Raw genomic sequence first — 115,343 nt, forward strand, 5'->3', positions numbered from 1 at the left:
GCTTCGTCGGCAGCGTCAGAGGTGTATAAGAGACAGGGCGAGGGGGAGCACGCTGGTTTTCATCACTAATTCTGGTAGACCCACCGAATGAACGCCCTTCGCCCGCGCCCGGGAGAGGGGTTGGGGTGAGGGCATGCTCCATCACTCAACATGGACGAAGGATGACATTAAAGCCCCTCGCCCGCGCCCGGGAGAGGGGTTGGGGGTGAGGGGATGCTCCATCACGCTGCATGCACGAACGATGACATTAAAGCCCCTCGCCCGCGCCACGGGAGAGGGGTTGGGGTGAGGGCATCTCAATTATTCCAAGTTGCCAAGCCGCGCATCGAGGTCGTCGAGGGTATGGGCCAGATTGGCGGTGCGCCAGCTTTTTTGGGGGTTGGTCAAACGCTTGCCATTGGGGTCGCGCGCCAGTAACGAGTGCACCGTGTCTGCATCGTCGCTGGCAAATAGGTGATGCAGCTCTTTGGCAACCCGTTGGCGGCTAATTTGTACCCCATGCTTGGCCAAAATCGCCTTGTAATCTTGATATTGGTCGGCCATGCGAATGGTGGCTGATTCGTAGCCATGGCGGGCCAGCATCATGCGCTCATCATAATGCAGCACATGTTCGCCAAACACCGTCGCATCATCAGCCCGTGGCTCAATCAAAATAATATCGACATCAGGGTGTTGTTGGCGCAGTTTTTTGATGTGATAGTGTAAACCAGCCTGAATAAATGTGCGAAATACTTGGTTGCCAATCGCCTGAATTCCTGCATCGGCGATGCGCGTGCCAAGCTGTTGCTTGCGATTATCAAAGGCAACCAGCGGATTGACACAGACAATCAATTTTGCCCCACGATCAATCGCTACATCGAGGCTAGCCGTGCCACGCACGCCACCATCAATATAATCAACGCCATTGATCCGCACTGGCTCATAGACAATTGGCATGGCGCTTGACGCAGCGACTGCTGCCGAAATTGGCACATTGCGCAGGCTACCCTCGCCAAATACCGCCCGATCGCCGCTATCAAGCTCGGTCGCTACGATATACAGTTCGCGTTGCACCTCGGCAAAGTGGTTGCTACCACGCTCGGCCAAAAAATTGCGCAGATAGCGCTCTAAACTATTGGTTGAATAAATGCCATTGGGCAAGCCTTCGAGCATCTTCCAAGCCCAATCCAAGGGCGCAAAATCGCGTGGATGGCGCAAAGTTTCGATGGCACGTTGGGCCAAGAGCCGCGGCAAGCGTCGCCCACGTTTGACGAGGCCGCGCAAATTGAGCGCCAAAATTTGGTCGCGTTGCAGGCGTTTGGCATCGGGCAAGGCTCCTTCGAGAATGCGCAGCAACTCGCGGGTGGTAATGCCATTGGCCAGACATGAGCTAATTAAGCTGCCTGCGCTGGTGCCAACATACATATCAAAATCATTAATCGTGAGGGTTGTGAGGAGATCATCGATGGCACGGAGTGCGCCAATTTCGTAAACAGCTCCAGAGATGCCACCACCGGCAAGGACGAGCGCGCGTTTAGATGGGGTTGAATTCTTCATTGATCGTGGCCTCATTGCCATTGGCGATACGTCAGCAAACGAATCGGAGAAACGGCGATTGATTATTTATCCTGTAATAACTGTTCAACTAAGTTGGCTAGTTGCTCAACTTGGCCTTTCAAGCGTTCGACATCAGAGCGATCGGGCAGATTTTCGGCATGGGCATGGCCCGAATCATTGAGCAATAATTGGCCCATTCGTTGACATAATTCTTCGCTGATTTTGCCTTCATCGAGCAAATGTTCCAGCCGCAAGCGAATTTCGGCCTCGACGATTTGGCTGCCACCCAACGAATGGAACAGGTTGCGGCGCATCTGTGAGAGCGTCTCGCCGCTAGTTTGAATCAGATCGGATAAGAGCGGAATTGGCAACGGGCCTGAACGGCGGCCTTTGTTATTGAGCAAAATTTGCGATAAGGTTTGGACAGTCAAATCTTCGCCGGTAACATTATCGACCACCCGAACATCGCTGCCAGCACGAATTAACTTAGCGATGCCATGCAAGGTAATATATTGTTTGGCATTGGTATGATAAAGCTTACGATTGCCGTATTTCTTAATTAATTCCACAACGCCTCCTACGATCTGAATTGTGCTGCGGGAAACTCATTATAGCATGGTCGTTGCTTGCTGCTGTGCAGTGCGTCATAAAGTATAAGCCTGCTTAAACCACTTGGATCGTTGGGCTTCTCATACTACAATAGGGCTTAGACCGAAGGCTTGAAACTTGTGTTGTGAGGGCGATACCCTATGCCTCAGAAACTGAAATGGCCGCTGACCAGCGCCTGGCAACGCCGTTTGATCAAAGCGACCCGCCGTAAAGATGTGACGCTTGAGCAATTTCCAGTTGGTTTGGTCTGGTTTCAAGGTTCTCAGGTTTTTTTTAATCAAGCAGTTACGGCGATGATTGGCTATAGCAACGCCGAAATTACCACGACTGAGCAATGGTTTCAGCTGTTGTATCCCACCGAGGCTGCCAGTATGCGCCAATTGTATGCAGCTGCCTCAGCATCAAGCTTAGGCCAAACAATTCACGGCTTTATTGTTAATCGCCAACGCCAAAGCTGCCTTTTAGAATGTACATTGGCGGCTCATGGCCAGCGTCAAGTGTGGTTGGTGCGCGATATTACCGAGAGCAATCGGCTTGAGCGGCTGATGCTGCAAACTGAGCAAACCGCCCATGTTGCTGGCTGGGAAATTGATCTGCGTACTAACCAAGTGTATTGGACGCGCGAAATGTATCGAATTTTAGATACATCGCCGCTTGAATATACGCCGACGATTGAGAATCAGAATTTTTTTCATACCAACGCAACGCTCGTTCAGCTTGAGGCAATTTTTCGCCAGATGATCGAGCAGCGTGGTTCGTTTGATATGAGCCTCGAAATGCGCACCTTTCGTGGGCGTTCGTTTTGGGGGCGTTTTACCGGGCGAGTCGAGCTAGAGTTTGGCCAGCCGATCAAAATTTATGGCTCGCTGCAAGACATAACCGAGCATCATCAATTAACCGATGCGTTGCGCATGGCCGAGCGCGATTACCGCACGATCTTTGAAACAACCAAAATCGGCATTTTTCGCATCACGCTTGATGGTCGGGTGTTGCGGGCCAATCCGGCTTTGGTGCGCTTAGCAGGCTTTGCCCACGAACATGAATTGGTCGATTATGTGGCCGATTTAAACACGATGTATGTTGATCCAGAGCGCTTTGAGTATTTGCGCGAGCTGCTACACACCCATGGCGCATATGATGAAATTGAATCGGAAGTTTATCGGCCTGCCAATGGCGAACGCATCTGGATTAGCGAAACCTCGCGTTTTGTGTATGCAGATGATGGTTCGGTGCTCTATGCAGAGGGCACGATTCAAGAAATTACTGCTCGTAAACAAGCAGAAGAAGCTTTGCGCCATGCCCGTGATGCTGCCGAAGCCGCTAATCGAGCCAAAAGCACATTTTTGGCCAATATGAGCCACGAGCTGCGCACGCCGCTGAATGCGATTATCGGCTATAGCGAATTGCTGATGGACGACACCGATTTTAGCGATCCCAGCATGCTTGAGGATTTTCGCCATGATATTGGCCAAATTAATGATGCAGGCCATCAATTGCTCAACTTAGTTAATGATGTGCTTGATCTGGCCAAAGTTGAGGCTGGCAAATATCAGATTGCTGCCGAAACCTTTGATCTGAATGGACTAGGCCATGAATTAATTGCCACAATTAGCCCAATGGCCCAAAAAAATGCCAACAGCCTCGCTTTTGAGCCAAACAAACAATTGCCACTCATTCACACTGATCGCGCCATGCTCCGCCAGATTTTGCTTAATCTGTTGAGCAACGCCGCGAAATTTACCAAACATGGCAGCATCAATCTAAGTGTGAGTTTTGACCCAGCCAGCCAGCATGTCCAATGTCGCGTGAGTGATACCGGCATTGGCATGACCAATGAACAAATATTGAGTTTATTTGAGCCATTTACCCAAGGCGATGCCTCGACGACGCGGCGTTATGGCGGCACGGGCTTGGGCTTGGCGTTATGTCGCCATTTTATTGAGCTATTGAACGGCACGATTCAAGTTGAAAGCGTGTTTGGCCAAGGCTCAATTTTTACCATCGTTTTTCCATGCTTGGTCGAGGCAACTGATTAGGCAAATTGCTACAATAACTGATGCGCCTATGACCCTTCATGCGGCCACTAACGGCAAGCAATCGCCGTAGCTTTTGTGCAACTTGTACAAATAGCGCAATTTAAACTTTGGGTAGATTACACAAGTTCTGGTGTGATGGGATTGCGTATAATGCGACCTAGTTGAATGGATCGCGCGTTCCTTGGCCATATCCCAAGATTTTCCAAACCCACTACTAAGCCCCTATGCTCGCGGGACACCGAGTATGGCTTTGTTAGTAAAAAGAAGGATGACACACCATGACACTTCGTGATTTTCTCGAAATTCCCTACGAAGAGTTGGAAGAACTGAACCTCGCTGCCAAAGCTCAACGGGTTGCCCGCACATCATTGGACAAGTTGCAAGAAGAGCGCATGCGCTATTTGAACGACGAACGCCGCATCAAAGCGGTGACCGTTTGTTTCACCGACCTTGAAGGCCGCTTGCACATGCTCGATTACGACAAAAAATTCTTGTTGAAATCAGCTGATAACTTGACCTTTGACGGCTCTTCAATCCGTGGTTTCTCGCAACAATCAGAATCCGACTTGCGCTTGGGCATCGACTGGGGTGCGTTCTACTGGTTGCCATCCGACATTTTTGGGCCTGGTAAAGTGTTGGTGTTTGGTCAAGTGCTCGAACGCGATGGCTCAGTCTATGCAGCCGATTTCCGCGCCCGCTTGCAAGCCTACACCGCTGAGTTGTTGGCCAAAGAAGGCATCGTTTGTAACGTTGCCAACGAAATTGAAGGCTTCTTGTTCAAGGGCCGCAACGCCGAGCAACACTACCGCGATACCGGCCACTTCGATTTAGTGAGCACTGGTGGCTATTACAACTCATTGCCTGGCGATCCGCTGCGCTTGTTCATTGATGCTGCTGCTGAAGCACAACGCGCAATGGGCTTTGAAAATGAAAAAGATCACCCAGAAGTTGCGCCTTCACAGTTCGAAATGAACTATTCGTACACCGAAGCCTCGGTAGCCGCCGACCAAGTGTTGCTGTATAAATTGATTTGTCGCCAATTGGCCTACAAACTCGATTTGACTGCTAGCTTCTTGCCCAAGCCTGTAACTGGGGTCAACGGCAGCGGTATGCACACCAACATGTCATTGGCCAAGGGCGATACCAACTTGTTCTACGATGCCAACGGTGAAGAAGGCTTGTCGGAATACGGCTGGAACTATGTCGACCGCATTTTGACCAGCGGCTTGGATCTGTGTTTGTTGTTGAATGCCAGCGTCAACTCCTATCGCCGCCTCGACCCACACTACGAAGCGCCAAACCAAATCAAGGCTTCGGCAATCGATCGTGGCTCGATGGTGCGGATTCCATTAGGCAACGCTCGTTCAGCACGGATCGAAGTGCGCTCGATTGCTCCCGATGCCAACCCATACATGGCGATTTACGCGCTCTTGAAGGTCGGCTTGGAAGGGCCAAAGGCCGATTTGTCAGTTCGCAAGGGTGCAAAAGTATTGCCCGACAACATTTACGATGCAATCGAATCGTTCCAATCGAGCGAAATCATCGCTTCAGTCTTGGGCGAAGAAATTCAAGCCAAGTATGCTGAACTGAAGATTGCCTCAGCTGATCGCTGTCCACATCGCTTGGGCACGTTGATCAAGCGCTCGGAAGTTCAATTCCATCACGAAGTAACCAACCAATACCTCTGGAGCAAGTTCTAATTCTTGGAATGAGCTACAGTCAAGGCCCAGCGCAATTGCGCTGGGCCTTGGTTTTTTTAGGTTCCCTCACTCCAACCCCGCGCCCACGGTGCGGGCACGGGGCTTTAATGCTGTGGTTCTTGCGCAATTCGTCGGTGCTCAATGATGGGTTATGAGATCCCCTCACCCCAACCCCTCTCCCGTGCGCGGGCGAAGGGCTTTAACCCCGTGGCTCTGGCGCAATTCTTGGTGAAAAACGGTCGACTCCCCCTCGCCCGCGTTCTAAACAGCGGTGTTTGATGTAATTCATGGTTAACCATCAATGATCAAATTCCCCCTCGCCCGCGTTCAGTGGGAGAGGGGGCAAGGGGGTGAGGGAACGTATTTCACAGCTTATTTCCGCGTATACGGCAGCCACACGTGTTCGGTGAGGCTTTCGGGCGGCACGGTTGGGCGGGGCGTTGGGCTTGGAGTTGGGGTTGCTGAGCCTGGTGGCGCAACATAGGGGAATTGCTGCAGTCCTGGTCTGGTTACATTATCGCCAAGCGCAATATTTTCATCAACAATCACATTGCCATAGACATCGGTGGTGCGAAAGCTGTAGGGGCCAGCACCCATGCCCGTTTCGGCAATAAAATAATTGAAAATAAAGCGCGGAGCAACTTTATAGGCCGCTTGGCCCATGCGATACTCAAATTTGGCAATTGCATTGCGATGATTGCGCAGGTGCACTGCTGTCCACCATTGATTGCTACCATCTTTGAAATGATAGCCAACCTTGCCAGTCGTGGCTGGATTACTGATCAATTGCCAGCTGATTGGCACAATTCCATCAACTCGCCGCGCAATCCGATCAAAGGCTTGCGGGCTAAGGTCGATATGGCCGGTTTGGCATTCAGGGCAGCGGTCGGTAATTTGCACTGTGACCGATCCCAAGGGGCCAGTGATTTTAACCATCGCCCCACAATAATCAGCCGTGGCATAATCGGGATTATTCATCGCGCCAAACAACAAATCGCTTGGCAATGGCAGGCTACAATTGCCCAAGCCTGTTGCGGTGTAATAAGTGGCTTGGCCTTGGCGAAGCGCCCATGGGTTGGTGATTGTGGCTGGGCTTTGGGCAAAGCTTTGCTGCTGCCACGCGTAACTCCCAAACACGCCAATTAATAAACTTGCGAACAATAGCCAACGAACCATGTTTCGAGTGTGCATACGAATTACCTTTAACTAATAATTAATAGTTGCCACTCTACGCAATGCTGTCGTTGCTGTCAAGTCGGGCTAAAATCAAAACAGCACCACTTTTTCAAAAGTGATGCTGTAATGCAGAACAGGCCAATTAGGCGTTCATGGTGGTGGCTGGCTTGAACCAATTCAATTTGAGTCCCAGCCCAACGACCAAGGTTGCCAAACCAATGCATGTTCCAGCAACAATAAAGACCAATTGTGGCCCTGAAACATCGAACATATAGCCGCCAGCTTGGGTTGCCAACAACGGTGATAAGCCGCCACCGATGGCGCTAATCAAGCCTTGGGCGGTCGCCAGCAAGTTGGTTGGAATGCGCTCGGTAATCAGGCGAATAATTGCGACTGAATACAAGCCAAAGCCACACGCCCGAAACATGCCAATTGGAATCAACATCCATGCTTCGCTGACCATGCCGCTGCCAATAAAGCCCAATCCAAGAATCAGGGTGGCAATGGCGAGCGTTTTGGCCGTACCAAAGCGCGCAATCACCCGATCAGCTTTCAACATCACTGGCACTTCGGTGCTAGCAATCACACAGGGCAAAATGCCAAGCATCATCGTGCTGCCACCGCTGAGTTTTTGAATCAAGTTGCCATCGAACATCGAAACCATGCTGAAGGCTGCGCCGACCAAGCCCGTGATAATCACAATTGCGATAAAAGCTGCATCGCGTGGCGCTTTGGCTGGTTTGACCGTTGTTTTGCGCAATTCTGGCGTGTGATCAAGGCTATTGGCAACAATCGCAACCAAACCTGTCATACACCCAGTCAAAATAAACATGGTTGGATAGCCGGTTTTGGCCCACCAAATGCCGCCTAATAATGAAGTTACTGCATAGCCAACCGAACCCCAGAGCCGCAATTTGCCATAAGCCAGCTGATGGCGCACCGCCATGCCTGCGATCATACTATCGGCTAAGGGTGCGATTGGCCCGCGTGCCACCGCCAACATAACCATCACTGGCAAGATCGTAAAGAAGCTAGTTGGAAATGCCAGCGCAATTTGGCTCAACGCTGTGAAAGCCAACATACTGAGCAATAATTGCACATGCCAGCCCCGCCGATCAGCCGTTGCTCCTACCAAGGGATTAAACAACAGCACCGCCAACGGGCTAATCGCCCCAAACATGGCAATTTGTTGGCCACTTAAGCCAAGGTTGGTGAAGTACACATTAATAAATGGTACATACATGCCAACGCTCGACCAAAAACACAAATAATATAAACTACCCCGAACCCCGGGCCGTGCATTCGACCGCCAGAGCGCCAAACGGCTGCCCATACGCTGACTCCTCATAGATTCCAACAGGATTTCGCCGTGATTCGTAAGGCCATGCTGGGAATTTTTGGGCATACAACAAAGCTGGCGAGCGCTACGCCTGCCTCGCCAGCTTCATTGCCGCGTTGTTTGCATCTGTAGATTGCAAAAAAACGAGCGCTTTCAAGAGCGACTCGTTTTTGCAAAGCATGTGTCTTACTTCACTTCTGTAACGATACAGCTAATTTCTAAAATTGCAAGTATGATCATATAACAGCTTTGTTGTAGGCCTATATCCCCCATACAGGTGAGGCTATCGCTCGGCAGGATTTTGAGTATGCTACGCATCTGATTTATGCCTAGACAGCTATGGTACAGTATGCAAGCTATTCATCATACTTTCATCGCGAAAGGACATTGCTGTCATGACTGGTCTGCGTCGGCTTTTTGGTCTGCTCATTTTAGGACTGTTGGCGCTAGGCTTGCGTCAACCTACCACCCAAGCTGCTCCCAACGATAGTTTGCACCTCACGCTGGGCAATCCTAGCAATGCGGTCAGTGATCCCTTGGTGCCAGATAATTATTTAATCGAACGCACTCAATATGCCATGGCCTATCAACGTGATGCTGGAATTCCAGCTTGGGTTAGTTGGCACTTGGAAGTGCAAGATCTTGGCAGCACCTCGCGCGGCGATTTTGTGGCCGATTCAAGCCTGCCAAGTGGTTGGTATCGGGTGCAGCCAGGCGATTATAGTGGCAGCGGCTATGACCGTGGCCATATGATCCCATCAGGCGATCGCACTGTCTCACGGGCTGCCAACGATCAAACCTTCATCATGTCGAATATGATTCCCCAAGCGCCTGATAATAACCAAGGCCCATGGGCCAATTTGGAAAATATGTGCCGCACATGGGCGCGGGCTGGCAACGAACTCTACATTATGACTGGCGGATATGGCACAAAAGGCACGATTGCCAGTGGTCGGGTGAACATTCCCGCCTTCACCTGGAAGGTTATTGTAGTGCTACCTGTGGGGAATGATGATGCGAATCGCGTCGCCGCCAATACTCGGGTGATTGGCATTTGGATGCCCAACAATCAAGGGATTCGCAGCAATCCTTGGGAGCAATATCGGGTCAGTGTCGATTATATTGAAAGCATGACTGGCTTTGATTTTCTCTCGAATGTGCCAACGGCAATTCAGAATATTGTTGAGGCCCAAGTTGATGGCTCGCCAGCGGTCACGGTTACGCCAGGCACGGTCAGCCCAACCGCAACCCGTACTGCCACGGCTACCCCAAGCGCAACCCGCACGGCCACGCCAAGCCTGACGGCAACCCAAACTGTCACGCCAGCAACCGTCTCGGCAACCGCCACGCGCACGGCTACGCCAGCAGTCAGCGTCACTGCTAGCCCAACTGATAGCGGCCCACCAAGCTTTACCTTTACACCAACGCCTTCGGTAACTCAAACAGCTTCGCAAACTCCAGTTGTAACTGCAAGTGCCACGCCCTCGGTGAGTGCAACCGTGGTCATTCCTCAAGTGCACATCTTCTTGCCCTACGTTACCCAATAGCTAAAAAAAACGGCATCCCGCTAGTGCATAGCGGGATGCCTCGATTGTGCATTCATTAGGCTGCCAATAGCTCCCTCAATGGTCGCTCCATATCAGCAACATTCAGCCAAAAGAGGCCAAGGTTGGCGTGTGGCTGAAGCAACGTAATCAAAATATGGCTATGCACTGGGCGAATAATACACAAGCCTTCAGCAGTGCGAATAATGCTTTCTTCGGTTTGGCCTAACGCGGCGCTATGCGCTACTTTATCGGCGATGCGTAACCATGGCCCGCTAATCGCTGCTAATTGTTCAGGGCTAATCTTCGCTGGCAAGGTTGAAACCAGCAGTTCGCCGTTGGTATCGATTAAGGCTGTGCCAATAATGTCGTGATTGGTATCTTGGACAAGTTGCTCAAACAGCAGCTGCACTTGGCGCGCTTGATCAAAGGTCGCAGGAATATATTCTTTTTGAACGGAGCTGTTGGTAGGCAATGTTCCACCCAAGGCGGTCATGATTCGTTGGATTGATTCTGGTTTATGCATGATGTAACTGTCTACTATGTAATGGTTTGAACGATTTAAGGCGGCACGAAGGTGGTCGGATACGGCTGCTTGCTGGGTTACCAGCAAAATAATTGGCCCAGCGATCCACGGCTCAAGCTGATCGGCGAGATCAAGCATTGCAGCATTATCAGTGCTTGGATCAATTAATACAATACAGCCGTTGACGGTTTGGGCAAGCTCATGGATGATTGGGCTAGCACTCGCAGGGATTCCATACCAAACCGAAGCTTGTTCGGCGTAGTCCAAATGGCCTATATCCATTACGATGCTTTGGCTGCTCTGGATGTTTGCTCCATCAAGCTCGTGACTGCTCCACGTGTCACAGATCGACTGAATAAACTTGGTTTTCGGCTCTGCTTCAGCGCCAACGACTAAGATGCGCTGGGTTGTCATTGCTGCGATGCTCCTTGATTGGCGTTGGTGTTGGCAATTGAGCGTCAAGCCGTTGCAAAAATAGCGTTTGAAGGCAGTCTAGATCAATTGCTTAACAAAATTGCTTACGCTTGGAAAACTACTCACTTACGTTGCAAAAAATCTCCCGAAAGCGGTAGATTTTACCAAACATTGGTTGCACCATTGAGGGGATGGTGCAAAGATTATGCATATGTTAAAGTTTTTATATTGATCGCTGCTTGTGCGATCAAACTGGATTGGATCAATCCAGAGAGCAAGAAGTCTGCCAACGAAAGCGTACTATGGTTGTCTCACAGCAAATTCAGCAAGAATTAAAGCAATCTACCAATCCTGCTCGTACTATCGATTTATTAAACGTTTGGGCTGCAAATTTACGCCATATCGATTTGGCGCAAGCATGGAAGATAAATTATCAGGCAGAGTATCATGCGCGCAATGGTTTATTTGCCTACACGCCCTATTATCAGGGCTTGGTTGAAGCATGGTATTGGCGTGGTAAATTTTATAGCGTGCATAAAAAATATGCTGAAGCATTAAATTGTTTTTATAAAGCACTGGAATATTGCGATTATGTGAATCCAAATATATTTGAATTGAAAAATCCTGCTGCTGCCTATTACCAAGATGCTCCCGACCAATTTATTGATAATTGGGTCGATAAAATGGCGTTGCATAACATTCTTGGTGTTACGTTGGCATTGCAATCGCAGCTTGATGCCGCTTTGGAGCATTATCTGATTGCTGAAGAAATTGCGATCAACACCAATAATGAATGGATGCAAACGATTTTGAATAGCAATATTGGCTATTTATACCGCGTTTTAGAGCAGCCAATGGAAGCAGAAAGCTATTTGCAACGCGCATTTCAACGCCTGCCAGCCCAGCTTGAGACCAAAGCCCAAAAACGGTTGTACGCCACCATGCTCGATAATAGCTGCTGGGTCGCCTTGGAATATGATCAATTGTACGATGCCTTGATGTATGCAAATGCCAGTTTGGAGCTGTATCAGGCACTTGGTTGGTCGCAGGGCATTGTCGAGGTGTTGAATATTTTGGGCGTGGTTTATCAGCGTTTTGGTCGCTCCGACCAAGCTATGGCCGAATTTGAGGCCAGTTTTGGCTTGGCCCAACGGCTTGGATTTCAAGAAGATATGATTTTTTCATTGATCCAGCGTGGTATCCTAGGAGCAAGTCAGCACGATTATGCGCAAGCCTTGGCATTTGGACAACGTGGTTTGGCGCTAGCGATCGAGACCAACGATCTCAGCCAACAATCAATGGCTCACAACGCATTAGCCGATATTTACGAGCAAATGGCCGATTATGCCAACGCCATCCAGCACTTCAAAGCCTATCATCACTTGCGCGAAACGCTGTTTAACGAACGCTCAGACCAGCGTTTGCGCTTATTGCAAGTCAAACATCAGGTGCTGCAAGCCCAACAGCAAGCCCGCTTGTATTATCAAAAAACACAGGAATTGGTGGCAGAGATGCAAGAACGTGATCGTCAACGGATTGAATTGGAACGCTTGGCAACGACTGATAGCCTGACTGGGCTGTATAATCGCCGCCATTTTTTGGTTTCGGCCCAAGTCTTGTTGGAGCAAGCAGCGCTGGCTGGCAATTCAGTCGCAATTATGCTGTTTGATATTGATCATTTCAAGCACATTAACGATCAGCATGGCCATCATGTTGGCGACCTCGTGCTGCAAGCGATTGCCACAACCGCCCAAGCTGCCTTGCGCCAATCCGATTTGCTTGGCCGCTATGGTGGCGAGGAGTTTATTGTGCTGTTGAGCCGCGTGAACAAAGCCGATGCGCTGTTGGTTGCCGAACGCTTGCGTAGCGCCATTGCACAACAACGGTTAACCGTTGATCAACAGCCAATTAGCAGCTCGGTGAGCATTGGTTTGGCGCTCTGTCACGAGCATGCCGACATTCCCTTAGAGCAGTTGATTCAGCAAGCCGATCAAGCGCTGTATCAAGCCAAGGCGGCTGGGCGCAATACTGTTCAAACGTTTGGGGCCTAAAATTGAAAAGCGCTCCTAGAATGTAGGAGCGCTTTGGTTTAAGCAGTTTGTTGGCTCCGGCGTTTGGCTGCATCCTCGCGCCAGAGCGTGATAAACAGGCTAACCGCGCCAAACGAAATCGCCATATCGGCAACATTAAACACTTGGAAAATTGGCAGCGGAATGATGTGGAAGGTATCAACCACAAAACCATAGGCAAAGCGGTCGATAATATTGCCCAAACCGCCAGCGATAATTGCCACAACCGCCGTTTGCCCAAGCAGGCCTGCATCGCGAAACCATGTGCGCGAGCGAAACAGCACAAAGCCAATTACGCCCAGCGCCAGAATTCCCAGCAACAGCGAGTTGTTTTCCAAAAAGCCAAAGGCTACGCCACGATTTTCAACATAGACGAAGCGCAAAATGCCAGGAATTGGCTCGGTGCCTGGGTTGCCCAGCGGCGTGAGCGTATCGAGCGTCCACCACTTAACCCAGCGATCAAGCGCGAGAATCGCCACAAACATGGCTGCGAAGGCACTATAGCGTTTGGTTAATTTCATAATTTGGTTAAAATTTCTGGATCACCAGTGGTAATCGCTAGTTGATGTTCAAATTGCGCCGAGCGCGAGCCATCGACGGTTTTGGCCGTCCAGCCATCACGCAGCACGCGCGTGCGCGCCGAGCCAATATTGACAATCGGTTCAATCGTCAGCGTCATGCCAGCCCGCAGTTTGAGGCCTTTGCCCCATTCGCCAAAATTAAAAACATCTGGTGGCGTTTCATGCATTTTGCGGCCAATGCCGTGGCCAGTATATTCGCGCACCACCGAGAAGCCTTGGCTTTCGGTATATTCTTGCATCGCTGCGCCAATATCGCCAATGGTTTTGCCAACCCGCGCTTGAGCAATCCCGCGCCACATGGCTTCCTCGGTTACTTTAAGCAACTTGGCGCTTTGTGAATCGAGCTTGCCAACAGCATAACTCACACAGGAATCGCCATGCCAGCCATTTAAAAATGCCCCAATATCAATTGAGACAATATCGCCATTACTCAGGCGCGTGCTATCGGGAATGCCATGGCAGACTACATCGTTGACTGAGATACAGGTTGAGGCTGGAAAGCCGCCATGGCCTTTGAATGATGGTGTTGCGCCGTGCTCACGAATAAATTGCTCAACCCGTTGATCAAGTTCAAGCAACACCGCACCCGCAACAACGTGTTCGCGCAGCATGGCGTGGGCTTGGGCCACCAACAAGCCAGCTTTGCGCATTTCGTTAATTTGTGATTGATTGTAGATCCTGATTGCCATTGTTTACAGCACCGTTAAAATATAGGGATCGCCATCGGTGACAGCGATTTGATGTTCAAATTGGGCCGAACGCGAGCCATCGACGGTCTTAACCGTCCAACCATCTTTGAGCAAACGCGTGGCGTAGCTACCAAGATTGACCATTGGCTCAATTGTGAAGGTCATGCCTGCGCGTAGGCGTAAGCCCTTGCCCCACTCACCATAATGCAACACGGTTGGCGCTTCGTGCATATTGCGGCCAATGCCGTGGCCAGTATATTCGCGCACCACCGAGAGGCCTTGGCTTTCGGTATATTCTTGAATCGCCGCGCCAATATCGCCAAGCGTGTTGCCTGGTCGGGCTTGGGCAATGCCGCGCCACATGGCTTCTTCGGTTGCTTTCATCAGCTTTTCGCTTTGAGCATCGATTTTGCCAACGGCGTAGGTTACGCATGAATCGCCATGCCAGCCATCGAGAAACGCGCCAATATCAATCGCCACCAAATCGCCATCTTTCAAGCGCGATTTATCGGGAATACCATGGCAAATTACATCGTTAATTGAAATACAGGTTGAGGCTGGAAAGCCCTTGTAGTTTTTAAACGATGGCGTTGCGCCATGCTCACGCAGATAATCCTCAACCAATCGATCGAGATCAAGCAAAACTGCGCCTGGAACGACATATTCGCGCAGCATGGCATGGGTTTGGGCGACCAAACGGCCAGCGGTGCGCATTTTTTCGATTTGTGTGCTGTTACGTAATACAAGTGCCATCTTATTCCCCAATCCATGTTCGCCAATCGTCGCCAATCAGGCCCCGATCGCGCGCCGATTGCATGGTCTGGCGGCAGTTGCAGCTTGCGCTTGAAGGCAAGTGCTGGGCGACTGCCGCGATTAATGTATTGCCAAGCGTGCTGGCTGCCGTGCCAACAATGCCGACGACAGCGTAGCATAATTCTAATTCTTTGGCGAGATAAGCCGCTGGGGCAGCGCTTTGGCTTAGGCCATGGGCTTGCCAGCTTTGGGCGGCCTCAAGCGTGGTCTCAGCCTCGCCAACCGCCAGTGTACCACGACTAAACACCCGTTGGCTGACGCTTTGGGCAGCGGTTAATAAACTGGAACGCAAATCGGGACACCAGACAGGATGTTGGCCAACAAAGCCATAGCCGCGATTGCGAAAGAAGGTCGATGCACGTTGTTCGGTCAAATCGACCAGCTGATCGGGAATCACAATATCGTCTGGCTGAAGCAGACCATCGCATGGCAACATACTGACGGCCTCGATAATCCAACGAACGCCTTGCGTTTTGGCTGCATACAGCGCCGCATGTGGGTTTAGTTCGTCGAGCAAAATTGCTACTGTCCCGTTGGGGCTGTTTTTCGTGGCAAACATCGCCAGCCCAAATGGCGTATTAAGTGAGGTTATGGTAAACGTCATGAGTTGCTCACATCGCTAGTTGCCAGCAAGTGTTCTGCGGTTGCTAGCACAATTTGGAGACATGTTTGGGCCACTTCAACCCCAAAGAAACGGGGTGCGCCTGCGCTTGGCTCAACCCCAGTTGCATAGTTGGTCACATACGCTAATGAGGCGAATTTAATCCCCAATTCGTAGGCCAGCAACACTTCTGGCACCAACGTCATGCCAACCACATCGGCCCCAAAATTGGCCCAAGCCCGAATTTCGGCGGCAGTTTCTAGGCGTGGGCCTTCCGAACATGCATAGGTGCCACAATCGAAGCTGCGGGCTTGCTGCTTGCGGGCTTGCTGGTAGAGCGCTTGAGCACTCGCCACATCAAAAACAGGCTGCGGAATTTGCCAAGCAGTGGGGCTTGGGCGATCGCCAGCAAAATTGATCGGGCGGGTTTTGGTGCCATTGAGCACGTAGTTGAGCACCACCAAATCGTGAACCTGCAATAATTGATTAATTGCGCCGACCCCATTCCAGCTTAAAATTTGTTGGTAGCCAAGCTCTTTGGCGGCCCAAATGTTGGCACGGCTATTGACGAATGGTGGCGAAACATCTAAACGACCCCAGCCATGACGCGAAGCAAGGCCAATTTTGCCGCCAAACTGAGCTGGCTGATAGATTGAGCCTGCGGTGCCATAGGGCGTTTCCAGCGTTTGGTAGCTGCCAGCGCCCAACGTGGCTTCGAGGTCGAGAAAATAGGTGCCGGTGCCACCGAGCAATAAAATCATGCTCCCCCCAAATACATCAAATCATCATCGTCATCATTGTCATTGCTCGGTGCTGGCTCTGCCAACAATTCATCGTCGGCATATTCAATCAGGTGGCCAGTAAATTGACCGTTGAGGCTGAAAATCAAGCCGATACAGCCAAAAATCAGCGCATGTGGCAGAATCGTTAAGAAATCAATGCCACTGCTTTGGCCCGTCCAGCGGGCATGCACCTGAATGACCACAAACAAAAATTGGGTTGCCAACAGGGCAGCAATTGCGCTTGGCGGCGCGCTGGGCAAGCCATCCCACGCATCGCGGCCAGCCTCGATAGCTCGCCATGCGATAAAGCCTGCCATAATCAGCAAAAACCAACCAGTCCAGCCATCTTCGGTAGAAAGAAAGCGCAACAGGCCGCACCAGACCACAAAAAAACCACCGAAAATCAAGCCAAGTATCAGCATTAAGCCGGTAACGATATAATGAGCGACCTTGCGCTGTTGCATTGCTGCTCTCCTATAGCCCCATTGTTGTGTTGCGTAAGGCTTGGGCCAAGCGCTGATCGCCCTCGATCGTCACATGTGCGGCGGTTTTGCGGCCAAATAAATACAGCAAAATTTCGCCTGGCTCGCCAATCACTTTCACCGCAGCCTCGGCTGGGTCTGCTTGACGCGGAAATGCACCGCCAACCTGAAATGCCAAGGCTCGGCCATCGGGGCGTACCAAGCTAATAATCCCAGGCGTTTTGAATGAACGCAGCATCATACGAGCATTGATATGCAGCATTTTCCAGATCAGGTTTTGCACTGCTGGCGATGAAATGCGTGGTTTATTTAAGCCTGCGCGGCGCAAATCTTCGTTGTGCACCCATTGCTCAATAAAATTGGCTAGCGCAATGCCTGGCAAACGAAAAGCCAGCGGCGGGCCATTGCGAAATTCCTGTAATAATTTGAAGCGGCCTTGTTTGCGCGCTTGGCTCATCAACTCGTCGGGGTGCACGCCAAGCTTACCTTTGGTCGATTCAGCCAGAATAAAGCGGATCGGTTGTGATTCGCGGGCGACCATATGCGCCAACAAATCGGTGACGTTCCAGCCTTCGCAGAGCGTACTCGCCTGCCATTGGTCTTCAGTTAACGATTCAAGTAATGCCACGGCATCAGCGCGTTCTTGTTTAAGCAATTGCGAAGCATTCATGGCAACTCCAAGCACTAAAATTCTCATGATATTGTATCATGCTTCACCTTTGGGCGATGGCTAGGCCAAGTAATCCTTGCAAGCTTTGGCTCTGCTCGCTTGGGCTTTCGGGGATGCCGCGCAACACAATCACGGCCACAATTAACAAAATGACTAAGGCAATTGCAATGCCGATCATCGAGATGAGGCTGGTATTGGTTGGCGGTTTATTGCTTGGTTGGCGCGGTTGTTGCGGTTGCTGATTGGCCTTCTGGCCTGTGCTTGAGGCAATTGCAGGCTTGGCGGGGGCGATTACAGGCTGATCGATGGCGGCTAGGCGTTTTTGGGCGGTTTGATTATGTGGTTCGAGTGCTAAAACCCGTTGCAAACATTCGCGCTGGCGCTCCGGTTGATGCACAACTTCGCTGAGCATCAGCCATGCCAACACATTAGCTGGCTCTTGTTGAATGACGAGCGCCAGATGGCCTCGCGCACGAGCCAGATCACCACTGAGTAAAGCTGCTTGGGCTTGATTCAATTCGTTCATACAATTCCTAATTGGCTAAAAGAGCAGCAGTATTTTAACCAAAAATTGTAACTTCGTTATTAATTGGTGGATTTGGTGGGGGGAGTAGGTTTGCTTACAAGGGTGTTAAGATCCCCTCACCCACGCGGCGGGCGAGGGGCTTTTTCATCCAGATCGCTGGGAAACCATCGTTGACTCCCCCTCGCCCGCGTTCAGTGGGCGAGGGGGCTGGGGGGTGAGGGATCGTCAACTATACCCCGACGCGCTCGATCCACAGTTGCGGGTTGCGAATTTCGTCGAGGGTTGGCAGCATTTCTGGGCCTTCCCAAACGCGGGCGGCGAGATCCTTGCCACCATGATCGGCAATTGCATTAACAAAGCGTTCGCCTTGCTCGTATTGCTGCATTTTGAGGCTCATGCCCGTGATGCGGTTGAACAATTCATCGAAGATTGAGCGTTTTTCTTTGCGATCGCTCATGCGCGCTTCAATCTGATCGAAGTTTGGCAGAATATCGCGGCCAACTTCATTCATAATGTGGTTGCTATAGCCTTCAACCAACGACATTAATGCTTGCAGTTCGCTAAATACTTGGCGCTGGGTTGGGGTCAGCAATTGCTCCATCCAATGGCCATCGGTTTGTTCTTTGCTATTGCTAAAAATGCGGTTGATGAAGCTGCCAAAGCCATTGCGCAAGGCATCGAGCTGGCCGCCAAGCTCATTGAAATAGCGCTGAATCAAATTGCTGAAGTGATCGCGCACCCAGCCATAGGCTTCAAACTCATAGGCGTGGGTGGTTTCGTGCAGTGTAATCCACAAGCGGAAGTCATGGTCATCAACGCCTAAGCCTTCTTGCACGCGGGCGATGTTTGGCTCGACAAAATAGAGCATGCCTGGCTCAGCTTGGGGCGAAAGCAAACTCAAATCATATTGGCCAAGCACTTTGCGGGCTAAAACCCCAACCATGGCCCCAACTTGTGCGCCGACGAAAGCCCGATTAATCGCGTTGACCGATGGATTGCGGCCTGCATTTTGGGCTGCTTGGCGATACAGCTTCTCGATTGGCTCAAACAAGCGCTCAAACGAACGCAAATTAGCATCAATCCATTCTTTGCGATCAACCACTTTGACCCGTGAAAGGGTTTCGGGCAACTTGACGTTCAGATACTCATCGATCAAGGGCTGGCTGCGCTCGACCATCTGATCGTACTCAGCTTGGCGTTCAGCCCGATTGACGACTGGATGCTCCTGCCATTGCGAGACGCGCAGGGCGATGGTGCGCGCAACTGACCAATCGATCAGTTTTTGGGGCGTTGTATAATCGTAGATTTTTTGGCCTTGTTGGCGGGTTTTATTGGCGAGATAGCGTGCGCCTGCGCCTGCGGCGGCACTAATCAAAAGCACACTACCAAGTTGTTTAATTGATAAACGTTTTGTACTCACGTTCGACATCCTTTCCGCTGGCACAAACACCATGGCTTCAGCATAACACGAGCATTTGGGCGGGGCTAGGGCTGCCAAGCTTTTCTAACACTTCGTTAAGCTCAATAGGCTACGCGTACATCGCCAACTCGCCGCGTGATGCGCTGTTGATCGCAGTGCTCAAGCATGGCTTGGGCATATTTACGGCTGGTTTGCCAAGCATCGCGCGCTTGAGCTAGGCTAATACTTTGGCCATTGGCGAGTTGCTCCAGCACCCAGTTGTGCATGCGCTGATATTGGGTTGGCAAGAAATAGACCTCTGGCGCAATGTGAATCAGTTGCTCGGTTTGTAACAGATACCGCCAGAGTTCTTGATCGATGGTTGGCCAATGCTCACGACTGGGCGGTAGCGCCGGATTGGCCTGCCACAAGCCCAGCAAGGCTTGCATTTGGCCTTGTTGGCTGGGGCTTGGCTGGGCCTGATGGTTAGCGAGTTTAATCTGGTTGGCTTCGATTTGAAGCCATGTGTGATCGGCTAAGGCTTGGGTAATTTGGCTGAAACTGCTTGCTTCGAGGCCCATGCGTTTGCGCAACTCCTCGCGAGGCATCGCTTGACGCAATGGCCATGTATGATGATAGTCGGCGAGGGTTTGGCGCAGCTTGGTTTGCAATTGCTGCCAATAGCCTGAACTGGTGATTAAACTGCTGGCCGTGAGCGTGGCCATTGTTGCTGAGACGATCACGATCATGCCGTTGTTGCAGCCCGTGGTTAGGCCTTCCAAGGCAGATTGTTGCTCCAAGCCGCTGCGTTGTTGCAGCTGTTGCCAGCTTAAACATTGCTGATCGAGTTGTTGCAGCAGAATTTCATGTGGCAAGCCATTAACCAGTTGTTGCAAATGCGCGATCACTGCTGGACGCATGCGGCGATGGCGCTGCGGATGGGCATCGAGCACCTGAATGCCTGCAACGGTGGCTGCTGGCGAGGCTCGGCGCAAAATCCCCCGATCGCCACGTTGGGCGATGCTGGCTTGGTTTAAACGCAATTGAGCAAATGCTTGGCTATTGGCTGGCAAGCTATCGCGATCAAGCAAAGCCAAGCTACAGCTGATTTCGGCGCTACCAAGATAGAGTTGCAAGGGCATATTATGGCTTAGGGTTGGCGCATCGGCGGTTGTTTCAACGATCACATCAATTAATGTGGTTGGCGCAAAGCTTTGAGGGATGGTTACAACATCGCCACGTTTGAGCTGTTGGCGTTCGATGCCGCTGAGATTGACCGCGACGCGCATGCCAGCTTGGGCCGCTTGCTTGCTGATTTGCTGCGATTGCAGGCCGCGAATCCGGCCACGCAGCTGCTGGGGTTGGATTTCTATTTCCATACCAACGCTCAAATTGCCATCGCGCAACGTGCCCGTGACGACCGTGCCAAAGCCATCGATGCTAAACACCCGATCGATTGGCAAGCGTGGGCTGTGCTGCTGAATTGGTCGGGCTGGCAATTGGCTAATCAAACCATCGATTGCAGCGACGAGCTGGGCCATGCCAGCGCCAGTGCGGGCCGAAACTGGCACAATTGGCGCATTCGCCAGACTGCTAGTGGCAACTTGGGCTTGAATCTCGCTGCTGATAAATTCGAGCCACTCTGCATCGACCAGATCGCTTTTGCTCAGCACGATCAGCCCTTGATCAATACCGAGGTGGCTGAGAATTTGCAGATGTTCGTGGCTTTGCGGCTGCATGCCTTCGTCGGCGGCAACTACGAAGAGTACGCCATCGAAGCCAGTTGCTCCCGCCAACATCTGTTTAATCAAGCGTTCATGGCCTGGCACATCAACCAAGTTGACCGAATGGCCAGCAGGCGTGTTGAACCAAGCAAAGCCCAAATCAAGCGTCATCTGGCGGCGCTGCTCTTCTGCCCAACGATCAGGATTGATGCCTGTCAGGGCTTGAACCAAACTTGATTTGCCATGATCAACATGGCCGGCAGTGCCGAGCGTATGCATCAGCGTAGGTGAAACACAAGAAAATCTTTGCCAACCGCACTGCTGATGCGGCGCAACTCGCCCTCAGGATGCTCGCGCTGCAATTGCTCAATATGCACTTGATCATCAGGATTGAGCACAATAATCACTGGGCGTTTTTCGGGCACAACCAATTCCATTTCGGGCTTAATCGTGTTGCTGGCATACCATTGCATATCGTTCAAATGCACGCTGATGTTGCGCGATTCCTTCCAGAAATAGCTGTTGAGCATGAGGTAGGCATTGGCGTAGGGCACGCCCTGAGCATCGCGATAGTAGCGAATTGCATCGGCAACCTCGCGATTATTGGGAATAAAGCCCGTGTATTGGCGCGCCATATCGACGAAGTAGCGATGGAAATTTTCGCGCCCAGCCCATGCCAAGAGCCAAATGCCCATGCCAACGCTGATCAAGCCTTGCAAGGCTCGTTTGCCGCGCCACCATTGATCAAACGGCTTGGCTTTGGTAAGCCATTCCATTGCCAGTGCTAAGGGCGCGGCGGCCATGGTAAAAATGACGGGCATCAGCACGCCAGTGCGGGCAGCGCTTGGGTTTTCAATCGGGTAGGCCAAACTGAGGGTTGTGGCCAAACCAAGCAACGGCAAACTCACCACCAGCATCCACCAACGCCATGAGCGCTCGATCAGCAAGCGCCAAACGATAATTGGCAAGCTGAGCAAGAGCAAGGCTGCGCTAACTTTATCGAGCAATGGGTCGAAGCGCACATTATTGACTTCGTTGCGATCGCCGCGCCAATTGAAGGCGACCGCCAAATTAACGTTGTTGGCCACGAATTTTTTAATATCGCAGGCTCGCTCGCTGCTGGTGTCTTGGCAAAACTCGCGGCTAATCTCATCGAGATGGTTGCTGGTGCGGGTGCTGACGCGAAACCAGAAAACATCGGGATAATCGAGCATAAAATGGCCCAGTGGCAGGAAAATCAGCGCTGTTGTGATCAGGGTCAAACTTCCATGGCCAAGCAAGGTGAGCCAACTCTTGCGGTTGCGGCGACGACGATCAAAGGCCATTAATCCAAAGACGGCGGCAATGACGAATGGCACCGCCCGAACGCCAATATAGCCATACAAACCCATGCCCATCCATAAACCGACCAGCAAGGCATCGCTGCGTTTGCCCAAGCGCACATAGCGCCAGAGCGACCACAGCACCAAGGCGGCGGGCAAGGTGGCATAGGGAAAGCGCAGGCCCATGCGAGTGGTTTCGAGCGGCCATTTGCCGAGCGCATACAGCATTGCGCTCAAAATGCCAAGTTTGCGCCCACCAAGCTCGCGCGCAAATAAATAGATAAACGGAATCGTTAGCGTGCCAATAATCACATTACCAAGTTTGAGTGCGATAAAGCCAAACGGCACGCCAAAAAAGCGAATTAACGTGGCGATGTAATAGAATTGGCCTGGTTCGCGGCCTGTGTTATTGGGTAAAAATAAAGGCCGGCCACCCTGCAAAATGGTGTAAACATCCTCCATCTTCCAGCCATGGTCAACCGTCATGTCGTAAGGCATTTGATCAAGCCGATAGAGCCGAATCCACAAGCCAACGGCGGTGACAATCAGTAAACAGCCAAAGGTCAGCCATGCGCGTTTGGTTTCGGCGCGATCGGCCCTGGGCAGGGGTGGGCGTTGCCATGGCAGCCATGCCAAGAGCCATAAACCAACCGCCAGCAGCCATGCCCACGTCGAAAGTGGATTAAATTCATTGCCAAAAAGATTGTGCCATGCTACGAGCGCACTGAACATTGCCACGGCGCTGATGCCGAGCCGCAAGGTTAAATGCTGCAATGGGCGTTGATCGAGGGTTGGCAAGCTATCGGGTTTTGGTGGTTGGCGTTTGATTAGCCACCACCAGATGCCCAAACTGACTGCTGCACCCAACAAGACTGCACCATCAAGTTGGCGAAACTGAAGCTTCGCTTGCACCTTGATCATGAGAGCTAGGGCAGTTCCAAGCAAGCCTAAGAGCCAAAGCCAGCCTAAGCGCTGGCTCGGAAAGACACCTCGTAGCATGGAAACGATCTCCTGAAAGACTTAACTCAAGGGCTTGCGCGCTTTGACAAAGACATTGACAAAACTGCGTTTTTGCAGCGTTTCTGGGCGCTCATTCAATTGGTCGACATAATTGATAATGCCACGAGCAAGGTTGAGCGGGTTTAATTTGCTGCCTTGGTTTTGGTCGCCACGCATGCGGTCGGCGCTCTTCATCCAGCGTTCGGGCAAAATCCCCGATTCGATTAAGGGCTTGCCAATGCCATAGACTACATACGGAGTCATTGGAATGGCATAGTGGGTGGCTTCTTCGCAGCACTCAACCTCGAAATCGGCCATGCGCACTTGGCGTACCAATTCTGCTGGTTCATACAAGCGCACGTGGTTTTCCCAAATGCTGCCAAATTTGGTGTGGGTAAAGGGCTTGCCGCCAAGCCGCGTCCAGATCCAGCTTGCTGGGTCCCACCACAATGGATAATTGGCGTGTGGCACTGAGATGGCCAAAATGCCGCCTGGCTTGAGGATACGGCGCAATTCGTGCAGGGCTGCTTGTTGATCGGGAATGTGTTCGAGCACTTCCGAGAGCAGAATTTTATCGAAGCTATTATCGGCAAAGGGCATGCCTTGACCATCGCCGCGCACAAATGTTGCCCGTTTGGCATGCTCTTGGCCAACCAACAAGCGATCAAACGCCTCATCGAAGCCAACGACGTGTAAATCACGCAGCTTATCGATCATCAAGGTATAGAAACCATAGCCACAACCACAATCGAGCACTGTATCGCCAGCTTGCAAGTCAAGATATTCCATCAAGCGACGGGCGCGGCGGCTATAGGCTGGGTCGGCCTCGTTGCGCAGCATGGTATCCATCAGCGCTGCATCGGCGGGTGCTAAAGCGGCGTAAGGTTGTTCAGTCATAATGATTGCTCTTTCTTATACAACCGATGCTGAAACGGGCTGGCCACACATTTCGGCCATCGTCCGTTCGTAGCTATCGAGGATGCCTTTGACGGAAAAAACTTGCTCAACTTTGGCGGGCTGAACTTTATAGGTTTGGGGATTTTTCAGTACTTCAATGATGCCATCGGCCAAAGCGCGAGGATTTTGGGTTGCTACCAAGCGCCCAAACCCAGTTTCTTGAACCACGACCCGTGCGCCTGGAATATCGCTGGTCACGAGTGGCGTGCCTGCCAACAACGCTTCGATCTGCACCATGGCCAAACAATCGGTGCGGCTTGGCAAGGTAAATAGGTCGCACATGGCATAAAAATTAGCCAGTTTTTGGGCATCGCGCAACAAGCCAAGGAATACGATGCGCTCGCGATTTTGCTCGATCATTGGCAAGCAGGTCGAATAAAAATCTTCATAGACCATTTTGTGCTCGCCAGCAAACACAAAGCGCACCTCAGGAAAGACCTCGGCGATCATCGGCATGGCTTTGAGCAAGAAATCAAAGCCTTTTTCTTCGACGAAGCGCCCAGCAAAGCCAACAATTGGCTTATCGCTAATCCCAAGCTCTGCTTTCCATTCCGCAACTTGGCTAGGAATTGGCGTTGGCAACTCGACTGGTGGATAAATATAGGTCAATTTTTTGCTGAATTTTTGTAAAAAGCTGGAATGTGCAGCGTAATCGCGGCTATAGGCGCTGACGCGGCGGGCTAATTTGCCTGCCATGACCATTTGGCCAATCATCACTTTTTCAATTGCGCGATTGACGAGGCCGGTTGGCATGACCAAATCGCCGTGATGGCTCATCAGCAGTGGCTTATTGAGCACGCGGCATAAACCCGAAAGTAACAATGCCTCAAGTTGTGGCGTGTGCACGTGCACCACATCATGGCTGCGAATTAATTTGGCAGCGACGAACGGAAAATTGAGTGCGAGCATGCCTCGGCTAATTTGAGCTGCTGGCTTGAGCCGCAACACATGCACTCCATTCAAGATTTCTTCGGTTGGCAGCGTTGGCTCATGCTGGATTGTTAAGACAGTGACGTGATGTCCACGAGCTGCGAGTCCTTCAGCCACCCGTTGGGCATGCATGGTCAAGCCCGTCCAGTGCGGCGCGTAGTAGGTCAAGGCAGATAATATTTTCATGGGAAAATTCCAGCCATACTAGTTAAACGTGGTTATTATACCCTATCCACTTCGAACAAAGAACATATGAACGTCAGAAGTCAAAAGGCAAAAATCAAAGGGCGAGGGGAGCCGATCGTTTTCACCAAGGAATTGGCGGAGCACCATGCGGTCTCATCCCCTCGCCCGCTCACGGATGAGGGGATGAGACCGTGGTTAACGTGATGTACCAATACACCATAGCCCATAGCCCCAGCTTCGTGCTCTTAGTGGTTAAAAAGCTCTGCCCCTTAACCTTTGCGCAACCGAGTAGCCCACTTTAACAAACGCATCACTTTGCCATTTTCCATGGCTTTGATATGCTGTTCTAGGTGGGCGATATGCTCGTTTTTCTCGGCCACAACCCGATCAAGCTCATCCATACGGTAGCGCATGCTGGTATGGCCCGCTTGTTTGCTTTGGGCCTTAACATTGCGCCGTTTGTCGGCTGCATATTGTGGTTGGCGACAAAACTCAATTAATGGCGCACAGGCTTGTTGCCAGGTATAGGCTTGTTGTACCTGAGCAAATTGCGCTTGGCGTTGCTCACGATTTGCACGTGTATCAGCTGCGTGGGCCAAGGCCGCGACCCAGCCTTGTACATCCTCAATCGCCACCACTTGGCCAAGTTGCTCTTGCTGCACCACATCGGCCAAGCTATCGCCTGCGGAGACAATCATCGGCAAACTGGCCCAAATATAATCGAGCAAGCGCGTGCGAAAGGCAAAGCGGGTTTCTGTATGGTTATGGTGGGCACTGACCCCAAGATCTGCTTCGAGCAAATAGTTGACCCGTTGATCGTATTCAACCCATGTTTGGTTGAAAAAGACGGTTTTGGCATATAAACCAAGCTCTTTGGCGAGATCAACGGCCTCGGTATAGCGCTGCATCACGCCAACATCGTGGCTATTTGGGTGCTGACCACCCATAAAAACCAATTTTAACTGCGGATGGCTCTGCTGCAATTTGGCCATGGCGCGAATAATCGTCAAGGGATCAAGCCATTCCCAAATGCCGCCACCCCACAAGGCAATCACATCATCGTGCTTAATCCCATCAATTACCCCGCGCATCACCGGTTTGGTTGCTTGCGGTGGCTCGTTTGGCAAGCCAAATGGCACAAGATCGATGAGTTTGCGCAAGGTTGGGTCATTGCGATAGTGCTCAGGGGTTATGCGTTTGCTCACGGTCAACGCGCCCAGCCACAAATCGCGCTGGCGCTCGCTGGCACAGATAAAGAAATCGCCCAAGGCCAATTGCTCGCTGATGGCTTCAACGCTGGCATCATTAACCGCAATTGCTCGCTCAAGGCTCATGCCACGACGTTCGGCCAACTCAAGCGCCTCAAAATGAAAGGGATCATAGAGATCGACCACCAAAATGCGTTCTGCATTCAGCAATTGGGGATATTTTTGTAAACTATAGCCTTGCACGATAATCACTTCTGCGTTCAGCGCCAACTCGCCCAAACTTGTGCCATCGTTGCTAGGGAAGGCGATAGTTTGCACATTGGCAATCGTCAAATCAGCCCGATCAGGCGCGGCGAGCACAACCTTGCAATGCTGGCTCAGCTGTTTGGCAATTTGGACACTGCGAATTGCTGGGCCAGCTAAAGCAGCTTGTAAGGGATCGATACTGATGATCAGCACATTGGTGGTTGGGTGCGGCATAAGTTCTCGCAATTTAAAACTTTCAACCATGGTTTGTTGTTGCATATGCAATTGAATATCAATATCGATCAAACCAAATGGTTGTTCAAACAACTTAAAAAGTTCTGCATCGCTGCGCTGACGCAATTGCTGAATGCGCTGGCGTTCAGCCCACAGTGCATCCCAGCCATCGATCACATCGCCCAAAGCTGCGATATAACTCAACATAATCTTGGGGACTTGCATCGTGCTGGTTTGATCGCCTTGGTTGCGCAGGCGCAAATCAAATTCCTTGCGATCAAAGCCGCCTGCGCCATCAAGCAAGCTGCGTTGAATAATCAGCAACAAGGCTGCTGGCAAAATGCGCCACAATTGCTCGTCTGCATAATGTTTGATGATCGTGCGCAGCGCATTGCGTTCAAGCAAACTACGAATTTGATGCCCGCCCATAGTGTTGGCGGTGGCATGTTGGCGATGATAAACCACCGCTGCTGGCGTAAACCGCACTTGATAGCCGAGCAACCAAGCCCGCCAGCCAAAATCGACATCCTCGAAATAGGCAAAATAGCTTTCATCGAAGCCGCCAATTGCCAAAAATGCCGCGCGATCGGCTAGCATCGCCCCGCCACAGGCAAAAAGCTGCGGGCCAGCTTGCACCAAAACGCTGGCGGCAGGCATGCGGGTAAATGGTTGGTTGCCATGGCCAAAAATATTTAATGCTGCTTGAATAAAATCAATCTGCTGGCCTTCCCAATCGAGCATTTTTGCGCCAACTGCAATCACCTTTTCGGCACGATGAGCTTCGATCTCGGCCACCAACTGCGCGATCCAATCGGGATCAGCTTTGGCATCGTTGTTGATCAAGGCCACATACTGGGCTTGGCTCAAGCGCACTGCTTGATTAACTGCTGGCGCAAAGCCCAAATTCTCGCGATTTTCGATCAGGCGGATGCTGGGGAATTGTTGGCGAATTAAATCGCAGGAGCCATCGAGCGAGGCATTATCGACCACAATGATGTCGAGCGCATTGCTTGGGTAGCGCTGGGCAAGCAAGGAAGTTAAACAAGCAACAAGGTGTTTTTTACCATTAAAATTGATGACGATAATTGAAACGCTTGGCCGATCCATGCACAACCCTTCGGAATTAAAGGCCACAATCAGCCAGCATCGTACCACAAAACGCCAATCTGCATACAATAGCTGCAAGACAATTTTATCTGACGGAGCATGTATGCCACGACCAGTTTTTATCGACCTCTACTTTACCTTGATCGAGCCAGACCCTGCCTACAACTGGGCCACCTTGGCGGCTCCGCTCTTGGGCATCGACGATCATGCCTTTCATACTGCTGCTGGCCGCTCGTATCAAGCGCGCATGGTCGGCACCTATCGGCAGGCCGAGGAGATTGTTGACCAAACGTTGAGCTATTTGGGCATTACGGTCACGCCTGAGGTGCATGCGACCCTGACCAAACAGCGCTTGGAGTTTTTCAGCACGCTGCGAGTTTATCCCGATACGATTCCGACGCTGCAAGCCTTGCGTGATCGCGGCCACCAAATTGCCTTGGTCACCAATTGCTCGGCTGAGACGATTCCGATGATGGAGCCGATGGGTTTGCTCAATTTGTTTGATGCAATCGCCTACTCCTGCGATGTGCGTTCGGCTAAGCCCGAGCCTGGCATTTACCAACATGCAATCGATGCGCTTGGGGTTGACCCGCGCGAGGTGGTGTATGTTGGCGATGGCGATACCCAAGAACATGCTGGCGCAGCAAAATTTGGCATGACCACGGTGCTGTTGCAGCGGCCTGGTGCCAAAGTGCGGGCTGTACAAACCGATTATGTGATTAGTTCGCTGACTGAATTATTGGATTTAGCGCCGCTGAGCCAAGGAGCCTAATGCTAGCAGTTATTCTAGCCGATGCGCCGCAAGCAGATATTCGCTCTGCATTGCCTTTGCTGAGCAGCACCGATTTGTTGATTGCTGCTGATGGCGGAGCACGCCATGCGCTCAATCATGGCGTAACGCCGCATGTGATTATTGGCGATTTGGATTCGATTCAGCCTGCCATGTTGGAGATTATGCAAGCCCGCAAGGTCGAAATTTTGCGCTTTCCCGCCGCCAAAAACGAGACTGACCTCGAATTGGCGTTATTGTTGGCAGTTGAACGGGGCGCAGATCAGATTCGCATTTTGGCGGCGCTTGGTGGCCGCCCCGATATGCACATGGCCAATCAATTGTTGCTGACCCATCCGGCCTTGATTGATCGTGATGTGGCCCTGCTTGATGGCGCTTGGGAAGTGCGCTTGATTCGCCAGCATTTGGCGTTTCAAGGCAAAGCTGGCCTGCGAGTTTCGTTATTGCCGTTGGGTGATGTTGTGGGCGTGTGCACTGAGGGCTTGCGCTATCCCTTGCGCGATGAAGACCTGCCGATTGGCCCGGCGCGAGGTGTGAGCAACGAATTTTCCGCGCCCAATGCTCAGGTGAGCATTCGCTCTGGGTTGTTGTTGGCGATGATCGAGCGCGAATTGCAAGCTGGCTATTTGGCTTAAACAAAAACAAGCGGAGCCATAACGGCCCCGCTTGTTGCGTTCAACGAGATTACTGAGCAGCAATCCAGTTTTTGCTGAGTTGGAAGCTTGGCGCAACCGTGGTGGTTTCTTCAAACACGATGACGTTCGTGGTTTCAGGCACCGTCATGGTTGCTGCATCGGCAACGACTGGCTCGCCAGCAACGCTTGGGTCGCCGCTCAAATATTGGCGGAACCACAAGATTTGCTCTTGGGCAGCGCGGAATTGGTTGGCTGGGTCGCTCAGGCCGTGGCCTTCGAGCTCATAGGTTACCAACTTGACGCGATGCTTTTGAATTTCGATTTGATCATGGAAATCGACTGCATACTTGACTGGCAAGAAGTCGTATTCGCCATGGAACAACAGGGTTGGGGTGCGCACGCGGTCAGCGCGACTCAATGGCGAGTCTGCGTTGTATTCTGCTGGCTTATCCATTGGTGTGCCACCTTCGAGGTAGGCAATTAATGGCCCCAAGCCAAAGTGGAATTCATTGGCAGTGTTCAACAAGGTACATTGTGGGTTGGCAGCAGCGTAGCGAGTTGGGTGGCGGGTAATACTTTGGGCGCTGAAATAGCCGCCGTATGAACAACCGGTAACCCCAATTTTGCTTTGTGAAGTCCAACCGCGTGAGATTGCTTGGCCAACAATTTCGGCACCTTCGTCGATGTCGATTTTGCCGAAGTTGTCGTTATCGGCCAAAGCGTTCAAGAATTCTGGCCCAAAGCCCAAGCGACCTGGAAGTGGCACATACAACACTGCAATGCCAAAGTTTGGCAACAAGTTGTAGGGGTTTTCCGTGTTGGCAGCAAAGAATTGAGTCATTGGTGCGCGTGGGCCACCTTCTTGCCAGAACACAATTGGCACATTTTTTGGTGGGAACTCAGCGCCAGCTGGTTGGATCAAGAAGCCGTTGCGTTGTGCGCCACTGCTGACGGTAAACGAAACGTTATCAACCCGAACTTGGTTGAGTTTTTCCAGCTCGCCGTTGCCCCAGGTCAAGCGACTCAAGGCTTGGCCATTCCAGTTCATGCGATAAATATCGGCTGGTTGGCTGAACGACATATAGCTGAAAATCAATTGTTGGGTCAGGTTGGTGCTGATAGCGCCGAAGTAGGTGCCATCCATGGTTGAGATCTTGCGGAACTCACCTGAACCTTGGTTGAAGTAGTACAACGCTTGGTTGGTGCCAGTGACGGTGTTGAACAAGACTTCATCTGGTGAGAGGAACTTGATCGACGAAGCGTCAGGCGTTTGCAACTCTGGCGTGTACAATTCACGCAGCAAGCTGCCATCAACGTTACGGAATTCGTAGCTTGCCATATCTGGGAAGATATAGGTTGGGTTTGGGCGACCAGCGATTCGGGCTGGGCGTTCCAAGCGTACGATATAACGTTGGCCGTCGGTGCTCCATTCGATGTCGCGTACAACCCGACCATCGCCATTGACTGCACGCCAAGCTTCAGGCTTGAAGTTGCCAGTCGTCAGATCGAAGGTATCGAGCACATTTTGGGTGAAGAGTGGGTTATCCTTGGGTGACAGACCGCCAAGTGCATCTTGGGTCATAATGTCAACCAAGCGTTTTTCGCCAAAGCCTTCGCCCAAAATCACGCTATCGCGAATCAAGGCCAGCTTGCTGCCATCTTTTGCCCAAGCATAATCGTAGAGCAAGGTGTGGTCGGGCACGCTGTACAATGGGGTCAATGCGCCAGTGTTCAGGTCGTAGATTGCCAAATCAATGGTTTCTTCGCTCATCCGGCCACGTGAGTCGGTGTGAGCGTAGTAAGCAACCTTATCCTTTGGCTTGACCCGTTCCATGGTGGTTTTTGGCGCTTCGACACTGAACGGCAATTTGACCGAATCAGGTGCTTGGCGCATGGCTTCGAGTTCACTTTGATCGAACGTCACAACCAAGAGCGTTGAGCCGTTGGGCGCAATCGATAGTGGAATGTAAGGCAAATTAACCGGATACAGGCTAATTGCGCCAGTGTTGCGGTCGATTGACAGCATCATGCTGCCCGTGAATGGGTCAAACAAGACTTGACCAATATGATCGTTGTCGAGCCAAACCATTTCAGTTGCAGAAAATGGGAAGAAGTCGCTATCTTCTGGCAGTTGCAATGGTTGAACTGGCACAATTGAGCCATCAACAACATTCAAGAAAGCTGAGCCAGTATCGCTGTAGCGATAGTTGCCAATCAGCACAGTGGTATCATCGGGGTTGATCGTGCTGCCAACGCTGGGGTAGGTGTTGTCTTGCAATTGAACAAGTTTCAACAACTCTTCGTCGTCAAGCAAAAATTCTGGTTCTTCGGCGTAGGGAACATTGACAATTTCTGCTGCTGCAGGCATTGTGGTAAACAAAACTGCCAGCAAGGCCAGTATTAAGCCGATGCGTTTTCGCATAACGCTAGGTTCCTCCTAGAGCAAAGCTCTTCCACACAAAACCCAACAATCGAACAAGTTCCAACTCAGGAGTCTACTGTAGCAGATTTGCTGCTAAAAAACGAGAGCAATTTTGCCAAATTGCTGTCGGATTAATTAACGCCGACAGCAATTTGATTGTTGCAGTCTATTCTGGTTGGCGTAAGGCTTGCCACATTGCACCAAATGAGGCTTTGCTGCCGCGCAACAAAGTGCTAGCGCGGAACATACGCGCTGTGACAAATTGCAAGCCAATTACGGTCAAGATCATCAATCCAACCGAAAGCCCAACTTGCCAGAGCGGCACGCTCGTGAGCACACTGCGAATCGTCAAGACGACTGGCGCGGTCAAGGGGAAGAGACTCAAGCCCGTGGTCAAGCCACCATTTGGTTGCTCGATGATCACGCTGATGAACATCAACGGGATAATAATTGGCAAGCCAACAATCACCGTCAGTTGCGAGCTTTCGCGCATCGTGTTGGCCACCGCCCCAATGCCCGCCATTAGTGAGGCATACATGGCATAGCCAAGCACAAAACTCATCAACGCCAGCAACCATGCGCCAAGCGAAATTTCGACATTGGCCATCATACTGCCCAAGGCCGCGCCTTGGCCAGTAATCAACGCGCCCATTGCAATCCAGATTGCAACTTGAACCAAGCCCAAGAGACCTAGCCCAAGAATTTTGCCTTGCAACAAACTACGGGGACTCAACGACGAAAGCATCACCTCAATTACGCGATTTTCTTTTTCTTCAATCAGCGATTGCAACAGCAAGTTGGCCGATGAGAAGATCGAAATATAGAGCAATAAGGCGAGGCCCATACCTAAGATAAAGGCCGATTGCATGCGTTCGCCTTCGTTCGTCGCCTTGTTGATAGGCCCATCAGGCCCCTCAACTTTGAGTTGCGTGGTTGGCTGCTGGAGCAAAAAGGCATAACTGCTACCGTTATCGGGATACAAACTCGTGCTTAGCAATAATTCGACCAACGATGATTGCAGCGAATCGCCAAAAGGATTAACCTGGTTGCTATAGCGCTGCACCTTGCCTGTGGCCAAATAATCGCTTGGAATCACATACAAGGCTGGAATATCAGTTTTTTCCATGGCTGCCAAGCCTTGCGCCACATCGGGATATTGCACATACAACGAGGCAGTTTGTGGATCGAAGCTGCTTGGAATGCCTTTAATCACGCCACTTTCGTCAACAAAGCCAATTTTAAGCTCGCCCGAAAGAATATCTTCGTTGATTTTGGCTGGGTCGCCCAATCCGGGCACCGCAAAACCACTGCGATTATTGTTGTTGGATTGGCTAAAAAAGCCAACCACCGCAATCAGCAGTGGCATACCGAAAACGGCGAGCCAAAATGTTGGTTTGCGAATGTGTTTAATAAATTCATTTTGGGCGACACTGAGCATTTTATTCGCCATGCTGACCTCCAAGGCTCAATGCGCGGCGGATTTCGGTCCATGTAAGCCGTTTGCCATAGCGCAACATCCCAACCCGCACAATTCGGGCTGAAAGCCAAATCATTACAAAAGCCATGCCAATCAATAACAGCACCGATAGCCCAATTTGCCATGCTGGCACGCTTACCAGTGCCACCCGCTGCATCATAACAATGGGGGCTGTGAAGGGGAAGAGGCTCAGGAACAGGGCTAATGGGCCATTCGGGTTTTCAATGATCATGCTGATAAACCAGACTGGCGAAATCATCAAGATCGAGATAATGCCTGAGAATTGCTGGCCTTCTTGGACTGCTGAAACACTTGCACCGATTGCACCGAGTGCTCCCGCAACCATCAGATAGGCTGGCACAAACATCACCGCCCCAATCAACAAGACGTTGGTTGGCAAGGTCAAATTGGCCATGCCTTCGATGTTGGCGCGGGCAATTGTGAAGGCAAGCAGCGCTGTACCCACCCAGATGCTAATTTGGGTTAAGCCAACTAAGCCAAGGCCGACAATTTTGCCAACCATCAGTTCAAATGGCCGCAGCGAGGTCGCCAAAATTTCCATCACCCGTGATTCTTTTTCTTCAACCAAGGCAGTCATCAAGTAGGCACTTGAGCTAAACACAGCGATAAAAAAGAAAATGCCAAACATATAGGGCGCGAAAAAGAGCAAAACCCCTTGGCCTTCGCTGGTTTCAACATCGCTATTTGGCTTGCGATTGTAGACCTGATCAATTGGCTCAAGCGCTCGTTGATCATTCAACGATGGTTGATTGGCAATCAAGGCTTTTTGCAGGTAATCGGTGAAGCGGCCACGTGCATCGCTGCTCAAATTGCCTTCGTCGGCAACGCCGCGCAAGGCTCCGGTTTGCAGATAATCGCTTGGAATAACGACATAGCCATCAATTTCTTGCTTGCTAAGCGCCGCTTTGGCTAAATTTTCATCATCAAAGCGAATAACCGCCACATCTTTGCGCAAGGTATCGGTGATCGTGACCGTGGCAGGCAGTTTTTGGGTGATGCCAGCTTGATCAACCACGCCAAGGCTATTGCTCTGATCGCCAAAGGCAATAAAGGCAAAGATTGCCGCGAAGATTGCCGCCAACAAGAGCGGCGTGCCAAAGGTGGCAATCAAAAAACCTTTACGTTTTGCATGGACTGCATATTCGTGAGCGGCGATAGTCCACCATTTTGCCTTGCTCATTGGCCACGCTCCCCATTGACGACTCGCACGAAAATATCGTCAAGCGACGGAATCGCCACTTCGAAGCGATCGATGCTGGTATCGCCACGGCTTGCCAAGGCTTGGAAGACGCTTTGTGGGCTGGTGCCAGCTTGGAGATTGAGCTGCACTTGGCCATTTTCGGTTTGAACGCTCTCGATGCCAGGCAAATTATCGAATGAGCCATTGCCCTCGACCCAAACCGCGTTGGGAGCGAAGCGGCGGCGCACATCGCGCAAGGTACCATTCAAGACAATTTCGCCACGGTTGAACATCACAATCCGGTCGCACATTTCTTCGATGAGGTGCATTTGGTGGGTACACATCAGCACGGCGCGGCCTTCACGGCGAATATCAAACAAGAGATCCTTGACCATGCGCGTGTTGACTGGATCGAGCGCTTCAAAGGGTTCGTCGATAATCACGATGTCTGGTTCGTGCAAAATCGTCGTGCCAAATTGCACTTTTTGCTGCATCCCTTTGCTCAATTCGCTAACTTTTTTCTGAGCAACATGGCCGAGTTCAACCCGTTCGAGATAGGCGCTGGCTCGTTTGCGTGCTTCGTTGCGCTCAATGCCCTTGAGAGTTGCCAAATAGACCATACAATCAATAACTTTGAGGTTGCGATAGAGGCCGCGTTCCTCTGGTAGATAGCCAATGCGATTTTTCTTGGATTCGTCCATTGGGCCGCCGAGGACTTCAATCGATCCACTATCGGGGCGCAAAATATCGAGAATCATGCGGATCGTGGTGGTTTTGCCAGCCCCGTTAGGGCCAAGCACACCAAACAATTCGCCAGGCTCAACATTAAAGCTGACGCCGCGAACTGCTTGCGTTCCCGCAAAAGACTTTTTAACATCAACAACATTTAACATTGCCATCCAGCATTTCCTCCTGTAGGCTAGGAGCCTACCCACAGCCTAAGAATACCACGGCTGTTCGATTGTTAAACAGGTATTCGAGGGCGAATCGTTCTCATTCTTAAGGACGAACAGGCCACTGGATAGTACTCCAGTAGCCTGTTATGGGTTTCAGCAAACTGTTCTAGGGCGCTATTGACAGCTCACGGTATGGCTTCCCAAACCGCTGAAGGTATCGCTGCTGTAGGCATCCCAAGCGCTGCTTGGACTAAAGCTATCGCTGCGATTGGTGTCGCCTGAGGCAATGTTGGCTTTGCGGCGCAAGCTGCGGTCGGTGGTTAAGCCACCCCAACCACTGCTGCCTGGGTCGTTGCCAACTTGGCCGAAGCTATCAACAACCGCGCCGTTGTAGGTCAATACCAAGGCATCGTTGCCATTGAAGTTGGCCACGCCATTGGTGATATTGGCCAGATTCAAGAGGCTGCTCGAAGCAGAGGCATTGGCAATCACGTAGGTTGCGCCATTGGCAAGCGAGCCGCTCAAATTAACGCTGCTGGTGGCGTTGGTCGCGCCATTGGCATACAGCTGGATGCTATAGCCGCTCAAGCTGACGCTGGCCCCTGTGTTGTTGTAGAGTTCCAAGGCTTTGTTGCTGCCGCTGCCTTCAACGTATTCCGAGAAGAACAAGCGCGTTGAGCTACAGCCAGTGCTTGGTGGTGGCGTTGCGGTGCGGACTGGGGTTGCAGTTGGATTGGGAGCAGAGGTTGGGTTTGGCACCGAGGTTGGCACAGGAGTTGTCGAGCCATCAATGCGTGCCTCAATCACACTTTGGATGCTGGTTGAGACATTCGAGAGAAAGTTATAGCCAGTCAAGCTTTCGAGCGCATCGACCGTGGTCAGATAATCGCGCCAATCGTTATCGCGAATGCCTTGCACATTCGGCATGTTGATCGCGATGACTCGGGTGTTGTTGCTGACGCGGCTCAGATCGTTGCTGCCGAGGCTCAGCACCACAATAATTTTCCAGGTTGAGTTGGGAATGCGCACTTTGCCATTGGCGATTGTGCCCCGTGAGCCAGCGCCGCCAGTGATGATGTACAGTTCGTTGCCTGCGCTGACTAACTCGCGGGCATAGGTTTCGAGGTCGACCCATGGGCCTTGGTTATTGTCGGGAGCTTGGGGAATGATGTTGGTCATGTAGAAGGTTGGTTGGTTGTCGCTGGCGCTGGAGGTGCGGTCGCCGGAGGGAGTCATGTGGCCGCGATCGTAGCCGCTGCCGCTGTAGTCGCCCGTTGCCACCCGATACCAACCACTGGGCAAGCTACTGTCTGGTTGGAAATCGCTGCGCGAGGCACTGCCAATATCGCCACTATCGAGGTGCCAACTGACCCAATTGGCGATGCCATTATCACGATGATACGAGAGCGCGTATTGGTTACGTTGAATCAAATAATTGGTAGGATAGCTGCTGCTGGCGACTGCTCCGCTAGGATTGCCCAAAACCAAGTTATCGCTACTAACGGTTTTGGCTGCTAGCGGGTGAACCATGCTGGCCCCAGCAAAAATAATGACGAACAACGCGAGCAGGGTAATCAGCCGATGGTCCTTCATTTAAGTTCCTTTCAGAATGGAATTGCTGATCTGGAGGGTCGTTATGCTTTGCTCTGAGCGTAGGTACTATAGAATACCATACTTAATAATTTATTAAAGCATGGTCAATAATGAGTTATGTTTGGCAATGCCACCAACGACTTTTGGGCTAGCTCGCAGAGGTGAGATGATTTAACTACCTTTGAATAAAGTGGGGGTTGGGGCTGAGAGAACGCGCCAATTGGGTTTGATTTGGGTCATGCACGCGGCTTAAAAATTCAAATTGCTGTGGTTGACAGCATCAATGCTGTCTGCTATAATTCGTCGCCGTATTGTAAAGAAAAAATATCATTAAAAGAGGGCGGGCAGATGCCCCTCTCTTTTTTATCGGCGGCGGACCAAACCGCCAGAAGGAGCGGCATCGTGTACGCCATTATTCGAGACCGTGGCCAACAGTATCGCGTTGAGCCAGGCCAAACATTACAAATTGCCTTGACCGACGCTGAAGATGGAAGCACTATCGAATTTAATGAAGTCTTGATGGTTGGTGGGGCCGACACCTTTGTTGGCGCACCCTTGATCAGTGGCGCAGTTGTGAAAGCAACCGTTGGCGAAGTTGTGAAGGGCGAAAAGATTGTCGTGTTCCGCTACAAAGCAAAAGCACGCTATCGCCGCCGTACCGGCCATCGCCAAAAATACACTGAAATCACCATCAACGATATTGTAGTTCCAAACAAGTAATCTGACCGCGCGGTTGGCCCGCGTCTGAAAGGAGCCTGCAAATGGCACATAAAAAAGGTGTAGGTAGCTCGCGAAACGGGCGCGACAGCAAGCCGCAAATGCGTGGTATCAAGCGCTTCGGTGGTGAGTTGGTTCAGCCTGGTTCAATCATCGTTCGCCAATGTGGCACCAAAGTGCGCCCTGGCGCAAATGTTGGCCTTGGCCGCGATTACACCATCTACTCGATGATTGATGGTCATGTCAAATTCGAAGATTACAGCCGCACCCAAAAAATGGTGAGCGTTGTACCTGCTGAAGCTGAAGCCTAAAGCATCACCATCGAGGAGTTATCATGAAGAAGAACATTCACCCAAAATATTATCCAAATGCCAAAATTGTGGTGAACGGCGAAGAAGTCTTGATTACTGGCTCAACCAAGCCTGAATTGCGCTTGGACGTTTGGTCAGGCAACCACCCGTTCTACACCGGCGAACAACGCATCTTGGATACCGCTGGTCAAGTTGATCGCTTTATGAAGCGCTTGCAATCAAGCCAAGAAAAGCAATCAGATGCCCAACGCCGCCGCGAAGCTCGCGCTCAACAAGCCCCCAAGAAGCGCAGCCTCTACGATGAAGTCTACGGCGAAGAACCAACTTCAACCGAAGAATAAGGTTTCATCGTTGTTCTGAACTGCAAAGAGCCACGCGATACCACTAGGCTTCGCGTGGCTCTTTTGTTGCCTTGCGGCCTGCACTTCCTCTTGATGCGATAAGGAGTTCTCATGCAACGTGGTGGGATTGAAGTTGTCTGCGGCAGTATGTTTAGCGGCAAAACCGAGGAACTGATTCGCCGCGTCAAGCGCGCGCAAATTGCCCGTCAAAAAATCCAAGTGTTTAAGCCAGCCATCGATACCCGCTATTCCGATGAAGAAGTTGCTTCACATAATGGCGTGCGCGTGTTGGCAACCCCGGTGCAAACTGCTGCCGATATTGCGGCGGCGATTGTGCTTGAAACAACCGTCGTGGCGATCGATGAGGTGCAGTTTTTTGATCCTGCGGTGATCGATTTGTGCGATATATTGGCTCAACGCGGCATTCGGGTCATTGTCGCTGGCTTAGATCAAGATTTTCGCGGTGAGCCATTTGGCCCATTGCCAACCTTGCTGGCCAAAGCAGAAGAAGTGACCAAGTTGCAAGCAATTTGTGTGATTTGTGGTCAGGCTGCTTCGCGCACGCAACGCTTGATCAACGGCATGCCTGCCTCATACGACGACCCAATTATTTTGGTTGGGGCTCAAGAAGCCTACGAAGCCCGCTGTCGCCGCTGCCATGAAGTGCCGCGCACCATCCGCAACGGCAATCACTACAGCGAAACTGCTGTGAATAGCTAAATATGCCAGGCTTGCAGCAACAATCGCCGCTGGCCTCGCCAAGCCCCGATCTGGCGCTTGCCTTGGTCTCGTTTGGCGGTTACTTTGCTGCAAGCCATGTTCCCGATCAGCTGGCCTACATTGTGCCCGAAACCGCGCTTGATCGGCTGATTCCCCTGCTGCCTGCGAGTGTTTTCCCCTATCTTTCGCTCTACCCCTTTTTAGGCTTGAATGCTGCTTATTTTTGGTCTCAGCCAGCCCACGCACGGCGGGTTTTTTGGGCAATTAGCCTGCTCAATGGCCTTGGCTCGATGCTGTTTTGCAGTGTGCGCACAACCGTGCCACGCCCAGAACCAGCAACCAACCGCCTGCTTGCTTGGCTTTGGCGTGTTGATCCACCATACAATGCCTTGCCCAGTTTGCACACGGCCTATGCCGTAGTGTTGGCGGAGGCGCATTGGCGTTTGCGCTCGCCGTGGCGCTGGCTCGTCGCGGCTTGGGCCTTGGCAATTATCATCAGCACCCTCACCACCAAACAACATCGCCTTTGGGATGTGCTTGCTGGTATGCTGCTTGCTCACATCGTTGCAAAGCGTTTATTTGCCAATTTTTCAGCTAAACATCAGCTTTAAATTGAACGACATAATACCTGAGCAATGGTATAATAGCCACAATGTTTAACTAGGAGAGTCCTCGGTGAATAATCAGCAGCTTAAACAAATTTACCGAATTGTGTCCATCATTCTGGTGGTGGTTTTGGTATTTTCGTTAATTGCCAGTATTTTCATCAACATCTAAGCACAGCAATTTATTAATCAATAAACCTATTGTGCTGTTTGGTCGCTAGGAGTGTTTGGCATGGCAGATGAATTTTATCAAAAATATGGCCCTATGGAGCGTCGCCGTCAAAATGGCGATGGAGAGCAGTATGAAGCAACTGCCCCATTGGCCGACGATCTCCCCGTTCGATCGGCTGCGCCACCACGACGTAAACGTAGCCGCCTGCGGACATTTATCTGGGGCGCTGGCATTACGTTAGGCTTGGTTGGCTTGCTCTTTGGCTTAGGGTTGTGGTATCTCAATCGCACCTTTGAAGGTCGCATTTATCCAAATGTGGCAATTCAGGGCATCGATATGAGCCAAAAAACGCCCGAAGAAGCCAAAGCCTTGCTCAACGAGCGATACGCCGATTTGCTCAAGCGGCCTTTAGCGCTCAGTTTCAATGGCCAAACCTGGGAGCCTTCCGCGCAAGATGCAGGCATTAGCCTCTCGGTCGAGCAATCGGTCGATGAAGCCTATAAGCTTGGGCGCGGCGGTAATATCATCAATACCTTGCAAGCAGTCTCAGGTATTTGGCAAAATGGCTATGATATTCCGTTGCAAGTGACGATCGATCAAGGTCAATTGGGCGATTATCTGAGCACGGCAACCAACGATTTGATTGCTGCGCCAGTCAATGCCAACTTGATTGTGGCTGGCAATAACGCCACGATGACTCCTGCCCGCGAAGGCCGTTTGATCTTGATTGATGAAACTGCGCAGGATATTCTGACCCAGCTGCAAACGCTCTCACCAGCTGAAGTTGTGTTGCGCACCGAAATGGTTGTGCCAACCGTGCTTGATGATGGTGTTGCTGAAGCCAAACAAACCATCGATGCTGTGTTGCAATCACCATTGACCTTGGTTGCTGGCGAGTTACAATGGGAATTGAGCGTCGATGACCTGCGGGCTTTGATTCGGCTCGATACCCACACCGCTGCCAATGGCAAAACCAAAATGGTGGCTTCGTTGAACGAACAAATGATTCGCCAACGGGTCGCAACCTTCGCCGACGAAATTGGCCGTGGCTCGGTCAATCCTCGTGTGGCGTGGGATGGTGGCGCACTAACGATTACCCGCGAAGGTCGTACTGGTTTGCGCCTCGACGAGGAAGCTTCTGCATTGCGGATTATCGAGCAAGCTACAATTGGCGAAACCCGCACCATCGAATTGGTGATCAAAGAAGTGCAGCCCGACGTAACCGCCGAAAACCTGCATAGCTTGGGGATTGTCGAAACGGTTGGGGTTGGCCAAAGTTCCTACAAAGGCTCAGCTTCATATCGGGTTACCAATATCAAAGCTGGCTCGTATTTGCTTGATGGGATCTTGATCAAGCCTGGCGAGGAATTCTCGTTCAACAATGCGGTTGGCTCAATCGACGAATCAAATGGCTTCGTCAAGGGCTATGCAATTGTTGGCAATCGCACCCAAGAAGAATGGGGCGGCGGGATTTGCCAAGATTCAACGACCTTGTTCCGCGCTGCATTCCACGCTGGCCTGCCCATTACTGAGCGCCATACCCATTCCTTCCGCATTTCGTGGTACGAAGTCTACGAATCGTTTGGGATGGATGCAGCAATCTTCACTGGGGCCTTAGATTTCCGTTTTGTCAATGATACTGGCAATTGGTTGTTGCTCAACACCTATGTCAACGATTCAACTGCCACCGTTACCTACGCCTTGTATGGTACGGCTCCGCAGCGCGAAGTCGTGCTTGATGGCCCATATGTGACCAAAGAATATCCTAAGCCAACCGAGCCAACCTTTATCGCTGATGCCAAAGAGCCTGTTGGTGTTTTCCATCAGACCGATACCGCCCGCGATGGCATGGATATTACGGTGTATCGCATTATCCGCCAAAATGGTCAAGTGGTTTTGCGCGAGCCATTCTATACCCACTTCAAGCCATGGCCCGATATTTATGTGCATAATCCGGCAACGCCGTTGCCACCAAAAGGCTGTAAACCGACCGACCCTTGTGCCAATCCGGCCAAACCAACGCCGGAGCCAGCACCGCCGCAACAGCCGGAGCCAACGCCTGAACCACAACCAGAGCCAACACCTGAACTTGTGGTCCCAACCCCAACTCCCTAATGAAAAAATATCTGCTGATGTTAAGTATGGTCGCTGGATTGCTCTGCATTCCGGCGACCACGCTTGTCGCCCAAACTCCAAGCAACCAAGCAACGCCTAGCCCTAGCACTGTGCCAATTGTCGATTTGACCTTTGGCACATCGCTGCAAGGGCGGGCGATTACTGGCACACGTTTTGGCAATGGCCCGCGCAAGCTATTTCTGGTGTCGAACACCCACGGCGGCCCCGAAGCCAACACCTATCAATTGGCAATGGCGTTGCTTGAGCATTTTCGCCAGCGCCCCAATGAAGTGCCAGCCGATGTGAGCTTGTATATCATTCCCACGGTCAATCCCGATGGCTTGGCAATTGGCACGCGCTTCAATAGCCGCAGCGTTGATCTCAACCGCAACATGGATACCAACTTCGATGCCTGCCCTGAAAACGATTGGAATCAAACGGTTGAGGGTGCATATGGCATCGTCTCGGATACAGGCGGCGCGTTCGTCGAATCGGAATTAGAAAGCCAATTGGTGCGCGATTTGGTGCTCGATGCCTCGGCGGTGGTCTGGATTCATAGCGATGGTGGCGATGTGTTTCCTGCTTTTTGCGAGCATGCGCCATCAATTGCTTTGGCCCAAGTCTATGCTGAAGCTAGTGGTTATCGCTACGACCGCTATTGGGGCAATTATATGATTACTGGTGGGATGCACGATTGGGCGGGTGCGCTGGGCATTGCCTCGATCACGCCAGAATTATCAACTGGCGAATTGCCTGATTTTGAGCAAAACTTGCGGGCTGTGCAAGCAGTAATGGCTCGTTCCGAGGAATTATTGCCCTTAGTGACTACCTCCGTTGAGGAAACTACCGGAATCACGATGCCAAGCTTGCTCTGGCGCTACTGGCGTGCGCACGGCGGCCCCGATATTTTTGGCCTGCCAATTTCGCCAGTGGTGGAATACGAGGGGCGGCCAACGGTCTTTTTTGCTGAGCAACACTTGAGCCTTGTGCCCGATGGCGCAGATCGCATGCAGCCGGTGGCGCGTGGCGAGGGTGGGCAAACGCTCTGGCAAACATATTTGCTTGATCAGCGTTCAACCAGCTATCAAGTGCGCTAAACGTGGCCAAACAATAATTGCGGCAATCATCAAAGCTCCGATTGCCGCAATCAACACTGCGCCAGCCGCAACATCCTTGGCGCGGCCTGCAAGCGGGTGATAGCTTGGCGAAACTAAATCGACCACGCTCTCAATCGCGGTGTTTACTGCTTCAAGCGCTAAAACAACCACACTAATCAATATCACTGCTAGCCATTCGTTAGCGCTGATCTTAAGCAACCAGCCTGCGATGGCCACAACAACCAAGGCCAAACAATGAATTTGGGCGTTGCGCTGGCTGCGAATTAAGATCCAAATGCCGCGAAAGGCATAGCCAAAGCCGCAGATAAATTTCCAAATCGCCTGAAACATCCACAAATTCTCATCAACAGCATAGAACATAGAGCATAGAACATATGGCGCTTGAGCTTGGTGGTTGGGGTCAGGGTTCGGGCTATTTGAGTTGGAATACTTCGCGGTTTCGAACTTCGTGCCCTTTGTGGATCAATTGCTAGACCCTGATCCCTGATCCCTAGCCCCTAAACAAACGGCTCTGCTTCGCGGGTAATGCCAAGGGTTTGCAGGGCTTTTTCCTCGCGTTGGCGCATATCTTCGCGCTCCTCGTCGGTTTCGTGGTCGTAACCGAGGAGGTGCAAACTGCCATGGGCTACCAAATAGCATAATTCGCGGCGGCTCGAATGGGCGTACTCTTGGGCCTGCGCCAGCACCCGCTCATACGAAATTGCCAAATCGCCAAGATAGGCTGCTTCATCTGCCTCGGGATCGTCAAAATCATCATCATCGTACACGCCATCGGGCACAATAAAATCATCGTCATCATCTTCGTACTCGCCAAACGAAAGCACATCGGTTGGGCGATCGATGCCGCGATATTGGCGATTGAGTTCTTGCAATTCTTGATCGTTGGTGATGCGAATGCCAATTTCCCATGTGCCAGTTTGGCCTTCATCGCGTAACACTTGGGCCACGACCTGCTCCAGCAAACTGGTATCAAGCACCAAATCGGCAGGCACAACTTCAATATGGGCTGTTAGTTCTAACATACCGCGTCATTTCCTTATTGGTAGGTTGGTTTTATTTTGGTTGAGCTTCCCGAATCAACTTGGGATACTCAACCCGTGGATGATAGATCCCTTGCAGGGTTTTGACAAACGATTGGCGAATCGTATTCAGATCGTGTTGGGTCAGCGGCGATTGATCAAGCTGGCCGCTGGCAATGCGCATATCGATGCTTTGGTTAACCACTTGGGCGATGCTCTGGCAGCCCTTGGGTGCTTGATGATCATCATCTTCGTGGCGCTCAGCAACCAGCATGCCCGATTGCTCTTTGGAGCGCACGGTGGCTTCTACGCCATCTGCCAGCATCAAAATAGCTGTTTCTTTGGATTGAGGCTTGGGGCCGGGGTAGCGATAGTTATTAATATCAACGCTATCTTCTGCTTGCAAGGCTTGCTGATAGAAATAGCGAATCACATCGGTGCCATGATGCTCGACAATAAAATTGACAATTTGCTCAGGAATTTTATGCTGGCGAGCGATCTTCGCGCCTTCGATCACATGGTCGGCAATTAATTTAGCACTGGTTTGGGGATCGAGATTATCGTGCACATTCGAGCGATCATATTGATTATCGGTGAAGAAGAAGGGCCGCAACATTTTGCCAATATCGTGATAATAGGCTCCGACACGCGTCAACAAGGTATCTGCGCCAATTCGTTCTGCTGCTTGTTCGGCCAAATTGCTCACCACAACCGAGTGATGATAGGTGCCTGGGGCTTCTTGCATCAAGCGCCGCAACAGTGGTTGATTGGGGTGGGCTAACTCCAGCAATTGCATTGGTGTGACGATGCCAGCAACCCGCCCAAGCACGTTGTGCAAGGTCAGCGACATCATAGCGGTAATGCCACCGTTGAGCACGCTAAAAATCAAGGTAAACATGGTTTGTTGCCAGGTCACGCCTTGGGGCTGAATCAAGCGCCAAACCATGGCGGTGGCAAACACACCCAGCGCAATCCAAACCCCAGCCATCATAAAGGCCATAGCGCGGTCGGCGCGGCGAATAGCGTAGATGCCGCACAAGGCTCCTGCAAAGCTAATCATGCCAACTTGCAGCGCGCCTTCGCCCAAAAACATAATCACAATCGACACCAACGCCGAGACGATCAAGGCCAAATTATTGTTAAATAGCGCCGCCAGCGGAATCGCAACAATTGCCAAGGCGAAGGTTTCGGGGAAGTTCAACCAAGTGCTGATGAAAACCCGCCCAAACAGAATTGGAATCACGGTTAAAATCATGATTACCAGCAAGGCCCGCGGCCATGTCAGCAGATTATGCTGATCGATATATAGCGCCATGCCAAGCCCTAAGGCGACCAAGAGCGCCAACAGTAAGCGCCCCATAAAGCCGTCAATGCCCAATTCTGGCGTGATCAGGCCCATTTTGACCAGGGTTTCGTATTGTTCTGCTGAAACTGTATCGCCTTGGCGCACAATATTTTCGCCATTCACAACATCTTTCGAGACCGATTGAACGGCGTTGCGGGCGGTTTGTTGGCGGCGCTCGGTTTCCTCTTGGTTGAGGGTGCGATTAACATGGAGGGTTTGCTCGACCAAATAGAGCACAACAGCCCGCTGATCCTGCTGCAAGCTACTTGGCAAGTTATAGGGCAAATAGCGAATTTTAATGTCGGCGAGGGTTGTTTGATCGAGTGAGTAATTATTTTCGCGCAGTGTCCGATCATAGAGGGCATTGGTTTGATCTTTAATCCGTTGCCATGTATCGTCGTCGGCTTCAAGAATTGTAATTGCCAGCGTATCGGAGAGTGGCAACGATGGCAATTCAGTCAGTTGGCCCCGCTGCTGATCAAGGTTGAGACTGGGATTATCGCGAATCGAGTTGATCACGCTGAAGGTTGCTTGCAGTTGCTCACGCTGCTGGCCATGAATTTGAGTATCTTCGTTATAGACCAAGTTACGCGGATCGTTAGCTGCTTCGCGACGTTTGGCCTCGGTCAGCAATTGGCTTTCAAAGGTCAAATCACGATCAGCATTGATTGTGCGCGGGCTTGGCCGTCCGACCATAATATCTTGATTGACGGCTGAGCGCCACGTAAAAATCACGGTCAAAAGCACGGTTAGCCCGATCCCGAAGAGCACCAACACCCAATGGTGGTGATGCTCGATCAGGGATCGTAACAAGGTTTTTAAGCGATATGAACGAACAATCATAGCTTACGCACTAAGTAATGAGCGCACAACCTCGTTGATGACGCGGCCTTCTGCTTTGCCCTTGAAGCGCTGCATTGCCGCAGGCATTACTTTCGAAAGGTCAGCGATGCTGGTTGCCCCAAGCTCGGCAATAATTGCTGCAATTTCTGGCCGCAATTCATCGGCGCTGAGCATGGTAGGCAAATAGGCTTCAATCATCACCAGTTCAACTTCTTCGCTAGCAGCCAAATCTGGGCGATTAGCTTTATTATACTCGGCCATGGCATCGCGGCGACGCTTGGCCTCTTTTTGAATCACGCCAACTGCTTCAACTTCATCAAGCTCGCGTCGAAGATCAATTTGGGCATTTTTAAGCGATGCAAGCATCATGCGAATCGTATCGAGCCGTTGTTGCTCTTTGTTGCGCATGGCATTTTTCATATCTTCTTGCAGTTGTTGTTGAATCGACATTTTTGAACCTCTTTAATAATCTGCAACTCTCATGATACATGAAAATCGCCGCAGCGTGGTATTTCCACAAGCTGCGGCGATTTGGGGTGCGTCATGCGAATTGCTTAGTTGTTGGCCTCACGAGCCATCTTTTGCAACTTACGCAGACGAGCAGCTTCCTTGCGCTTGCGTTTAACGCTAGGCTTTTCATAATGCTCACGGCGACGGGCTTCCGTCAAAATGCCATCAGCTTGCACGGCCTTGTTAAAACGGCGCAGTGCTTTGTCGATTGATTCATTTGAATCTACCGAAATGCTTGCCACTAGAATTCACCCCCTTTTATTTGGCGTTTCGTACAATCATAAAAATTGACACGTAATGGCTATTATACAGCAAAAACCAAGATTGTGCTCAGCCGTTGGCCTTGCTAGTGCTCCGCCTTGAGTCGGGCTAGGCCTTAGCATTAACCAAATTGATTAATGTGATTTCTGGGGCTGCCCGAAAACGCAATGGCGGCCCGGTAAACCCAAAGCCACTATTGACATAAATCTGCGATTTACCAAGATCGTAATGGCCGCGCACAAAATATTCAGCGTTGCCAACCAGCTGATCAGTCAGAATTGGCACTTGAAACTGGCCGCCATGGGTATGGCCAGAAAGAATGACATCAAGCTGATAGTTGGCCACGAAATGCGGCACAATCACTGGGTTATGTACCATTGCCAAACGCGCTACATTCTTGGGTGTGCCTTGCAATGCCGCTTCAGGATTGATGCTCTCTGGGCTGAGCCGTGGCCCGCCATTGCGATTATGCCGTGGATCATCAAACCCAACCAGCACCAATTGATCAGCGCCACGGCGCAAAACCGTGTGTTGATTGACCAGCAAGCCTAAATCGTGACGTTGAATGGCTTGTTTGATTGCATCGATTTTGCCGCTGTAGTAATCGTGGTTGCCAAGCACCGAGTAAATGCCTTCTGGCGCACGCAGCTGGCGAAATGGTTCGGTTGCCGCATCAGCAAAACGCGCATCCCAATCCACAAAATCGCCAGTCAAGAGCACCATATCAGGGTTAAGTTGGTTGATTTGGGCCACAGCCCGGGCCAAATCTGCGCTGGTGGTATAGGCATTGATGTGCAAATCGCTCATTTGGGCGATGCGCATGCCGCGAAAGCGTTCGGGCAAATTGGCAATTGGCAAGTTAACTTCGCGCACTTGAATTTGATATGGCTCAACCAACATCGCATAGCCAACCACGCCGCCAACCAACCCCGATTCGACCAAAAAGCGGCGACGAGAGAGGGGCTTGGTTGCAAAGCTGGGGCTTGCTGGCGCGATTTCGTTGGCAATTGGGGTTGCTGGTTGCTCGCTAGGCTGGCTAATTGGTTTGCGGCGCAAGTGTTGCGCGAGCTTGAACATTCGCCCAATAATCCAACGGCGGGTGCGTACAGGCCGCAACATCAGCGCCAGCCACAATGTAAATGGCAGCGCCATCAACAAACGCATGCCAAATTCGGCGAGCAGATGCGGCGTGCCCTGCAAATTGCTAAGCCACTGAGCGTCGCTGAAATAGCGAATCATAAAAAAGATACTGGCAATACAAATGAGCCATAGCAGCAACCAAATGACTGTGTTGCCAGCCCAGCGTCCTGCTTGGTAAAGTCGCTTTGCCCAAAGATGAATCGGTTGCTTAATTGCTTGCGCCATGCCCCAATAGCTCCTGATAGTTTGCTTGGATCTAGCCTACCCTGAATTGATTAACAAATCTGCAACGCTGGTGTAAGCATTTGATGAGCAATTGTTAACAAGGCAAAAATCAAAAGTCAGAAGTCAGAAGGATGAGGGATGAAATACCAAATCAAAAGGCAGAAGGCAAAAGTCAAAATGAGAACATAGAACAGAGCGAAATTATGAAGGATGAGGGATGAAGTCAAAAGTCAGAAGGCAAAAGGCAAAAATTATGAAGGATAAGGGATGAAGCGGAATGATGGCTATAGGCTATCGGCTTTGGGCTATGGGAAGCTAATCATCATAATCTGTGTCAATCTGTGGCGAAAAAAACTTAACCTTCGCGCTCTTCGTTCGCTTCGTGTGCTTCGTGGATCAATTTTTAACGCAGAGGCGCAGAGGGAGGAATGGCTCTAGGCTATGGGCTATCGAAGATTCCTTGGCAATACCAACAATTGTTCCGATAGCCAAAAGTCAAAAGCCTGTAGCCAAGTCCCCCTTCGTGCTCTTCGTGTCCTTCGCGGTTGCGTTCTTCGTGGATGGATGGCTATTGACTATCGATTGTTCCGATAGCCAATAGCCAAAAGCCAATACCTATTGAGCCAATTCCCAGGTTTCGATGTTGTAGAAATCTTGTTGGCTGGTTGGGTCGAGCTTGAAGCCGCTGATGGTTTTGCGGGCAGCCCCAACATTGATCCGTTGATACAACGGCAAGGTTGGCAAATCGCGGTTGAAGATTTGTTGGGCTTGGCTGAGCAATGGCAAGCGGCCAGCCCGTTCGACGATGCTTTGGCTTTCGAGCGCCACTTTATCGTAGTCTGGGTTACAGTAGCCAGTGTTGTTTTGGCCAGCATAGCCGTTTTCGGCAGTTGGCACTTGGCTGCACAAATACAATGGCGTTGATGGCTCAGGGCCGCTGACCCATGCATACAAAGCCAAATCGTAGCGCCGACCAGCTAAGATGCCTTCCGAACCATTTTTGAACAATGAATCAGTGCCAGGCACAAATTGCAATTCAGCATCGATGCCAACATCGCGCAAGTATTCTTGCACCAATTGGGCGACTGCTTGGCGGGTATCGTTGCCTTCGGTGGTGAAGAATTCGATCTTGAATGGTTGACCATCTTTGACCAAAATACCATCATCGCCAGCAACCCAACCAGCTTCCTTCAGCAATTCAATCGCCTTGCTGGGATCAAAATCGTAGCTGTTGATCACGCTCGCATCGCTAGGGTACGCCCAGTGATCTTCGGGCATGAAGCTGTTCATGGCCACAGTTTTGCCAAACAAAATCTGGTCGATAATTTCTTGGCGATTGATGGCGTAAGCAGCTGCTTGGCGCACTTTGGGGTCAGCAAACGGCGTTGCAATGCCATCGCCACGCTCAACTGCAAAGTCGATATGTTCCCAGACTGTGGCTGGTACATATTGAATATCAAATTCGTTGCCTGCTTGCAATTCATCAAGCGATGGCGCTTGGGCTAGTGATAAGCCAATTTGGCCGACCACATCGATTTCGCCTGATTGCAATTGTTGCAAAATTTGATCTTCGTTGGTGACGAATTTATAAATAACATTGGCAATCTTGGGCAAGCCTTGTTTTGCGCCCCAATAATTTGGGTTCGCGCTCAGCACTACCCGCTCTTGTGGCACGTATTCATCGATTTTGTATGCGCCATAGGCCAATGGTTTGCTCGCATAATCGCTACCGCCGATGCTGGCTGCATCAACACTGCCAAGCACGTGCTTTGGCTCAGGGCCAAGTGCGCCGCCTGCATAATTCAAGAAATAAGTTGAATCTTGATAGCCAGGCAAACCATACCACGAGAAGGTCTGATCATCGACCTTTTCGTATTTGGCGGTGTGCTCGATGGTAAAGCGGCTGGCAACCTTGGTGCCTGGGTTGGCATACAACTCAGCGGCAAACAAGAAGTCGTCGGCGGTTACTGGCGTGCCATCTTCCCATGCGATGCCATCGATCAACTTCCAGGTTACTTTGACTTGGGGCAATTCGATTGGCCCTGTCAAAATGCTGGTATCGGTTACGATTTCGTTATTGATGACGAATGGGCCAGTATAGCTTTCGTCGATGGTGACGGTTTCTTCAACTGCGCCGCCATTTTCGAAGGTTGGTAATTCGCTAAAACAGACTGGCTGATAATCGTAGCTTAAGGTCGTAATACAAACTGGTTGCACCGAGTTTAACACTTGGGTGGTGGCGCTTGATTGCGATTCCATTCCAAACAGCGTATCTGGCGATTGGTTCATGCCAATGATGACCGTGCCATCGCTGCTGGGTTGCGCCCCAGTATCTGTGCCTGGCTCGACCACCGCCGTCGCGTTGGTGCTGCCAGTTGTTGGTTGTGTGGTGCTGGTGCCGCTTCCGCAGGCTGCCAAGATCGCGCCAGTAAGCACGATGGCGGCTAAGCGTTTGCTTCGTTCGAACATGACTGGAATCCTCTTTCCTGTATCCAAAAACGAGCAGGCTAAAAACGAAAAAAGCTGCGCTTGCGTCTTCCCGGAACGCATGCCTCGCTTTTTTTCGCTGTGGCCTGTTTTGTTGAGCAGGTATTGCTACCTGACCATGAATGCAAGTTGGTTGTGCAAGCTCAATATGTTGCATTCCCCAAAACTATAGCAGATTTCATAGTTTTATGCAAATATGCGATTTATGTGATATTTATAATCAAAAAGCTCAAAATTTCATTAATATTTATGCTTAATTAAGCATATCAATTGCTAATTTTATTTAAAGCCTCGAGCAACTGGCGCAAAACCACTTCCCAATCGTCGCGCAACACCCGCCGATCAAGCCGCGCCAATTGCGGGCCAATCACCACGCCACGCGGCGATTCGCGCTGAAGCTGCTCGCGATCAAGATACACGCTCTTGGGCAGGCGCACGGTAATTTCGTTATCATCGGAGATAATCGAAACGACTCCAGCTTGTAAGGCCAGAACTTTGAGCGTCAACAAATCGAGCAGGCGGGCTGCTGGCTCAGGCACAGGCCCAAAGCGATCTTCCAGCTCTTGGCGCAGCATGCGAATGTCGCGCGTCGAGCGAGCTTCGGCAATGTGTTGGTAAACCCGCAAGCGCAGCGGCTCATCATCGACATAATTTTGCGGCAGATAGGCATTAATCGGCAGGTCGATGCTGACCATTGCATCGGGCAAAACGGGATCTTCAGCATCGCTGCTAAAACCACTGCGCGCCGAAACCACCGCCGCGCGGCGGAGCGCTTCGACTGCGCGAGCACGTTGGGCTTTTTGCTCGCCAGCCTTTTGGCTTTGGCCGCGTTTGCGCTCCTCACGCACGCGCTCGACTGCCTGCGAAAGCAAGCGTGAATAGAGATCAAAGCCAATCGTGGTAATATTGCCCGATTGCTCAGCGCCTAACAAATTACCAGTGCCACGGATTTCAAGGTCGCGCATGGCGATGCGGAAGCCAGCGCCCAACTCGGTTGCTTCTTGAATCGCCTCAAGCCGTTTTTGCGCCTCTTCGCCCATTGCTTTGGTTGGATTGTAGAACATATAGGCGTAGCCACGCTGAGTTGAGCGCCCAACCCGCCCACGCAGTTGATAGAGTTGGGCCAAGCCATAGGTCGTCGCATCGTCGATAATCATGGTGTTGGCGCTGGGTACGTCGATGCCGCTTTCAATAATTGTGGTACACACAAAGACATCAAACATACCCTCGAAAAATTGCAGAATAACTTTTTCTAGCGCTTTTTCGGGCATCTGGCCATGGCCAACCCCGATGCGAGCTTCGGGCACTAATTTTTGAATTCGATTGGCAACGGTATAAATCGATTGGACGCGATTATGCACAAAGTAGGCTTGGCCATTGCGCCCCAACTCACGCAGAATTGCATCGCGCACCAGCATTTCGTTGTAGGGCTGCACATAGGTTTTGATTGGCATGCGATCATCGGGCGGCGTGTCGATAACGCTGAGATCGCGAATACCCGACAACGCCATGTGCATCGTGCGTGGAATTGGGGTGGCAGTCAGCGTCAGCACATCGATTTCATGGCGCAGGCGTTTCAACATTTCTTTATGCTTGACCCCAAAGCGCTGTTCTTCGTCGATAATCACCAAACCAAGCTGCTTAAAATGCAAATCGTTGGATAAAATCCGATGCGTGCCAACCACAATATCGACTTCGCCCTTGGCGATGCGTTCGATAATCGCTTTTTGCTGCGTTGGCGAGCGAAAGCGCGAAAGCATTTCGATGCGCACAGGAAACATCTGCATGCGCCGCGAGAAGGTTTCAAAATGTTGTTGTGCCAGCACCGTAGTTGGAACCAACACTGCAACTTGACGACCATCTTGTACCGCTTTGAACGCGGCACGGAGCGCAACTTCGGTTTTACCAAAGCCCACATCGCCACAGATCAACCGATCCATTGGGCGGGTGTTTTCCATATCACTTTTGACTTCTTCGATCGCCCGCAATTGATCGTCGGTTTCGGTGTAGGGAAAGCTATCTTCGAGTTCGCGTTGCCACGAGGTATCGTTGCTGTAGGCAAAGCCTTCGACCAACTGCCGCGCGGCGTAAAGATCAAGCAATTCGGTGGCAAGCTCTTCAACATCAGCACGCACTTTGCGTTTGGCTCGCTCCCAATCCGACGTGCCCAAGCGGGTGAGGGTTGGCTTGCCCTCGCCAGCACCAATGTAGCGTGAAACCCGATCAACCTGATCGACTGGCACATACAATTTATCGCCAGAAGCGTAGCGCAACACCAAAAACTCACGTTCAGCGCCGCTAGCCTCGATACGCGATAAGCCCTCGTATTGGGCGATGCCATGCTCGATATGCACCACATAATCGCCAACTTTGAGCGATTGCAAAAATGCCGTGCGATCGCTTTCGCTACGCTGTTTGCGGGCGCGAGTTGAAATTGCGCGGCGTGGTTGCCAGCCAAACATCTCACTATCGCTGAGCAACGTCAGGCGCAAGGGATCGCTGCTAAAGCCACCAGATAAGTTGCCATGGCGAATAATAATCGTGCCGCTTTGGAAGGCTGGGTCATCAACATCGGGGCCATCTTCTTCGCCGATGAGGGCCAAATTATGCTCGCTGGCCAATTCGCGCAAGCGGCTGGCCTGTGGCGAAACCAGCACGACCCGTTCACCGCCAACCAAGCGTTCGCGCAAATCTTCAAACAGCCGATCAGTTTGGCCGCCATACGATGGCGCTTGGCTGAAGCTGTTAATTTCGCGCACAAAGGCATCGCTTTGATCATCGTCGATTGGCTGATTGCTGAGATTGAGGCAACTCCAACGTTGAATGGCTTTGCGAATAAACGTCCATGCAATTAATGGAAAGGGAAAATCTACTGGTAATTCGTTATTTTCAACTTGGGTGGCGCGTACACGGTCGGCATGGCTTTGCAGTTCGATGCCTTGGGCGTTCAATTCATGTTCTTCCGAGAGCAGCACAACTGCTGAGTTTGGCAAATGCTGCCATAACCCAGCTTCAACTGCTTCGTGTGGCGTGCGAAAGAACGGTGCATAAAAAGCCCGACCTTCAAAGCGCTGGCCAGTTTCGAGATGTTCGCGGGCGGTAGCCCATTCGTGTTGCACTTCGCGGCGCAAACTGGCAATCTGCAACTGATCGATGCGTTTGATCGCCTCGTTACGTCGCCAAAACGGAATTTCGTGAGCTGGGCTGATTTGAACTTGGCGCACCCGTTTATCTGAGCGTTGCGAAATTGGGTCGTAAATGCGCAAACTTTCAAGCTGATCATCCCAAAATTCCAGCCGAATTGGGCGCTCGCTGGTTGGCGGAAAAATATCGATAATCCCGCCGCGCTGGCTGAGGTCGCCTGGTTGTTCGGCGGTTGGGCCAACGCGATATCCCAAACTAACCCAGTGGGCCAACAATTTACGAGGATCATGCTGGTCGCCTTGGCGCAATACACGCGTGGCAAAACCAAACTCCTCGGGAGTCATGGTTGGTTGCATCAAGGCCTTGACCGAGGCCACTACACAGAGGGTTTCGCCTGCATGCAAGCGGCCTAATACTGCCAAGCGTTGCGCTACAATCCCAACATCCGCCGACATATGCTCGTAGGGCAGGGTATCGGTTGGCGGAAAAAGCATGACACTTTCGCCGAGCCATGCGGTGAGGTCGGCATGCATGCGCACTGCTGCATCGGGCGTGGCAGCAATTAAGAGGCTACTGCGCGCCTGAAGCGTGGCTATGGCTGCCACAACCCGCCGCGCCGCGCTTGGTACTGGCGTAATTGTGAGGGTTGTATTGGGTTTGGCTACTGCCAGAGCTGCTTTAAGCTGTGGCTCGTTTGCCAGAAGCACCTGAATATCTGCTAATAAACTCTCTGCATGATCTGTCATTGTGTAGGCCACCGCTTAAACAATTCAAATATTGCTATTGTACCCTAGGCAAAAGGCAAAATCAAAAGGAGCTGAGAGAACATAGAACAGAGAGCATAGAACATAAAACAGAAGGATGAAGGATGAATTATGAGGGATAAAATGAGAACATAGAACAGAGAGCATAGAACATAAAACAGAAAGATGAAGAATGAAGGATGAGGGATGAGGATCTTGGCTATGGGCGCTGGGATGGCACGAACCTAATCCTAAAAATCTGTGCTCATCTGTGGCTAAAAACAATCATTATTCTGGCAATTCGTGGATCAATGTTTTAACGCAGCGGCGCAGAGAACCGAAGTATGAGGGATGAAATGAGAAAAGAGAGCAGAGAACATAATCAAAATAATCTGTGCAATCTGTGGCTAAAAAAGCTTTTGTGGAATTCATCATTTCTATAGCCCAAAGCCTAGAGCCTATCGTCCTTCTTCGTGCTCTTCGTGTCCTTCGTGGATCAATAGCCAACGTTCGGGCAATTTGTGGCTAAATAGTTGAGCATATGGTTAAATTTGTATGCTTTATGTTCTATGCTCTCTGTTCTTCGTGTCCTTTGTGGTAAAAAAAGAAAAAATCGCTAGGAGTTGAATGATGCCAATTGATGGCTATGGATTAATGGCCCGCACGTTTCAGCAGCTTGCGCCAATCCCGCCTGAGCAAATGCAGGCATGTTTGCGCTTGTTCAAGCCGCGTTTTTTGGATGCAGAGCAGGTTTGGTTGCATGCTGGTGAAGCTACCGACCAAGTTGGATTTTTGGTTGATGGACTGTTGCGTTTTTACTATTTAACTGCCGATGGTTTGGAATGGACGAAATCGTTTTGCATGCCTGGCGATTTGATCGGCGGCTATCGGGCCTTGTTGTTGAATGAGCCATGCCAATTTACGATTGAAACGCTCTTGCCAAGCCACTATTTGGTTGCCAAGTATGCAGATTTTGCTGGCTTGATCAACCAACATCCATGCTGGGATCGCTTATTACGGCGGGTAGCTGAAGCCTTATTTATCAAAAAAGAACAGCGTGAAAGCAGCCTATTGCTCGATGATGCCACGACTCGTTATCAACGCTTTTTGGTCGATTTTTCGGCTGTGGCTGGCGTGATCAAGCAATATCATATTGCCTCGTATTTGGGCATTACGCCAGTCAGTTTGAGCCGCATTCGTCGCCAATTGCGCCCTGATTAACCTATGATAATGCGGCGCAGTGCTGTGCTTGCTAGACTAGCAGCAGGAATTTAGCTAGCGAGGTAGCTTCGATGCAAACCACAGGCCACACAGTGTTGATTACCGGCGGCGCAGCAGGAATAGGGCGGGCTTTGGCGTTACGCTTTGCCCAAGCAGGCAATCAGGTGATTGCGGTTGGCCGAGATGCGCAAAAATTGGCCGAACTTAAGGCCTTGCAGCCAACAATTAGCACCATTCAGGCCGATTTAGCGCAAGCAAGTGAGCGTCAGCGCTTGGCCGATCAAGTTCCTGCCATATCAATCCTGATCAATAATGCAGGGGTGCAATATCATGGCGATTTAGTTGAGCAGCAATCTGCCTACGTCGATCGCGATCAGGAAATTGCGATTAATTTAACTGCGCCAATTGATTTGATTCAGCGTTTTTTGCCCAAGCTCCAACAACAACCAGCAGCGGCGATCATCAATGTTTCATCTGGTTTGGCCTTGGTTCCCAAGCAACAAGCACCAATCTATTGTGCAACCAAAGCTGGGATTCATATTTTTACCAAGGCCTTGCGTTGGCAGCTAGAACAAACTCAGGTGCGGGTATTTGAAATTATTCCGCCGCTGGTTGATACGGCGATGACGGCGGGGCGCGGCAAGGGCAAAATCAGCCCAGAGGCCTTGGTTGAGGAGTTTTGGCGGGGTTTTACCAATGATACCTATCAGTTGGCGATTGGCAAAGTTAAACTTTTAATCCAAGTGCAGCGCTTTTTGCCAGCGCTCGCTGATCGCTTGATGCGTTATGGACGGTAGGATTGCCCTCACCCCAACCCCTCTCCCGTCCGACAGGAGAGGGGCTTTTAATTCTGTGGTTCTCCCTCGCCCGCGTTGTGTGGGCGAGGGGCTGGGGGTGAGGGAATTTAATTAAACTGCTGCCGCCTTCGTGCGACCTTGAATTGGCCGATCCATGGCATCGGCGATGCGCTCGACTTGCTCCATCAATTCAACAAAGCGTTCGGGCAAGAGCGATTGCTCGCCATCCGACCAGGCTTCGGCAGGATTAGGATGGACTTCGATCATCAAGCCATCAGCGCCTGAGGCGATGCCAGCCCGTGACATCGGCAAGATGCTTTGCCAGCGGCCTGTGGCATGGCTGGGGTCAACAATAATTGGCAAGTGGGTCAGTTCGCGCAGCACCGGAACCACGCTCAAATCAAAGGTTCCGCGTGAGTGATCATCGAAGGTGCGGATGCCACGTTCGCACAAAATGACCGCCTGATTGCCCTCGGCCATAATATATTCGGCGGAAAGCAGCCAATCTTTGACAGTTGAAGAAAGCCCGCGCTTGAGCATAACTGGGCGGCGAGTGCGGCCAACACGCTTGAGCAAGGCAAAATTTTGCATATTGCGTGCGCCAAGCTGCAAAATATCGGCGTATTCAGCCACCAAATCGACTTGCTCGGTATCCATGACTTCGGTGATGACGGGCATGCCGGTGAGTTCACGGGCTTCGGCCAAGAGTTTTAGCCCATCTTCGCCCATGCCTTGGAAGCTGTAGGGCGAGGTGCGCGGCTTGAATGCGCCACCACGCAAAATGGTTGCGCCAGCGGCTTTAACCGCTTCGGCAGTGGTCAGCAATTGTTCGCGGCCTTCGATCGAACATGGCCCAGCCATCACGACCAACGAAGGGCCACCAATTTGCACGCCATTAATTTCAATAATCGTGTCTGCTTCGCGATACTCGCGGCTGACCAATTTATAGGGCGCGGTGACGCGAATGACATCGCGCACTCCTGGCATTAGCTTAAGTCGGGCTGCTTCGGCAATCGCCCCTTGATTGCCAGTGATTCCGATCGCGGTGCGAGTTGGGCCGGGCATGGTGTTAGCCTGCAAACCCATATCCTCAATCACCGTACAAACAGCTTGAATATCCTCAGGTGTAGCGTGTGCATCCATGACGACTAACATACGACCTCACATTGGGGTAACGCATGGCATACGATAAGAGCTACGATACACTCGTAGCTCTTAGTAAAATCGTTACTCGTTTAATATTCCGCCTATTTGGATTCTAACACCCAGATAGGTAAGGGTCAAATTTGGCGCGAGGTCAATACATCGTTGCGTTCGATGGCGATTGCGCCGGGCAAATCGGCCAAGGTTTGCAAATTGAGGCCAGTTGGCAATTCTTCGAGTGGTTGCTCAAAGAAAATCACGCGCACAATGGCTTCATCGTTCAGCATTTGCCAAATCATCTGCTCGCGGCTAATTGAGCGCACCCGTGGCGTTTCGCCGATGCGAATGCGTTGGGCAAACGAAAGCGCGTCGTCTGGCGTGCGAAACAGCACAACATGACGGGGCTTGCTTGGCGCAGCGGTGTTCTCGTCAAGCTCATCATCAAACTGTGGCTTGGGCCGCGCAAGATAATGGTAGTAGTGGCTTTGCGCCAGTTGAGCCACCGAGCCATGGACTAATTCGTCGAGTTCAGCGCGTGGCATGCCAAAACGATCAGCCACGCGATCGCTATTGTGTTCAGTCATCGCAGCCCACCCTGTAAATATATCGTTTAATGGTTGATCAAGCATGTTTTGGATACCTCGCGATTGCATGTTTGCTCTAGCCATAGCATCGTGGTTCGACATAACGAACCAGCCTACGAAATGCTGGGCTATTGTGGTGGAGTGATCGTAATCGATTGGTTGAATTGCGAAACGACCAAGGTTCGCTTGATGGTTTCTTTTTCGCTGCTGACCAAACGGCCAACTGCAACTAATTGACGTAATAATTTGTCGTCTTTGCCAATCCACAGGTCGAGTTTAATTGTGCCAGCTTCGGCAACGCCACCAGTCAGGGCCGAGACGCTTTGGGCATCGACCTCGCCGCTGATATGATAGGTCGCTACGCCGTCGATCTCTGCCTCTTCGACAAAACTTGGGTTTTTCAGGCCGCGCAGTACGTCGCTAATGCCTTTAGCTGGCGAAAAGGTTTCAAGCCCGCCAGTATCAGCCAATTTTTCATAGGTCGTTGCATTAAATGGGTTTGGCGTAATCCAAGCGTCGGCTCCAATGATGATGCCATTGATATTGACGGCGATTGGTGCGCCTGCTAATTTGGCTTTGATTTTGGCCTGAATTTTATCGGGCCGAATGCTATTGCCATCAGCATCGATGATGATAATATCGCCCAATGGTGCGGCTTCGCCGTCGCTGACCGTCAGTTTAAAGTGAAAGTTATTGACACTTTCAAAGGCGGTTGCACCGTCGCTTGCCACTTTGGCAGCATCAACATCGGCGTTGCCACAGGCCACCAAAGCCATTGCCAGCACCAATAAGCTCAGTTTTTTCCACCAGCGCATACACCCTCCAAAAAACGTTGCGAATCGGCGTTAGTGTTGATCAAGAAAGATAATCTGTCTAGCCCGTTGTTCGCGGCGCAACCGCCCTTGGCCTTCGAGATAGACCAAATGGGCCAAGGTTTCGGTGATGGCAAAACGTAGCTGATGCGCCGAAAGCGTGCTGACACCAAAGGCAAATTCGCAGACTTCAAAGGCAGTTTTGCCAGTGCTTGCATAATCGTGCATCAAATCTAGCCGCTGATTGTGATGTTGGGCAATTTCGTGGCAGCGTTCGCGAAAGGCCACGATTGGCTTGCGATGCCCAGCCAATGCCAAACGCACATCGAGCGCGGCAAATTGCTCAAGCGAAGCCAAATAATCGGCCAACGGATCGCGTTTTGCTTCGGGCCACAGGCTGATGTTGGGCGTAATATCGGCCAACACATGGTCTGCCACAATCAATAATTGATCTGCCGCATCGTATAAACATAATTGGCCGTCAGCATGGCCCGGTGCGTGCAGCAATTGCCACGAGCGTTGACCAAGCTGCAATGGCTGATCCATTGCGAGTGGATGCAGCACCGGCTTGGGATCAACATACTGGCTGGCATCCATCGTGTGTTGCCAAATTTGGCGATTGAGATCGTTGGGCATGCCATGCAGTTCGAAAAAATCGGCCAAGCGATCGGCTGCATCTGGCAAGGGTTGAAACCACGCCCGTTGCACGCTCTGAATCTCGGTTGGCGACATCCAAACGCTGGCTCCGCTGCGTTCGGCCATCCAGCCTGCCATCCCATAATGATCGGGATGATAGTGGGTTACGATAATTTGCTTAATCTGTGACCATTCAATGCCCAAGCGTTCAAAGGTTTCGAGCCAGGTTTGCTCTGCTTGCCCATAGCGCATGCCCGTGTCGATCACGACCCAGCCATGATCGGCGCGCAACAAATAGCAATTAACATATTTGAGTGGCAAGGGCACGGGAATCGGGATGCGATAAAGATCAGCGGTGATCGGTTCAAACATGCGGCTATCTCGATATGACAATGCAGTAGTATTATCCGCTACTTTTGGCTTGGCATATGTTAGCAGAATGTTAGATCGTGCTCGCCAAGGCGCATTCCAGTTTCTCGCGGGTTTGGGCTTCGGCCAACGGTAAATACACCACCAGCTGTTGTTGATCAGCATTATGAATTTGCAAAACTTTGGGCTGAAACACCAAACTGCCCAAATCCCAATGGCGTAGCTCTTTGCGCTCAATCGTGATGCCGCCAACGTCGTGTTGTGCCCACAATTGGCAAAACTCAGGGCTAATCGCCAGCAGATCGGCAATCAGCTCTTGCACAATCGGGTGGTCGATATATTTGGTGCTATTGGCACGAAAAAATGCCAGCACTCGCTGGGTTTCGCCAAACCAATCAGCAAAGAAATGACGTGCTCCTGGCTGACTAAATGTCATCCAAAGTAGGTTGCGTTCACGCATACTTTTAGCCTGCCAATCGCCAAAAACCAGCCGCGCCGCTTGGTTCCAAGCAATCACCGTGCAACACGGGCTAATCACATAAGCCGGCGCTGGATCAAGCATGTCGAGCATGAGCTGAGTGCCGGCATCGATTGCGTGGCCCAGCCATGGCAAAGGGTGAATGCTATCGCGAGCCAAAACATACAGGTGTTCGCGCTCATAGCCATCGAGTTGCAATACACGCACCAAACTTTCGAGCACAGCACTCGAAACTTGAATTTCGCGGCCTTGCTCAAACCAGGTATACCAACTGACGCTGACTCCAGCCAGCAAGGCAACTTCTTCGCGGCGCAGGCCCGGCGTGCGACGACGTGCGCCATGCGGCAAACCAACGCTTGTTGGTGAAATTTTGGCCCGCCGAGCACGCAGAAAATCAGTCAACAAACTGCGTCGTTGGCTCTGCTTGGCGCTTGCTGGCGCAACACTAGGATTTTTTATCATAGGATATTTCCATGTCTTACTAACACCATGATGGCTTGGTAGCATTCGGGCGTGATCAATCTACTGAAAGGAATGCTCCAATGGCGCGGATTTTTCTAATTGCTCTATTCTGTGTGCTGCTAGCCAGCTGTGGCAGTAGCGCAGCGCCGACTACGACGCTTGCACCAATCCACATTCAGCCAACGCCAACAACCCTTAGCCAGCTTGCGCCAACTATTGCGCCAACGCTGACCCCAAGTTTGGCAACTACGGCTGCCATCACGTTGAGCGAAGGCTTTGCCCAACCAGAATCGATGCTCCACAATCAGCTGAGCGATTTGTATCTGGTTTCGAATATTAATGGTACACCATTTGGCCGCGATGATAACGGCTATATCTCGCTCGTGAATCCTGATGGCACGTTGAAACAAGCCAAATGGATCGATGGCGCGAGTGCTGAATTTGAATTAAATGCGCCCAAAGGCATGGCGATTGCCAATAATACCTTGTATGTGGCCGATTTGGATACGGTGCGATTGTTTGATCCCGTTTCGGGAGTGCTCAAAGGCACGATTGCCATCAGCGGCAGCAGTTTTTTAAATGATCTGGTGGCGCGCGCTGATGGAACCGTTTTTGTCAGCGATATGGGAGTCAACGAGGATTTTTCGAGCACGAGAACTGCTGCGATCTACCAAATTGACGCTGCGGGCAATGTTGCGCTGGCCGTCAAACTTGACGCTGGCAATCCCAATGGCTTGGCGATTGCTGCCGATGGCACGCTTTTGGTTTGTCGCTACGATACAGCAGTTGAGATTTTTGCATTGGCTGCTGATGGTACGCTGCAACCCTATCGCAAGGCTAGTGCGAGCCAGCACGATGGCTTGGTGGCGCTGGCAGATCAAAGTTTGTTAGTTTCAAGCTGGCAAACTGCTAGCGTTCATCAATTAATGGCTGATGGTAGCGAACGGATTGTGTATGTTGGCACAACTGGCGCGCCAGCTGATATTAATGTCGATGCCCAACGTGGCGGTCTATTAATGCCAATGATTGTGACCAGCCAAGTGGTACTATGGCCTTTAGCTGATTAATTAAATACAGCGCCGCAGGTTAATCTCAACCTGCGGCGCTGTTTGTTTAATAATTTAGTTAATCAATTGCCATAATGCTGGCACAGCCGCTGGCTCCCAGCCAGGCAACGAGGTATGGGCTTGACGACAGATGTAGGTGTGGCCAGCGTAGGTCACGCCTGCGCCAGTGGCATAGCTGGTGTACGCTTGCCAAGCGGGTGTGCTTGGATTGGGCGTGGCGGTTGGCACGTTGGTTGGGCGTGGGGTCGCAACTGGCGTGTTGGTTGGCACGGTGGTTATCGTTGGGACGTTGGTGCTGGTTGGGCGTGGCGTGGCGCTTGGCACATTGGTCGGACGGGGCGTGGCGCTTAGCACATTGGTTGGGTTGATGCCACCAAAGCTCACATCCGAGCAGCTATAAAATGCTTCTGGGCTATCCGAGCGCTGCCAAATTGCATAAATCAGATGCCGCCCTGTTTTGCCGCTCGGCAAGGTGGCATTGATCACATACGAGCCATTAACCAACGCTGGATTCGTGACCGAAGCGAATGGCGTAGCCTCAAGATCCGACCATTTGAGTGGTTGGTTGGGGTCATAGCCAGTGCGCGTGAGATAAAAATCAAATGTGCCACGATGCGGCGCGGTGGCTTTGTACAAAAAGCTTAGTGAACTGCCTGAATTGAGTGGCGTTGCTGGCCAATCGCCGCGCGCTAGATCAAAGCCAGCATATTTTTCGCGGCCTGCGCTGCACAACTTGCCATCGGGAATAATGCTGCGATGGCGGCCAGCAGCATCGCCAATATTAACCTCGTTCCAATCGTAGAGTGCTTGAGTTCCGCCGCGCTCGATTGCTGCGCGACATGCGGCGGTATCAGGTGTTTCTGGCCCTTCGAGAAAGCACGCGTACGTTCGGCTAACTGGCGTTTGCAACGAACCATGAGCATGCGCTTGATTCCACGCAGCCAAGCCGACTAATAACGAACAACAACCAACCGCGAAACGTAGGATACGGCGTTGTACCATGGGATTTTCCCCCTTATAAACGCGCGGAGCAGCGTGGCTCCATTTCAATGGGTCTCCCGTTCATCCAACAGCGTGATGTTTCTTTATAATTCCAGTGAAATTATAAAGAAACAGAGCTAAAAGTCAATGATTTTTAAGAAATAGAAAGAATTAGATGGAAACACTCGAAGGCTTGTGTTTGATCCACGAAGGACACGAAGGGCACGAAGGGCAGAAACCGCGAAGATCGCGAAGGTTAAGTTTTTGATCCACGAAGGACACGAAGGGCACGAAGCTGGGGCTATGGGCTATAGGCTGGAGGCACAGGATAACCAACCGATCCCAGTCCCCGACCCCTGATCCCCATTTTTTGCCATAGATTGGCACAGATGTTGAAGATTAGATTCGTGCCAGCCCCCGACCCCCGATCCCTGATCCCTACTCCTATGTTCTATGCTCTATGCTCTATGTTCTTTCGGACTTCATCCTTCATAATTCATCCCTCATCCTTTTGCTCTGTTCTATGCTCTATGTTCTATGTTCTTTTTTGCTTCTAGCATGAACTAACTATTTTAGCCCTAGAACATTGACAGGATTGTAAAAATCATTTAATCTTTGCCTCAATAAATTTGGGAACGCTCTCAAGTACTAGGCATAATCAAGCAGCTAGCAATGGCATTTGACTGCTTATTGTAGTGAGACCGATTCCAAATACTGCTCTAATCGCTTACGTTGCACTATTGCAGCAGCTCGGTGTGTTGCAATAGCCCAAAAAAAGGATCGACCAAATGAAGCTTCATTTCCAACGGCGGAAACGATCGCGCACGCTGATAGCGGCTTGTAGCACAGTTGCCCTGACTGCTAGCGTGGCTTTTGGTAATATTTCCTCGGTGTTTGGCGTTGTTCAGCACGAATCCTCAAATACTGCTGCGGCGCATCTGCCCTCGGCTGCCCTCGCCGCCTCATCGCTGATTCGGGTTAATCAACATGGCTATTTGCCGAATGCAGTTAAGCGCGCTAGCCTTGTCAATAGCAGCAACTCACCGGTGGCTTGGCAATTGCGCAATAGCTCAGGCGCGACGGTGCTTGCGGGCAATACCACGGTTTTTGGCTACGATGCTAGCTCCGGCGATACGCTGCATATTATCGATTTTTCAGGCTACACTGGCACGGGCAGTAGCTTTACCTTGGCTGCCGCAGGCAATACCAGCCATCAATTTGAGATTAATTCGACTGTCTATCGCCAATTAAAATATGATGCACTCGCCTATTTCTACCATAACCGCAGCGGGATTGCGATTAGCATGCCCTATGCTGGGCGCAATGATTTAACACGGCCTGCTGGCCATGTTGGCATCGCTCCCAACCGTGGCGATACGAATGTGCCTTGTGCTGGCGGTACTGGCTGTAATTATTCGTTGAATGTGGTTGGTGGCTGGTACGATGCTGGCGACCATGGCAAGTATGTGGTCAATGGCGGGATTTCGGTCTGGACATTGCTCAATCAATATGAACGCAACCAATATTTTGGTTCGTCAGCAGCAGATTTTGGCGATGGCCGCATGAATATTCCTGAAAATGGCAATGGCGTGGCCGATTTGCTCGACGAAGCACGCTGGGAATTGGATTTTATGTTGCGCATGCAAGTGCCTGCTGGTCAGCCCCGCGCTGGCATGGTGCATCACAAAATGCACGATGCCAACTGGACAGGCATTCCATTGCGGCCTGATCAAGATTCGCAAGATCGGGTGTTGCGGCCACCAAGCACCGCCGCAACCTTGAACTTGGCGGCAACTGCGGCTCAAGGCTCGCGGATCTGGCGCTCGCTTGATCCAGCCTATTCTGCCCGTTTGTTGAGTGCTGCCGAAACCGCTTGGGCAGCTGCCCGCGCCAATCCCAACATAATTGCTTTGGATAGCGATGGCACTGGCGGCGGTTCGTATGGCGACCCGCAAGTTGGCGACGAATTTTATTGGGCCGCCAGCGAGCTGTACATCACCACTGGCAAAGCTGAATACAAGAGCTATTTGCAAAGCTCAAGCTACTATCAAGATCTGCCGAGCGACTATAGCAGCCGTGAGCCAGCCATGACTTGGGGCACAACCGAGGCGTTGGGCACAATTTCGTTGGCCGTTGTGCCCAATGGTTTCAACAGCAGCGAATTGGCTGGCGTGCGTAACGCAATCACCAGCGCAGCTACGGTGTTTGCCAATAACGTTTCAAGCCAAGGCTATGGCACGCCGTTGAGTGCGCCAAGCACTGGCTATCCGTGGGGTTCCAACTCGTTTGTCTTGAATAATGGGATTATTCTTGGCTTGGCCCACGATTTTACTGGCAATGCGAGCTATCTCAATGCCATGAGTCAAGGTATGGATTATTTGCTTGGGCGCAACGCCATGGATAAATCGTATGTTACTGGCTATGGCGAAAACCCACTGCAAAATCCGCATCACCGTTTCTGGGCATTTCAGGCGAATGGAAGCTTTCCACGTCCGCCAGCTGGTGCGGTTTCTGGTGGCCCAAACTCGGCCTTGCAAGACCCGTATGCGCAAAGCATTGGCTTGCCTGGTTGCAAAGCCCAAAAATGTTTCGTCGATCATATTGAGTCGTGGTCAACCAACGAAATTACGATTAACTGGAATGCGCCGTTGGCTTGGGTTGCAGCCTATCTTGATGAAAAAGCTGGTGCAGTAACGCCACCAACCGCCACGCCAATTCCAGCAACTGCAACTCCAATTCCGGCAACGGCTACGCCACGGCCAGCGACCGCCACGCCAATTCCGGCAACGGCTACGCCGATTGGCCCAACCGCGACCGCTACGCCAATTGTGCCAACCGCAACGCCACGGCCAGCAACCGCCACGCCTGTGCCAAGCAATACGCCGGTTGTGCCAACCCAAACCAATGGCAGCTGCCAAGTAACCTACACCGTTTCTAATCAGTGGCCAACTGGCTTTACCGCCGATGTCACGATTAAAAATAATGGTACGGCGATTAATGGCTGGAATTTAGCTTGGACATTCGCTGGCAATCAGCAAATTAGCAATTTGTGGAATGGTAATCTGAGCCAAGTTGGTCAATCAATTAATGTGACCAACGTCAACTGGAACGGCTATTTGGCAACTGGTGGCACGGCGAGCTTTGGCATGCAAGCCAGCTTTAGCGGCACGAATGCCAAGCCAAGCAGCTTCAACTTGAATGGCGTTGCCTGTAGCGTTGCGCCATAATTAACTATCCCTCACCCCAACCCCTCTCCCGCCGAGCGAGAGAGGGGCTTTTTTTTACCACCAAGCGCATGAGAAATTTGTTCATTGAAGCTAGATTGCAGGATTGTGGCAAATAACCCATGCTGCGCGACAGTCGCGGCGCAAATGGAGTTGGCGCGTAGGATCACTCCGATGCTTGATAATAAGATACTGTTTTCGAAATGGATTTTGACGAGCTAAAAAATCATACATTCCCCGATTCCAGTAAGCCTGCCGTTTCTGATGATGGTTGGTTTGGTGTTGTTCGAGCTGTGCGAGGGTTGTTGGCCTCGCGCGGGCGATAATTGCCGCAACTCGCGCTGGATTCAATTCAGGATGGCGATTTAATGGCACGACCCAATCACCAATACGTGTCGGCTCGCCACAGTAGTAGTTGAGAATCGCAGGCACTAATGCATCAAGTGATGAATAGTAGCAAGAAAATTCATGATGCACTGGACCTGGAATATAATCCCAAATTTTCCAATTACACGCTTGGTGATTTTCAATCTGGAGCGAAATTTTCGATACAAGACTATCTAATGGTCTTGGTATTTTCTCTTGGGTTGTGGCTTGCGATAGGTTGTAGGTTGGATGATTGCTTGGCTTTGTTACCTTCGCATACCAAAAATACGGTATTTGGATAGAATAATCTTGACTGTGCCGTTGCTGGACATATTGGATTACACCTGCAACTTCTTCTTCATCCCATTGATAGAATGTTACATCCAGACCTGCTGCTCGTAATGGCTCAAAACTATCCATACATCTCCCTTGTGAATTCATGCTATTTAGATGATAAACTTACCATTGACATAACATAATTCATCGTTGGCGTAGACTTCTGCTTGACGCAAATCGCAGACTAAATCCCAGTGCAGGGTTGATTGGTTTGTGCCGCCGCATTCGGGATAGGCATTGCCCAGCGCGAGGTGCATTGTGCCAGCCATCTTTTCATCAAAAATTGTTTGGCCAGTTGGATGTTTAATGCCTGGGTTGAGGCCAAAGGCAACTTCTCCAATATAGCGTGCTCCTGCATCAAGCTCCAGCATTGTGTGCAGAAAATCTTGGCCTTGTTCAGCGCTGGCTTGGGTTACTTTGCCATCTTCGATTACCAGTTGAATGCCGCTCACCAGATTGCCCAGATACAAGCTTGGGTAGCTGATGCTTAATCGGCCATTGACTGAATCTTCAATTGGTGCGGTAAATACTTCGCCATCAGGCAGATTGCGCTTACCAGCACAATTAATCCAGATGCGATTTTCGCAGCGATAACTCAAATCGACTCCTGGCCCGTGCATGCGAATTGTGTGACACGTATTGAGAAAATCGGTGATTTTTTGCTGTTGCTGATGGATTGTTTGCCATGCTTTGACTGGATCAGGCTGATCGAGCAAATAGGATTTAACCAGCAAATCCTCAAAATCCCACAATGACATGCCTGCATCTTGGGCAAAAGCCTGAGTGGGATACAGCACATCGCACCAGCGCAGCTGGTTTTGGGCTGCTTTTGTGTTGAATAACGCTTGGACTGAACTCGCAGCGTTGCTTGCCAATTGCTGGCGTTGCTGATCAATGTGGTTGAATTGTTTGGTGTTGATTTCGCTGTAAATATCGCACCAAGCAGTCATGGTTTCGATTTCGTGGGCTAAAGTGCTGGGGATAAATTGCAGCTGAGCGTCGCTGCCCGCTTTGAGCAAAATTTCGCTAAATACTGGGTCGATAATTTTGGGAATAATCAAGGCTCCTGCGTGGAGCGCCTCGCGATAGAGCGCATACAACAACGGTTTGGCGATAGCCTCACCTTGAATCCGCAACAAATCGTTTGGTTGCAATTCTAAGGAATGCTGAACAATAATTTTTGCCAACTGCTGCCAACGCTGATCAAACACGTGCATACTCCCATTCAATGATTTAAATTCACCTGAGTGTAGTTGATTTGTCAACGTACATTTATTAAAACTAAAAAGCCCTCAACGGTGATTTTTTTAGCCACGAATTACACGAACGATAGTTGATTTACTTTAAGTGAAATTGATTGACAAAACAATCCACAGGATACATATTTGGGGGTGCAGGGGTATGAAAACCCCCTGCGTTTCCCGCTAGGGTGGGACGGAAGGGTGGCGATCCAAGTGGAATGACAAAATCAACCAAAAAGCGCCATCTGCAATAGGTTCATCAAATTTGACAGCCAAAACAGTCTGTGCTATAATCGCCCGCGTTGTGAACAAACACACAACACCAATACATGGGGGTGTAGCTCACTTGGTAGAGCGTCGCAATGGCATTGCGAAGGTAAGGGGTTCGATCCCCCTCACCTCCACCAAATCAACTCAAGGCTAATCCCTTGAGTTTTTTGTTTTAGCGTTGCAAAATAGCCTGCCGCTGCGGGTATAATAGGCCTCTGTCACGACCACCAGCCCCTTGGATTGAGGATCGTTCGATGCAAATTCGTGAAGCTCGCTTTGATGAACATGGCCAAGCTTTGGAAATAATTCGCCAAGCTTTTGTTGAATATGAAACGCTGCTTGACCCGCCATCGAGCGTTGGCTGGGAAACAGTCGAGACGTTTCGGGCGCGCATGGGCGATGGCGGTGTGTTGGTGCTGGAATCCAACCAAGCATTAATTGGCTGTGTGCTCTACGAACGCCGTGGCAACGATACGTTGTATCTCGGGCGTTTATCGGTGTTGCCAGCCTATCGCGGCCAAGGCTTGGCCAAACAGTTGGTGGCGGCGGTCGAAGCAATTGCCCAGGCCGAAGGTCGCCAGATCATTCAGATTGGCGTGCGCTTAGCTTTGCCCAACCTGATCGCCATGTATCAACAACTTGGCTATACGATTACCGACTATCATAGCCACCAAGGCTACACCGAGCCAACCTATGTCACCATGCAGCATCAGTTACCACCGACCACAGCGTAAAAAGTAGGGCTTTGAATGTATCTCAAACGACTTGAAATTCAGGGATTTAAAACCTTTGCCAATCGCACGGTGATCGAGTTTCCCTTGGGCGTGACGGCGATTGTCGGCCCCAATGGCAGCGGCAAGTCCAACGTAACCGATGCAATTCGCTGGGTGCTGGGCGAGCAAAGTTTCTCGGCCTTGCGCTGCCGTCGCACCGAAGACCTGATCTACAGTGGCGGGGGTAAGCGCGCCGCCCAAGGCATGGCCGAGGTTGCTTTGACGATCGATAACACCGATCGTACCTTGCCGCTCGATTTCAACGAAGTGACGATTATGCGGCGCTCGTTTCGTTCTGGCGAGAACGAATATTTCTTGAATAAAAATAAAGTTCGTTTGCGTGATATTCAAGAAGCTACTTCGCCCTTGGCTTCAAGTTATACCCTGATTAATCAAGGACTCGTTGATGCAGCCCTGACCTTACGCCCCGAAGAGCGCCGCAGCTTGTTTGAAGATGCGGCCTCGATTAGCCTTTCGGTCAGCAAACGCGCCGAGGCTGAACGGCGGCTTAAACAAACCGAAGAGAATCTGGGCCGTATCTTGGACACTTTGGCCGAGATTGAGCCACGTTTGAAGGTGCTGCGCCGCCAAGCCCGCGAAGCTGAGCAAGTGCATGAAATTGAAACCGCATTGCAGCAAGCCTTGCTCGTGGCCTATCGTCGCCAGTGGCAAGCAGCCCAAAGCTTGGTTGCCCAAGCAGAAACGACATTTGCCGCTGCCGAACAAGCAGTAGCCCAAGCCCAAACCGCGCATAGCCAAAGCGAACATCAGCTTGGCGAACTCCGCCAGCAGCGCGATGCCCAACAGCAGGTTGTCGAGCAACAACAGCAGCAATTAGCCCAATTTGAACGTGAATGGGAAACGATCGAACGTGAATGGGCGGTCTTGAGCGAACGCCAACAAGCCTTGATTACGCGCCGTGATGAAGCCCACGAACGCCAACAAACCTTTGAGCACGAGCAAAACCAAGCTCACGCCCGTGCCCTTGAGTTGGCCGAACAAGCGGCTCAAGCTCAGGCTGCATTGCTGGCTCAACGCCAAGCGCTGAGTACAATTGAAGCTGGCGAACAAGCCACAATTGCTGCCCGTCGTGAAGCAGAGCAGGCGCTTAAACAAGCAGAAGCAGCAGCCTTGCAAGCAAGCAAAGCCTTAAATGAGGCCGAGCAACGAGCCAAATTGCAACACGAGCGCTGGCAGGCCTTGGCCAACGAATTAGCTGCTAATCAACATAAACTTGCCGCTAGCCAAGAGCGCATCCAGCAGGCCCAAACTCAACACGAGCAAGCCCAATCGTTGTATCAACAAGCAGAGCTAGCATTTAACCAAGCCCAAGCCAATGAAGAAGCAGCCCAAAAAAGCTTGCTCGAAGCCCGCAATCTGCGCCGCGAGCAAGAAGAAGCTGTAGCCTTCGCCCGCCGCGAAGCCGATGCATTGCACAGCCGCTTGGATGCCTTGCGCCGAACTGCCGCTGCTGGCGCTGGGATGTTTACTGGCGTGCGCGCCGCGTTGCAGTGGGCCGAAAAACAGCAACGTCAATTTGCCGTGGTTGCCAGCGTTATCGAAGTGCCTGCTGAGCTAGAAACCGCCTTAGAAGTAGCCTTGGGCGCACGTTTGCAAAATATTATCGTGCCCCAATGGGACGATGCAGAAGCAGCAATTGCCGAACTCAAACGCAGCGATGCAGGCCGTGCTACCTTCTTACCCTTGGATAGCCTGCGCTCGCCGCGCCCAAGCCGCATCCCCCAAGCCAAAGGTGTGTTGGGCATGGCCAGCGAGTTGGTCAACTATGCAGAAAACTATGAGCGCGCAGTCCAGTACCTGCTTGGCCGCACAATTGTGGTCGAAGATTTAGCCACCGCGCGCCGAATTTTGGCCGAATTGGATGGCGGTTGGACGATTGTGACTCTTGGCGGCGAGCAAGTTGGCTCATCGGGGGCCATGACTGGCGGGGCCAAAACTCGCGAGGCTGGCACACTGCGCCGCGAACGTGAATTGCGCGAATTACCAGCCCAACTTGCCAACGCCCAACATCAACTTGCTAGCCACGAACAAAGCCTTAAACAAGCAATTGATACGATTGGCGCTGCTGAAAAAGCTGTGCGCGAGGCAGACCACGTGCGGCGTACCAATCGTAGTGCCATGGAAAAAGCCCGCGATAGCGTGGCCCAACGCCAACGGGGCTTACAGCAAAGTGAGCAAGAGCATCAATGGCAAGCGCAACGCAGCACCAACGTGCAGCAAGAGCAAACCAGCCTTGGCGAGCAAATCGCTGCGAGCCAAGCAGAAATTGAGCGTCATCAAAGCCTTGTTGCTGAGCATGAACGCTTGGTTGCCGCCGCTCGCGATCAGGCAGAAACTGCGGCTGATGCTAGTCGGGCTAGCGAAGAGCGGGTTGCTGCCGCCCGCGCGGCGATTGTGTCGAGCGATGCAACCTTGCAAGCGACCCAACGCGCCCAACGCGATCAGCAGCAAGTCATTGATGGCTTGGTTCGCCGCAGCCGTGATGATCAACAACGCCAACACGAATTGGCCGAGCAATTGGCCTTAACTGAAGCTCAAAGTGTTGTTTTAGCTGAGCGTCGTCAGCAGGCCAGCGCGCAACGTGAGGCCGCCAACGCTGAACAAGCGCCATTGCTCGCAGCGCTCAATCGAATTAACCTTGCCTTGCAGCAAGCAGAGCAGCATGAACGAGCAGCATCGCAAACCTTTGTGCAAGCCCAAGCGAGCCTCAGCCGTGCAGAAAGTCAAGTAGCTAGCGCCAATACCCGCCGCGACCATGTGTGGGAGCGTTGCGCCGAAGAAAATATCGATATTGAGCAGTTGGATTTGCGCCAAACTGCTGAATTTGAGCAAGCTGAACTTTCTGCCCAAGCGCTCAACGAGCAAATTGATCAATTGCGCAATAAATTACGCCGTATGGGCACAATTAACCCACTTGCACCGCAAGAATATGCTGAGCTTGGCGAGCGCCATCAATTCTTAACCGAGCAAGTGCGTGATATTCGCCACGCTGCTGATGGCCTGCGCGCGTTGATTAACGAGCTTGAAACGGCTATGAATAGCCGTTTTGCCCAAACATTTAGCGCGGTGGCTGAGGAATTTAGCCAAGCCTTTACCCGCTTGTTTGGCGGCGGTACAGCCCAATTGATTTTGAACGATCCAAATAGTAGCGAAAGTGGGATTGATATTATTGCCCAGCCGCCAGGCAAGCGCCGCCAACCGCTATCGTTGCTCTCCGGCGGCGAGCGTTCGTTGACGGCGGTGGCTTTGCTGGTTGCGTTGTTGAAAGTTAACCCTACGCCGTTTTGCGTGATGGACGAAGTTGACGCAGCCTTGGATGAAGCCAATGTTGTGCGACTTCGTGAACAATTACTGGAGATGAGCCAACACACCCAATTTGTGTTGGTGACGCATAATCGTGGTACTGTAGAAGCGGCTTCAACTCTCTATGGCGTTACAATGAATCCGGATGGAGCCTCGAAAATTTTGTCGATTCGCTTGGATCAGTTGGTCGATGATGGTGGGGCAGTGCGTATTGTTGAGACTGTTGGTTAAGAAACTACCACACTATCCGGCCAAAGATTGTGATACACTCTATGCTGAAACGCCTATGTTTGGTGGTTTGTTGGGTGCTGCTGGCAAGTTTGTGGTGGACGAATCTAGCGGCAGCGCATGGCGGCAATTACATCATCAGTGAAACCCGCAATCAATATTTTGTGGTCGTCTCCTTGGCTCCTGGGCCGATGAGCGTTGGCCGTGGCGATGCAAGCATTGCCGTGCGCAACAGCAGCGATTTTGCAGCCTTGCCAGTCGACGCAATCAATTTGGTTTTAATCGACCCTGATGGCGAGGAATTTGGCTACACGCCAGCGCCCGAAAGTCGCCCAGAAGATGCAATTTACGGCTCGCACGATCTTGATTTTTCGCGCAGCGGCGATTGGCAATTTTTGCTGCGCTTGACTGAGGCTGGCCAAACCCAAGAATTTCGCACAACGGTTAATGTTGCTGGTGGCATTATGCGCTGGCTCAACGTCATTCTGTACATGGTACCGATCATTGTGCTCGCAATCTTAATTACCTTGGCTGCCTTACGCAATCGGATGTTGCGCAAGGCAGCGCTGGAGTCGGATTCCCATGCAACCTAAATTTAAGCGCTGGCGACTAATTGGCTTGTTGTTGAGCATTGCAATTCCAGGCTTGATTGCTTGTGGTGAGGTGGCCCAACAAGCAACTCTGACCACAGGCGAGCCAGCTGTGCCCTATATCGAGCCAGCTTTTGGCGAGAAATTAGCCAGCGGTCAAGCCTTATTTGGCCAATATTGTGCCAATTGTCATGGCCAAAGTGGCGAGGGCATGGGGCCGTTTCCTGCACTCAACGATGGCATGCATGCCTATTCACACCCCGATTGGGAATTAATTTCGTTGATTCGCGATGGCAAAAATTCAATGCCTGCCTTTGGCTCGCAACTCAGCGAAGACGAAATTATTACGATTATCGCTCGGGTTAAAGCATGGTGGGGGCCGGGCAAGCTTTCCGAGCAACGCCAATTGTGTTTGATCTCACCGGGGCCTACTCCCACCTTGATGCGCTAAGTTCATGAAGCAACACTGGCACAGATTAACCAATAAACGCGCTTGGTTGCCGATTGTCGGCAGCCTCGTTGGTTTGATCCTAACTCATGGGATTGCGCTGGCTTGTATTGTGTATTGTGCAGTGATTCAAGCGGATACTGGATTAATCGCCCATCACGGGCATCATCACCATCAAGAGCCAATTCAATTAATTATTGATGATTTTCAACATCTTCAACCAGCGCCGTTCACCTCTGGCGTGCTTGAGCAGGGCCATGAAGTGCCGCTTGCTTTGGTAACAATGCTGATTGTGCTCGTTTCAATGCGGATTGCGCGTTGGGTTTACCTCGATTTGGGCATGATTGGCCGCTCGTGGATTGAACGTCCGCTCGCTCCGCCACCACGCTACCTTAGTTGCACTGCTGTATAAGGTTTGTTTGAGCGGTTTTGCATTCTTTGGCAGATCGCTGTGATCTGCTGCAACTAAGGATTTACACCATGAAACGTTTAATTGCTTTATTGGCGTTGGTAATTATTTTTGCTCAGCCTGGGGTCAGTTCAGCGCACTCCAAATTGGTCAGTTCAACGCCTGCAGATGGCTCGAAATTGGCAGCTGCTCCTAGCGAAGTCGTTTTGACCTTCAATGACGAGTTGGAATCGGAAGGCGTGAAATTAAGCGTCACCGATGCAAGCGGCGCAGTTGTTGATACTGGCGATGGTCGGGTTGATTTGGCTGATCTTGAGCGCAAAACCATGCGCGTTTCGTTGAAATCGGGCTTGAGCACCGGTAGCTATACGGTTAATTGGTCGGTTACTGGTAGCGATGGCCACGAAGTAACTGGCGCAATTGGCTTTGCCGTGGGCGATGCAGCTGTGCCAACTCCTGCTCAACCAGATCATCACACCCCAGGTTTGCCAGCAACTGGCAGCAATGGCTTCAACGTTGGCATGCTTCTCGCCGCAATCATTATTTTTATGGCTGCTGGCGTGGCTTTGCGCCGCCGCTCAGTCCGTGCCTAAACGAGTATTTTCGATGCTCCAGCGTGCTAGGTTTAGGCCTAGCACGCTTTTTTACTATTGGGGGTTAGGGATTGGGGATTGACAACAAAGATCATTCCCTCACCCCCCAACCCCCTCTCCCACGAAAACGCGGGAGAGGGGGAGCCGACCATTATAGACCAACCCATTACGGCAGAACCACGGGGTTCAAGCCCCTCGCCCGCGCGCCACGGAAGAGGGGTTGGGGTGAGGGGACGCACTTATGTATGACCAACCCATTGCGGCAGAACCACTGGGTTCAAGCCCCTCGCCCGCGCCACGGGAGAGGGGTTGGGGTGAGGGGGAGCTTAACGATTGAACAATACACATGAGCTCTATTTATGATACAACCCATAATTAAGCCCTACGATTCAGTTTGTGCAACCAATAAGGAACTATAGATATGAAGCGGATTTTAGTTTTAGCTGTATTGTTGCTCTGTTTATGGCCAAGTGTGGCGGCGGCGCATGCCTTGGTTATTGAAAGCAGCATTGTTGATGGAGCAGCACTCGATGTTGCGCCACCTGAGGTTGTGTTGCGATTTAGTGAGCCGCTTGATAAAAGTTATAGTTCGTTGACGCTCTACAACGAGCAATCGCAGCCAATTGGGCTTGAGCAAACCACTTTTCCTGCTGCCGATAGTATGCAAGTAGCTTTGCCTGCTGAGCTGCGGCCTGGCGAATACACCTTAATTTACAAGGTGCTTTCGACTGCCGATGGCCATCGTTCTGCTGGCTCGTTGCTGTTTAGCATTGGCACAGGCACTGTGCCAACCGCGCCTTCGGTCGAGGTTAGCGCAACTGCTGATGCTGGCCTAAGTTGGGGAGTGGTAAGTGGGCGCTCAATCGCCTTAACTGGCGGCTTGGGCGCAATTGGCGGCTTGGCGTGGTTGTTGATTTTGCTCTTGCCAGCGATTCAGCACAATCCTGAATCACGCTTGCCGTTGTTAGTGCGGCCAACGATTTGGCTAACCCAATTCAGCTTGGTCTTATTGCTGATTGGCTCAATTTGGGAATTTGTGGTGCGGGCTAGCGATTTTGGCGATGGTAGCTTGGCCTCAATTCAATATGCCGATGTGCTGTCGTCGATGGCAATTAGCCGTTGGGGCATTTTGGCGTTGATTCGCTTGGTGGCGATTACGCTCTTGATTCCATTGACCTTCTTGGCTGCCTATCGCAAGCCGATGGGTTATCTAGCCTTGGGCTTGGCCTGTTTAAGTTTGTTGACATTGAGCATGAGTGGCCATGCTGCGGCCAATATCGACGACCCAATTACGCCGGTGGCCTCAGATTGGCTGCATATGCTGACGGCTGCGGTTTGGTTTGGCGGCTTGATTGGCATGGCTTTGAGTGCATGGGTATTGCGCAAAATTGAAGTAGCCGCCCGTAATAGCGCTTTGGCATGGCTGATTGCGCGATTCAGCCCATTGGCCTTGTTTAGCATTGCGTTGGTGGTACTAACTGGCACAATGCGCACCTTTGATCAGCTGCCAACCTTGGCTGGTTTGTGGGAATCGCGCTATGGCCAAACCTTGTTGGTCAAATTGGCGGTAATGGCTGCGACGCTGTTGCTGGGTTTTTGGCATTGGCGCAAGCTCAATCCGCGCTTGCAAGCTGCCAAAGATCAATCAACCGTAGTTAAAATTGGCCTGACTTTGGGCCTGGAAAGCATTTTGGCGATTGGCGTAATTTTGGTTGCCAGCGCCTTGACCCAAACGCCGCATCCGGTTAAAGCTGCTCCCAGCGCCGGTGGAACTGCGCGACCAACCTTGCCCACGCCAACGCCGCGTTTGCCCCAACCCTTGAATTTGACTGCCCAGCGCGAAGATTTGACGATGACCCTTGATATTGATGATAATCGTCCAGGCGAGCGCCAATTTAGCGCTAGCGTTAGCGATGCGAATGGCGTAATTCAGCCAGATCGGGTACGCTTACGCTTTGAATCGCTTGATCTCGAAGCTGGCCAACAAGTGGCAATTCTTGAAGCTGCTGCTGATGGACGCTACAGCGCAACCTCGGGAGCGCTAAGCTTGGTTGGGCGTTGGAAGATCGAAATGCAAGTGCGGCGGGTTAATCTGCCCGATGTCACTGCTGAATGGACTGTGGAGATAACGCGCTAATGCTACGTTTTGCTGTGCCTTCTAAAGGTGCTCTTGCTGATGATACGTTTCGCTTTTTTGAAAGCTGTGGCCTGAAAATCTCGCGGCCAAATCCTCGCCGCTACACCGCTTCGATTAAAGCCTTGCCCGAGGTTGAGGTTTTGTTGAATCGTGTGCCCGATATTGTCGAGAAGGTCGCCGAAGGCTCGATTGATTTGGGCGTAAGTGGCTACGATTTGGTTGAGGAACTTGGCGGCGAGAGCGATGATCTGGTGGTGGTCTACAAAGATTTGGGCTTTGGCTATTGCGATTTGGTGCTGGCCGTGCCCGATCACTGGATTGACGTAACGTCATGGCGCGATGTGGCCGATTTGGCTGCCGAGTATGCGCGCTCTGGCCGCCAACTGCGGATTGCGACCAAGTTTCCCAATTTGGTGCGCCAATGGTGCCACCAACAAGGCATCAACGTGTTTGCCTTGATCGATTCACAAGGAGCGACCGAAGCCGCGCCCTCGTTGGGATATGCAGACATCATTGCCGATTTGACAGCCACTGGGACAACCCTGCGTGATAATCATCTCAAGATGATTCAAGGGGGCACGATTCTGCAAGCGCAAGCTGCATTAATTGCCAATCGGCGCTCACTGCGCGAAAGTCCGCAAAAACAACGAGTTGTACAATCGATTTTAGAGCTGATCGAAGCTCGCCATCGCGCCAAAACCTATGTTTCGCTGATTGCCAATGTGCCAGGCGCTGATGTCGCCGATGTTGGCGCGCGGGTGGTAGCGCATCCAGCCTTAGCGGGATTGCAAGGCCCAACAGTTTCGCCAGTTTGGAGCCGCGACGGTGGCGATGGTTGGTATGCTGTGTCGTTGGTCGTCGATAGCGCCAACATTCTGCCAGCCATCGATCACCTGCGTTCGATTGGCTCAAGTGGCATTACGGTTTTGCCGGTGCACTATGTTTTTGCTGAACGTTCGCAAAGTTTCGCCGCATTGAGCGAATTAATGCACAAAAGCTAGCAGAATGTGGCTCCTTGCTGGAGGCACTGATGTTAACTGCAACTGAACAATTGGTAACTGCCATTAAATTGCGCGAGTTGGGCTTGCAACGAGAGCAAGCCCTTGCAACCTATGCTGAAATTAGCCACCAATTAGCCACGCTTGAAGATCCGCATGCCCGCATCAATCTGCTCCAGGAGCAGTTGCAGCAATTAACCTTTGCCAAACAGCCGCTGCATCCAAGCATTAGCAACATGCGTTTATTGAGCGATCCGGCTACGCCTGCGAGCGCTGAATTAACCGCTTGGTGGTCGGCTGAGCTTGAGCGTGAATTGGCCAGTGGCCAGCTGCGCGCCGAATTGGTCTCGATATTTGGCGCAGTATTCCAAGAGTGGCTTGATCATGCTGAAGTTAATGCGCCACATGCTGAGCAAGCCCAGCGCTTGGTCGAACAAATCAATCAGCCTGGGATGGCAACCATGCATGGGTCAGTGCTTGATCTGATTTTTCACGATCAGCTTGATCCTGAAAGCCGCGCCGAATTGACCAAAGCGCTGCATGCTGAGCCAGCGTTGCTTGATGATGATCTGCGCTATGCAATGTTGCGGCGCATCGCCAAAGATAGCTTTTATAGCGCCGCCACGCGGGCCGAGGCGCGTCAAATTTTGGGCGATCCGATTATGCTCAAAGAATTGGGCGATGCCTTGTTGTTGCTGCGTGAGCATTTAGGCAGTTGGCGTTGGCCCAAGGCTGGCGTTACCGCAGTTGCCCACTATGCACGCACCAAATGGCGTTTGTTTTTGCAAGAAGATCTCGTGACCGCGTGTTTGCACTACCTCGTTGCTGAGCAATGGCAAGGCTATTTTGCCAAATTCTGCCAGCACAACAGCAGCTTGTCCTTGAAAAAACTTAAGCGCATCGCCCAAGATCGCGGCTACGATCGCGATTTGAATAAGCTGATCGCCGAAAGCTACACGCTTGCCAAAAGCGTTAATTTGTGGCATAGCCTGCGTCGCCCGCTCGCCCACGATGCAGCTGAACACCTCGAATTGTATGGCAATTCTAGTTCGATTTTTGCCAGTCGAGCGGCTGAAATCAAGCGCTTGCAACAGTGGAGCCAATTGGCCGAATACGATGCGCAGTATGAGCACAATCTCGAAATTGCGCTGCGTTTGATCAATGCCGAAATTCAGCTTGGCCTGCATGCCACGCCCGATCAACCAATGTATGTGCTCAAAACCGATTTCCGCGATTACTATCCTTCGCTCAATCAGCAATTTGTGCTCGATATTTTGCAACGCATGGGGCTGAACGAGCAGCAACTTGGCTTTTTTGCTGAGTATATGGCCGTGCCGTTGCAGGTCAATCAGCAAGCGACCAAGCAGCAGGTTGGCTTGCCCAATCATCGTCCAATTTCAGACATTTTGGGCGAATTGGTGTTGCGTTTGCTGGAACAATACCTTGAATTGCATGCCCATGTGCAAATTGTGCGCTTCGTTGACGATCTGACGATTATTGCCACCGATCCTGAGGAAATTCGCAAAGCATGGCGGGCATTGCAAACCTGGTGTGCCAGCTGTGGCTTACGTTTGAATGAGCAAAAAACAGGCGCAATTGCGATTAATGGCCAATTGCCCAGCGAATTGCCGCAACAAGCGCCGCATTGGCTCTTTTTGACCCTCGACAAGGCTGGGTCGTGGCAACTTGATCAACATCTAATTCGCGAATATATTAACCAAACCACCCAAGCGATCACGAATACACCTGCAATTCTTAATAAAATTGAGGTGTATAATGGGGCTTGCAGCTACCTATGCCAAGCGATTGGCCTACGGGTCAACCTTGGAGCCAGTCATAGGGAGCAAGTGCGCACAACCTTATGGCGTTATGGCCAACAAGGTATCCAACAAGGCAGCATGGTGGCCTATGTTGGCGATTTGATTCGTCAGCGTTTGCAGAGTAGTGTGCAATTGCCAGAGGCTTGGTTCCATTGGCCAATTACGGCTGGTGGTTTGGGCATTCAACAACCGTTAATCATCGCGCATAGCTACCAAGAAGCGTGGCAAGGCCTAACAGCAGCAAATGTGCCAGCAGAACGCTCGCCATGGTGGCAACAAAACGATAATCCATGGGCTACGTTTTATCGCCATTGGTTGCAAACAATTGAGCCAAGCGAACCGGAAGCCAATAGCGTGCTAAGCTCGTTGACCGCTGATTTTATTGCCCGTGGCGGCGAAGTACATGCAAACGAACAATCTGGTTTATCTGCCTATTGGCGCTGGATATTGGCGTTGTATGGGCCGCAAATTCTCGAACGCTGCGGAAGTTTTCGGTTTTTGTTTACAGAACTTGTGCCACTCCAATTAATTGCGCGTAAATCCGCCAATCCATTGCAAGGTACGGTCGAATAAGCTTCTACGTGAGCAAAATCTCCATTCATTACCCGATAGTAATTTAAGGGTTGCTTTTTTAATATTAATCAAAGCCAAGCGAGGTGATTAATAACTCCTACAGGGGATAGTTAATCACCTCTGAATAGCAGGCTTAATCACCTTTTTCTACTCCCTTGACTGTGATTAACAACGCTAGCTAGCTATGTTAGTATTTGTAAACGTTTACACAATATTAAAAAGCCCTAACTATACTGTGAGCAAGCAGCATCTATTCAACCATTGCTGAATAGAATGTGCTAGCGACGTTTCGGTTAGCTAGGCGCTGCACATTCTAGCCATTCCCCACTGCGCGGCAACGAAAGCCGCCAAACCAATGGTGGTGGAACTCGTATAAAGGAAGGAGCGGGCGAACGATGACGATCATGCTGCTCTCAGATCATCGCGCATTTCCTGCGCTACGTGATCAAGCCCTGCCAAGTTTAGGGATTTTCACGTTACACCCAACGTTCAATGTCGAACCAATTATGAATACTCCGAGTGTGCAGCGGGTGCACGAGGCCCATAGCGGAGTTCACGTTGTTATCAAGTCGTTTGAGCATAAAACCGGCTTAGATGGTCGGCGCTTTTTGCCAGCCTACTCGCGAGCCTTATTGAGCCGCGAAGCCACCACCTTGGCGCAATTGCACGCGCTTGGTTTTGCCCAAGCTCCCTATCTTGTGCCTCGCCCATTGGCTACCGACCCTGAGCGCCTGTTGCTGATTACTGAATGGTTGCCAGGCCAAAGTTGGGGCTCGATTCTCGAAACTACTTTGCAAACCCGCAATTTAGGCCCATTGATGGCCTATGTCGATACGATTACCGGCTGGCTAGCAACCTTGCACCGTCGTACCGCCACCACTGATAGCATTGATTCAACCAATGCATGGGAATATTGGGAAAAATTGCTGCGCCAATTGCGTGGTCAAGGCTTGCTCAATCATGCTGCGTTGGCTAATTTGCGCATGCTGCAAGCCCATTGGGCAAACAGCGGCGAGCTAGAACAAGGCTTGCGCTCGATGATTCATGGCGATGCAACGCCGGCGAATATGCTGTTTACCGCCCCCGCTGAACTTGCATTAATCGATTGGGAGCGATCCCGCCACGATGATCCAGCGATTGACATTGGCTGTATGGTGGCGGAATTGAAGCATGCCTTCTTTAACATGCTTGGTGATGCAACTGCTGCCGAATGGCTGATTCGTCGGGTGTATGATCGCTATGGCTTGTTGAATGATTTTGATCAGGCGGAATTTGCTTCGTTTACCCAGCGTGGCCAATTTTACATGGGCTGTTATTTGTTGCGCATCGCTCGTAACGAATGGTTTAGCTGGGACTATCGCCAACGCTTAGTGGCGGAGGCACAGGCATGTCTGGTCGTCCGCTAGTCTTGTTTGATGTCTATGGCACGCTGGTTGATGTCCATACCGATGAGCATCAGCCAGCGCTGTGGCAGCATTTGGCTCAGTGGTTGCGCTACCGTGGCGTGGTTTGTACTGCTGAAGATTTACATAATAAATATTTTACTGCAATGCAGTCCAACCTGCCTGCGCACGAACGCTACCCAGAATGGCAAACTGAGCAAGTTTGGGCTGGTTTGCTGACCGAATTGGGGCTTGATCCAGCTGAGGCAGTGAGCATGAGCCAATTATTGCGTGTGCTGAGCATCAAACATCTACGGCTCTTCCCTGAAACCAAACCAGCTTTGGAACTCTTGGGTCAACACTACCAGCTTGGGATTGTCTCAGATGCGCAGCGGGTGATTGCGCTGGCTGAATTGGCTGAACTGAATATTCTCGAATATTTTGATCCAAGTATTATTTCTTCGGATTACGCCTATCGCAAGCCTGACCCACGTTTATTTGAACATGCTTTGGTGCAAGCCGCAGCTTCGGCCAACCAAACCTGGTATATTGGCGATAATTTGTTGCGTGATGTTCAAGGTGCGCAGCTCGCTGGTTTGCATGCAGCCTGGGTTAAGCGTCCGCAAGCCACCACTGAAGCCTCGCAGCACACCCCCGATTTGATTGTGCCCGATTTGCTGAGCTTTGCCCGCCATTTGCTAGCACAGCGCTAACAAAAAACGAACGCAGCTGCGAACAACTGCGCTCGTAAAAGCTGGCGATTAATCATTGCGCTTAGGGGCAAATAGGCGTTGCCTGCTCGTGAACAGCTACCGCATCGAAATGATAATCGCGACTCTGATCTTGAAGATAGAACTCAATCCGCAAGGTTGGATGATTGCTGGTTGGAGAGTAAACGGCCTCGACACATTGCCAACCAGAACCAACCGTGGTGAAATTCTTATAGCCATTTGTTGGATTGATCGGAGGTGGGCTAATTCCCCACAATGCGACAGTTCCATTCAATGAATAGCCACTTGGCGAACGAACCCATGTTGCTACCCGATAAGTTCGGTTTGCTTGGACTGGATAGGCGACATCTTGAACCACAGAGTTGCATAACCCCGAACCAATGCGCTTAGCCACGATATAACCAGTGCCCTCATAGGCTGCGTTTGTGTCGCGATTAATCGCGCATGTTCCTGAAGGTAACCAGCCTTCGGTTCCTTGTTCGATTGATGGGTTTCGTATTGGAATGCTGGGGCAAAGCGGATTTGCTTGTTCGCTCAACTGGACATGATCAAAATGATAATCGCTGCCCATCGTATCAAAGTAGAACTCTACCTGTAGCGATGGATAAGTATTACTTGATCGAAAGACTGTTTCAACACATTGCCAGCCAGTCCCGCTAGTCGTGAAATTTGTAGAGCTATCTTCATTGGATATACCATCAAATGCCCACAACCTAAGCGTGCCATTCAGTGGATTGCCATTTGGTGAACGAACCCAAGCCGATAAGCGATAGATATGGTCTATTTCGGTTGGCTGACTCCTTTGTTGATAGAACGAGTAGCAGGCTCCAAAACTATTACGATTGGCAACAAGATAATAATTTCCATTATAGGCTGAACCTGCGGATGTGGATAGAGCGCAGGATGCTTGGCTAGCCCAACCTTGAGTCCCTTGCTCAAAGGATGGATTTTCCAGCGGAATACTAGGGCAAAGCGGAGTTGTTTGCTCGCTTAATTGCACATGATCAAAATGATAATCACCATTAAGTGAGCGCAGATAAAACTCAACTCGCAGGCTAGCAGACACGCTCGTCGGAACAAAGGTGGTTTCAACACACTGCCAGCCTGCGCCAACGGTGGTGAAATGGTTATGGACATTCTTATTTGAAGTTGGGCCAATGCCCCACAAGGCAACCGTGCCATAGAGTGGCGTAGCATTTGCTGAACGAACCCATACTGATAAGCGATACCTTTGGGTGGTTTGAAGTGAATAGGCTAAATCTTGGTAGATCGAGCTACAGGTTTCTGTGCCGTTACGATTGGCCACAAGATAGTGGTTACCATGAATGGCCGAGCCTGCATTGGTGGTCATAGCGCACGGGCCATTGGTAAACCAACCTTGAATTCCGTTTTCAAATGAGGGATTGATCAACCCTATCTGTGATGTTGTGTTTGTGCTATTGAATTGGGAGCTTGTGCTACGTGGCTCCAACGAATTGAACTGGACTTGAAATAGCCTTTGGTCGAAGTTCAACCCAACCAGATTGAACATCAAGGCCAGCAACCCTAACAAACCGAATGTTCTGCCTCCAGCATGCATACAGTAATCCTCCAAACAAGCCGCAATGGGGATCTTTGGCTGCAATGTAGTAGTGTGCGATAGGATTAGTGTAGTTGGGGCCGCAGGGCATGAATAGTAGGGAACCTTGTAGCGTTTTGCTCTGGTTATGAGCTAAACGGCTTTTATCTGTTTTTTAAATAGATATTGTTAGGGGATTTACTAGAATATCCAATCAATCTGAGTTTTTATGAATATGATTAATTAAATCGATAAAAAATCCTAAAACTTTTAATAAAATAATTGTACCTATAATAATAAACATGGAAATTTCTATTTTATCAAATTGACTACATGATATTAATAGCGTTAATATAAATATAATTATTGGTAATGATTCTGGTATTTTTATTAATTCTTCATTTTCATTATTACCATAACGAGGCTTATAAGATAGTGACCTATTAAGAAATTTCTGATTTATACTGATATTATCAGCATTTATTGATACGCTGTACATACTTGTGTATTTTGTTTTATCAATTGATATAAAATCTTCATATATATGAAGAAAATAATCGTGATCTGATCCTGTAAATGATTTTAATTCATGAAGTGATGAACCATTAATACTTATTCTTAATATGTCTTTTTCAATTTCTTCTTTAAAATAGAAACCTGAATTTTTTAATCCATTTATCATATTACTAAATATTCTTGGTAATAAATTTTCATCATTATCAGAAAAAGAATATGATTTGGAATATTCACTCTCTGTTATTATTTTGGGATTGGTAAGATATAAAAATCCAGTAAATAATGTATATTTTACTGATCTACCTGTTCCATTTTCAATTATTTTAGCTATACAACTAAACGGAACATAGGGATCAAAATCTTGATAGCGTTTATGGCTTTTGAGATAGATTGATAATTTACCAAAAACTGCGATATTTTCGTTGCTGTTTTGGTGAGTAATATAGTTATTATTGGTTTGATTAATGTTTCCTTGATTACCGATTGCTACATTGCCGCCATTAAATGTGTTTCCATTGATGTTGAATGAGTTTTGGGGATTGTTGGGATTCACGGCAAGCCTCTAACTTTTTTGGCTGTAGTCTTTCAATCCTCCGTTCCCTCTACCTCCGAGCGAGCGAGGTGGAACCATTCGATGAAGGTTGGAACTCCCATCGCTGTGGGAGAGGAGACGGGGGTGAGGGATCATATTAAAGGATATCAGGCAGTTACAGTATAACGGAGATAAACAAATTATCAAGCTTAAAAATACAAGGGATCGATAAACTTAAATGCTTATCAATCCCTTACTGCTGTTGTGGCGATATTTACTCCGCCGTAATTTCGGCTAAGGCCACGCCGCCGCTGACTTGTTGGCCTTGGCGATAGGGCAATTTGGCAACAATGCCAGCGTGGGGTGCAGTTACGGTGTGCTCCATCTTCATGGCTTCCATAATTAATAATGGCTGACCAGCGCTTACCTGCTCGCCTTCGGCAACGAGTAGTTTGATAATCGTGCCTGGCATTGGCGCTTCAAGGCTGGCATCGCCTTTGTGCCCACGATGTTGCTCAAGGCTGGGTGCTGGCGCAGGCGCAATCTGATAGCCAACGCCTTGCCAAACCAAGCTGTTTTGTTCAAGCTGGCATTGGTAAATTTGGTCGGCAACCCGCACGACCATGCGATTGAGATGGCGACGCAGCACCACGATTTCAATTTGCTCGTCGCCAAGTGTCATTTGCCATTCTTGCGGGGCTTGGGGTTGGGCTTTGATCGTTAGCGTTTGCTCGGCACTTTGGTAGCGCAAATGATGCGGCATCTGCGCGGCACGCCATGGCACATTCCATGGGTCAGCAACTAAAGCTGCGGCAGGATCTGGCTCCAAATCAAACAAGGCGCGAGCAGCCACGGCCAAATTTGGTGGCAATTGACGCTGCTGCAATTGCTCGCTAATGGCGTGAGTTTGCAGAAAATCGGTGGTGGTTGCGCCCTCGTGGTAGGCTGGCGTGTTAATAATCGCTTGTAACAAGGGAATATTGGTGGTAACTCCCTTAACCTCGAAATGTTGTAGCGCATAGCGCAAACGGGCAATCGCTTGTTGGCGCTGCTCGCCCCAGACGATCAATTTTGCCAACATTGGATCATAATTAATCGTCACATGATCGCCGACCGTCACCCCTGTATCAAGCCGAATGCCTGGGCCTTCTGGCGGCGTGTAGCTGGTTAATTGGCCAATTGAGGGCAACATTTGCACTGGATCTTCTGCATACAACCGTACTTCAATCGCATGGCCAGTTTGCTGAATTGCTGCTTGATCAAAGGGCAAGCGCTCGCCAGCAGCAATCGCAATTTGTAATTGCACCAAATCCAAGCCAGTCACCAACTCGGTCACCGGATGCTCAACTTGCAGGCGGGTATTCATTTCGAGGAAATAAAATTTGCCATCTGCATCAAGCATAAACTCTTGCGTGCCAGCATTGGAATAATTGACAGCTTGGGCCAATCGCACTGCCGCTGCGCCCATCGTGGCGCGTAATTCTGGCGTTAAGGCGATTGATGGCGATTCTTCAAGCACTTTTTGATGGCGACGCTGAATCGAACATTCACGTTCACCAAGATGCAACATCGTGCCATGCTGATCGCCGAGAATTTGAAACTCAATATGGCGTGGACGTTCGATCAGCTTTTCTAAAAGGACATGCTTATCGCCAAACGCTGCGAGGGCTTCGCGTTGTGCTGCGGCCAAAGCTGCCGAAAATTCATCAAGCCGATGCACGCTGCGCATGCCTTTGCCACCACCGCCTGCTGAGGCCTTGATCAGCAAAGGGAAGCCAATGCGTTCGGCTTCGTTCAGCAAACGTTGTTCGCTTTGATCATCGCCGTTGTAGCCTGGAACCGTGGGCACGCCAACCGATTCAGCTAGCCGTTTGGCGGCGCTTTTGGAACCCATGGCCTCGATGGCTTCGGCGGGCGGCCCAATAAAGGCGATGCCAGCGGCGCTACAGGCCCGCGCAAAGTTGGCATTTTCTGAGAGAAAGCCATAGCCTGGGTGAATCGCTTGAGCGCCAGTTTGCTGAGCAGCGGCAAGCACCGCCTCGATATTCAAATACGATTGAGCAGCGGCGGCTGGGCCGATCCGAATCGCGCGATCAGCCTCGCGAACATGCAAGGCGCGCGCGTCGGCATCGGAATACACGGCGATCGCCTCGATGCCCAATGAACGACAAGCCCGAATTACCCGCACCGCGATTTCGCCTCGATTGGCAATTAACAAAGAGTCGAAGTAGGTCACCGTTGACACTCCGCACTAGCGATGCAGGCAGTTGCTTGCACCGTTCACGACAAATGCAGCCATTGATAGCGTTGATCAGTGGTTGTTACCATTATACCGCCCTTACTGCTTGTGCGGTGTGCTGCTAACCTCGGTTAAAATAAGCTTGTTAATATTGAGGAAGCAGTATGACCGAACAATCAATTGATGAACTCTTGCGCTCAGCCAAAGCAGCAGCGAATCAAGGCCAAGTTGAACAAGCGCGAAAATTATTAAGCAGCATTGTGCAACGCGATCCCAACCATGAGCAAGCGTGGCTTTGGCTCAGCGGCGTGGTCGATTCCGCCGATAAAATGCGCTATTGTTTGGATCGGGTGCTGGCAATTAACCCAGATAATCAGCTAGCACTCTCGGCCCTAGAAGATTTTGCTGAGCTAGCAGAGCAGCGTTTTCGCAACCAAACCCAACCTTTGGAAAGCAAAACCGTGCCGCTTCCTAGTGAGACCGTGCGGCTTGACGATCCAGTTCCAGCAACGCCAAAACCAGCCAAACCAAAACCACGCGCCCGTAGCGCCGCCATGCCGCGCCCACGCCCAGAATCGATGATCGAATCGGGCGCGGTGCATGGGGTTTTGCAAGGCCACCAGCGCGTAACCTGGGGCTATATTGGGCTTTGGGCTGGGCTGATTGCCGTGCATATGCTCTTATTGCGTGCGCCCAATTTGGCCGAACAAAGCGTCGTTCAGTCGGTTGGCGTTGTAGTGCAACTAGGGTTGATTATTGCCATTATTCAACTGCCAGCGTGGTGGTTATTGCTCAACAACCAAAGCCGTATTCAGCATGAAACTTTGGGCAGAACCAGCTATTTGGCCTTGCTGAGTGCCATGCTTTGGCGCAGTAGTTTGCTCTTAATTGCAGGCATTGGCGTGGGATTGATTGGCGTTTGGTGGGGCGAGCCATGGTTGGCAGTGTTACGCTTGGCCCAATTATTGATTGTGGCTTGGAGCGTGTTTAATTTGATGACCCAACTCTTGCGCCCAGCCATTCCTGGCCTCGACCTTGATCGGATTGCGACGGCCAAAATGACCCAAGCTACCTTGATCTGGTTTTGTTTTTGGGCAGTTAGTTTGATTGGGGCATGGCTTTGGTAGTTAATAGCTGTTCATCAATTTATTACATCGCTGACCTAGTTTGTACCCAAGGGCCGTGCTACTATAAAACTGTTCAATACTGCTAGGAGGACCCAATGTTCAAGCGAATGTGGAGCTTGATGCTCGCGTTAACAATGGTGTTAGCAGGCTGTGGTCAAGAAGCCATCACTGCTGAAAACATCGTTACCAAAATCCGCGAAGGCCAAGCCAATACCAACGATGTTCATGCGGTAATGCGCGTCGATTACACCTCGGATCAAGCGACCGGCTTTATCAAGGCCGAAGTTTGGTCAAGCAAAACTGGCAACAAGGATGCTGATGGCAATGAAATCAAAGCCTTCCGCGCCAAAATCCTCGATGCCAACGATGCCAAAATGGTTGGCGTTGAAGTTGTAAGCGATGGCACGCAAGGCTGGTTGTACGAGCCTGCTGAAAATAAAGTGTATGTTGGTACCGCTGCTGAGTTGAGCCAATCGCAAATGGGCCAACCAGATCAAGAGCAAGGCCAAGGCGGTCGTGGTCGCATGGACCAAACCGCAATGCTTGGTCAATTGCAAAGTGTGGTTGAAAAAGGCTTGGATGCCTTGACGATCACCATCTTGGGCGAAGAAAAAGTTGCTGGCTTTGATACCTATAAAGTAAGCATTGCACCAAAGGCAGATACCCAACAACAATTGCCAATCGATCTTTTGGTTGATATTAACGTATGGCTCGAAGATAGCAACTGGATGCCTGTCAAGTTTGTGCTTGATGCCAAAGATATGGGCAATGTGAGCTTTGCTGCCGAAACCCTCGAAATCAACAAGGGCATCGACAAAGCTGTATTCAGTGCTCAGCCACCAGCTGGTGCTGAAGTTGTCAAAATTGCCGATATGATCAAGGAAATGGAACAAGCTGCACCAACCACCGATTTGACCTTGGATCAAGCCAAGGCGCAAGCAGGCTTCAGCTTGTTGGCTCCGAGCGAAACCTTGGGCACAAACTTGAGCGATGTTCAATTGCTGAACCTTGCCAAAGCAACCACTGTGATCCAAACCTACGCTGGCGCTGACCTCGAATGGACGTTGGTTCAAGCCAAGGGCGATGATCCAGATGCCAAGATCGAACGTGGCGGCACGGAAGTAACCGTTCGTGGCGTTCAAGGCACCTTGATTGAAGGCCGTGGCAATGTCGGGGTTGTCTTGACCTGGCAAGAAGCAGATGTAACCTTTGTAATTACTGGCAACATCGATGGCGAACAAGCCACCAAGATTGCTGAAAGCCTCAAGTAAGCGTCGATTACGCTCAATTGAAAGGCGTGCCTAACCACGTGTTGGGCATGCCTTTTTTGATCGTTGGCTGAATTTGGTTAATCCCAACATGCAATGCACGTTTGCTTAGGCTAAGCCGCGATAAGCCCCGCCATCAATTAAGAATGTTTGGCCCGTGATATAGCCAGCGCGGGTTGAAGCAATAAAGGCGATCAAGGCTCCAATTTCGTCGGGCTGGCCCATGCGCCCAACTGGGGTGTTGTTGGTAATGCCAGCGGCTTCGTGCTCGAAGCTCGTGCCTTTGCTGGCCGAGCGCGCGGCAAAAATTTCGCTTACCCGTTCGGTCAAGGTAAAGCCTGGCGCAAGGTTATTGACCGTAATGCCACTTGGCCCAAGCTGCGTGGCCAACGAACGTACCAAGCCAACCACGCCAGGCCGAATTGCACTGGAGATCAGCAGATCATCCATTGGTTGCTTGACGGTGGCGCTGGTGATGGTGATAATTCGGCCCCAACCAGCAGTTTTTAAATGCGGCAAGGCTGCCCGAATCAGCCGCACAACGCTCATAAAGGTCAGATTCCAGCCCTGTTCCCACGCTGCATCATCGAGATGATCAAAGTAGCCTGGTGGTGGGCCGCCTGCGTTGGTGACTAAAATGTGCAATCCGCCAAAATGGGCTACAGTTTGCTCGATTGCATGTTGAATTGCTGCTGGATCAGTTACATCGGCGGAAACTGCCAACACTTCGCTGTTGGTTTCGGCCTGAATTGCAGCGGCAGTTTGCTGTAATGTGGCCTGATTGCGCCCACAAATCGCAACTTTCGCTCCTTCGCGGGCCAATTCCAATGCCGCCGCATGGCCCAAACCCTGACTACCAGCAGCCACAAAAGCTACTTTATCGGCTAAACCTAAATCCATAGTTAACCCCCTTGAAAAAAGGATGAATTATGAGGGATGAGGGATGAAAGAACGATACAAAGGATGAATTGTGAGGGATGAGGGATGAAAGAACGATACAAAGGATGAATTATGAGGGATGAAGGATGAAATGCCATAAGCCCAATAATCTGTGCAATCAATGGCGAACATAAGGGATGAAGGATGAATCGTTATTTAAGGGAACCAGAGTCCTCATAATTCATCCTTCATCCCTCATCCTTTAGCCCAATAATCTGTGCAATCAATGGCGAACATAAGTGATTAAGGATGAATTGTTATTTAAGGGAAACAGATCCTCATAATTCATCCTTCATCCTTCATAATTATTTAGGCTTGGTAGGTGCCGGCAGTGGTTGTGCCGCCTTTACCAGTCCAGTTGGTGTGGAAGAACTTGCCGCGTTCTGCATCAACCCGTTCGTAGGTATGTGCGCCGAAGTAATCGCGTTGGGCTTGCAACAAATTGGCTGGCAAGTTGCCAGTGCGATAGCCATCGAAGAAGGCCAAGGCGCTTGACAGGGCTGGAACTGGAATCCCAGCTGTGACCGCGTGAGCAATGACCCGTCGCCATGCTGCTTGTGATTCTTGCACTTCGTTGCTGAAATACGGATCGAGCAACAAATTCACCAATTCAGGATTATTGCGATAGGCTTCTTCGATTTTGCCCAAGAAGGCTGAGCGAATGATACAGCCACCACGCCACATCAGCGCAATCCCGCCATAATTCAGGTTCCATGCCTGTTCATTGGCGGCTGCACGCATCAGCATATAGCCTTGGGTATACGAAACAATTTTGGCTGCATACAAGGCTTCGCGCAGATCGTTGACCAAGGCCGTGCGATCAGCGGTTGGTTGTGCTGCTGGGCCGCTGAGCACTTTGGCGGCCTCGACCCGTTCGGCTTTGAGCGCCGACAAGAAGCGGCTAAACACGGCTTCGCCAATCAACGTCAGCGGAATGCCATTATCCAAGGCTGAAACAACCGTCCATTTGCCGGTACCTTTTTGACCTGCGCTATCCAAAATTTTATCGACCAGCGGCGCGCCATCGGTATCGCGGAAGGCCAAAATATCGCGGGTAATTTCGATCAGGTACGAATCAAGCTTGCCAGCGTTCCATTCGCCAAAAACCGTGCTCATTTCATCGGCGCTGAGGCCCAACGAACGCATCACGTCGTAGGTTTCGCCGATTAATTGCATGTCGCCATATTCGATGCCATTGTGCACCATCTTGACGAAGTGGCCTGCGCCGCCTTCGCCAACCCAATCGCAACATGGCGAGCCATCATCAACTTTGGCAGCGATGGCTTGGAAAATGGGCTTGACATGCGGCCATGCTGCTGGCGAACCACCAGGCATAATCGAAGGCCCATGGCGCGCACCCTCTTCGCCGCCAGAAACCCCAGTGCCAATGAACAACAAACCTTTTGCTTCGAGGTCAGCGGTGCGGCGGTTGCTATCGCTAAACAACGAGTTGCCGCCATCGATGATAATATCGCCTGGTTCGAGCAATGGCACCAACTGATCGATGGTGGCATCGACCGCGCTGCCAGCCTGAATCATCAACATAACGCGGCGTGGGCGTTTGAGCTTGGAAACCAACTCTTGCAACGAGTGTGCTCCAACCACGTTTGTGCCTTGCGCCTCGTTGGCCAGAAACTGGTCTACCTTGCTGGTTGTACGATTATAGACAGCGACCACAAAGCCGTGATCGTTCATGTTCAAGACCAAATTTTGGCCCATGACGGCCAATCCGATTAAGCCAATATCGGCTGTTGCATCCATGAGTTCTAAGCCTCCGCACAAAGAATGGCCTTCGACTCTCTCGCTTAACTATACCAGCCACAGCATTGGGGCGGAGTAACAGCTTATTCTATTCTATAACAATCTTAGCATTTGAGACATGATTTATTTGGGATCTTCAACATCATGAGCATACCAGATGCCATCTTCATTAACTAAGGTGATTGATGCATACATGCTAGTCAGTGGTGAGCGGGCAATTCGATTATCTTTCGTAATTATGACCATTTCTCCTGAAATAATTCTTAGCTTGATCTTTTTATCTTTATCTTCTGAAATAACTTCATACTCAATCGGTGTCACATAGGCTTGGGCGATCAGAGGCGCAATGGTACCAAGACTATTATCAGTTGCTGCATTCAACCCCATAATCATTTCAGTTGCACTTTGTTCCGATCGAGCGCGGTAAGGTTTGCTAAAGTATTTTTCGACTAAAGGTTTACCTGTAATCTGCGCTCCATTGGCGGTATATGTTTGTGGATTAGCAACCATTTTAACCATTGCATCGATCATCGCCGTGGCGCGGTCTTGGGCGCTAACCTTGGGCGTTGGTGGTGGTGTTTTGACTGCATTGGTTAAGTAACTAAACCCAATACAGAGCGCAACCAAGCCAAGCGTGGCAAAAACCAGCCATTTCAAAACCTTGGCTGCACCGCTCGGCTGAACGTGCGGATAGGCTACTTGGCCATATTGGGGCTGCATTTGCCCATGCTGGCCCATTGGTGGCGCATAGCCTTGGGTTGGCTGCGTATAGCCAGCTTGCATCGGTTGGACATAGCCCATTTGTGGTTGCGTGTAGCCAGCTTGCATCGGCTGGGCATAGTTTGCCGGAGCTGGCATGCTAACTGGCAGATTGCTCAATTCGGCCAATGATGGCGTTGATGCTTGTGCCAACGGTCGAATGCCTGTGTTTGGCGCACTGGTTGGGAGTGGCGGCGTGGCAATTGGATCGCTGGTCGGCGCTGCTTCAGCTGGATTGTTACTGAACCATGATGATTTTGGCAATGCAACGCTGGCAACTGCTGGCGGCGCTGGTGGTGCAGCTGGTGTATCAAGCAGATTCAGGCCTTGTTTGGCAAACAAATTCGTTGGCTCGAGCGCTAAGACGCGTTGGAAACAATCGCGTTTTTGCTCAGCGGCTTCGACAACCTCAGCCAAGAACAGCCATGTTTCAATGTGTTTGCTATCAAGGCGTAAGGCTTGCGAAGCCAATTGCTTGGCTTTGGCGCGATCTCCTACACGCAAGGCATTGCGAGCCTCGGTTAATAATCCGGCGATTTGCATTGTTCTTCCCTCATTGATTGGTGCGTTTGCTCAGTGCCCTAGTATAGCATTGCTTTTCTACTTCGTTAAGCGACTTTTGATTGAATAGTTAATTACCATATGCTGCGAAATACGAGCCACGCTGCGCCAAGCCATAGCCCAATAATCAAGCCCGCAGCAACATAGCTTACAGGCTTGGCTTGCGGTTGGCTTTGTTGTGCTTTGAGGCTATATTCTTGCCAAACGTCTGCTGGAATAAGTCTGATTGTTAACATAATTCCAAGTGGCAGCAGCAGCAAATCATCCAAGTAGCCCAAAACCGGAATAAAATCGGGAATCAGATCGATGGGACTGAATGCATAGCCAAGCGTGCAAAGTGCCAAGGCTTTGACATACCACGGCACGCGTGGATCGCGCCATGCAAGCAGCAAGATGCTTATGTGCTGTTTGAGTTGGCGCGCTCGCTGTTGCCAGCTGGCAAGTTGCTGCTTCATTCTTGGCTTTCCTCAGGTTGCACATTCAGCAAATTGAGGTAAATCTGCTCATCAAGCCGTGCTTGGCGCAACTGATCGCCCCAGAGAATTGGCTGAATGCCCCGCCAGCGCTCCTGCAAAAAATCTTCAATCGCCGCAACGCTCTGTTGGGGGTCGGCAACCTTGGCTTCGTAGGCCAACGCCGCAGTGCGCATGGTGCAAAATCCGCCTTGGCATGGCCCCATGCCGATGCGTGTATCGCGGCGCAAATCGTCGATGCTGGTTGCGCCTGCTTGCCATGCATCGAGCAGCCGTTGGCGTGTCACCAACTCACATTCACAAATCAAATCGCCATAGCTTTGTTCGGCCTCGATGCTTGCCAGCGGCGCGCCAACCGTAAACAAGCGGCGCTGATCAGGAGCTGGAATTGCTTCGTCGGCGGTACGACATGGCGTGCTATTGCCAAGCTGCTTGGCAACCACATCAACCGTGCGTTCGGCCATCATTCGATAGGTCGTGTATTTGCCGCCAACGATTGAGACAAAGCCAGCCACGCCGTCGCGTTGGATGTGATCAAGCACCTTGAAATCGCGGCTTAGTTCGCGATCATCGGTGGTAACCTGTTCGCGATAGAGTGGACGCACGCCAGCCCACGCGCGCAGCATGCGGGCCTGGGCCAAGCCAGGAATCAAAATCTCGCCTTCATCTAAAACGGTGGCAATTTCATGGGCCAGCATCGAGCGATCATCGGGGTCGGGCACGCTTTCATCGGTGGTGCCAGCAACGCAAACCGTGCGCACTGGCACAATAATATCGCCATCGCCTGGCTGCTTGCAACGATTAATCACGCTATTGACGAGGCGATGATTGAAGGCCACCATCACGCCCTTGCCAGCCACAATATCGACTGCAACTCCAGCCATTGCGGCAATTTTTCCAGCCCAAGCCCCAGCAGCATTAATTACCGCGCTGCAGGCTAGATTAAATTCCTCGCCAGTTAAGCTGTTGCGCAAGCGAGCGCCAACAACCGTGCCTGCTTCGACAATTAAATCAACCACTTCGTGATAGAGTAAGGTCTGCCCGCCATACTCACGAGCTGAACGCACATTGGCCTCGACCGTTAAAAAAGCATCAGCTGAACCGTCGGCAACCTCGAACGCGTGCGAAATGCCGCGATTGAGTGCTGGCTCACGTTGCAAGAGCGTGCTGACCCGCACTTGCTGGGCAGGCACACCTGCGGCAAAGCACAAGCCCAAAAATTCTTCAGCATAGCGTTTCGGATCGTGGGGCGTTGAAACAAAATAGCCACTGGTATCTTCGATGCAATGGGGAATAATGCGGCGCAAAATCTGGTTTTCGATTGCGCAATCGCGGGCTGCTTCGCGGTCGCGGCCAATATAGCGCGCGCCAGAATGGAGTAAGCCGTGGTAGCGTCCGGTTGTGCCATCGGCCAAATCGCGGCGCTCGACCAACGTGCAGCGCAAGCCACGCATTGCCAAATCGCGCAAGACCCCCGTGCCTGTTGCGCCGCCGCCAATCACTAAAACATCAGTTGAACTAGGCATCATCGAACATCCTTGTAGCAGGTTAAACACCACGAAGATTTAAAGCAGCAAGCGCGTTAAATCTTCGTGCTAAGCAAATTGATTGGATAATTAAGCCTTACCAGCGGCCAATTTGTGGGCCAGCAGGGAACATTGCGCCGACCGAAATACCAGTGTGAATCCGTTGAATGACTTCGCCCAAGAGTGGTGCAACCGATTTAACCACCAAGGCGGGCCAGCGTTTTTCTGGTGGCAAGGTGATGGTATCGGTGGTGACGAAGCGCTCGATTGGGCTATTTTTGAGCCGTTCAACCGAATCGCCATAGAACAATGGATGGATACAGCAGGCGCGGACTGAACGTGCGCCGCGTTCCATCAATAGCTCCGAAACCCGAATCATGGTATGGCCGGTCGCAACTTCATCATCGACAATCACACAATCGTGGCCTGCAACATCGCCTAAAATTGCCAAATGGCCAACCGAACCATCTTGGTGATTGATGCGGCGTTTTTCGACCAAGGCCAGGGGCATATTGACTGCTTCGGCAAAGTTGCGCGCTTTTTTGGCAAAGCCCAAGCCTGGCGAAACGATGATGCCATTTTCCAAGCCCCACGATTTGACCTCGTTGGTCAGCAAGTGCATGGTGCTCATTTCATCGACTGGAACGCTGAAGAAGCCTTGAACTTGGCCTGCATGCAAATCGAGGGTCAGCACTCGTTGCGCGCCAGCAGCCACAATCAAATCGGCCAATAAACGGGCGGTAATTGGCACGCGCGGTTGGTCTTTTTTATCGGTACGGCCATAGGCGAGGTAGGGAATAACGGCGGTAATGCGACCAGCAGAAGCCCGTTTGAAGGCATCGAGCATAATCAACATTTCCATAATCAAGTGGTTAAGCGGAGAACCTAATGATTGCACCACGAACACATCTTGTTCGCGGACACTCTCTTCAATTTTGACAAAAATATTTTCATTAGGAAAAGTATGGATACTCAGTTCACCGTGGCGGATGCCAATGTACGAGCTGATCGCCTGCGCTAGGGTTGGGTTGCCCGACCCGCTAAAAATGCGCATTTCATCAAAACGGCTCACGCGGTGTTCTCCTTATGCTTGCAATAGCTGCTGGTTGGCGGCATTGCCAACCAGCTATGTGCGGCGAAGTGCTATAACGTAATAGCGTGTTCAAACTCAGCGGCCTCGGCATGCGGGCCAATGATTGCTAAGTATAAGTTATCTGGGCGAATTAGGCGCTGCGCTACACGTTGAATATCTTCCAAGGTCACGGCCTCGATCCAAGCAACAATTTGCTCGACTGGAATAACTTTGCCGTAGCGTAGTTCGTGGCGCGCATTGCGATTGGCGACCGACCATGTATCCTCAAGCCCAAGCAACATGCCACCTTTAACTTGCTCTTTGATGCGAAGTAATTCTGCTGCTGTAACCCCGTTATCGCGTAATTTGCGCAACTCTGCGATGACTGCACTAATCGCATCGACGGCCTTGCTGACCTCAACGCCGCCATAGATAATCCACTTGCCAGCGTCGTCGTATTCGGCGGTGTAGGAGCCGACGCTATAGGCCAAGCCGCGTTCTTCGCGAATTTCTTGGAACAAGCGCGACGACATACCGCCGCCAAGGATACTATCGAGTACACTCAAGGCCCAGCGGTCGCTATCGCCATAGCCAAACGACTTCAGTCCGAGCACAAAATTGGTTTGTTCGGTTGGTTTATTGAGCAGATGCACCACTGGAGCGTTGCCAAAACTACTGGTTGCGATTGGCTTGGGCACTTCAAGGCTGCGATAACTGCCAAAGAGGCTGGTTAAGCGATCGACAATTTCGGTGCTATTAAAGTTGCCAGCCAACGAGATGACCGTGTTACCAGCAACATAATGCTGATCGCGATAGGCTAAAAGATCCTCACGGGTAAACGAGCCAACACTTTCGAGCGTGCCAGCAATATCGCGCCCAATTGGCTGATCGCCCCACATTAATTCATCGAGCAACTGATGGACCCATTGGGCGGGCACATCGAGCGACATTTTAATTTCCTCTTGAATCACCCCACGTTCTTTTTCAATTTCTTTTGGCTCGAATAAAGCGGCGTTGAGCATATCAGTTAGTACATCGATGCCACGTTCGGTGTGAATATTGGCAACTTTACAGTAATAACAGGTTGTATCGTAGGACGTAGAGGCGTTGATATAGCCGCCAATCCCTTCGATGGCATCGCTTAAATCTTTGGCAGTGGGATATTTGGCGGTGCCTTTAAAAAACATATGCTCTAAAAAATGCGAAATCCCAGTTAGGCGAGCATTTTCGTAGCGCGAACCAACTTGGGTAAAAATACCCATCGAGACCGAATGGGTATGAGGCATTTCATCGGTATAAATCCGCAGACCATTTGGCAAAACTACTTTTACAGGGGCCATGTCGTACTCCTAAAAACCTGGTTAAATCATCACATTTCGCAATGGTTTAGGTTAATCATAACACGGCATTTTGTGTCAAGAAACAGCTCTTTTGGTGGGATTCTGAGGCGGCAGATAGCCTACAAGTCCAACGAGGCTACCCCGTAATTTGCCGAATAATCACCCCTTAATCAGTTCTTCATCTTAGAGAGAGTGTGTTATAATACATCGCATCAAATCAACAATCACCAATTAGTCCCGCTTTTTTATTCCCAACCAGCGCCAAATGGGCGTACTATTCTAAACTCTCCCCAAATCGGTTGTACTATTCTCAGCCACGGGGTTCTCTCTGCAATCATCTGCCACAACTAGGCTTAGCGCTAGTTTGGTTCAGGCTATAGATTGATATACGAATTACGGCACTGTCGATAAGGAGGCTTATTTTCGTCGTTGTATTTCCAATTCGCCCAGGTCTGAATTCGATATAGCTGAAGGAGTAACTGGTAGTGAAACATCGTTACACTCGTTTAGCAACGGTTTTAGCATTGTTAACCATGTTGGCGAGCAATTTGAGCGCTAACAACGTCACGCGGGCAGCAGAACCCCTCAAGCCCAGTGTCGAAACGGCTACTGATTCGCTGCAAGTGAATCAAAGCACTGCTAACCGTTCAAGCAAACCCACCCTTGCCCCATTGTATGGTGAATTTACCAAGTCTGGCTCGGTTAAAGTTATTGTTCAGTTCCACGAAGCTCCGTTGGCAACCTATGCTGGCGAAGTTAATGGCTTGAAGGCCACTGCCAATGCGCAAACTGGCCGCAACCAGCTTGATGTCAAGACAGCTGAATCACAAGCCTACTTGCAATACCTTGATGCTCAGCATGCAAGCTTCCTCAATGATGTTCAAGCCAAATCAAACCAAATCAAACAGATTGCCGATTATCAAGTAGCCTTGAACGGGATGTTCTTGGAAGTTGATGTTTCGGCGATTACTGTGCTGCGCAACCACCCTGATGTTGCTTCAGTATCAGTTGATACCATTCACAAGCTTGATACTGATAGCAGCAACCAATTTATTGGCACTGCTAGTTTTTGGCAAAACCTTAATGGTGGCCCAACTGGCACCAACGCCGGTGAAAACATTGTGATTGGGGTTATCGATAGCGGTATCTACAACCCTTCAAGCACCGTGACCAGCACTGGCATCCACCCATCATTGCGCGATCCATCACCAGTTGGTGGCGATTATAGCGCATGGACAGGTGGTTATAAAGGTGTTTGTGCACCAACTCCACCAGCAAATCAAATCCAAGATGGTAGCTTTGGCCCCTGTAATGACAAGCTGATTGGGGCTTGGTTCTATAACGGTGGTAATCTCGCTAACGCTGGCGAAATGAAATCACCAATGGACCAAAGCGGTCACGGTACCCACACCGCCACGACTGCTGGCGGTAACGGCGGTACTGCTTCACCCTTCGGGATTGTTTCAGGTGTTGCACCTCGCGCCCGCATTATCGCCTACAAAGTATGTTGGGAACGTTTGCCAACTGTCACTGACGATGGTCGCTGTAGTGGTGGCGACTCCATTTCAGCAATCAACCAAGCCTTGATCGACGGCGTTCATGTTTTGAACTACTCGATCAGCGGTGGTGAAGCACCATGGACTGATCCTGTTGAAATTGCCTTCCGTAATGCCAACGCATCTGGCGTGATTGTTAGCGCTTCGGCTGGTAACGCTGGAACGGTTGGCAGCGTTGGTCACGACTCGCCATGGTTGATTACGGTTGCTGCTAGTACCCAAGCCCGCGAATTCAAGGGCTATATTAGCAACTTAAGCGGTGGCACTGGTGCTGCCCCAACCCCATTGGTTGGTGCTTCACTCTACCCAGGCTCGGTCACTGGCCAAATTAAATTGGCTCCACCGCAAGGAAGTGAAACCCTTAATCCAAGCGAGTGTCGAAATCCCTATGCGCCTGGTACCTTCCAAGCAACAGACATCGTGATTTGTCGCCGTGGTAACAATGCCCGCGTGCTCAAATACGCTAACGTGTTTGCTGGTGGCGCTGGCGGCGGGATCATCGTTAACAATCTTGATAACCAAGGGATTGTTGCCGATTACTGCGCCAAAGTGTGTGTTCACCTCGAAAAGAACGCAACCTTGGAAAGCGCAGCTGGCGAAGCCTTGGTAACCTACGTTCAATCAGGCACCGTCACCGGTAAAGCCGATGGTGGGGTCAAAGTTAATGGCTCTGGCGATAAGATGGCTGGCTTCAGCTCAATGGGTCCTTCGCCAGTCAAGAACTTGATCAAACCAGACGTAACCATGATTGGCGTTGATGTTAACGCTGGGCATACCGCTTTTGTTTGGGACGACGCTTTCGTTGATGGCGAGTTGTTCCAAGTTATTGGTGGCACCTCAATGTCAAGCCCGCACAATGCTGGTCTGACCGCCTTGATGCGCCAAAAATATAGCAATTGGTCGCCATTTGAAATCAAATCGGCCTTGATGACAACTGCTAAGACCAGTGTTGTCAAGCCCGATGGCGTAACTCCAGCCGATCCATTCAACATGGGTGCTGGCCGCGTCGATCCAACCAAAATATTTAGCGCTGGTCTCGTGTTGAACGAAACCGTTGAAAACTTTGTAGCTGCCGACCCAGATGCTGGTGGCAACCCAGCAACCTTGAACATTGCAAGCGCTGCTAACGACGCATGTGCAATTGAATGTACTTGGACTCGGACAGTCAAGAATACCTTGAATGTTGCAACAACTTGGACTGTTAGCGGTTCAACCTCGCCAGTGACGGTCACTGCAACTCCTGCAAGCTTGAACTTGGCTCCAGGTGCAACCGGAACCATCACAATCAAGGCCAATGTTGCTGGCCGCCCAATCAATGGTAATTGGATCTTTGGCGAGTTGCGCTTGACCGAATCGGCCAACCGCGCGCCAGCCGTTCACTTCCCAATTGCAGTCAAGGCAATGGCTGGTGGCATTCCAAGCGAGGCTTCGGCAACCACCCGCCGCGATAGTGGTAAGGTGACTGTTGGTGGCTATAACGCTGTCAATGTAACCAACTTAACTATCCGCGAATTTGGTTTGACCAAAGGTTTGCGCGTTACCGAAGTGATTACTGGTGACAGCACACCTGATATTATTGACGATGACTTAACCGATGGGGTCTTCCTTGAGTCGTTTGTGGTGCCTGCTGGCGCAAGTAAATTTGTTGCCCAGATCACCGAAACAACCGCTGAAGATATTGATCTGTATGTTTTCCGCGATGCCAACGGCGATGGCATTCCTCAAGAAGACGAAGCCGTCGGTGACTCAACATCCCCAGGGGCTTTGGAAACAGTAACGCTGCCAAATCCAACGGCTGGGACGTATGTTATCTTGGTGCAAAACTGGCAGGCATCAGTCAATGCGCCCGATTCAATTACGCTCGAAGCCTACTATATTCCAACCACTAACCTTGGTAACTGGGATGTTGTTGGCCCAGCCAATGTTTCAGGCAGCGCTCCATTCAGCGTTGATATTTCCTGGAACGAGCCAGCCCTCACAGCTGGTGATGTTTGGTTCGGCGAATTCGACCTTGGCACTAGCGCATCAACCCCAGGTGATATTGGCCGCACGACCTTCAAGCTCGAAGTCTTAGAACCAGAACTTAACGTCGCAGTCAGTGATACAACGGTTGATGTTGGCGAATACGTCACCTATACCTTGACGATTTCCAACTATGCTAGCCTCGCCGATACCTTCTATGTAACCAATACCTTGCCTGTCGGCTTAGAATTGGATGCAAGCAGCTTGCCTGCTGGCGCTAGCTACAATGCAGCAACCCGCACCATCACATGGAGTGGCTCAGTTGTCGGCGCTGATCGCGAGTATATGTTCAGCGATAGCCGCAATGGTGGCGTAGCATTCGATAACTTCGATGTTTCAGCCGATCCGAACACTACAGCGATTTGTGCAGCTATTGCTTCAGTTGAGTGCGATGAAGAAGCGCCAAACTTACCGCTTGGTAATTTCCGTATTCGTGCCTACGATGTTAATTACGCAGCAATAAAACTCTGGACAAATGGGATGATTCAGTTCAATCCTGCTAGTGTGCAAGGAACTACTGGTAACTACATTGCCCAAAATATGCCAAGTTCGGTTATTCCCAATGGTCTGTATGCAGGTCTTTGGACGGACTTGGATTTGAATGGAACTGGTGCCTCAGATGAAGGTGGCGGGGAATACTATGCCTTGTTTGTTAATGGAGTGAATCCAAACGCTCCTACCGTTCCATACCTCGCAGTTGAATATGAAGGTGCTCAACAATATGATGCACCAACTTCAAACCTCAACTTTACCAACTATGCCCGCGCCGATGGCGTTGAGTCAGAGTTCTGTACTGTCTATGGTACGCTCACTGGCAACTTGACCACGTTTGCCGATGGTGTTTCAGTTGGCATCGAGAACCTGGATGGCACGGTTGGCTCAAGCTACTACTACAGTGGCGATAGCTCAACCAGCGCCAATGTTCCAACTGCTGGTACAACCATCTGTACTTCGGTTGGCACTGGCGAACCTGGTACGCTGACCTTGACCTACCGCGCTCGCGCAACCCAAGCTGGCACCTTGACCAACAGCTTTGTCTATAGTTCAGCTGCTGATCGCAACCAAGCAAATGTCGACGTTGCAATCGAAGCAGTTCAAGCTGTGTTCAAGATGTTCTTGCCATTGGTTAGCAAGTCGTAAGTTTCGCTCAATTGTCGGTTACAATGCCCTCACTCATTGCGAGTGAGGGCATTTTTTTATGTGAGATCGCTCAATGTTGTATGATCTTGCCGCGTTTTTCAACCAAGCTACCGCCCCATTGCAGCAACGCATCTGGTGGCTGATTCAGTATGCTGCCGAGCATGGTTTGGCCTGCTATGTGGTTGGTGGTTGCGTTCGCGATTGGCTACTGGAGCGTCCAGTTGGCGATATTGATCTGGTGGTTGAGGGCGATGCAATTGCGCTAGCCGAGGCTTGGGCCACCGTTTGGCCTGATCAGTTGCATACTCACCAGCCATTTGGTACCGCAACCGTGAGTTGGCTGAATGCTGGTACGTTGGTCAGCTTAGATCTGATTTCTGCGCGCCGTGAGCACTATCCCCAGCCTGCGGCTTTGCCTGTTGTGAATTTTGCTGGCTTGGCTGATGATCTGGCGCGGCGCGATTTTACCATCAACTGTTTGGCCTTGCAGCTTGCCAATCAGCCGACCAGCATCATTGATCCGCACAATGGTTTGGCTGATCTTGAGCGTGGTTTGATTCGGGTGTTGCATGAGCGGAGTTTTATCGATGACCCAACCCGCATCTTGCGCGCCTTGCGCTTTGCAGCGCGCTTAGCATTTAGGCTTGAGCCATCCACCGCCGAGTGGTTGCAGCAAGGTTTGCCATGGCTTGATCAGACCACGCCCGCTCGTTTGTGGAATGAATTGGGTTTGCTATTAAGCGAGCCAAGTGTGTTCAAAGCGTTAAGCTTGGCTGATGAATGGGGTGTGCTGCAGCAACTATTTGGCTGTTCTTGGCCACAAGCCTTCAATCAACAAGCCCAAACATTGCTTATCCATTTGCCTAACGATCAATTGGCGATTTGCTGGTTGTTGTTGATGAGCCAACTTGCACCAAGCGCAGCCCAAGCCCAAACCAAACGCTTTGGCCTGCCCAAGCCCATTCGCCAAGCAGTTGAACAATGGCATACGTTAGCGAATACTGCTGCTTCGCTGCTAAACCCTAAGCTGTCAGCAGGCAAGCTTGATCGCTTGCTTAGCGTGTTTGAGCCGTTGGTTTTGCAGGTTTGGGCGAGTGCTCAAACGCCCTTCATTCAACAGCAAATTGGCTATTACTTGCACTATTTACGCCCAATTGTTAGCCAACTAACGGGCCGCGATTTGCAAGCCCAAGGCATTAAGCCAGGCCCAGCCTATAAAACGCTGCTGGCCGATGCCCGCGAGCAGCAACTTGATCAATTTGCTGCCGAAAATCCGAATCTTTGCTAAGATAGACGTGGATGAGCCAAGGCGATCAGCAGCTGTTTCGGCCAGAGCAGCATCGCCCTTGAACTAGGAGTAATGCCAATGACGACATTCGATTTAAGTGGCAAGGTGGCAATCGTAACTGGTGCATCACGGGGTATTGGCGAGGCAATTGCCCAACAGTTTGCCCGAGCAGGAGCGAAGGTTGTCGTTTGTGCGCGCAAATTAGAAAGCCTGCAAACCGTCGCCGATAGCATCAATCAAGCTGGTGGCACGGCCTTGGCCTTGGCCTGCCACACTGGCAAGCGCGAGCAAGTGCAAGCGGTGGTCGCCCAAACCTTGGCCGAATGGGGACGCATTGATATTGTGGTCAATAATGCCGCCACCAATCCGCATTTCGGCCCGTTGCTCAACTCCGATGCTGCCCAATGGGATAAAACCTACGAGGTCAATGTTAAAGGCTATTTTTGGCTGATCCAAGCGGCGGCTGAGGCCATGCAGGCCCAAGGTGGCGGCTCGATTATCAATGTTGCTTCGGTAGCAGGCTTGCAACCAGCCACGGCGATGGGCATCTACAGCATCTCCAAGGCTGCCGTGATTGCCCTAACCAAGCAGCTAGCCCAAGAACTCGGCCCCTTTAATATTCGGGTTAATGCCTTGGCCCCAGGCTTGATCAAAACCAAATTTAGCTCAGCGCTGTGGGATAACGAAGATCTGAATCAGAAAATTGTGGCTGGCACACCACTAGGCCGAATTGGCACGGTCGACGAAGTTGCCGCCGCTGCCTTGTATCTGGCCAGTGATGCCGCCGCCTTTACTACCGGCACAGTGATGACCATGGATGGCGGCAGCCTTGTCGGCGGGATTTTGGGCTAATTCGAGAACATAGAGCATAGAACATAGAACATAGAAGAAGGATGAATTATGAATTATGAGGGATGAAAATCAAAAGGCAAAAGGCAAAAGAACGGAGAGCATAAAAGGCAACAATTTAACGCAGAGGCGCAGAGAGAAGTTAGGGATGAGGGATGAGGGATGAAGCCATCGGCCCATAGCCTAGCTGTACTGGTGCATGACGTTAACCACCGCCTGCCCAACCCCTCTCCCGTGGCGCGGGGCTTTTACCCCGTAGTTCTGTCGAAATGTGTCGTTAAACGATGATTGACTCGACTCCCCCTCGCCCGCGTTCAGTGGGAGAGGGGGGCGGGGGGTGAGGGCATGATCCTCGTTGCCAATCCAATGTATCAGTACACCTAGCCCCTGAATCCTGACCCCTCGCCCCTATTTCATCCTTCGGTCACTTCTACACCTCTGCGTTTAAAGCTACTCTTTTGGCTTTTGATTTGTTCTCTGTTCTGTGAATCTTCATCCTTCATCCCTCATAATTCGGTTCTCTGTGCCTCTGCGTTTAAAGCTACTCTTTTGGCTTTTGATTTGTTCTTTGTTCTGTGAATCTTCATCCTTCATCCCTCATCCTTCATCCTTTTAAATATCTGGCATTGGTTCTGGTTCGCCGAGTGCATCGCCATACCAGCGTTCGAGCCAGGCCAAGGCTTCGTTGAGCCGTGCTTGCGGCATGCGGCGGTAGGTTGTAATGCCCCATTGGCGATACAAGCCATCGAAAATCGCCGGATATTCGTTGCGCCGCGAGCGTTCGCCCACCACTTGAGCTACCCGCCGCACCGTTCGGGCCAATAACACGGCGTTGGCCTCAATTTCGGCACTCATGCCGCCCATTTCGCGGGCCTCAACATCGGCGCTGAGCTGGCGCTCAAGCAACATCTGCTCACGGGTCAGGTTGGCAACGGCCAATGCCCCACGATAGGCCACTTCTGCTTGGGTTTGCTCCCAACGGTTGGGCAATAGTTGGTCGTTGGTTTCAAAGCCTTGCGGGCGAAAGCTCTGCCACAGCACCGAGGCCATTTCGTTGCTCAAAGCTTGAACAACTGGCGCTGCCTCAGCACTCACGCTTTTGGGATCAAGCCCTGCCACCCACAAGGGAATCAGATCGATCCGCAAACATGGCTGGCGCTCATCCTCGCCATCGAGATTTGGCACGCGCAGTTGCCGTAAGCCATCGGCCAAGGTGGCATGAGCTTTAATGCGTTTGAGTTGCGGCGCATGCGGAATCTCCAGCATGGCACAAACTACGGGAATCGAAGCATAGGTTTGGTTGGGATCGAGTGCGAGAATCTGGCCTAGCTCGCTATTATAAAAATGTTGCATGCAAATCCTTTATCTAGCCTTTGAGGCGTTCGAGCATGGTGTTGTGGGCGGCTAGTTCCAATTGATCATCAAGCGGCTTGAGGGTGGCATTGGAGCCATAGCGGCGTTGGAGCGCTAGCTCAAGCAGATGGTCGGCGAAATGTGGGTTTTTGGGCAGCAATGAGCCATGCATATAGCAGCCAATCACATTTTGCCAAACAGCGCCTTCGCTGCCATCTTTGCCGTTGTTGCCATGACCAGCCAGCACCTTGCCCAAGGGCTTAACCCCCGATCCAAGGAACGTGCCGCCGCTATGGTTTTCGAAGCCAACGAGGGTTTGGCTGCCAGTGCCCCAATTAGCCTCGATCAGCAAATTGCCAATCAGGCGTTGGGTGCTGCCCACGGTGTGCACATCCAACAAACCGATGCCTGGTAATTTCTCGCCAGTGTGGGTCAGAAAATAATGGCCGAGTAGCTGATAGCCACCGCAAATTGCCAACAGCACCATGCCAGTTTCGGCGGCGCGGCGCAATGGCTCTGCTTGCTGCTCAACAAAATCAGCAGCGATTAACGCTTGGCCACTATCTTGGCCACCGCCAAAAAATGCCAAATCGACATTTTGCCAATCGATGTTGCTGCCAGGCATCACCGGAATCAGGGTTGTTGTAATATCGCGCCATGCACAGCGCTGGCGTAAGGTGATAATATTGCCACGATCACCATAAATATTCATCTGTTCAGGGTAAAGATGAGCAATTGTCAGGTTGTACATCGCATCCTCCACGTATTCGTGCTCATTGTACTACGCTCAGCTGCTTAACAAAACCTTGATACTCATCGTGTATAACGATTAACCGAGTTTGATGTTGTAATGCTCAAAGGATAGTCTATGCAACCATTTTTACTTAATCCCAAGAATGCAGCTGTTGTTACGCGCCAAAAACCCTATGGTAGCGGTACATTTGTTGGCTTTATGTTGCTATTTAGTATTCCATTTTTGCTGGTTGGCTGTATCGCATTGGGCTTTTTGCTGCGCGATATTGGCGCTACCCAAGCATTAATCAATGGTGATGATACCCAAGCAACCATCACCAAGCTTCGGGTCGAGGATCATGGCGATGATACGAGCTATTTTGTCGATTATCGCTTTGATGCGCCAATCAATGGCGATAGTCGCACCGTTGAATCAAGCCATATCATTAATCAAGAAACCTATAACACGTTGAGCGAAGGTGCTACGGTGATAGTTCGCTATGACCCTGCCAATCCAGCGGTTTCCAAATTAAGCGCGCTGGTTAATTGGAATAATGTGCTAATCCAGCTGGCGTTTGCAGTGATGTTTAGCTTGTTTGGCGGGCTAGCGTTGATCTTCTTTGTGATTCGGCCATGGCGTTTGACCAAAGCCTTACGTGCGCGAGGCCAAATGCTGCCTGGGCAGATTATCAACGCCAGTGCTGAAAAAGATGGTGATGGCGATTGGAATTTAGAAGTTAAGTATTATTTTGTTTCACCCCATGGCGTAGGCATAACCAAAACCCAAAGTGCTATTCGCAACGATTTGCGCAATACAGCGCCGCCGCCAGCCAACACGCCCATTGTGGTGATGTTTGCTGACGAGCGCAATTTTACGTTGTTGTAAATTAGCTTCCCTCACCCCAATCCTCTCCCGCCGCGTGGGCGAGGAGCTTTTTCATGGTGGTTGTGCCGCAATGCGCGGTAAATGATGGTCGACTCCCCCTCGCCCGCGTTCAGTGGGAGAGGGGGCTGGGGGGTGAGGGAACATTATTACTCATCCAATGAATTATTACAGCTTTTCATGCTCAATCACTTCCAAAGCCTGATGGAAAAATCGTGATCTGCTCTATACTTATCCTCATATGCGGGAAATTTCATAGGCGCTTTGGAGGCTGCAATGGCAACGCGGACAAGTGGGCAGGCTGTCGCTCTGACAGGCCTTTCGGTCATGGTGATGATGACGTTTTCACACGCCATGAATGATATGTGGACTTCATTGCTTTCACCATTGCTCCCAAGCATTAGCGATACCTATCAGGTGACGATTGGCCAAACTGGGATTTTGGTGGCGATTTTATCATTTGCTGGCTCGATGCTTCAGCCATTGCTTGGCGCAGTTGGCGATTATGTTGATCGGCGCTGGTTGGCGGCGTTTGGCCCGGTGCTGACGGCGCTTGGCCTGACATTAATTGGCTATATGCCCAACTTTTTTATGCTGGGCGCGTTGATTATGCTTGGTGGTTTGGGTAGCGCAATTTTTCACCCTGCTGGCGCGGCCTACATCGCTATGGGTGCGAACCCTAATCAACGTGGTTTGTTTGTATCAATCTTTTCTGCTGGCGGCACGTTGGGCATGGCCTTTGGCCCCTTGATTGTGGCCCAGTTTGATTTAAATAGCTTGCCGTATTTGCTGCCAGCTGGCATTCTGATTGGCATCGTGACCTTTTTAATCATTCCTTCGGCGGCGCAAAATCGCAGCCAACCAAAAACGTTGCGCGATTATATTAGCGTGTTTCAAGGGCCATTGCGTTGGCTTTGGTTTATGAGTGTGTTGCGTTCGCTTTCGAGTGTTTCGTATAGCAGTTTGTTGGGCTTTATGCTGCGCGATCGCTATGATCAGGCGCTGGCTGATGCTCACGTTGGCCCAACTTTGGCGGTATTTAACATTGCTTCGGCGGTTGGTGGCATCGTTGGCGGGCGAATTTCCGATCGCATTGGGCGCACGGTGGTGTTGCGTTCAAGCATTCTGAGCACGATTCCACTCTTTATTGGCTTAGTCTTGTCATCGCCGTTGGATTGGTGGTATTACCCCTTGACGGCGGTGGTTGGAGCCATGGTGATGGCGAATATTCCAGTTTCGATTGTGACCGCCCAAGAATATGCGCCGCAGCATATTGCGACCGCAAGCGCCATGATGATGGGCTTTGCCTGGGGAACCTCGGGCGTGCTCTACCCAATTATTGGCAGCCTAGCCGACTTGACCTCGCCAACTTGGGCAATGATTGCGGCGATTGGCCTGCTCTTGCCAGCCTTCTTTATTACGGTGCGCTTGCCAGAGCCGGAACGCACGACGACGATTGGCTAGGAGAAAAGGATGAAGTATGAGGGATGAGGGATGAATTGAGTATAGAATGGGGTATGCTTCTCGGCTTCGAGCTAGGTTTTAACCGCGAAGAGCGCGAAGTTACACTAAGAATGAGATTATTTAACGCAGAAGGGATGAAGGATGAATTGTGTGCAGAATGCAGTATGCTTCTCGGCTTTGATTTAGATTTAACCGCGAAGGCCGCGAAATTGGGCTAAGAGATTATTTAACGCAGAGGCGCAGAGCTTTTTAGGTGAGAGTAGCTCCCAATACCAAAGCTCTGCGCCTCTGCGTTAACGGTTTAGCTCCCGATCCCCGATCTCCAATCCCCGATCCCTCGCTTCTATGCTCTATGCTCTATGTTCTTATTTTTCACATCGCGATATTGGCCAGAGAGTGCATTCCAGCGAACTTTGATCACATCGCGCAGGTTGCGCCATGAATCGCGAATATTATCGACCTTGGTTTCCTCGCCATAACGCCATGTGACGGGCACTTCGGCAATTTTATAGCCACGGCGCAAGGCCAAATACAACACCTCAACATCAAAGGCGGTAACGGCTGCACCTTTGGGCGCTTCGGTCGTATCGTCATACAAGCGCATGCGGCCAAAGACATCGTGCGAGGCCTCGCGGCTGAAGACCTTAAAGCCACATTGGGTATCTTGAAATTTGCCAATGCCCAAAACCCGCACAATCAAGTTGAAAACCCGCCCCATCACATGCCGCATAAATGGCTCGTCGATGCGGCTGGCTCCTGCGCCCTCGCGTGAGGCAATCACAATATCATACTGTTGTTGCAGCTTGGCTTCGAGCTTGGGCCATTCGTTCATGGGCACTGCCAAATCTGCATCGGAAAAGAGCACATACTCGCCGCTCGCTTGGGTCATGCCAGTGCGCACGGTGTAGCCTTTGCCGCGATGCGGATTTTGAATAACCCGAGCTTGAGCATACGCGCTGCATGCCGCTTCAGCAACCGCCACGGTTTGATCGCTACTACCATCATCAACCACCAATAACTCCCATGACCATGGTTGGGCGTTGAGAAATTGCAAGACTACAGGAAGGGTTTGCGGTAGTCGGCGGGCTTCGTTATAGGCCGGAATTACCACCGAAAGATACGGGGCCATGGGGACTCCTATCGTCCAAGCCAAGCAAGCAGCCGCTGTGCTTCTGCTGTGGCTAGCTTTCGTTCACGCCAAATGCGAGGAATGAGCCGCAACCCAGCCCATTGTCCACGTAAGCGAGCGCGGGCGGCCTCTCCCCTCCAGTGGCGGAGTGCTTGCCCAAAAATTGTGAGTTGTGACCATAGAAAAGCTGGCAAGGCATGCGGCCAGGCTTGAATTGGCATATGCCGCAGCCAAAGCAGAATAAAATTTCGACCACAATAATAGCTGGCTCGCACTCCACCACCAGTTGCGCTAAGGTGGTGCAAGACGCGAGCTTGCGGCACAAACAGCGTGCGCATTCCAGCCCGCCGAGCACGTAAATTGAGATCGACATCCTCGCAATACATCACCAACAAAGGGTCAAGCAAGTTGCCAGCGGTATCGACAAGTTGTTGCAAACTGGCCCGTTTGTAGGCTGCTGCGCCGGCGCATGGGCCAAAAACCTCGCTGATTGCATCATATTGGCCATGATCTGGCTGCCAAACCCCACGACTCCATGGCACGCCATTCCAATCGTAGCCATCGCCTGTGGTGTGCAAATGATCTGGTTGGCTGTAGAGCAACATTTTGGCGGCGGCAAAATCATAGGCCGGAAAACGCTCAAGCGTATCAATTAATGCAGCAACAAAATTTGGCCCAACTTCGGTATCGTTGTTGAGCAAAATGACCCACGGCGCATTGGTGGCCTGAAACCCACGATTGACTGCGGCGACAAAGCCTTGGTTGCTCGGCTGAATCAGCCAGTTAACCTCAGGATAGGCCGCCTGCAACGCCGGAACACTGCCATCTGGCGAGGCATCATCGATCACCGTGATCAGAAAATCGTTGCGGGTTTGTTGGCGCAAGCTATCGAGGCAGGCTGCTAATAGCTGCGCGCCGTTATAATTGGGAATCAGAATGTCGATACCATGGCTCATTGGGTTGGCTCGTCGATGGCAGCAACTGCGGCAATGACTGCTGCTTGCCAGCGCCGCAAACGAATGCCCATGGCTGCCGCTGCGTTATTGCTGAGCGCAGAAAAGGGCGGCGGGCTGCTTGGGCGACTAAATTCTGCTGAGCTAATTGGCTCAACTGGTAGGTCGATGCCTGCTGCTGCCAAAACGGCGCATGCCAGTTCATGGCGCGAACAAGCACCCTCGTTGACAACGTGATAAATCCCAGGAATATTGCTATCGACCAATTGGCGAATTGCCCACGCGGCCTCGGCGGCATGGGTTGGTGTGCCAACTTCATCGGTCACGACGCGCAATGGTTCGCCAGTTTGCAGGCGCTCGCGGCCTAAACGGGCAATGGTGCGCACAAAGTTGCGTTGGCCGCCAAACAACCAAGCAACCCGCGTGATAAAAACATTTGGCGCATGCTGCAAGACTGCCTGTTCGCCGCCCCATTTTGAGCGACCATAGGCATTAATTGGCGCTGGCTGATCGTATTCGCTATAGGCTTGTTGGCTATTGCCACTAAATACCTCGTTGGTACTGACATACACCAGCGGAATATCGCGATCGCGGCAGGCAAGAGCTGCATATTTTGGCCCCAGCGTATTTTCACGAAAGGCCCGCGCAGGATCAAGCGCACAGCCATCGACATTGGTAAAGGCTGCTGGCAACAACACCAAATCTGGTGCAAGCTGATTAATCGCCGCGCGCGCGGCTGGTTGGCTTAAATCAAGTTCTTGGTGGCTGGGGACTAATAACTGATGGTCGGCAAACGTTTTGGTCAGCTCGCTGCCAAGTTGGCCGCTTGCCCCAAGGATCAACACACGCATATAAACTCCTTTGCGCGGCGCATGGTAGAACAAGCCCTCGCATTCGTCAATTAAATAGGGCTTGTTTAGGCGCTTGGGGTGATACGATTGGCAGTTTCAGCAAAATAATAGTGTTCGACCAAGCGTTTGAGTTCGTCGGTATCCAAGGCATCGTAGGGTGTCAGCCGCGGCTCCGACCAACGGCTCAAAAACTCGCGGACGCGCCCAAAATGGTAGCTCTCGCCTTCTTCTAAAACGCTGGTATCTTGCGAGCACAACAATTGGCCGCGACTATTGTAGATAAAAATATGCGGTACGCCATCGAAGCCAGGCAAATGTTCTAAAAAGGTTTTATTTTTCTGCTCATCATCACCAACCAAAACTTTGACCGCAACATAATGGATGTCGCGCAAATAGCGCAATTGGGGATGGGCCTTGATAAACGCATCTAAGCGATGACACCAAATACACCAATCGCCACCAAGCTCGACTAAAATATTTTTCCGTTCACGTTGCGCAGTTTCTAAAGCGTTGCGCATATCGGCAAACGGATCACGTTCTGCATCAAAGAGCGAATCTGTCATGTATTAATTCCTCAACGGTTGTGATTTTGTGCTTGCTTCGAGCTTGCTCTCGGGACGCAACAATCAACAGCACTTTAAAGCTGCCCTTATTATAGCGGTTTCTTTTGAATTTGCAGCGCCATGCTTCACCCAAACTCACCCATAGATTGGGCTAACCCTAGCCCCCTGATACACCCTTTGACCCATTGCTCCTAGATACCGAAGTTGGTATGCTTGATCAGGAGAGATTTCCCCTTAAAGCATAATCTCTTTGAATTGTGCCGCTCGCACATTGAACTTAAGTAGCGGAGTGCTGGTTTAGTCTATTGGGCCAAACCAAGTCGCTAGCAGATGCTTTTATACAGTTAATGGAGATGGAGATGGAGATGAAGTTGAAGCGTTTTATCGTTGGCTTATGCTTAGGATTAAGCAGTATTGTGCCAGCGGCAACCGCCCAACAGCCTCAGCTTCTTCAGATAACCAATCAACCACAGATTGAAGGCACTTGGAGCGATGAATTTGCGGTCTATGAGCGCTCCGAGTTGAATGATTTTCCGTTGCGCCCAATCGAATGGAATAACACCCTGTATTCAGGCATGTATCACGATGGTGTAGCTGAGTGGAAGGGTAAGCAATGGCTGCAAATCGGCAACCTCGAAGGCCGAGTGATTGCGATCACTTGGCATCAAAATAAGCTCTACGCCTATGGCAAGCTGAATTTAGCTGGCATGCCAATCACTATGGCCTATTGGGATGGCGCAACATGGACAGCGATGCCCAATCAGATTTCGTATAGCATATCAGCGACACTAGCGAGCTATAACAATCAGCTGTCGTGCACAGCGGAACCTATCAACTCTATTTGCCCTATACCAACAAATAACCAGTTCGAGCGGCAAGCAAAGCATACTTATCGCTCAACATAAACCCAAGGAGAGAATTGGATGTCGAAACTCAAAAAAATCGTCAGCCTGTTCATACTGATCGTGCTCAGCCTGAGCATGATCCAACAACCAGCTGCGCCTGTTGCTGCCGTCGAACCGCAACAACCAAGTAGCCCTGGCACATGGAGCCAAGCCTTTGCCTCACCATCAAGGATCTCTGTAGCCTATATGCCAGGCCGCCCGATTGAATGGAATGGCATGCTCTATGCAGATATTGTTTCGAATTCCTATAACTCCACTGGGAGTGGGGTTGGCTATTGGAATGGTCAGCAGTGGTTCAAACTTGAGGGCCTTGATGGTTTCGTTCATTCGCTAACGGTGCATCAAAATAAGCTGTATGCTGCTGGTCAATTGAAGCTTGGCGGCAAAGATGTTAACATTGCCTATTGGGATGGCAACCTGTGGACAGCCTTGCCATATCGGCTTAATAATGATAGCTACTTACTTTTAGCCAGCCACGAGAATCAGCTCTATCTTGGTGGCAGCAAAATCGTGATTGATGGCCAAGCCTATGGAATTCTCGCCCGTTGGGATGGCAGCACGTGGTATTCGGCTTTGGAGCAGATGCAAGGTTGGGTGCTTGGGTATCTATCGCGACCCGATGGTCTCTATCTCCATGGTGTCTTTGCGATTGATGGCAAAAGAAGCGGTGTGTTGCGGGTAACGAGCACACAGGCTTCGCTCATTGGCGAAGGTTTCTATGGCTTGGTCTTTGATCTGAAAGACTTCAATAACCAA

Annotated in this window: 94 protein-coding genes and 1 tRNA gene (1 of these 95 running past the window's edge); 39 read left to right on the forward strand and 56 right to left on the reverse strand. The window is 51.0% G+C overall.

Annotated features, from left to right (window positions below; genetic code table 11):
• Positions 1-300 precede the first annotated feature (300 nt).
• Entirely contained in the window at positions 301-1,536 is a 1,236-nt protein-coding gene (locus tag C5S61_RS17560) for a patatin-like phospholipase family protein (RefSeq protein WP_164689597.1), read from the reverse strand.
• Between the two features lie 62 nt (positions 1,537-1,598).
• Positions 1,599-2,105, reverse strand: a complete 507-nt coding sequence (locus tag C5S61_RS17565; protein ID WP_110516966.1) for a polyhydroxyalkanoate synthesis regulator DNA-binding domain-containing protein — start codon at positions 2,103-2,105, stop codon at positions 1,599-1,601.
• A 180-nt stretch (positions 2,106-2,285) separates the two neighbouring features.
• Between C5S61_RS17565 and C5S61_RS17570 the strand changes: the two genes are divergently transcribed.
• Both C5S61_RS17570 and C5S61_RS17575 read left to right on the forward strand, forming a co-directional pair.
• A complete protein-coding gene (locus C5S61_RS17570) occupies positions 2,286-4,181 on the forward strand; it encodes a PAS domain-containing sensor histidine kinase (RefSeq protein ID WP_110516968.1) in 1,896 nt (631 codons plus the stop codon).
• A 278-nt stretch (positions 4,182-4,459) separates the two neighbouring features.
• A complete protein-coding gene (locus tag C5S61_RS17575; RefSeq protein ID WP_110516970.1) occupies positions 4,460-5,881 on the forward strand; it encodes a glutamine synthetase family protein in 1,422 nt (473 codons plus the stop codon).
• Positions 5,882-6,253: 372 nt separating this feature from the next.
• Here the strand turns inward: C5S61_RS17575 and C5S61_RS17580 are convergent, their stop codons facing one another.
• Together C5S61_RS17580 and C5S61_RS17585 are read right to left on the reverse strand one after the other, a co-directional pair.
• Positions 6,254-7,072 (reverse strand): expansin EXLX1 family cellulose-binding protein, encoded by an 819-nt coding sequence (locus C5S61_RS17580; protein ID WP_110516972.1) that lies wholly within the window; start codon positions 7,070-7,072, stop codon positions 6,254-6,256.
• Positions 7,073-7,199: 127 nt separating this feature from the next.
• Positions 7,200-8,390, reverse strand: coding sequence for an MFS transporter (locus C5S61_RS17585; RefSeq protein WP_164689598.1), 1,191 nt, complete (start codon positions 8,388-8,390; stop codon positions 7,200-7,202).
• 401 nt (positions 8,391-8,791) lie between these two features.
• Between C5S61_RS17585 and C5S61_RS17590 the strand changes: the two genes are divergently transcribed.
• Positions 8,792-9,943: a DNA/RNA non-specific endonuclease gene (locus C5S61_RS17590; protein WP_110516976.1), complete on the forward strand. Its 1,152-nt coding sequence runs from the start codon at positions 8,792-8,794 to the stop codon at positions 9,941-9,943.
• Positions 9,944-9,998: 55 nt separating this feature from the next.
• Here C5S61_RS17590 and C5S61_RS17595 read toward each other — a convergent pair whose 3' ends face one another.
• Complete coding sequence (locus tag C5S61_RS17595; RefSeq protein ID WP_110516978.1) at positions 9,999-10,880, reverse strand: roadblock/LC7 domain-containing protein; 882 nt, start codon at positions 10,878-10,880, stop codon at positions 9,999-10,001.
• A 30-nt stretch (positions 10,881-10,910) separates the two neighbouring features.
• Here C5S61_RS17595 and C5S61_RS26640 point away from each other — a divergent pair, with 30 nt between their 5' ends.
• Both C5S61_RS26640 and C5S61_RS17600 read left to right on the forward strand, forming a co-directional pair.
• Complete coding sequence (locus C5S61_RS26640) at positions 10,911-11,216, forward strand: hypothetical protein (protein ID WP_124033460.1); 306 nt, start codon at positions 10,911-10,913, stop codon at positions 11,214-11,216.
• Complete coding sequence (locus C5S61_RS17600) at positions 11,183-12,931, forward strand: diguanylate cyclase (RefSeq protein WP_110516980.1); 1,749 nt, start codon at positions 11,183-11,185, stop codon at positions 12,929-12,931. The genes C5S61_RS26640 and C5S61_RS17600 overlap by 34 nt, the downstream gene beginning before the upstream one ends.
• A gap of 38 nt (positions 12,932-12,969) precedes the next feature.
• Here C5S61_RS17600 and lspA read toward each other — a convergent pair whose 3' ends face one another.
• The 14 genes from lspA to C5S61_RS17665 all read right to left on the reverse strand — a co-directional run bounded on the left by lspA (position 12,970) and on the right by C5S61_RS17665 (position 28,405).
• Positions 12,970-13,470: a signal peptidase II gene (lspA, locus tag C5S61_RS17605; RefSeq protein WP_110516982.1), complete on the reverse strand. Its 501-nt coding sequence runs from the start codon at positions 13,468-13,470 to the stop codon at positions 12,970-12,972.
• Complete coding sequence (gene map / locus C5S61_RS17610; RefSeq protein ID WP_110516984.1) at positions 13,467-14,219, reverse strand: type I methionyl aminopeptidase; 753 nt, start codon at positions 14,217-14,219, stop codon at positions 13,467-13,469. The genes lspA and map (C5S61_RS17610) overlap by 4 nt, the downstream gene beginning before the upstream one ends.
• Before the next feature lie 3 nt (positions 14,220-14,222).
• Entirely contained in the window at positions 14,223-14,972 is a 750-nt protein-coding gene (map, locus tag C5S61_RS17615; RefSeq protein WP_110516986.1) for a type I methionyl aminopeptidase, read from the reverse strand.
• Between the two features lies 1 nt (position 14,973).
• The gene (locus C5S61_RS17620; RefSeq protein WP_110516988.1) at positions 14,974-15,636 is read right to left on the reverse strand and encodes a phosphorylase family protein; all 663 of its coding nucleotides are present in this window, start codon (positions 15,634-15,636) and stop codon (positions 14,974-14,976) included.
• Positions 15,633-16,394 (reverse strand): MTAP family purine nucleoside phosphorylase, encoded by a 762-nt coding sequence (locus C5S61_RS17625; protein ID WP_110516991.1) that lies wholly within the window; start codon positions 16,392-16,394, stop codon positions 15,633-15,635. Before C5S61_RS17625 ends, C5S61_RS17620 begins: the two co-directional genes overlap by 4 nt.
• Positions 16,391-16,879, reverse strand: a complete 489-nt coding sequence (locus tag C5S61_RS17630) for a hypothetical protein (protein ID WP_110516994.1) — start codon at positions 16,877-16,879, stop codon at positions 16,391-16,393. Before C5S61_RS17630 ends, C5S61_RS17625 begins: the two co-directional genes overlap by 4 nt.
• A 10-nt stretch (positions 16,880-16,889) precedes the next feature.
• Positions 16,890-17,567 carry a maleylpyruvate isomerase family mycothiol-dependent enzyme gene (locus C5S61_RS17635; RefSeq protein ID WP_164689600.1) on the reverse strand — a complete coding sequence of 226 codons (678 nt, stop codon included), beginning with the start codon at positions 17,565-17,567 and terminating at the stop codon, positions 16,890-16,892.
• A 43-nt stretch (positions 17,568-17,610) separates the two neighbouring features.
• Complete coding sequence (locus C5S61_RS17640) at positions 17,611-18,093, reverse strand: tetratricopeptide repeat protein (RefSeq protein ID WP_110516998.1); 483 nt, start codon at positions 18,091-18,093, stop codon at positions 17,611-17,613.
• A gap of 229 nt (positions 18,094-18,322) precedes the next feature.
• Complete coding sequence (locus C5S61_RS17645; RefSeq protein ID WP_110517001.1) at positions 18,323-19,513, reverse strand: zinc-dependent metalloprotease; 1,191 nt, start codon at positions 19,511-19,513, stop codon at positions 18,323-18,325.
• A 101-nt stretch (positions 19,514-19,614) separates the two neighbouring features.
• Positions 19,615-21,495 carry a selenocysteine-specific translation elongation factor gene (selB, locus tag C5S61_RS17650; protein WP_110517003.1) on the reverse strand — a complete coding sequence of 627 codons (1,881 nt, stop codon included), beginning with the start codon at positions 21,493-21,495 and terminating at the stop codon, positions 19,615-19,617.
• On the reverse strand, positions 21,495-23,537 hold the full coding sequence (locus C5S61_RS17655) for a glycosyltransferase family 39 protein (RefSeq protein ID WP_110517006.1): 2,043 nt from the start codon (positions 23,535-23,537) through the stop codon (positions 21,495-21,497). The genes selB and C5S61_RS17655 overlap by 1 nt, the downstream gene beginning before the upstream one ends.
• Positions 23,538-23,558: 21 nt before the next feature.
• Complete coding sequence (locus tag C5S61_RS27125) at positions 23,559-24,434, reverse strand: class I SAM-dependent methyltransferase (protein ID WP_205701425.1); 876 nt, start codon at positions 24,432-24,434, stop codon at positions 23,559-23,561.
• A gap of 15 nt (positions 24,435-24,449) precedes the next feature.
• On the reverse strand, positions 24,450-25,610 hold the full coding sequence (locus tag C5S61_RS27130) for a glycosyltransferase family 4 protein (RefSeq protein ID WP_205701426.1): 1,161 nt from the start codon (positions 25,608-25,610) through the stop codon (positions 24,450-24,452).
• Positions 25,611-25,879: 269 nt separating this feature from the next.
• The gene (locus C5S61_RS17665; protein ID WP_110517009.1) at positions 25,880-28,405 is read right to left on the reverse strand and encodes a glycosyltransferase; all 2,526 of its coding nucleotides are present in this window, start codon (positions 28,403-28,405) and stop codon (positions 25,880-25,882) included.
• Between the two features lie 103 nt (positions 28,406-28,508).
• Here C5S61_RS17665 and C5S61_RS17670 point away from each other — a divergent pair, with 103 nt between their 5' ends.
• Together C5S61_RS17670 and C5S61_RS17675 are read left to right on the forward strand one after the other, a co-directional pair.
• A complete protein-coding gene (locus C5S61_RS17670) occupies positions 28,509-29,177 on the forward strand; it encodes an HAD family hydrolase (RefSeq protein WP_164689604.1) in 669 nt (222 codons plus the stop codon).
• A complete protein-coding gene (locus C5S61_RS17675) occupies positions 29,177-29,830 on the forward strand; it encodes a thiamine diphosphokinase (protein WP_110517013.1) in 654 nt (217 codons plus the stop codon). Before C5S61_RS17670 ends, C5S61_RS17675 begins: the two co-directional genes overlap by 1 nt.
• Positions 29,831-29,879: 49 nt before the next feature.
• Here C5S61_RS17675 and C5S61_RS17680 read toward each other — a convergent pair whose 3' ends face one another.
• The 5 genes from C5S61_RS17680 to C5S61_RS17700 form a co-directional block, all read right to left on the reverse strand.
• Entirely contained in the window at positions 29,880-32,252 is a 2,373-nt protein-coding gene (locus tag C5S61_RS17680; protein ID WP_110517017.1) for an alpha/beta hydrolase family protein, read from the reverse strand.
• A 166-nt stretch (positions 32,253-32,418) separates the two neighbouring features.
• Positions 32,419-33,702, reverse strand: coding sequence for an ABC transporter permease (locus tag C5S61_RS17685; protein ID WP_110517020.1), 1,284 nt, complete (start codon positions 33,700-33,702; stop codon positions 32,419-32,421).
• The gene (locus C5S61_RS17690; RefSeq protein ID WP_110517023.1) at positions 33,692-34,930 is read right to left on the reverse strand and encodes an ABC transporter permease; all 1,239 of its coding nucleotides are present in this window, start codon (positions 34,928-34,930) and stop codon (positions 33,692-33,694) included. The genes C5S61_RS17685 and C5S61_RS17690 overlap by 11 nt, the downstream gene beginning before the upstream one ends.
• The gene (locus C5S61_RS17695) at positions 34,927-35,829 is read right to left on the reverse strand and encodes an ABC transporter ATP-binding protein (RefSeq protein ID WP_054537402.1); all 903 of its coding nucleotides are present in this window, start codon (positions 35,827-35,829) and stop codon (positions 34,927-34,929) included. Before C5S61_RS17695 ends, C5S61_RS17690 begins: the two co-directional genes overlap by 4 nt.
• A gap of 171 nt (positions 35,830-36,000) precedes the next feature.
• A complete protein-coding gene (locus C5S61_RS17700) occupies positions 36,001-37,419 on the reverse strand; it encodes a DNA/RNA non-specific endonuclease (protein WP_110517026.1) in 1,419 nt (472 codons plus the stop codon).
• 402 nt (positions 37,420-37,821) lie between these two features.
• On the opposite strand from C5S61_RS17700, the gene rplU reads away from it, so the two are divergent.
• The 7 genes from rplU (at position 37,822) to C5S61_RS17735 (ending at position 43,497) form a co-directional block, all read left to right on the forward strand.
• The gene (gene rplU / locus C5S61_RS17705; protein WP_054535362.1) at positions 37,822-38,139 is read left to right on the forward strand and encodes a 50S ribosomal protein L21; all 318 of its coding nucleotides are present in this window, start codon (positions 37,822-37,824) and stop codon (positions 38,137-38,139) included.
• A 41-nt stretch (positions 38,140-38,180) separates the two neighbouring features.
• On the forward strand, positions 38,181-38,447 hold the full coding sequence (gene rpmA, locus C5S61_RS17710; RefSeq protein WP_012190209.1) for a 50S ribosomal protein L27: 267 nt from the start codon (positions 38,181-38,183) through the stop codon (positions 38,445-38,447).
• Positions 38,448-38,470: 23 nt separating this feature from the next.
• Positions 38,471-38,788 (forward strand): 50S ribosomal protein L31, encoded by a 318-nt coding sequence (rpmE, locus tag C5S61_RS17715; RefSeq protein WP_054535363.1) that lies wholly within the window; start codon positions 38,471-38,473, stop codon positions 38,786-38,788.
• 111 nt (positions 38,789-38,899) lie between these two features.
• A complete protein-coding gene (locus C5S61_RS17720) occupies positions 38,900-39,508 on the forward strand; it encodes a thymidine kinase (protein ID WP_110517028.1) in 609 nt (202 codons plus the stop codon).
• Positions 39,509-39,510: 2 nt separating this feature from the next.
• A complete protein-coding gene (locus C5S61_RS17725) occupies positions 39,511-40,119 on the forward strand; it encodes a phosphatase PAP2 family protein (protein WP_110517031.1) in 609 nt (202 codons plus the stop codon).
• A 226-nt stretch (positions 40,120-40,345) separates the two neighbouring features.
• Positions 40,346-42,400 (forward strand): VanW family protein, encoded by a 2,055-nt coding sequence (locus C5S61_RS17730; protein WP_110517034.1) that lies wholly within the window; start codon positions 40,346-40,348, stop codon positions 42,398-42,400.
• A gap of 26 nt (positions 42,401-42,426) precedes the next feature.
• A complete protein-coding gene (locus tag C5S61_RS17735; RefSeq protein WP_205701427.1) occupies positions 42,427-43,497 on the forward strand; it encodes a M14 family metallopeptidase in 1,071 nt (356 codons plus the stop codon).
• Here the strand turns inward: C5S61_RS17735 and C5S61_RS17740 are convergent.
• From C5S61_RS17740 to mfd, 8 genes are all read right to left on the reverse strand, one after another.
• Positions 43,474-43,848, reverse strand: coding sequence for a diacylglycerol kinase family protein (locus C5S61_RS17740; protein ID WP_110517038.1), 375 nt, complete (start codon positions 43,846-43,848; stop codon positions 43,474-43,476). The genes C5S61_RS17735 and C5S61_RS17740 overlap by 24 nt on opposite strands.
• Positions 43,849-44,015: 167 nt before the next feature.
• Positions 44,016-44,540, reverse strand: coding sequence for an rRNA maturation RNase YbeY (ybeY, locus tag C5S61_RS17745; protein ID WP_110517040.1), 525 nt, complete (start codon positions 44,538-44,540; stop codon positions 44,016-44,018).
• Between the two features lie 31 nt (positions 44,541-44,571).
• Entirely contained in the window at positions 44,572-46,725 is a 2,154-nt protein-coding gene (locus tag C5S61_RS17750) for an HD family phosphohydrolase (protein WP_110517042.1), read from the reverse strand.
• A 3-nt stretch (positions 46,726-46,728) separates the two neighbouring features.
• Entirely contained in the window at positions 46,729-47,175 is a 447-nt protein-coding gene (locus C5S61_RS17755) for a GatB/YqeY domain-containing protein (protein WP_110517044.1), read from the reverse strand.
• A 104-nt stretch (positions 47,176-47,279) separates the two neighbouring features.
• Positions 47,280-47,477 carry a 30S ribosomal protein S21 gene (gene rpsU / locus C5S61_RS17760; RefSeq protein WP_012190199.1) on the reverse strand — a complete coding sequence of 66 codons (198 nt, stop codon included), beginning with the start codon at positions 47,475-47,477 and terminating at the stop codon, positions 47,280-47,282.
• Positions 47,478-47,604: 127 nt separating this feature from the next.
• Positions 47,605-48,861: a metallophosphoesterase gene (locus C5S61_RS17765; RefSeq protein WP_110517046.1), complete on the reverse strand. Its 1,257-nt coding sequence runs from the start codon at positions 48,859-48,861 to the stop codon at positions 47,605-47,607.
• 615 nt (positions 48,862-49,476) lie between these two features.
• Entirely contained in the window at positions 49,477-51,330 is a 1,854-nt protein-coding gene (locus C5S61_RS17770; RefSeq protein ID WP_110517048.1) for a peptide ABC transporter substrate-binding protein, read from the reverse strand.
• 284 nt (positions 51,331-51,614) lie between these two features.
• Positions 51,615-55,238 (reverse strand): transcription-repair coupling factor, encoded by a 3,624-nt coding sequence (gene mfd, locus C5S61_RS17775; RefSeq protein WP_110517050.1) that lies wholly within the window; start codon positions 55,236-55,238, stop codon positions 51,615-51,617.
• 624 nt (positions 55,239-55,862) lie between these two features.
• Here mfd and C5S61_RS17780 point away from each other — a divergent pair.
• Both C5S61_RS17780 and C5S61_RS17785 read left to right on the forward strand, forming a co-directional pair.
• Positions 55,863-56,456, forward strand: coding sequence for a Crp/Fnr family transcriptional regulator (locus tag C5S61_RS17780; protein WP_110517052.1), 594 nt, complete (start codon positions 55,863-55,865; stop codon positions 56,454-56,456).
• 71 nt (positions 56,457-56,527) lie between these two features.
• Positions 56,528-57,253, forward strand: coding sequence for an SDR family oxidoreductase (locus tag C5S61_RS17785; protein WP_110517054.1), 726 nt, complete (start codon positions 56,528-56,530; stop codon positions 57,251-57,253).
• A gap of 111 nt (positions 57,254-57,364) precedes the next feature.
• Here C5S61_RS17785 and aroF read toward each other — a convergent pair whose 3' ends face one another.
• From aroF to C5S61_RS17810, 5 genes are all read right to left on the reverse strand, one after another.
• Entirely contained in the window at positions 57,365-58,408 is a 1,044-nt protein-coding gene (gene aroF / locus C5S61_RS17790) for a 3-deoxy-7-phosphoheptulonate synthase (protein ID WP_110517056.1), read from the reverse strand.
• A 125-nt stretch (positions 58,409-58,533) separates the two neighbouring features.
• Positions 58,534-58,980 (reverse strand): hypothetical protein, encoded by a 447-nt coding sequence (locus C5S61_RS17795; protein WP_124033461.1) that lies wholly within the window; start codon positions 58,978-58,980, stop codon positions 58,534-58,536.
• A 128-nt stretch (positions 58,981-59,108) separates the two neighbouring features.
• On the reverse strand, positions 59,109-59,795 hold the full coding sequence (locus C5S61_RS17800; RefSeq protein WP_110517060.1) for an LppX_LprAFG lipoprotein: 687 nt from the start codon (positions 59,793-59,795) through the stop codon (positions 59,109-59,111).
• Between the two features lie 30 nt (positions 59,796-59,825).
• On the reverse strand, positions 59,826-60,800 hold the full coding sequence (locus C5S61_RS17805; RefSeq protein ID WP_164689605.1) for an MBL fold metallo-hydrolase: 975 nt from the start codon (positions 60,798-60,800) through the stop codon (positions 59,826-59,828).
• A 70-nt stretch (positions 60,801-60,870) separates the two neighbouring features.
• On the reverse strand, positions 60,871-61,737 hold the full coding sequence (locus C5S61_RS17810) for a helix-turn-helix transcriptional regulator (protein WP_164689607.1): 867 nt from the start codon (positions 61,735-61,737) through the stop codon (positions 60,871-60,873).
• 80 nt (positions 61,738-61,817) lie between these two features.
• Between C5S61_RS17810 and C5S61_RS17815 the strand changes: the two genes are divergently transcribed.
• Complete coding sequence (locus C5S61_RS17815) at positions 61,818-62,804, forward strand: SMP-30/gluconolactonase/LRE family protein (protein ID WP_110517066.1); 987 nt, start codon at positions 61,818-61,820, stop codon at positions 62,802-62,804.
• Between the two features lie 54 nt (positions 62,805-62,858).
• Here C5S61_RS17815 and C5S61_RS27460 read toward each other — a convergent pair whose 3' ends face one another.
• On the reverse strand, positions 62,859-63,806 hold the full coding sequence (locus C5S61_RS27460; RefSeq protein ID WP_110517068.1) for a lytic polysaccharide monooxygenase: 948 nt from the start codon (positions 63,804-63,806) through the stop codon (positions 62,859-62,861).
• Positions 63,807-64,573: 767 nt separating this feature from the next.
• Between C5S61_RS27460 and C5S61_RS17825 the strand changes: the two genes are divergently transcribed.
• Positions 64,574-67,012 carry a glycoside hydrolase family 9 protein gene (locus C5S61_RS17825; protein WP_110517070.1) on the forward strand — a complete coding sequence of 813 codons (2,439 nt, stop codon included), beginning with the start codon at positions 64,574-64,576 and terminating at the stop codon, positions 67,010-67,012.
• Positions 67,013-67,102: 90 nt separating this feature from the next.
• Here the strand turns inward: C5S61_RS17825 and C5S61_RS17830 are convergent, their stop codons facing one another.
• Positions 67,103-67,795: a hypothetical protein gene (locus C5S61_RS17830; protein ID WP_110517072.1), complete on the reverse strand. Its 693-nt coding sequence runs from the start codon at positions 67,793-67,795 to the stop codon at positions 67,103-67,105.
• Between the two features lie 26 nt (positions 67,796-67,821).
• Positions 67,822-68,928: an aminopeptidase gene (locus C5S61_RS17835; protein WP_110517074.1), complete on the reverse strand. Its 1,107-nt coding sequence runs from the start codon at positions 68,926-68,928 to the stop codon at positions 67,822-67,824.
• 355 nt (positions 68,929-69,283) lie between these two features.
• On the opposite strand from C5S61_RS17835, the gene C5S61_RS17840 reads away from it, so the two are divergent.
• The 12 genes from C5S61_RS17840 (at position 69,284) to C5S61_RS17895 (ending at position 83,210) form a co-directional block, all read left to right on the forward strand.
• Positions 69,284-69,359: transfer RNA gene (locus tag C5S61_RS17840), tRNA-Ala, on the forward strand.
• A 117-nt stretch (positions 69,360-69,476) separates the two neighbouring features.
• Positions 69,477-69,956, forward strand: a complete 480-nt coding sequence (locus C5S61_RS17845; protein ID WP_110517076.1) for a GNAT family N-acetyltransferase — start codon at positions 69,477-69,479, stop codon at positions 69,954-69,956.
• A gap of 15 nt (positions 69,957-69,971) precedes the next feature.
• Positions 69,972-73,550 carry a chromosome segregation protein SMC gene (smc, locus tag C5S61_RS17850; RefSeq protein WP_110517078.1) on the forward strand — a complete coding sequence of 1,193 codons (3,579 nt, stop codon included), beginning with the start codon at positions 69,972-69,974 and terminating at the stop codon, positions 73,548-73,550.
• 41 nt (positions 73,551-73,591) lie between these two features.
• A complete protein-coding gene (locus C5S61_RS17855; protein WP_110517080.1) occupies positions 73,592-74,140 on the forward strand; it encodes a hypothetical protein in 549 nt (182 codons plus the stop codon).
• Entirely contained in the window at positions 74,130-74,588 is a 459-nt protein-coding gene (locus C5S61_RS17860; RefSeq protein ID WP_054535389.1) for a c-type cytochrome, read from the forward strand. Before C5S61_RS17855 ends, C5S61_RS17860 begins: the two co-directional genes overlap by 11 nt.
• A 4-nt stretch (positions 74,589-74,592) precedes the next feature.
• Complete coding sequence (locus C5S61_RS17865) at positions 74,593-74,997, forward strand: hypothetical protein (protein ID WP_110517082.1); 405 nt, start codon at positions 74,593-74,595, stop codon at positions 74,995-74,997.
• 68 nt (positions 74,998-75,065) lie between these two features.
• Positions 75,066-75,587, forward strand: coding sequence for a copper resistance CopC family protein (locus C5S61_RS17870; protein ID WP_110517084.1), 522 nt, complete (start codon positions 75,066-75,068; stop codon positions 75,585-75,587).
• Positions 75,588-76,008: 421 nt separating this feature from the next.
• Positions 76,009-77,724 carry a copper resistance CopC/CopD family protein gene (locus C5S61_RS17875; protein WP_110517086.1) on the forward strand — a complete coding sequence of 572 codons (1,716 nt, stop codon included), beginning with the start codon at positions 76,009-76,011 and terminating at the stop codon, positions 77,722-77,724.
• Positions 77,724-78,725 carry an ATP phosphoribosyltransferase gene (gene hisG / locus C5S61_RS17880; RefSeq protein ID WP_110517088.1) on the forward strand — a complete coding sequence of 334 codons (1,002 nt, stop codon included), beginning with the start codon at positions 77,724-77,726 and terminating at the stop codon, positions 78,723-78,725. The genes C5S61_RS17875 and hisG overlap by 1 nt, the downstream gene beginning before the upstream one ends.
• Positions 78,726-78,754: 29 nt before the next feature.
• Positions 78,755-81,115: a reverse transcriptase domain-containing protein gene (locus C5S61_RS17885; protein ID WP_110517090.1), complete on the forward strand. Its 2,361-nt coding sequence runs from the start codon at positions 78,755-78,757 to the stop codon at positions 81,113-81,115.
• 395 nt (positions 81,116-81,510) lie between these two features.
• On the forward strand, positions 81,511-82,521 hold the full coding sequence (locus C5S61_RS17890) for an aminoglycoside phosphotransferase family protein (protein ID WP_110517092.1): 1,011 nt from the start codon (positions 81,511-81,513) through the stop codon (positions 82,519-82,521).
• Complete coding sequence (locus tag C5S61_RS17895; protein ID WP_110517094.1) at positions 82,503-83,210, forward strand: HAD family hydrolase; 708 nt, start codon at positions 82,503-82,505, stop codon at positions 83,208-83,210. Before C5S61_RS17890 ends, C5S61_RS17895 begins: the two co-directional genes overlap by 19 nt.
• Before the next feature lie 61 nt (positions 83,211-83,271).
• On the opposite strand, the gene C5S61_RS17900 is transcribed toward C5S61_RS17895, so the two are convergent.
• The 3 genes from C5S61_RS17900 to C5S61_RS17910 form a co-directional block, all read right to left on the reverse strand.
• Entirely contained in the window at positions 83,272-84,807 is a 1,536-nt protein-coding gene (locus C5S61_RS17900; RefSeq protein ID WP_110517096.1) for a carbohydrate binding domain-containing protein, read from the reverse strand.
• A gap of 193 nt (positions 84,808-85,000) precedes the next feature.
• Positions 85,001-85,855 carry a hypothetical protein gene (locus C5S61_RS17905; RefSeq protein ID WP_110517098.1) on the reverse strand — a complete coding sequence of 285 codons (855 nt, stop codon included), beginning with the start codon at positions 85,853-85,855 and terminating at the stop codon, positions 85,001-85,003.
• Between the two features lie 253 nt (positions 85,856-86,108).
• Positions 86,109-88,070, reverse strand: a complete 1,962-nt coding sequence (locus C5S61_RS17910; protein ID WP_110517100.1) for an acetyl-CoA carboxylase biotin carboxylase subunit — start codon at positions 88,068-88,070, stop codon at positions 86,109-86,111.
• Positions 88,071-88,237: 167 nt separating this feature from the next.
• On the opposite strand from C5S61_RS17910, the gene C5S61_RS17915 reads away from it, so the two are divergent.
• A complete protein-coding gene (locus tag C5S61_RS17915; protein WP_110517102.1) occupies positions 88,238-89,200 on the forward strand; it encodes a tetratricopeptide repeat protein in 963 nt (320 codons plus the stop codon).
• Positions 89,201-89,295: 95 nt separating this feature from the next.
• Positions 89,296-90,471, forward strand: coding sequence for an outer membrane lipoprotein-sorting protein (locus C5S61_RS17920; protein WP_110517104.1), 1,176 nt, complete (start codon positions 89,296-89,298; stop codon positions 90,469-90,471).
• Positions 90,472-90,576: 105 nt separating this feature from the next.
• Here C5S61_RS17920 and C5S61_RS17925 read toward each other — a convergent pair whose 3' ends face one another.
• The 7 genes from C5S61_RS17925 to C5S61_RS17955 form a co-directional block, all read right to left on the reverse strand.
• Positions 90,577-91,368 carry an SDR family oxidoreductase gene (locus tag C5S61_RS17925; RefSeq protein ID WP_110517105.1) on the reverse strand — a complete coding sequence of 264 codons (792 nt, stop codon included), beginning with the start codon at positions 91,366-91,368 and terminating at the stop codon, positions 90,577-90,579.
• A 348-nt stretch (positions 91,369-91,716) separates the two neighbouring features.
• On the reverse strand, positions 91,717-93,168 hold the full coding sequence (gnd, locus tag C5S61_RS17930) for a decarboxylating NADP(+)-dependent phosphogluconate dehydrogenase (protein ID WP_110517108.1): 1,452 nt from the start codon (positions 93,166-93,168) through the stop codon (positions 91,717-91,719).
• A 123-nt stretch (positions 93,169-93,291) separates the two neighbouring features.
• Positions 93,292-94,470 (reverse strand): tetratricopeptide repeat protein, encoded by a 1,179-nt coding sequence (locus C5S61_RS17935; protein ID WP_110517110.1) that lies wholly within the window; start codon positions 94,468-94,470, stop codon positions 93,292-93,294.
• 92 nt (positions 94,471-94,562) lie between these two features.
• A complete protein-coding gene (locus tag C5S61_RS17940; protein WP_110517112.1) occupies positions 94,563-94,943 on the reverse strand; it encodes a YkvA family protein in 381 nt (126 codons plus the stop codon).
• Complete coding sequence (gene glpA / locus C5S61_RS17945) at positions 94,940-96,487, reverse strand: anaerobic glycerol-3-phosphate dehydrogenase subunit GlpA (protein WP_110517267.1); 1,548 nt, start codon at positions 96,485-96,487, stop codon at positions 94,940-94,942. The genes C5S61_RS17940 and glpA overlap by 4 nt, the downstream gene beginning before the upstream one ends.
• Before the next feature lie 97 nt (positions 96,488-96,584).
• The gene (locus C5S61_RS17950; RefSeq protein WP_110517115.1) at positions 96,585-97,559 is read right to left on the reverse strand and encodes a ribose-phosphate diphosphokinase; all 975 of its coding nucleotides are present in this window, start codon (positions 97,557-97,559) and stop codon (positions 96,585-96,587) included.
• A 71-nt stretch (positions 97,560-97,630) separates the two neighbouring features.
• Entirely contained in the window at positions 97,631-98,899 is a 1,269-nt protein-coding gene (locus tag C5S61_RS17955) for a M16 family metallopeptidase (RefSeq protein ID WP_110517117.1), read from the reverse strand.
• Between the two features lie 485 nt (positions 98,900-99,384).
• Between C5S61_RS17955 and C5S61_RS17960 the strand changes: the two genes are divergently transcribed.
• From C5S61_RS17960 to C5S61_RS17970, 3 genes are all read left to right on the forward strand, one after another.
• On the forward strand, positions 99,385-103,617 hold the full coding sequence (locus C5S61_RS17960) for a S8 family serine peptidase (RefSeq protein ID WP_110517119.1): 4,233 nt from the start codon (positions 99,385-99,387) through the stop codon (positions 103,615-103,617).
• Positions 103,618-103,690: 73 nt separating this feature from the next.
• Positions 103,691-104,905 carry a CCA tRNA nucleotidyltransferase gene (locus tag C5S61_RS17965; RefSeq protein ID WP_110517121.1) on the forward strand — a complete coding sequence of 405 codons (1,215 nt, stop codon included), beginning with the start codon at positions 103,691-103,693 and terminating at the stop codon, positions 104,903-104,905.
• 72 nt (positions 104,906-104,977) lie between these two features.
• Positions 104,978-105,757: a glucose 1-dehydrogenase gene (locus C5S61_RS17970; RefSeq protein WP_439109058.1), complete on the forward strand. Its 780-nt coding sequence runs from the start codon at positions 104,978-104,980 to the stop codon at positions 105,755-105,757.
• Positions 105,758-106,366: 609 nt separating this feature from the next.
• Here the strand turns inward: C5S61_RS17970 and C5S61_RS17975 are convergent.
• Together C5S61_RS17975 and C5S61_RS17980 are read right to left on the reverse strand one after the other, a co-directional pair.
• Entirely contained in the window at positions 106,367-107,107 is a 741-nt protein-coding gene (locus C5S61_RS17975; RefSeq protein WP_110517125.1) for a phage antirepressor N-terminal domain-containing protein, read from the reverse strand.
• 13 nt (positions 107,108-107,120) lie between these two features.
• Positions 107,121-107,858, reverse strand: a complete 738-nt coding sequence (locus C5S61_RS17980) for a type 1 glutamine amidotransferase (protein ID WP_110517127.1) — start codon at positions 107,856-107,858, stop codon at positions 107,121-107,123.
• A gap of 117 nt (positions 107,859-107,975) precedes the next feature.
• On the opposite strand from C5S61_RS17980, the gene C5S61_RS17985 reads away from it, so the two are divergent.
• Positions 107,976-108,725 carry a DUF3592 domain-containing protein gene (locus tag C5S61_RS17985; protein ID WP_110517129.1) on the forward strand — a complete coding sequence of 250 codons (750 nt, stop codon included), beginning with the start codon at positions 107,976-107,978 and terminating at the stop codon, positions 108,723-108,725.
• Between the two features lie 273 nt (positions 108,726-108,998).
• Positions 108,999-110,186, forward strand: coding sequence for an MFS transporter (locus C5S61_RS17990; RefSeq protein WP_110517131.1), 1,188 nt, complete (start codon positions 108,999-109,001; stop codon positions 110,184-110,186).
• Between the two features lie 343 nt (positions 110,187-110,529).
• Here the strand turns inward: C5S61_RS17990 and C5S61_RS18000 are convergent, their stop codons facing one another.
• The 4 genes from C5S61_RS18000 to C5S61_RS18015 form a co-directional block, all read right to left on the reverse strand.
• A complete protein-coding gene (locus C5S61_RS18000) occupies positions 110,530-111,315 on the reverse strand; it encodes a dolichyl-phosphate beta-glucosyltransferase (protein WP_110517135.1) in 786 nt (261 codons plus the stop codon).
• A gap of 8 nt (positions 111,316-111,323) precedes the next feature.
• Positions 111,324-112,271 (reverse strand): glycosyltransferase family 2 protein, encoded by a 948-nt coding sequence (locus C5S61_RS18005; protein ID WP_110517137.1) that lies wholly within the window; start codon positions 112,269-112,271, stop codon positions 111,324-111,326.
• Positions 112,268-113,119 carry a dTDP-4-dehydrorhamnose reductase gene (gene rfbD / locus C5S61_RS18010; RefSeq protein ID WP_110517139.1) on the reverse strand — a complete coding sequence of 284 codons (852 nt, stop codon included), beginning with the start codon at positions 113,117-113,119 and terminating at the stop codon, positions 112,268-112,270. The genes C5S61_RS18005 and rfbD overlap by 4 nt, the downstream gene beginning before the upstream one ends.
• A 65-nt stretch (positions 113,120-113,184) precedes the next feature.
• Entirely contained in the window at positions 113,185-113,682 is a 498-nt protein-coding gene (locus C5S61_RS18015; protein ID WP_110517141.1) for a thioredoxin family protein, read from the reverse strand.
• 365 nt (positions 113,683-114,047) lie between these two features.
• On the opposite strand from C5S61_RS18015, the gene C5S61_RS18020 reads away from it, so the two are divergent.
• Entirely contained in the window at positions 114,048-114,587 is a 540-nt protein-coding gene (locus tag C5S61_RS18020) for a hypothetical protein (protein WP_110517143.1), read from the forward strand.
• Positions 114,588-114,605: 18 nt separating this feature from the next.
• Positions 114,606-115,343 carry the beginning of an Ig-like domain-containing protein gene (locus C5S61_RS18025; RefSeq protein ID WP_110517145.1) on the forward strand. 2,454 nt of this gene lie beyond the right edge of the window, so the window shows 738 of its 3,192 coding nt (coding positions 1-738); its start codon is at positions 114,606-114,608; its stop codon lies beyond the right edge, outside the window.

It is taken from the genome of Herpetosiphon llansteffanensis (assembly GCF_003205875.1).
GTDB classification, from domain to species: Bacteria; Chloroflexota; Chloroflexia; order Chloroflexales; family Herpetosiphonaceae; genus Herpetosiphon; species Herpetosiphon llansteffanensis.

Coding starts and splice junctions, on each gene's coding strand:
- C5S61_RS17560 (WP_164689597.1), bottom strand. CDS start 1,536: ATGAAGAATTCAACCCCATCTAAACGCGCGCTCGTCCTTGCCGGTGGT.
- C5S61_RS17570 (WP_110516968.1), top strand. CDS start 2,286: ATGCCTCAGAAACTGAAATGGCCGCTGACCAGCGCCTGGCAACGCCGT.
- C5S61_RS17575 (WP_110516970.1), top strand. CDS start 4,460: ATGACACTTCGTGATTTTCTCGAAATTCCCTACGAAGAGTTGGAAGAA.
- C5S61_RS17580 (WP_110516972.1), bottom strand. CDS start 7,072: ATGCACACTCGAAACATGGTTCGTTGGCTATTGTTCGCAAGTTTATTA.
- C5S61_RS17585 (WP_164689598.1), bottom strand. CDS start 8,390: ATGGGCAGCCGTTTGGCGCTCTGGCGGTCGAATGCACGGCCCGGGGTT.
- C5S61_RS17590 (WP_110516976.1), top strand. CDS start 8,792: ATGACTGGTCTGCGTCGGCTTTTTGGTCTGCTCATTTTAGGACTGTTG.
- C5S61_RS17595 (WP_110516978.1), bottom strand. CDS start 10,880: ATGACAACCCAGCGCATCTTAGTCGTTGGCGCTGAAGCAGAGCCGAAA.
- C5S61_RS17600 (WP_110516980.1), top strand. CDS start 11,183: ATGGTTGTCTCACAGCAAATTCAGCAAGAATTAAAGCAATCTACCAAT.
- lspA (WP_110516982.1), bottom strand. CDS start 13,470: ATGAAATTAACCAAACGCTATAGTGCCTTCGCAGCCATGTTTGTGGCG.
- map (WP_110516984.1), bottom strand. CDS start 14,219: ATGGCAATCAGGATCTACAATCAATCACAAATTAACGAAATGCGCAAA.
- map (WP_110516986.1), bottom strand. CDS start 14,972: ATGGCACTTGTATTACGTAACAGCACACAAATCGAAAAAATGCGCACC.
- C5S61_RS17620 (WP_110516988.1), bottom strand. CDS start 15,636: ATGACGTTTACCATAACCTCACTTAATACGCCATTTGGGCTGGCGATG.
- C5S61_RS17625 (WP_110516991.1), bottom strand. CDS start 16,394: ATGATTTTATTGCTCGGTGGCACCGGCACCTATTTTCTCGACCTCGAA.
- C5S61_RS17630 (WP_110516994.1), bottom strand. CDS start 16,879: ATGCAACAGCGCAAGGTCGCTCATTATATCGTTACCGGCTTAATGCTG.
- C5S61_RS17635 (WP_164689600.1), bottom strand. CDS start 17,567: ATGAATGCTTCGCAATTGCTTAAACAAGAACGCGCTGATGCCGTGGCA.
- C5S61_RS17640 (WP_110516998.1), bottom strand. CDS start 18,093: ATGAACGAATTGAATCAAGCCCAAGCAGCTTTACTCAGTGGTGATCTG.
- selB (WP_110517003.1), bottom strand. CDS start 21,495: ATGCATACGCTCGGCACTGCCGGCCATGTTGATCATGGCAAATCAAGT.
- C5S61_RS17655 (WP_110517006.1), bottom strand. CDS start 23,537: ATGCTACGAGGTGTCTTTCCGAGCCAGCGCTTAGGCTGGCTTTGGCTC.
- C5S61_RS27125 (WP_205701425.1), bottom strand. CDS start 24,434: ATGACTGAACAACCTTACGCCGCTTTAGCACCCGCCGATGCAGCGCTG.
- C5S61_RS27130 (WP_205701426.1), bottom strand. CDS start 25,610: ATGAAAATATTATCTGCCTTGACCTACTACGCGCCGCACTGGACGGGC.
- C5S61_RS17665 (WP_110517009.1), bottom strand. CDS start 28,405: ATGGATCGGCCAAGCGTTTCAATTATCGTCATCAATTTTAATGGTAAA.
- C5S61_RS17670 (WP_164689604.1), top strand. CDS start 28,509: ATGCCACGACCAGTTTTTATCGACCTCTACTTTACCTTGATCGAGCCA.
- C5S61_RS17675 (WP_110517013.1), top strand. CDS start 29,177: ATGCTAGCAGTTATTCTAGCCGATGCGCCGCAAGCAGATATTCGCTCT.
- C5S61_RS17680 (WP_110517017.1), bottom strand. CDS start 32,252: ATGCGAAAACGCATCGGCTTAATACTGGCCTTGCTGGCAGTTTTGTTT.
- C5S61_RS17685 (WP_110517020.1), bottom strand. CDS start 33,702: ATGGCGAATAAAATGCTCAGTGTCGCCCAAAATGAATTTATTAAACAC.
- C5S61_RS17690 (WP_110517023.1), bottom strand. CDS start 34,930: ATGAGCAAGGCAAAATGGTGGACTATCGCCGCTCACGAATATGCAGTC.
- C5S61_RS17695 (WP_054537402.1), bottom strand. CDS start 35,829: ATGGCAATGTTAAATGTTGTTGATGTTAAAAAGTCTTTTGCGGGAACG.
- C5S61_RS17700 (WP_110517026.1), bottom strand. CDS start 37,419: ATGAAGGACCATCGGCTGATTACCCTGCTCGCGTTGTTCGTCATTATT.
- rpmA (WP_012190209.1), top strand. CDS start 38,181: ATGGCACATAAAAAAGGTGTAGGTAGCTCGCGAAACGGGCGCGACAGC.
- rpmE (WP_054535363.1), top strand. CDS start 38,471: ATGAAGAAGAACATTCACCCAAAATATTATCCAAATGCCAAAATTGTG.
- C5S61_RS17720 (WP_110517028.1), top strand. CDS start 38,900: ATGCAACGTGGTGGGATTGAAGTTGTCTGCGGCAGTATGTTTAGCGGC.
- C5S61_RS17725 (WP_110517031.1), top strand. CDS start 39,511: ATGCCAGGCTTGCAGCAACAATCGCCGCTGGCCTCGCCAAGCCCCGAT.
- C5S61_RS17730 (WP_110517034.1), top strand. CDS start 40,346: ATGGCAGATGAATTTTATCAAAAATATGGCCCTATGGAGCGTCGCCGT.
- C5S61_RS17735 (WP_205701427.1), top strand. CDS start 42,427: ATGGTCGCTGGATTGCTCTGCATTCCGGCGACCACGCTTGTCGCCCAA.
- C5S61_RS17740 (WP_110517038.1), bottom strand. CDS start 43,848: ATGTTTCAGGCGATTTGGAAATTTATCTGCGGCTTTGGCTATGCCTTT.
- ybeY (WP_110517040.1), bottom strand. CDS start 44,540: ATGTTAGAACTAACAGCCCATATTGAAGTTGTGCCTGCCGATTTGGTG.
- C5S61_RS17750 (WP_110517042.1), bottom strand. CDS start 46,725: ATGATTGTTCGTTCATATCGCTTAAAAACCTTGTTACGATCCCTGATC.
- C5S61_RS17755 (WP_110517044.1), bottom strand. CDS start 47,175: ATGTCGATTCAACAACAACTGCAAGAAGATATGAAAAATGCCATGCGC.
- C5S61_RS17765 (WP_110517046.1), bottom strand. CDS start 48,861: ATGGCGCAAGCAATTAAGCAACCGATTCATCTTTGGGCAAAGCGACTT.
- C5S61_RS17770 (WP_110517048.1), bottom strand. CDS start 51,330: ATGTTCGAACGAAGCAAACGCTTAGCCGCCATCGTGCTTACTGGCGCG.
- mfd (WP_110517050.1), bottom strand. CDS start 55,238: ATGACAGATCATGCAGAGAGTTTATTAGCAGATATTCAGGTGCTTCTG.
- C5S61_RS17780 (WP_110517052.1), top strand. CDS start 55,863: ATGATGCCAATTGATGGCTATGGATTAATGGCCCGCACGTTTCAGCAG.
- C5S61_RS17785 (WP_110517054.1), top strand. CDS start 56,528: ATGCAAACCACAGGCCACACAGTGTTGATTACCGGCGGCGCAGCAGGA.
- aroF (WP_110517056.1), bottom strand. CDS start 58,408: ATGTTAGTCGTCATGGATGCACACGCTACACCTGAGGATATTCAAGCT.
- C5S61_RS17795 (WP_124033461.1), bottom strand. CDS start 58,980: ATGACTGAACACAATAGCGATCGCGTGGCTGATCGTTTTGGCATGCCA.
- C5S61_RS17800 (WP_110517060.1), bottom strand. CDS start 59,795: ATGCGCTGGTGGAAAAAACTGAGCTTATTGGTGCTGGCAATGGCTTTG.
- C5S61_RS17805 (WP_164689605.1), bottom strand. CDS start 60,800: ATGTTTGAACCGATCACCGCTGATCTTTATCGCATCCCGATTCCCGTG.
- C5S61_RS17810 (WP_164689607.1), bottom strand. CDS start 61,737: ATGATAAAAAATCCTAGTGTTGCGCCAGCAAGCGCCAAGCAGAGCCAA.
- C5S61_RS17815 (WP_110517066.1), top strand. CDS start 61,818: ATGGCGCGGATTTTTCTAATTGCTCTATTCTGTGTGCTGCTAGCCAGC.
- C5S61_RS27460 (WP_110517068.1), bottom strand. CDS start 63,806: ATGGTACAACGCCGTATCCTACGTTTCGCGGTTGGTTGTTGTTCGTTA.
- C5S61_RS17825 (WP_110517070.1), top strand. CDS start 64,574: ATGAAGCTTCATTTCCAACGGCGGAAACGATCGCGCACGCTGATAGCG.
- C5S61_RS17830 (WP_110517072.1), bottom strand. CDS start 67,795: ATGGATAGTTTTGAGCCATTACGAGCAGCAGGTCTGGATGTAACATTC.
- C5S61_RS17835 (WP_110517074.1), bottom strand. CDS start 68,928: ATGCACGTGTTTGATCAGCGTTGGCAGCAGTTGGCAAAAATTATTGTT.
- C5S61_RS17845 (WP_110517076.1), top strand. CDS start 69,477: ATGCAAATTCGTGAAGCTCGCTTTGATGAACATGGCCAAGCTTTGGAA.
- smc (WP_110517078.1), top strand. CDS start 69,972: ATGTATCTCAAACGACTTGAAATTCAGGGATTTAAAACCTTTGCCAAT.
- C5S61_RS17855 (WP_110517080.1), top strand. CDS start 73,592: ATGCTGAAACGCCTATGTTTGGTGGTTTGTTGGGTGCTGCTGGCAAGT.
- C5S61_RS17860 (WP_054535389.1), top strand. CDS start 74,130: ATGCAACCTAAATTTAAGCGCTGGCGACTAATTGGCTTGTTGTTGAGC.
- C5S61_RS17865 (WP_110517082.1), top strand. CDS start 74,593: ATGAAGCAACACTGGCACAGATTAACCAATAAACGCGCTTGGTTGCCG.
- C5S61_RS17870 (WP_110517084.1), top strand. CDS start 75,066: ATGAAACGTTTAATTGCTTTATTGGCGTTGGTAATTATTTTTGCTCAG.
- C5S61_RS17875 (WP_110517086.1), top strand. CDS start 76,009: ATGAAGCGGATTTTAGTTTTAGCTGTATTGTTGCTCTGTTTATGGCCA.
- hisG (WP_110517088.1), top strand. CDS start 77,724: ATGCTACGTTTTGCTGTGCCTTCTAAAGGTGCTCTTGCTGATGATACG.
- C5S61_RS17885 (WP_110517090.1), top strand. CDS start 78,755: ATGTTAACTGCAACTGAACAATTGGTAACTGCCATTAAATTGCGCGAG.
- C5S61_RS17890 (WP_110517092.1), top strand. CDS start 81,511: ATGACGATCATGCTGCTCTCAGATCATCGCGCATTTCCTGCGCTACGT.
- C5S61_RS17895 (WP_110517094.1), top strand. CDS start 82,503: ATGTCTGGTCGTCCGCTAGTCTTGTTTGATGTCTATGGCACGCTGGTT.
- C5S61_RS17900 (WP_110517096.1), bottom strand. CDS start 84,807: ATGCATGCTGGAGGCAGAACATTCGGTTTGTTAGGGTTGCTGGCCTTG.
- C5S61_RS17915 (WP_110517102.1), top strand. CDS start 88,238: ATGACCGAACAATCAATTGATGAACTCTTGCGCTCAGCCAAAGCAGCA.
- C5S61_RS17920 (WP_110517104.1), top strand. CDS start 89,296: ATGTTCAAGCGAATGTGGAGCTTGATGCTCGCGTTAACAATGGTGTTA.
- C5S61_RS17925 (WP_110517105.1), bottom strand. CDS start 91,368: ATGGATTTAGGTTTAGCCGATAAAGTAGCTTTTGTGGCTGCTGGTAGT.
- gnd (WP_110517108.1), bottom strand. CDS start 93,168: ATGGATGCAACAGCCGATATTGGCTTAATCGGATTGGCCGTCATGGGC.
- C5S61_RS17935 (WP_110517110.1), bottom strand. CDS start 94,470: ATGCAAATCGCCGGATTATTAACCGAGGCTCGCAATGCCTTGCGTGTA.
- C5S61_RS17940 (WP_110517112.1), bottom strand. CDS start 94,943: ATGAAGCAGCAACTTGCCAGCTGGCAACAGCGAGCGCGCCAACTCAAA.
- glpA (WP_110517267.1), bottom strand. CDS start 96,487: ATGCCTAGTTCAACTGATGTTTTAGTGATTGGCGGCGGCGCAACAGGC.
- C5S61_RS17955 (WP_110517117.1), bottom strand. CDS start 98,899: ATGGCCCCTGTAAAAGTAGTTTTGCCAAATGGTCTGCGGATTTATACC.
- C5S61_RS17965 (WP_110517121.1), top strand. CDS start 103,691: ATGTTGTATGATCTTGCCGCGTTTTTCAACCAAGCTACCGCCCCATTG.
- C5S61_RS17970 (WP_439109058.1), top strand. CDS start 104,978: ATGCCAATGACGACATTCGATTTAAGTGGCAAGGTGGCAATCGTAACT.
- C5S61_RS17975 (WP_110517125.1), bottom strand. CDS start 107,107: ATGCAACATTTTTATAATAGCGAGCTAGGCCAGATTCTCGCACTCGAT.
- C5S61_RS17980 (WP_110517127.1), bottom strand. CDS start 107,858: ATGTACAACCTGACAATTGCTCATCTTTACCCTGAACAGATGAATATT.
- C5S61_RS17985 (WP_110517129.1), top strand. CDS start 107,976: ATGCAACCATTTTTACTTAATCCCAAGAATGCAGCTGTTGTTACGCGC.
- C5S61_RS17990 (WP_110517131.1), top strand. CDS start 108,999: ATGGCAACGCGGACAAGTGGGCAGGCTGTCGCTCTGACAGGCCTTTCG.
- C5S61_RS18000 (WP_110517135.1), bottom strand. CDS start 111,315: ATGGCCCCGTATCTTTCGGTGGTAATTCCGGCCTATAACGAAGCCCGC.
- C5S61_RS18005 (WP_110517137.1), bottom strand. CDS start 112,271: ATGAGCCATGGTATCGACATTCTGATTCCCAATTATAACGGCGCGCAG.
- rfbD (WP_110517139.1), bottom strand. CDS start 113,119: ATGCGTGTGTTGATCCTTGGGGCAAGCGGCCAACTTGGCAGCGAGCTG.
- C5S61_RS18015 (WP_110517141.1), bottom strand. CDS start 113,682: ATGACAGATTCGCTCTTTGATGCAGAACGTGATCCGTTTGCCGATATG.
- C5S61_RS18020 (WP_110517143.1), top strand. CDS start 114,048: ATGAAGTTGAAGCGTTTTATCGTTGGCTTATGCTTAGGATTAAGCAGT.